The 84,396-nt window shown below is 37.8% G+C and carries 73 protein-coding genes and 4 tRNA genes; 52 read left to right on the forward strand and 25 right to left on the reverse strand.

What is annotated here, in order from left to right:
• Positions 1 to 293: 293 nt before the first annotated feature.
• The gene (locus H4J57_RS16160; RefSeq protein WP_182243604.1) at positions 294 to 1,409 is read left to right on the forward strand and encodes an MltA domain-containing protein; all 1,116 of its coding nucleotides are present in this window, start codon (positions 294 to 296) and stop codon (positions 1,407 to 1,409) included.
• Between the two features lie 8 nt (positions 1,410 to 1,417).
• On the opposite strand, the gene H4J57_RS16165 is transcribed toward H4J57_RS16160, so the two are convergent.
• Positions 1,418 to 1,609 (reverse strand): hypothetical protein, encoded by a 192-nt coding sequence (locus H4J57_RS16165; RefSeq protein WP_182222958.1) that lies wholly within the window; start codon positions 1,607 to 1,609, stop codon positions 1,418 to 1,420.
• Between the two features lie 177 nt (positions 1,610 to 1,786).
• Here H4J57_RS16165 and H4J57_RS16170 point away from each other — a divergent pair, with 177 nt between their 5' ends.
• The 3 genes from H4J57_RS16170 (at position 1,787) to H4J57_RS16180 (ending at position 4,386) form a co-directional block, all read left to right on the forward strand.
• Entirely contained in the window at positions 1,787 to 2,947 is a 1,161-nt protein-coding gene (locus H4J57_RS16170) for a porin (RefSeq protein ID WP_182222960.1), read from the forward strand.
• Between the two features lie 116 nt (positions 2,948 to 3,063).
• Entirely contained in the window at positions 3,064 to 3,576 is a 513-nt protein-coding gene (locus H4J57_RS16175; protein ID WP_182243605.1) for an FMN-binding protein, read from the forward strand.
• 45 nt (positions 3,577 to 3,621) lie between these two features.
• On the forward strand, positions 3,622 to 4,386 hold the full coding sequence (locus H4J57_RS16180; RefSeq protein ID WP_182243606.1) for a PepSY-associated TM helix domain-containing protein: 765 nt from the start codon (positions 3,622 to 3,624) through the stop codon (positions 4,384 to 4,386).
• Between the two features lie 104 nt (positions 4,387 to 4,490).
• On the opposite strand, the gene H4J57_RS16185 is transcribed toward H4J57_RS16180, so the two are convergent.
• On the reverse strand, positions 4,491 to 4,982 hold the full coding sequence (locus tag H4J57_RS16185) for a TlpA disulfide reductase family protein (protein WP_182243607.1): 492 nt from the start codon (positions 4,980 to 4,982) through the stop codon (positions 4,491 to 4,493).
• A 140-nt stretch (positions 4,983 to 5,122) separates the two neighbouring features.
• Here H4J57_RS16185 and H4J57_RS16190 point away from each other — a divergent pair, with 140 nt between their 5' ends.
• A complete protein-coding gene (locus tag H4J57_RS16190; protein WP_070375591.1) occupies positions 5,123 to 5,611 on the forward strand; it encodes a hypothetical protein in 489 nt (162 codons plus the stop codon).
• 50 nt (positions 5,612 to 5,661) lie between these two features.
• Here H4J57_RS16190 and H4J57_RS16195 read toward each other — a convergent pair whose 3' ends face one another.
• The 3 genes from H4J57_RS16195 to uvrA all read right to left on the reverse strand — a co-directional run bounded on the left by H4J57_RS16195 (position 5,662) and on the right by uvrA (position 10,220).
• Complete coding sequence (locus tag H4J57_RS16195; protein ID WP_182217941.1) at positions 5,662 to 6,561, reverse strand: fused MFS/spermidine synthase; 900 nt, start codon at positions 6,559 to 6,561, stop codon at positions 5,662 to 5,664.
• Positions 6,554 to 7,210, reverse strand: coding sequence for a fused MFS/spermidine synthase (locus H4J57_RS16200; protein WP_182217942.1), 657 nt, complete (start codon positions 7,208 to 7,210; stop codon positions 6,554 to 6,556). The genes H4J57_RS16195 and H4J57_RS16200 overlap by 8 nt, the downstream gene beginning before the upstream one ends.
• Positions 7,211 to 7,370: 160 nt before the next feature.
• Positions 7,371 to 10,220 (reverse strand): excinuclease ABC subunit UvrA, encoded by a 2,850-nt coding sequence (uvrA, locus tag H4J57_RS16205; RefSeq protein ID WP_070375593.1) that lies wholly within the window; start codon positions 10,218 to 10,220, stop codon positions 7,371 to 7,373.
• Between the two features lie 202 nt (positions 10,221 to 10,422).
• On the opposite strand from uvrA, the gene H4J57_RS16210 reads away from it, so the two are divergent.
• Complete coding sequence (locus H4J57_RS16210; RefSeq protein WP_182217943.1) at positions 10,423 to 11,787, forward strand: MFS transporter; 1,365 nt, start codon at positions 10,423 to 10,425, stop codon at positions 11,785 to 11,787.
• Positions 11,788 to 11,862: 75 nt separating this feature from the next.
• Here H4J57_RS16210 and H4J57_RS16215 read toward each other — a convergent pair whose 3' ends face one another.
• A complete protein-coding gene (locus H4J57_RS16215; RefSeq protein ID WP_182243608.1) occupies positions 11,863 to 12,348 on the reverse strand; it encodes a hypothetical protein in 486 nt (161 codons plus the stop codon).
• 149 nt (positions 12,349 to 12,497) lie between these two features.
• Between H4J57_RS16215 and H4J57_RS16220 the strand changes: the two genes are divergently transcribed.
• The 3 genes from H4J57_RS16220 to pssA all read left to right on the forward strand — a co-directional run bounded on the left by H4J57_RS16220 (position 12,498) and on the right by pssA (position 18,042).
• A complete protein-coding gene (locus tag H4J57_RS16220; RefSeq protein WP_182243609.1) occupies positions 12,498 to 14,564 on the forward strand; it encodes an NADPH-dependent 2,4-dienoyl-CoA reductase in 2,067 nt (688 codons plus the stop codon).
• A 123-nt stretch (positions 14,565 to 14,687) separates the two neighbouring features.
• The gene (locus H4J57_RS16225; protein ID WP_182243610.1) at positions 14,688 to 16,640 is read left to right on the forward strand and encodes a methyl-accepting chemotaxis protein; all 1,953 of its coding nucleotides are present in this window, start codon (positions 14,688 to 14,690) and stop codon (positions 16,638 to 16,640) included.
• 73 nt (positions 16,641 to 16,713) lie between these two features.
• On the forward strand, positions 16,714 to 18,042 hold the full coding sequence (gene pssA, locus H4J57_RS16230; protein ID WP_182217949.1) for a CDP-diacylglycerol--serine O-phosphatidyltransferase: 1,329 nt from the start codon (positions 16,714 to 16,716) through the stop codon (positions 18,040 to 18,042).
• A 68-nt stretch (positions 18,043 to 18,110) separates the two neighbouring features.
• Here pssA and H4J57_RS16235 read toward each other — a convergent pair whose 3' ends face one another.
• On the reverse strand, positions 18,111 to 18,812 hold the full coding sequence (locus H4J57_RS16235; RefSeq protein WP_182217963.1) for a 2OG-Fe(II) oxygenase: 702 nt from the start codon (positions 18,810 to 18,812) through the stop codon (positions 18,111 to 18,113).
• 137 nt (positions 18,813 to 18,949) lie between these two features.
• On the opposite strand from H4J57_RS16235, the gene H4J57_RS16240 reads away from it, so the two are divergent.
• From H4J57_RS16240 to H4J57_RS16265, 6 genes are all read left to right on the forward strand, one after another.
• Positions 18,950 to 19,348: a thioesterase family protein gene (locus H4J57_RS16240; protein ID WP_182217951.1), complete on the forward strand. Its 399-nt coding sequence runs from the start codon at positions 18,950 to 18,952 to the stop codon at positions 19,346 to 19,348.
• A 179-nt stretch (positions 19,349 to 19,527) separates the two neighbouring features.
• Positions 19,528 to 20,211, forward strand: coding sequence for a single-stranded DNA-binding protein (gene ssb / locus H4J57_RS16245; RefSeq protein ID WP_070375599.1), 684 nt, complete (start codon positions 19,528 to 19,530; stop codon positions 20,209 to 20,211).
• A 347-nt stretch (positions 20,212 to 20,558) separates the two neighbouring features.
• Positions 20,559 to 20,948 (forward strand): hypothetical protein, encoded by a 390-nt coding sequence (locus tag H4J57_RS16250; protein ID WP_182243611.1) that lies wholly within the window; start codon positions 20,559 to 20,561, stop codon positions 20,946 to 20,948.
• A gap of 130 nt (positions 20,949 to 21,078) precedes the next feature.
• Positions 21,079 to 22,077: a tetratricopeptide repeat protein gene (locus H4J57_RS16255; RefSeq protein WP_182243612.1), complete on the forward strand. Its 999-nt coding sequence runs from the start codon at positions 21,079 to 21,081 to the stop codon at positions 22,075 to 22,077.
• Positions 22,078 to 22,142: 65 nt separating this feature from the next.
• Positions 22,143 to 22,643 carry a hypothetical protein gene (locus H4J57_RS16260; protein WP_182243613.1) on the forward strand — a complete coding sequence of 167 codons (501 nt, stop codon included), beginning with the start codon at positions 22,143 to 22,145 and terminating at the stop codon, positions 22,641 to 22,643.
• Between the two features lie 123 nt (positions 22,644 to 22,766).
• Complete coding sequence (locus H4J57_RS16265; RefSeq protein WP_182243614.1) at positions 22,767 to 23,438, forward strand: hypothetical protein; 672 nt, start codon at positions 22,767 to 22,769, stop codon at positions 23,436 to 23,438.
• Between the two features lie 285 nt (positions 23,439 to 23,723).
• On the opposite strand, the gene H4J57_RS16270 is transcribed toward H4J57_RS16265, so the two are convergent.
• Positions 23,724 to 24,554, reverse strand: a complete 831-nt coding sequence (locus H4J57_RS16270; protein ID WP_182222984.1) for a LysR family transcriptional regulator — start codon at positions 24,552 to 24,554, stop codon at positions 23,724 to 23,726.
• A 127-nt stretch (positions 24,555 to 24,681) separates the two neighbouring features.
• Here H4J57_RS16270 and H4J57_RS16275 point away from each other — a divergent pair, with 127 nt between their 5' ends.
• From H4J57_RS16275 to H4J57_RS20155, 4 genes are all read left to right on the forward strand, one after another.
• Positions 24,682 to 25,875 (forward strand): acyl-CoA dehydrogenase, encoded by a 1,194-nt coding sequence (locus tag H4J57_RS16275; RefSeq protein ID WP_182218685.1) that lies wholly within the window; start codon positions 24,682 to 24,684, stop codon positions 25,873 to 25,875.
• A 115-nt stretch (positions 25,876 to 25,990) separates the two neighbouring features.
• Positions 25,991 to 28,195 (forward strand): alpha-ketoacid dehydrogenase subunit alpha/beta, encoded by a 2,205-nt coding sequence (locus tag H4J57_RS16280; RefSeq protein WP_182243615.1) that lies wholly within the window; start codon positions 25,991 to 25,993, stop codon positions 28,193 to 28,195.
• Positions 28,192 to 29,280 (forward strand): ACP S-malonyltransferase, encoded by a 1,089-nt coding sequence (locus H4J57_RS16285; RefSeq protein ID WP_182243616.1) that lies wholly within the window; start codon positions 28,192 to 28,194, stop codon positions 29,278 to 29,280. Before H4J57_RS16280 ends, H4J57_RS16285 begins: the two co-directional genes overlap by 4 nt.
• 1,282 nt (positions 29,281 to 30,562) lie before the next feature.
• A complete protein-coding gene (locus H4J57_RS20155; RefSeq protein ID WP_259366878.1) occupies positions 30,563 to 31,249 on the forward strand; it encodes a PEP-CTERM sorting domain-containing protein in 687 nt (228 codons plus the stop codon).
• On the opposite strand, the gene H4J57_RS16295 is transcribed toward H4J57_RS20155, so the two are convergent.
• Complete coding sequence (locus H4J57_RS16295; RefSeq protein ID WP_259366879.1) at positions 31,244 to 32,236, reverse strand: reverse transcriptase/maturase family protein; 993 nt, start codon at positions 32,234 to 32,236, stop codon at positions 31,244 to 31,246. The two genes, H4J57_RS20155 and H4J57_RS16295, sit on opposite strands and share 6 nt — an antisense overlap.
• A gap of 707 nt (positions 32,237 to 32,943) precedes the next feature.
• Between H4J57_RS16295 and H4J57_RS20160 the strand changes: the two genes are divergently transcribed.
• The 3 genes from H4J57_RS20160 (at position 32,944) to H4J57_RS16310 (ending at position 36,270) form a co-directional block, all read left to right on the forward strand.
• Positions 32,944 to 33,630: a PEP-CTERM sorting domain-containing protein gene (locus H4J57_RS20160; RefSeq protein ID WP_259366880.1), complete on the forward strand. Its 687-nt coding sequence runs from the start codon at positions 32,944 to 32,946 to the stop codon at positions 33,628 to 33,630.
• Positions 33,631 to 34,287: 657 nt separating this feature from the next.
• The gene (locus tag H4J57_RS16305; RefSeq protein ID WP_182243617.1) at positions 34,288 to 35,895 is read left to right on the forward strand and encodes a methyl-accepting chemotaxis protein; all 1,608 of its coding nucleotides are present in this window, start codon (positions 34,288 to 34,290) and stop codon (positions 35,893 to 35,895) included.
• A 123-nt stretch (positions 35,896 to 36,018) separates the two neighbouring features.
• Positions 36,019 to 36,270 (forward strand): hypothetical protein, encoded by a 252-nt coding sequence (locus tag H4J57_RS16310; protein ID WP_182243618.1) that lies wholly within the window; start codon positions 36,019 to 36,021, stop codon positions 36,268 to 36,270.
• Positions 36,271 to 36,355: 85 nt separating this feature from the next.
• On the opposite strand, the gene H4J57_RS16315 is transcribed toward H4J57_RS16310, so the two are convergent.
• From H4J57_RS16315 to H4J57_RS16325, 3 genes are all read right to left on the reverse strand, one after another.
• Positions 36,356 to 36,547, reverse strand: a complete 192-nt coding sequence (locus H4J57_RS16315) for a hypothetical protein (protein ID WP_070375607.1) — start codon at positions 36,545 to 36,547, stop codon at positions 36,356 to 36,358.
• A 163-nt stretch (positions 36,548 to 36,710) separates the two neighbouring features.
• Complete coding sequence (locus H4J57_RS16320; RefSeq protein ID WP_182243619.1) at positions 36,711 to 37,835, reverse strand: anhydro-N-acetylmuramic acid kinase; 1,125 nt, start codon at positions 37,833 to 37,835, stop codon at positions 36,711 to 36,713.
• Between the two features lie 34 nt (positions 37,836 to 37,869).
• Complete coding sequence (locus H4J57_RS16325; RefSeq protein ID WP_182243620.1) at positions 37,870 to 39,264, reverse strand: OapA family protein; 1,395 nt, start codon at positions 39,262 to 39,264, stop codon at positions 37,870 to 37,872.
• Between the two features lie 237 nt (positions 39,265 to 39,501).
• On the opposite strand from H4J57_RS16325, the gene tyrS reads away from it, so the two are divergent.
• From tyrS to H4J57_RS16380, 11 genes are all read left to right on the forward strand, one after another.
• Positions 39,502 to 40,707: a tyrosine--tRNA ligase gene (gene tyrS / locus H4J57_RS16330; protein ID WP_182243639.1), complete on the forward strand. Its 1,206-nt coding sequence runs from the start codon at positions 39,502 to 39,504 to the stop codon at positions 40,705 to 40,707.
• A 364-nt stretch (positions 40,708 to 41,071) separates the two neighbouring features.
• Positions 41,072 to 41,338 (forward strand): hypothetical protein, encoded by a 267-nt coding sequence (locus tag H4J57_RS16335; protein ID WP_070375611.1) that lies wholly within the window; start codon positions 41,072 to 41,074, stop codon positions 41,336 to 41,338.
• Positions 41,339 to 41,794: 456 nt separating this feature from the next.
• Positions 41,795 to 43,927: a transcriptional regulator NosR gene (gene nosR / locus H4J57_RS16340; protein ID WP_182243621.1), complete on the forward strand. Its 2,133-nt coding sequence runs from the start codon at positions 41,795 to 41,797 to the stop codon at positions 43,925 to 43,927.
• A 71-nt stretch (positions 43,928 to 43,998) separates the two neighbouring features.
• Complete coding sequence (nosZ, locus tag H4J57_RS16345) at positions 43,999 to 45,888, forward strand: TAT-dependent nitrous-oxide reductase (protein WP_182216762.1); 1,890 nt, start codon at positions 43,999 to 44,001, stop codon at positions 45,886 to 45,888.
• Positions 45,889 to 46,037: 149 nt separating this feature from the next.
• Positions 46,038 to 47,411, forward strand: a complete 1,374-nt coding sequence (locus H4J57_RS16350) for a nitrous oxide reductase family maturation protein NosD (RefSeq protein ID WP_310733729.1) — start codon at positions 46,038 to 46,040, stop codon at positions 47,409 to 47,411.
• A 12-nt stretch (positions 47,412 to 47,423) separates the two neighbouring features.
• Complete coding sequence (locus H4J57_RS16355; protein ID WP_182243623.1) at positions 47,424 to 48,380, forward strand: ABC transporter ATP-binding protein; 957 nt, start codon at positions 47,424 to 47,426, stop codon at positions 48,378 to 48,380.
• Positions 48,380 to 49,198, forward strand: coding sequence for an ABC transporter permease (locus H4J57_RS16360; RefSeq protein WP_182243624.1), 819 nt, complete (start codon positions 48,380 to 48,382; stop codon positions 49,196 to 49,198). Before H4J57_RS16355 ends, H4J57_RS16360 begins: the two co-directional genes overlap by 1 nt.
• On the forward strand, positions 49,198 to 49,719 hold the full coding sequence (locus H4J57_RS16365) for a nitrous oxide reductase accessory protein NosL (protein WP_182216769.1): 522 nt from the start codon (positions 49,198 to 49,200) through the stop codon (positions 49,717 to 49,719). Before H4J57_RS16360 ends, H4J57_RS16365 begins: the two co-directional genes overlap by 1 nt.
• Positions 49,720 to 49,903: 184 nt before the next feature.
• Positions 49,904 to 50,443 (forward strand): DUF4136 domain-containing protein, encoded by a 540-nt coding sequence (locus tag H4J57_RS16370; protein ID WP_182216771.1) that lies wholly within the window; start codon positions 49,904 to 49,906, stop codon positions 50,441 to 50,443.
• Positions 50,436 to 50,921, forward strand: coding sequence for a hypothetical protein (locus H4J57_RS16375; RefSeq protein WP_182216772.1), 486 nt, complete (start codon positions 50,436 to 50,438; stop codon positions 50,919 to 50,921). The genes H4J57_RS16370 and H4J57_RS16375 overlap by 8 nt, the downstream gene beginning before the upstream one ends.
• A 67-nt stretch (positions 50,922 to 50,988) precedes the next feature.
• Positions 50,989 to 51,312 (forward strand): ribonuclease E inhibitor RraB, encoded by a 324-nt coding sequence (locus H4J57_RS16380; RefSeq protein WP_070375614.1) that lies wholly within the window; start codon positions 50,989 to 50,991, stop codon positions 51,310 to 51,312.
• A gap of 17 nt (positions 51,313 to 51,329) precedes the next feature.
• Here H4J57_RS16380 and H4J57_RS16385 read toward each other — a convergent pair whose 3' ends face one another.
• From H4J57_RS16385 to H4J57_RS16430, 10 genes are all read right to left on the reverse strand, one after another.
• Positions 51,330 to 52,316 (reverse strand): sensor domain-containing diguanylate cyclase, encoded by a 987-nt coding sequence (locus H4J57_RS16385; protein ID WP_182243625.1) that lies wholly within the window; start codon positions 52,314 to 52,316, stop codon positions 51,330 to 51,332.
• 138 nt (positions 52,317 to 52,454) lie between these two features.
• Positions 52,455 to 53,084, reverse strand: a complete 630-nt coding sequence (locus H4J57_RS16390) for a trimeric intracellular cation channel family protein (RefSeq protein ID WP_070375615.1) — start codon at positions 53,082 to 53,084, stop codon at positions 52,455 to 52,457.
• A 5-nt stretch (positions 53,085 to 53,089) separates the two neighbouring features.
• Positions 53,090 to 54,073 (reverse strand): cobalamin biosynthesis protein, encoded by a 984-nt coding sequence (locus H4J57_RS16395; RefSeq protein ID WP_182222749.1) that lies wholly within the window; start codon positions 54,071 to 54,073, stop codon positions 53,090 to 53,092.
• 178 nt (positions 54,074 to 54,251) lie between these two features.
• On the reverse strand, positions 54,252 to 54,962 hold the full coding sequence (gene mtnN, locus H4J57_RS16400) for a 5'-methylthioadenosine/S-adenosylhomocysteine nucleosidase (protein ID WP_182243626.1): 711 nt from the start codon (positions 54,960 to 54,962) through the stop codon (positions 54,252 to 54,254).
• Between the two features lie 575 nt (positions 54,963 to 55,537).
• Positions 55,538 to 56,212 (reverse strand): DUF2726 domain-containing protein, encoded by a 675-nt coding sequence (locus H4J57_RS16405; protein WP_182216781.1) that lies wholly within the window; start codon positions 56,210 to 56,212, stop codon positions 55,538 to 55,540.
• Between the two features lie 289 nt (positions 56,213 to 56,501).
• A complete protein-coding gene (locus H4J57_RS16410; RefSeq protein WP_182243627.1) occupies positions 56,502 to 57,131 on the reverse strand; it encodes a dUTP diphosphatase in 630 nt (209 codons plus the stop codon).
• Positions 57,132 to 57,219: 88 nt separating this feature from the next.
• Positions 57,220 to 57,729 (reverse strand): hypothetical protein, encoded by a 510-nt coding sequence (locus tag H4J57_RS16415; protein ID WP_182243628.1) that lies wholly within the window; start codon positions 57,727 to 57,729, stop codon positions 57,220 to 57,222.
• 202 nt (positions 57,730 to 57,931) lie between these two features.
• Complete coding sequence (locus H4J57_RS16420; RefSeq protein ID WP_182243629.1) at positions 57,932 to 59,236, reverse strand: hypothetical protein; 1,305 nt, start codon at positions 59,234 to 59,236, stop codon at positions 57,932 to 57,934.
• A gap of 113 nt (positions 59,237 to 59,349) precedes the next feature.
• Positions 59,350 to 60,141 carry an outer membrane lipoprotein-sorting protein gene (locus H4J57_RS16425; protein ID WP_182222752.1) on the reverse strand — a complete coding sequence of 264 codons (792 nt, stop codon included), beginning with the start codon at positions 60,139 to 60,141 and terminating at the stop codon, positions 59,350 to 59,352.
• Positions 60,142 to 60,150: 9 nt separating this feature from the next.
• Positions 60,151 to 62,730: an RND family transporter gene (locus H4J57_RS16430; protein WP_259366881.1), complete on the reverse strand. Its 2,580-nt coding sequence runs from the start codon at positions 62,728 to 62,730 to the stop codon at positions 60,151 to 60,153.
• A gap of 118 nt (positions 62,731 to 62,848) precedes the next feature.
• Between H4J57_RS16430 and H4J57_RS16435 the strand changes: the two genes are divergently transcribed.
• Positions 62,849 to 63,157, forward strand: a complete 309-nt coding sequence (locus H4J57_RS16435) for a metalloregulator ArsR/SmtB family transcription factor (protein ID WP_083277999.1) — start codon at positions 62,849 to 62,851, stop codon at positions 63,155 to 63,157.
• 73 nt (positions 63,158 to 63,230) lie between these two features.
• Here H4J57_RS16435 and H4J57_RS16440 read toward each other — a convergent pair whose 3' ends face one another.
• Positions 63,231 to 64,349 carry a beta-ketoacyl-ACP synthase III gene (locus H4J57_RS16440; RefSeq protein ID WP_070375624.1) on the reverse strand — a complete coding sequence of 373 codons (1,119 nt, stop codon included), beginning with the start codon at positions 64,347 to 64,349 and terminating at the stop codon, positions 63,231 to 63,233.
• Positions 64,350 to 64,508: 159 nt separating this feature from the next.
• Positions 64,509 to 65,513: a GlxA family transcriptional regulator gene (locus tag H4J57_RS16445; RefSeq protein WP_182222753.1), complete on the reverse strand. Its 1,005-nt coding sequence runs from the start codon at positions 65,511 to 65,513 to the stop codon at positions 64,509 to 64,511.
• Positions 65,514 to 65,639: 126 nt separating this feature from the next.
• Here H4J57_RS16445 and H4J57_RS16450 point away from each other — a divergent pair, with 126 nt between their 5' ends.
• On the forward strand, positions 65,640 to 67,541 hold the full coding sequence (locus tag H4J57_RS16450) for a beta-ketoacyl synthase (RefSeq protein WP_182216791.1): 1,902 nt from the start codon (positions 65,640 to 65,642) through the stop codon (positions 67,539 to 67,541).
• 78 nt (positions 67,542 to 67,619) lie between these two features.
• On the opposite strand, the gene argE is transcribed toward H4J57_RS16450, so the two are convergent.
• Entirely contained in the window at positions 67,620 to 68,768 is a 1,149-nt protein-coding gene (argE, locus tag H4J57_RS16455; protein ID WP_182222754.1) for an acetylornithine deacetylase, read from the reverse strand.
• 185 nt (positions 68,769 to 68,953) lie between these two features.
• On the opposite strand from argE, the gene argC reads away from it, so the two are divergent.
• The 17 genes from argC to H4J57_RS16540 all read left to right on the forward strand — a co-directional run.
• Positions 68,954 to 69,988 (forward strand): N-acetyl-gamma-glutamyl-phosphate reductase, encoded by a 1,035-nt coding sequence (gene argC / locus H4J57_RS16460; protein ID WP_182243630.1) that lies wholly within the window; start codon positions 68,954 to 68,956, stop codon positions 69,986 to 69,988.
• Positions 69,988 to 70,794, forward strand: coding sequence for an acetylglutamate kinase (gene argB / locus H4J57_RS16465; RefSeq protein WP_070375629.1), 807 nt, complete (start codon positions 69,988 to 69,990; stop codon positions 70,792 to 70,794). Before argC ends, argB begins: the two co-directional genes overlap by 1 nt.
• 49 nt (positions 70,795 to 70,843) lie before the next feature.
• A complete protein-coding gene (locus tag H4J57_RS16470; RefSeq protein ID WP_182243631.1) occupies positions 70,844 to 71,794 on the forward strand; it encodes an ornithine carbamoyltransferase in 951 nt (316 codons plus the stop codon).
• A gap of 77 nt (positions 71,795 to 71,871) precedes the next feature.
• A complete protein-coding gene (locus tag H4J57_RS16475) occupies positions 71,872 to 73,143 on the forward strand; it encodes an argininosuccinate synthase (protein WP_182243632.1) in 1,272 nt (423 codons plus the stop codon).
• Positions 73,144 to 73,145: 2 nt separating this feature from the next.
• Complete coding sequence (argH, locus tag H4J57_RS16480; RefSeq protein ID WP_182170403.1) at positions 73,146 to 75,089, forward strand: argininosuccinate lyase; 1,944 nt, start codon at positions 73,146 to 73,148, stop codon at positions 75,087 to 75,089.
• A gap of 102 nt (positions 75,090 to 75,191) precedes the next feature.
• The gene (argA, locus tag H4J57_RS16485; RefSeq protein WP_182216800.1) at positions 75,192 to 76,511 is read left to right on the forward strand and encodes an amino-acid N-acetyltransferase; all 1,320 of its coding nucleotides are present in this window, start codon (positions 75,192 to 75,194) and stop codon (positions 76,509 to 76,511) included.
• 248 nt (positions 76,512 to 76,759) lie between these two features.
• Entirely contained in the window at positions 76,760 to 77,953 is a 1,194-nt protein-coding gene (locus H4J57_RS16490) for an outer membrane beta-barrel protein (protein WP_182243633.1), read from the forward strand.
• 15 nt (positions 77,954 to 77,968) lie between these two features.
• Positions 77,969 to 78,484, forward strand: a complete 516-nt coding sequence (locus H4J57_RS16495) for a polysaccharide biosynthesis/export family protein (protein ID WP_182216804.1) — start codon at positions 77,969 to 77,971, stop codon at positions 78,482 to 78,484.
• A gap of 110 nt (positions 78,485 to 78,594) precedes the next feature.
• The gene (locus H4J57_RS16500; protein WP_182243634.1) at positions 78,595 to 80,760 is read left to right on the forward strand and encodes a polysaccharide biosynthesis tyrosine autokinase; all 2,166 of its coding nucleotides are present in this window, start codon (positions 78,595 to 78,597) and stop codon (positions 80,758 to 80,760) included.
• Positions 80,761 to 80,849: 89 nt separating this feature from the next.
• Positions 80,850 to 81,875 (forward strand): UDP-N-acetylmuramate dehydrogenase, encoded by a 1,026-nt coding sequence (gene murB / locus H4J57_RS16505; protein WP_182243635.1) that lies wholly within the window; start codon positions 80,850 to 80,852, stop codon positions 81,873 to 81,875.
• Between the two features lie 2 nt (positions 81,876 to 81,877).
• A complete protein-coding gene (gene birA / locus H4J57_RS16510) occupies positions 81,878 to 82,888 on the forward strand; it encodes a bifunctional biotin--[acetyl-CoA-carboxylase] ligase/biotin operon repressor BirA (RefSeq protein WP_182243636.1) in 1,011 nt (336 codons plus the stop codon).
• Positions 82,885 to 83,601: a type III pantothenate kinase gene (locus H4J57_RS16515; protein ID WP_182243637.1), complete on the forward strand. Its 717-nt coding sequence runs from the start codon at positions 82,885 to 82,887 to the stop codon at positions 83,599 to 83,601. The genes birA and H4J57_RS16515 overlap by 4 nt, the downstream gene beginning before the upstream one ends.
• A gap of 152 nt (positions 83,602 to 83,753) precedes the next feature.
• Positions 83,754 to 83,829: transfer RNA gene (locus H4J57_RS16520), tRNA-Thr, on the forward strand.
• Between the two features lie 25 nt (positions 83,830 to 83,854).
• Positions 83,855 to 83,939, forward strand: a tRNA-Tyr gene (locus H4J57_RS16525).
• Positions 83,940 to 83,963: 24 nt separating this feature from the next.
• A tRNA-Gly gene (locus H4J57_RS16530) sits at positions 83,964 to 84,037 on the forward strand.
• Positions 84,038 to 84,050: 13 nt separating this feature from the next.
• Positions 84,051 to 84,126 (forward strand) — tRNA-Thr (locus H4J57_RS16535).
• A 67-nt stretch (positions 84,127 to 84,193) separates the two neighbouring features.
• Positions 84,194 to 84,396 (forward strand): GTP-binding protein (locus H4J57_RS16540; RefSeq protein WP_259364653.1); only part of this gene is annotated, 203 nt, incomplete at its 3' end.

An 84,396-nucleotide genomic window follows, 5' to 3' on the forward strand; every position in this document is an offset into this window, starting at 1 on the left:
GAATAGGACATTGCTAAGCTCCTATTTAGGTCGCTCTTTGCCATCCTTGGCAACGCGACATTAGTATATCCCTACACGTCAGAAACCCGATCCGAAAGAGTCGGGTTTTTTGCTTTCTGGCGTTTAAAAAAGACAAAATCCATAGCTAGCATGCACTGATAACAAGGGTAGTGCGTCTTATATTAGACATGCCATGTCAGAATAGGATATTTTGCTGTTTGTTCTATGATAAACCTATATCTTTTATTAGCTTAATAGTTACAATATTGAAAAAGTTTTAATAGGTCTGATTAATGCGCTACTTAATATATTTATTTTCCTCTGTATTCCTGTTTATATTTCAAGTGAATTCTTATGAATTTGTCCTTGAAAAATCACCAAGTATTAATAAACTTGGTGATTTTAAAGCAAGTGACTTATGTCAAATTACCGAAAATACAATGGATTATATTAAAAAGGTTCCTAGCGATAAGTTTGCAGTACACCCAGGGACAATATTTAACAATAAAATTAGTATGCAAGATATTGAACAAACATTGGCGTTTATCTGTACAACTTATCGTGAGGACGTTCGAGCAAAACGACAGAGTCGCCTACACGATATAGCCTTTGTAAAAGAGAATTTTAATTTTTTTCGTTGGCTCCCTGATACACAGACAGCACAACTAATTGCAGATAAAAGTACCAATGAAGTTAAAAGTCGATTACTAAATAGTATTCCCAAAGATAAAATTTTTCTTACTAAATATTATACGAAACTATTAGATGCCAGTACCGTTAAAACCACTAAATATAATCAAGCTTTGTATGCCTTACCGACTGATGAGGAAGGCCTTTCATTAGAGCAAGCTGAAAACCAGAAACCGCAATTGATAAGGTATAGGTATACCCGACAAGATATTATGGCAGGAGCCTTATCAACAAATACAGCGGTTAAACCTCTAATTTGGTTATCTGAAGAAGCATTACATGATGTTTTGTTACAAGGCACTGGCGTGGTAAACGTCGATGGAAAAGTTCGTTACTTTAATGTTCACCGTAATAACGGCATAGCTTATGATTATGCATTAGGAAAACGAGAGCAAGCAAGATATTGGTATTTTATTGAGGTCCCTAGCATTATGGGCTATGGCCAAAAACAAGAGGATAAGATAGCGTTAAAATCTCAAGTAACGTTTGCTGGCAATGTAAAGCAGCTAGGGTTAGGTAAACTCTTTATGGTTAGTTATGACCGTAATAATGAAAATATATCACGGATCGGTGTTCTAGCTGATCAAGGTGGAGCCTTCGATGATAATTTATTCCAATTAGATATGTTAGTAGATAGCTATAAAGGTTGGAGTGATTATCACCAAGCTAATAAGCATTTACCCGACTACGCTCAGGCTTGGTTAATGTTACTAAAGTAAATAAAGGCTTATACGACAGAAAAAATTGCATCAGCGAGTCTTTTATCTAAAATGCTTGCTGTTATATCTTCAGGTTTAGCTTTTACATTAGGGGTAGGCTGGCTGTCTAAAGGGAGATGAATATTTACTTTCTTTCTTTTAAGCTTATATTGATTTTTAAGTAAACTGCACGGCGAAAACATAAAGTGTATTACAAACATAGCACATTTCGATGTTACCAATTATAGGATCTCTGAAGTATCTAGTTTAAATCTTGATCTATATCAAACACAAACGAAAGACTTAATGATAATCGTTTGCATTACGTTTTATTCATGTGTATTATCACTTCAATTATAAAAACTCTCTCTACAAACTTTAACGGACATGAACCCATGATGAAGAAAACCTTAATTGCTTCTGCACTTGTTGGCTTATTTGCTAGCACGGCTGTTATTGCAAATGACGATACAGAGGAATTACGTAAAGTTATTGCCCAGCAACAAGAAGTATTAAAGAGCTTAGAACAACGTTTAGATCAAACAGAGCAGCGCTTAGAAGCAACTGCTGACCAAGTTGAGTCAAGTACAACTGCTAGCCCATTTGCCAAAACAACCATTGGTGGCTACGGCGAATTACATTATAACAACTATAAAGATACTGACGCGAAAGTTGATTTTCATCGTTTCGTATTATTCTTTGGTCATGAGTTCACCAATAAAATTCGCTTTTTCTCTGAATTCGAATTGGAACATAGCATTGCTGGTGAAGGGCAAGATGGCGAAGTTGAGCTAGAACAAGCTTACGTAGAGTACGATTATAGCGACACTATCACTACCAAAACAGGTTTGTTTTTGGTTCCTGTTGGCATCATAAACGAAACTCACGAGCCACCAACATTTTATGGTGTTGAACGTAACGGTGTTGAAAAGAATATTATTCCAGCTACTTGGTGGGAAGCCGGTGTTGCAGCTAACTTTAAGTTGGCACCAGGTATAGCTGTTGATACCGCTATAACTAGTGGCTTAAACGTTGGAGATGATTACAAAATTAGAGGCGGACGTCAAAAAGTTTCTAACGCTTCGGCTGAAAACTTAGCCTACACTGGGCGTATAAAATATACAGCTATTCCAGGCTTAGAGTTAGCCGCAACGGTTCAGTTTCAAACAGATTTGGCTCAAAGTGCTGCTGGTGTTGATAAAGCTGCTGCAACATTAATTCAAGCCCATGCTATTTACCAAGTTAATAACTTCACCGTTCGTGCACTATATGCCGCTTGGAATATTTACGGTAAAGAAGCAAAAGCATTAGGTCGAGATGAGCAAACAGGTTGGTACGTTGAACCTTCATATATGTTTAATGAAAAAATGGGTGCTTTTGCCCGCTATGCTGAATATAACAATGAAGCAGGAGCTAGTTCTTCTGATGCTGTTGAATCAACCAGTGTAGGTATCAATTATTACTTACATGAAAACGTTGTACTAAAAGCTGATTTTGAAGAATTAAGCGGTTCAAAAGACTCACAAGGCTTTAACTTAGGTTTTGGCTACCAGTTTTAATTTGATTTACTTATCGCAAACTTGCGTTAGGTTATAATTCACATGGAAGTGAATGAGCATTATTTGCTCATTCACTTTTGTGTTTTAACAAATCTATTTATCATCAAGGGTGACATGTGGTTAAAATTATATTCACTTTCTTAGTTATATTTAGTTTGCAAACACCGGCGTTTGCGAATGGTATTTATCAAACATCTAAACAGTTTATTAGCAGTTCTTTTAATGGTGAGTCACCAAAATCTAAAGCGCTATGGTTGTCAAATGACGACAAAGTGGTAATTAGTGATATTATGAGCCATGAATATAACCGTTTACGCGTAAGGTACTGGCAACAAGAAAATGCAACGGTTTGGGTGCTTGAAGAAATAGGTAAAGAACAACCTATTACAATTGGTGTTCACATTAAAGACGAGCAGGTAGTTGACCTTAAAGTCCTTGTTTATCGAGAGTCCCGTGGTGATGAAGTTCGACATGACTTTTTCACAAATCAGTTTAAGTCAGCCTCACTGACTAAAGAAAACATGCTTAATCAACATATTGATGGTATAACAGGCGCAACCATGTCGGTACGCGCACTAACTAAAGTTGCACGTTTGGCATTGTGGTTAAATAAAAAGGTAAAAGTTTAATTTTTACCGGTAATAAGTTTATTTAGATAGGTCTAACGTATCCCAATGATAAATAAAAAATCAGCATACTTAATCCGTAATCGTTTTGTTCGTCATCTGCGAAAATGGCATCGGCAACTGGGTATATTTGCTGCATTATTCCTGATTTTTCTTTCTATTTCGGGTGTCGCTTTAAACCACACCTCATTTTTTTCTTTGTCAGATAAATCAATCACTAGCTCAATACTACTTAATCATTATGGAATTAAGCCCCCTAGTGATATTCGTTTTTATCAACAAAAAGAATGGTTAGTCACTGACCAGCTTATCTGGTTAAACGATCAAGTGGTTTTTCAAAGTGATACGCCTGTTATTGGTATTAGCCGTTTTCAATCTTATCTATTGTTGGTTACCACAAAGCAACTTGTTATTTTTACTGACGAAGGGCTTATTATTGATAAGATCGACAATTCCAGTGATTTACCTACGCCTATTTCAGCATTTAGCATTATTGGTGATCAGCTTGTTTTAAATACACCAGAGGGTTATTTTCAAGGAGATAGTGATTTCTTTGAGTGGCAAAAGATCACTACGCTGGTTGAGCCGTCTTGGGTCCAAAGTGCTTCTGTGACGGAAAATGAGCTGGTTGTGGCGAACAAAAAATTCCAATCGCAGTTTTTAAACTGGGAAAGAGTGATTCTTGATGCTCACTCTGGTCGATTATTTGGTAACTTAGGTGTTTGGTTTATGGACATTGTTGCTTTGATGCTTATCTTACTATCAGTGAGTGGTATTTATATTTGGCTAAAGTTTACTTATAAAAAACGTTAATATTACCCTTAGCAAGTGTTCAACCCCAGACCTTTAACGCTAATTAAGGTCTGGTCTATTTATAAATAACTGAGCCTACTTAGCTATTGTTGAGTAAGTATTCTTTACTCTGTCGACTGAAGTAAAGCTTCTAACTCTTGTTGATACTTTTGTTTTTTACTTTCTGAAAAGCCAACATGAGTACTAACCACCTCTCCTGAACGGTCAATGATGTAGCTGCTTGGCATGCCTTTTAATTTAAATTTACGGGCAACATTGCCTTTAGGGTCATAAAAAACAGTGAAATCAGCCGGAACTTCTGCCAAAAATTCATCTGCTAATGCTTTATTGTTATCAACGTTAACACTGATAATAGTTAAGCCTTGCTGTTTATATTGCGCTTGTATTTCGTTCATCCACGGGAAGGACTTTCGACAAGGACCACACCAAGATGCCCAAAAATCTAAATAGATCACTTGTCCTTTGTGATCAGCAATTAATTTATCAAAATTTTGTAATACGTTTTCCTGTGCTATTGGCTGAGCAAAACTTACCGTTGTAAAACAAAAACTGGTCAGGACAGAGAATAACAATGGAATTAATTTTCTAGTGTTCATAGTATTTTACTTTGCAGAGTTTTTCTTATTAGAACACGGATATTTAACGAGGTGAAGTGTGATAGTTATAAAACGATAATTGTATTTTTAATGATGAGTAAGGTAAATTGCACGCAATACTTTATCTTTTAGACAGACTTATGAAAATACTTTTACAGATCAGCTCCTTGTTCATTGCTTTAATTTTACCATTGAGCATAGCGAATGCTTCAGCAGATAAAACACCCGAGCAACTTGAGCATGACAAATGGCTAAAGTTACGTTTTAGCGCTCAACATGAACGCTTAATACCGGTAGTTGCCGTTGCAGATATGTTTTTTGCTTGTGACCAAGCTAAAAATAGCGGTAATGCTAATTATCAAGTAAAGGAGCTTGTTGAAGATATGGACCGTAATTTACTGGCTGAAAAATTAACGGCTTGTTTAGCGGGAGCAACAACACAGTCTGATACTGCCTTGAATTATGGTTTGCATGGCTGTTTTTCTGAGCAATTATCAAGTTTACCACCGCAGCAGAAGTTAGAAAGAATGGCGGTGGTAACGGCAAGTATTTCAACGTTAAGCCGAGAAGAAAGGCAAAAAAGCTTTACTCGTTGTGTTACCGATCAAAGTATTAGCTATTTAAAGTAATTGCAGAGCAATCAGTTAAAGCTAAAAGCACAAAGTTAAGTGCCTCCTACTTAATTCAATAAGTTAGCCGGTGAAAATTGGTCAGTTAATAACTTAGTCTTTTCTGGCCAGTCTTGCTCGACACTAATTGGTGTCATTTGTTGGCTTATCTTTAATAAATCAATATTGAAAGGTGTTAAACGTGTTTGTAATTTTTTTGCTCGCTGATTAATTAATTCAACACTGGGCAGTTGTCCTTTGGCGGCTAAGATAATGCGATTACTATTTTTATAGTTTCGTACATTATAAAAATCGCCAAATACTGCTTTATAGGTAGCTGATTCATGTGCATATAAATCACTGACTGAAAAAGTATTAGCGCTTAATACACCTTCGGGGCTAAGTAAATCTTTAGCTTCTTGTAAAAACTCTTGCGTTAATAAGTGCTCAGGAATGTAATCACCGTTAAACGCATCAAGAATTATCCAATCGTATTGTTGTTTTCTGATCAACGCGCGTTTAATAAAAATTCTGCCATCTTGTATTACCGATGAAACAGCTTGGTTTTCGAGAAAACCAAAATATTGCCGAGCAACTTTTACAACCGCAGGGTCTATTTCAACATTGGTGATTTTACTCGTTGGGTAGAGTTCTTGAAGGACGTTTGACATAGTTCCGCCACCTAAACCAACAATAAGAATACTTTTAGGCTGCTCAATTAATAGCAAAGCGGAAAAGAGTAGTTTTGTATAATTAAAGACTAAACGTTGAGGGGCAGTTTTATAAAAGCAGCTTTGATTCGTTTTAGTTGTTTTCACATTGAATTTCAAACAACGTAAATCACCTTGATCATCAACCAATATATTTCGATATAATGAACGTTCTTGGTGAACGACTTCCGCGCTTGTACTATTAACAAATAGGCAACTCAGGATAAAAATAGTTAACATCGAATAATTAAGCTTACTCATTTATAACACCTACTGTATTAAAGCTAACAGATTTCACCGATTTATTTAAGACAATAGCAATAAGTCCCAATAACGCTAATATCGAACTAAACACCATAATAATACTGTTCACTTCAAAAAATAACACCAGATAAAATGAAGTAAGAATAGTACCTAATGCACTACCTAGTGTGGAAACAAAATATAGTTTTCCAGCGATTTGACCGCTCTTATCTCGGTCAGTTACTAATAAGCGGACCGAGTAAGGGGAGATCATCCCTAAAATAATCGTAGGTATAAAGAAGAGCGCTGTACAGGCGAGTAAAGAGCCATAGCGAGAATCTTCAACATTTAAAAAGATGACTTCCATTATTGTTGTTGACCATAAGGCAACGGGCAAAATGGTAATGCCTGCTAATACAAAGATAAAACCATATTTTTTCAAAGAAGCATTTTTTGTCGACAGCTTACCACCAGCCAAATAGCCAAACGATAAACTCAGCATAAACACGGTAATTATACTGCCCCAAATATGCACACTACTGCCAAAAAAAGGAGCAAGTATTCTGCCACCTAATAGTTCAATGCCCATTATGCAAAAACCGCTACAAAAAGCGAGTAGGTAAATGAATGGGTTTTGCCATGATGGCTGGGGTTTGGTATCCGTCATTTAGGGTATCAGTAATATTGTCTATTAAGTAAAGCTATCTTAACGACAAAAGGCGCGATATACCAAGCCAATTTGATAGGTAGCCGTTCGACCTGAATTTCAGTTGCATCCTGAAAATTCAAGCTAAACGGCGATACACGCCTTTTGGGTTTGTTAAGGCTTATTTACGCTTTTTAGCTGCTTGCTTCTCGAGTAAAGGTTTTAAGAACCTCGCGGTATGTGATGTCTTGTGTTTAGCAACCTGTTCAGGTGTACCAGAAACCAATATTTCACCACCACCAGAGCCACCTTCAGGGCCTAAATCAATAATCCAATCGGCTGTTTTTATCACGTCTAAGTTATGCTCTATAACAACAACAGTATTGCCATGGTCACGCAAACGATGGATAACATGCATCAGTTGTTTGATGTCGTGAAAATGCAAACCTGTGGTTGGTTCATCAAGAATATAGAGGGTCTTACCAGTATCACGTTTGGATAGCTCTTTTGATAATTTAACCCGTTGTGCTTCACCACCTGAGAGGGTAGTGGCCGACTGACCTAATTTAATATAACTTAAACCAACATCCATTAACGTTTGTAATTTACGGTTAATAGCTGGGATGGGTGCAAAAAAAGTTAACGCGTCTTCGATTGTCATATCAAGCACTTCATGAATGCTCTTGCCTTTATATTTTACTTCTAATGTTTCACGATTATAACGTTTTGAATTACACGCATCACAAGGAACATAAACGTCAGGTAAGAAATGCATTTCAACTTTGATTAATCCATCGCCTTGGCAAGCTTCACAACGCCCGCCTTTTACATTAAAGCTAAAGCGTCCGGGTTTATACCCTCTTGAACGTGACTCTTGAGTCGCAGCAAAAATTTCACGAATAGCGGTAAATATACCCGTATAGGTTGCAGGGTTTGAGCGTGGTGTTCTCCCTATCGGGCTTTGGTCAATATCGATAACTTTATCAAGTAAATCTAAACCAATAATTTCTTTATACGGTGCCGGTTCTTGTGTCGTCGCACCATTTAAAGCAATGTGAGCAAGTTTAAATAGGGTATCGTTAATCAAGGTCGACTTGCCTGAACCTGAAACACCGGTTACACAGGTCATAAGACCATTGGGTATAACTAAATCAACATTCTTTAAATTATTACCGGTTGCGCCTTTTAGTTCAACGACATTGTTTTTATCAAAAGGTACACGAACCTTAGGTATCTCAATACCTTCTCGTCCTGAAAGGTATTTACCCGTTAGTGAATTTTCACAGGCTAAAATATCATTTACATCACCTTGAGCAATAATTTCACCACCATGAACACCGGCTCCAGGGCCAATATCAATAACATAGTCGGCGGCTCTGATGGCGTCTTCGTCATGCTCAACCACGATCACGGTATTGCCTAAATCACGTAAATGGATCAAGGTTTTTAATAAACGTTCGTTATCGCGTTGATGTAACCCAATTGATGGTTCGTCTAATACATACATTACGCCAACTAAACCAGCACCTATTTGGCTTGCTAAACGAATACGTTGTGCTTCACCGCCTGATAAGGTGCCAGCAGCGCGTGATAAATTGAGGTAATTTAAGCCAACATTAACTAAGAAGCCTAAACGTTCACACACTTCTTTAAGAATTTTTTCTGCAATTTGTGCTTTCTGACCTGATAAATTTAAGTTTTCGAAAAAGGCTAAGGCGTCAGAAATAGCAAGCTCGGCAATATCAGTTAATGGTGTATCAGCAATAAAAACATTACGCGCTTCAAGTCGTAAACGACTGCCATTACAATCTGGGCAATGTTGGCTATTTAAGTATTTTGATAATTCGTCACGAACGGCATTAGATTCTGTTTCACGGAATCGTCGTTCCATATTATTAATTATGCCTTCAAACGGGTGCTTACGAATAACGACATCACCACGGTCGTTCATATATTTGAATTCAATCTCTTGTTTACCACTACCACGAAGTATTAAATCTTGGTCACTCTTGGATAACTTTTCAAAAGGTTTATCAAGGGCAAATTTATAATGATCAGACAGTGCTTGTAGCATTTGAAAATAGTAAAAATTACGTTTATCCCAGCCACGTATTGCACCGCCCGCCAAGCTCAATTCAGGGTTAGTAATAACACGAGCAGAGTCAAAAAACTGTTGATTACCCAAACCATCACAGGTTTTACAGGCACCTGCTGGATTATTGAATGAGAATAAGCGCGGCTCAAGCTCTTGCATGCTATAACCACACTTTGAACAAGCAAAATTAGCTGAAAAGACTAATTCTTCTCGATCAGGTTCATCCATAAAGGCAACTTTAGCAGTACCCGCGGTTAAACTTAATGCGGTTTCAAAAGATTCGGATAAGCGAAGTTGAATATCGTCACGTACTTTTAAACGGTCAACCACCACTTCAATCGTATGTTTTTTGTGAAGTTCTAATGTTGGAGGATCAGATAAATCACAGACCTCGCCGTCTATTCTAGCTCGAATATAACCCTGAGATGCGAGGTTCTCGAGTAATTTAACATGCTCACCTTTTCGACCTTGCAGCACAGGCGCGAGTACCATGACTTTTGTACCTTCTTCAAGCGCTAAAACCTTATCGACCATTTGTGAATTTGTTTGTGCCGCTAAAGGCTGGTGATGTGTAGGGCAACGTGGCTCGCCAACACGCGCATAAAGTAGTCGTAAGTAATCGTAAATTTCGGTAATAGTACCCACAGTAGAGCGTGGATTATGCGACGTTGATTTCTGTTCAATAGAAATTGCCGGCGATAAGCCTTCTATGTGATCGACATCAGGCTTTTCCATCATCGATAAAAATTGACGAGCATAAGCCGAAAGTGATTCGACATAGCGTCGCTGACCTTCTGCATATAAAGTATCAAAAGCGAGTGAAGATTTACCTGAACCCGAAAGCCCAGTAATAACGACTAATTTTTCTCTAGGAATATCTAAGCTGATGTTTTTAAGGTTATGCGTTCTAGCGCCACGTACTTCAATGTTTTTCATAAATATCCACTCTAATAAGTTTATCCGAATGTGCACAAACTCAATAGATTCGCTATCGCTATTTTACGTAAAGTTTGAACCAAGTATTATTGCATAATTACTCGGCAATAATCAGTAATAATCTCTGTTTTTGTTCAGGACTTTGTCGTGCTACTATAGCGCGAATTTTCGCTTTTTTATGACACGTTAAATAGAGAGCCCCATGAGTACGACAGGTTTAAACAGTATTGAGAAAAAAGCCGCATTTTCTTTAGCCGCCGTTTTTGGCTTGCGTATGCTTGGGCTTTTTATGATTTTGCCAGTGTTTGCTATTTATGGCGAGCAACTGATCGGCTTTAGTCCTATTTGGATAGGCTTAGCTATTGGAGCATATGGTCTAACCCAAGCTATGCTGCAAATACCTATGGGGATACTGTCTGATAAATACGGCAGAAAACCGATTATTTTAATTGGTTTAGTTATTTTCTTCTTAGGGAGTGTTGTCGCTGCAATGTCTGACACTATTTATGGCGTTGTTTTTGGCCGAGCATTACAAGGTACCGGCGCTATTGCAAGTGCGGTATTAGCACTGGCCGCCGATTTGAGTCGAGAAGAGCAACGACCCAAAGTTATGGCAACTATTGGTATGTTTATTGGCTTGTCATTTACTCTCGCTATGGTTTTTGGACCTATAGTTGCGCAAGCGTTTGGGCTGAGTGGTTTGTTTTGGTTTACGGCAATATTAACCATTTTAGCTATGGTAATGATTCAGTTCATGGTACCAAACTCAGTAAATAAAGCGCCAAAGGGCGATAGTGTCGCTTTACCGGAGCAACTCAGTAAGCTTATTCGTAATCCCGAATTATCGCGTTTAAATTGGGGAGTATTTATTCTTCATATGGCGTTAACGGCTTGTTTTATTACTTTACCTAAACAGTTTGTTGCCAGTGGTTTAGCGCTAGAGCAACATTGGCAATTATATTTACCCGCTTTGTTAGGTTCTTTCTTTTTGATGGTGCCTTTTATGATTATTGCGATTAAAAAGCAAAAAGAAAAACAGATGTTTTCAGCGGCTATCTTATTACTGGCAGCCTCGTTATTACTGTTGTGGTATTTACCGCTTGGCTTTTGGACGTTAGTGTTATTGGTGGTGATGTTTTTTACTGCCTTTAATTATCTAGAAGCAACTATGCCATCTATTTTGTCACGCATTGCTCCGGCTGGCGTAAAAGGCAGTGTGATGGGTATTTATTCGAGTAGTCAATTTTTAGGTGCTTTTACCGGTGGTATTATTGGCGGCATTATTGCCAGCCAATTTGGGGAACAAGCGATATTTTTAGTAATGTCATTGATCACTTTATTATGGTTTTTTGGTGCTATAAGCATGAAACCACTGCAAAAATCAAAAAGTTATACTTTCACGACTAGCATTGATTGCCAAGAAAAAGCCAATGAAGTCGCCGAAAAATTAATTGAATTACCTGGGGTTATCGAAGCGATATTGGTGCAAGAAGAATCGGTTGTTTACCTTAAGGTTGATGATAAAGTGGTGAACTTGGCTGATATTAAAGCTGCCTTGAACCCATAGTGATAAACCATCTGCTGAATTTTCTTATCTCCTTATAGGCAAGTTCAGCAGAGACAAAGCTGTTAAATACCACAATTAATAAACGCCACTAACCAGGTAATATTGCTTACTAGTGCCTATTGTTAACGCAACATCATCATCAATATACTTACCTATTAATGCTTTTGCCATCGGTGAGTTTTGTGTAATAACGGTATAGGGCTTTCTATTTAATACGCCTTGAAAGCCTCCTGCGGCCGGCGCAATAAAAAACCATTTATCACCACCTTTTTCTGGTGTTATCTGTACTAAGGCGCCTATTGAAACAGGCATTTTTTCCTCAAAATTGTAAATAATGAACCGTTCAATGGCTTGTTTAGCTTGTTGAATATCATTGACACGTCTAGATTGCCCTTCCGCTAAATAGCTAGCTTCAATAGCAAGCGTATCGTATTGAGTTTCTGCGACCGACTGATCATCAGTGGCGGCTAAGTGAGCATTATTTGCTGCTGTTTTTATCGCAGACAATTCTGCTGATAAATGGGCAAGGATATCGTTAATTATTATCTGTTTTTTCATCATACTCAGCATACTTGCTTGAAATTTTTAGTAAATATATTTTTGATCTGACAGCTGTCAAAATAGTACTTGAATTTATCGTTATAAACGTCTACTTTATAATGATAATAACTGGTTTGACCATAAAAATAATCCCGAAAAAGTGAACTACTATGACAATTAGCACAGCCAATAGCGCCTTTCCTAACTTATTAGCCCCATTAGATTTGGGTTTTACCACCTTAGCAAATCGTACACTCATGGGCTCAATGCACACTGGACTTGAAGAAGAAAAAGGCGGCTTTGATAAATTGGCTGCTTTTTATCAAGCTCGAGCTAAAGGTGGTGTCGGTTTAATTGTTACCGGTGGTATTAGCCCCAACGCACGCGGGCGCCTAACACCTATGGGCTGTGAACTCAGTAAGTTTTGGCACGTCGCTAAACATAAAAAAATTACTGAAGCAGTTCATCAGTATCCAACAAAAATTTGTTTGCAGTTGTTGCACGCCGGTCGTTATTCTTATCATCCATTTAGCTTTGCGCCAAGTAAAGTTAAGTCACCGATAAATCCATTTACACCCGCTGCGATGTCAGTTCGTCAAATTAAAGGCACCATTAAAGACTTTGCCCATTCAGCATTATTAGCACAACGTGCAGGCTACGATGGTGTTGAAATTATGGGTTCTGAAGGTTATTTAATTAACCAGTTCTCATGTGTACGCGTTAATAAACGAACCGATGAATGGGGAGGCTGCGTTGAAAACCGTATGCGCTTAGCCATTGACATCATTAAAGCTGTTAGAGAAAAAGTGGGTGAAAAATTCATCCTTATCTTTAGATTGTCGATGCTAGATCTTGTTGATGGAGGTAATAGCTGGGCCGATGTAGTTACCATGGCAAAGGCGGTTGAAGCGGCTGGGGCGACATTAATCAATACCGGTATTGGCTGGCACGAAGCGCGCATTCCTACCATTTCTACTTCGGTACCACGTGCTGCATTTACTTGGATCACAGAGAAAATGAAGCAAGAAGTTTCTATTCCATTGGTGACAACTAACCGCATAAATACCCCAGAGGTCGCTGAAGAAGTTTTATCATCAGGACAGGCCGATATGGTTTCAATGGCGCGACCATTTTTAGCTGATGCGGAATTTGTCCAAAAAGCGATGGAAAATAAAAGTGATGAAATCAACACTTGTATTGGTTGTAATCAAGCCTGTTTAGACCATGTTTTTCAGCAAAAACGTGCTTCTTGTTTAGTTAATCCAACGGCATGTTATGAAACAGAACTCACCTTCGCTAAAACGTCAAAAAATAAACGTATCGCTGTTGTAGGCGCTGGCCCTGCTGGTTTAGCTTTTAGTGTCTATGCGGCACAACGAGGTCATAAAATAGAAATTTTTGACCGTGCTAGTGAAATTGGCGGTCAATTTAACTTTGCTAAGCAAGTACCAGGTAAAGAAGAATTTTATGAAACGATTAGGTATTTTAATAAGCAAATTAACTTACTCGATATTAAGCTACATTTATCCACCGAAGCGACTGCCGAAACGCTAGCAAATGCTGGCTTTGATGAAATAGTGGTTGCAACGGGTATTTTACCTAGAAAACTCGATATAGAAGGTATTGAGCATGAAAAAGTAAAAAATTATTTAGATGTACTACGTGATAAACAACCCATAGGAAAAAATGTTGCCATTATTGGCGCTGGAGGTATTGGGTTTGATGTTGCGGTTTACTTAGCGGAAGAACACGAAAAAAGTCCTCTCGTGAACAACAAAGAAAAATGGTTAAAGAGCTGGGGCGTAGATCAAAGTTATCAGGGTAATGGTGCTTTGTTGGACAAGTCGGCAGTAGAGCCTATTGAAAAAACATCACGTAATATTCACTTATTACAAAGGAAGTCGACTAAGGTCGGTGCAGGGTTAGGGAAAACAACGGGTTGGATCCACAGAGCGACCTTAAAAAATAATGGTGTAAAAATGTTAGCTGGTGTCAGTTACAAAAAAATAGATGATGCCGGTTTAACCATTGAAATTGATGGCATAGAGCAAGTACTAGATGTTGACCATGTTATAATTTGTGCAGGGCAAGAATCACAACGTGGTTTATATAATAAATTAGAAAGCATCAAGGGTGCGGAGCAAGGACTACACTTAATTGGTGGTGCTAAAGTTGCTGCTGAATTAGATGCGAAAAGAGCGATACGCCAAGCTGCAGAGCTTGCCGCTATCATCTAACAGTAAGTGCTCGCCGACTTGTTGAAGATATAAATAATAATTGAAAGAAAGCAACTCTGTTTATGGTCAACTGTTATGTAGTTATATTCGCATAACAGTTAACCCATAAAAATAAGAGTAATTATGTCTGCATTTCTAAAACCTGCAATCTCACTTTCTAATGCTTTACGTTTTAAAGCGAAATTTATTCTTTTAGCGGGTATGTTTTTTCTACCTGTTTTTCTTGGTTCATGGTGGATAGTTCAAGAGCAAAGTGCTTTGATAACACAACATGAAGAGCAATTAATTGGGCTAACACAAATACAGCAAGCAGTAACACTAGAGCAAGCAATAGCCGATAGTCGCTTTCAACAAGTTAAATCGAGTGTAGTTACCAATAAAATTTCACAATTGAACTTACCTAGAGATATTTCAACTTCTGCATTGTTACAGGCTTGGCAAGGTTTACGAGAAAAAGAAACCTCCCTTCAAACTGAGGGTTACCAAGCAATTTACGAGCAAAGCTTATCGATTCGAGAACGCCTTGCCGCCTTAAGTGGCTTATCCAGAGAAAATGACGCGATAGCCTTTTACTTAGCTGAGGCAAGTAGCCAACGAATTCCCGCCTTATTAGAATATTTAAAACGGACTGAATCAATCAGTGCTCAAATTATTACCAATGGCTTCAATGCAGAAAATTACACTCTTGTTATCGCGCTTGATAAACGTCTTGATGAACTACAAGTACAACTTGACAAAACAACCGTACAGCTAGAGCGTGTTGCTAATGATGAACTGTCTTTATACTTGCCTAAACACGCCGACTTTAATCTACAACTTGATGAATACCAGCAAAAATTACATCAACAGATGATCGACCCAGATAGAATATCGTTAACTCAACAGCAAGCTACACAATTAGCCGAAACAGTTTATCAATTGACTGAAAGTTTGTTAAAAACTAGTGACAATTTGTTATTAACAAGAATTGATACCCTAACGCAGAAGAGTGAGCAAACTCTTTGGATTTTAGCGATAGTATTAATAGTTGTTATTGTGGTGATTGGCTACTTACTCATGGGGATTTATTATTCCTTAATTAATAATGTTAATGCCATCAACCAAGCGGCTGAGTATTTAGGTAGCGGTAACTTTTCTCAGGCGTTAAGGGTTAACGCGTCTGATGAACTTGGTGATATTGCTAAAAATTTCAGTCAAATGCAAAGAAAAATATGCCAATTACTGACCATCTTTAGTGATGACATTAGCAAATTACGCGCTTCGGCAAACAACATTCATCAACTCACCGATCATATGAAGCACAGTATTGCCCAGCAACAGCTAAACACACACTCCGTCGTGCGGTCTATCAATGAAGTTAGTGGCTCGGTACAGGTGATTTGCGACAGTACTGAAGCGACACTGCAATTAACGGAACAAACCAGCGAGCACGTTAATCAAGGTGGTCATATTATTAGTGACACGGCACAAGCCATTAATAATATTTCAGAAGAGGTTAATACGTCTGCAGGCCTTATTGATGAATTGGCAAAATATAGCCATGACATTGGTCAGTTTGTTAACGTCATAAAAGAAATAGCCGATCAAACCAATTTGTTGGCACTTAATGCGGCTATCGAAGCAGCACGTGCTGGAGAGCAGGGACGTGGTTTTGCTGTTGTTGCTGATGAGGTGAGAACGTTAGCCAGTCGAACTCAAGACTCTACAGCCGAAATTCAACGTATAATTGCCTTGTTACAATCAGGCACCAGTCGGTCTGTTGAAGCAATGCACCAAGGTGTTGCAATGGCTAAACAAGGTGTTGATAAAACAACACTCGTCAAAACCACTTTTACAGAGGTTACGCATAATGTTGAAGACATTGTTGGTGCGACCTTACAAATATCAACCGCCGTTAATCAGCAAGGTGTTATGGTAAAAGAAATGGCAGAAAATACCCAAAGTATTGCCCAAGACGCAGACTTAGTTATGCAATCAGCAAAAGATGCAGCCGGCGCAGGGGAAAATTTATTAACACTGGCTGACCACCTTACACAGCAACTGTCGCAATTTAAACTCGATGACTTATCGAAATAAAGTGACTGTTTGAACAAATAAGGTATTATTGCCCGTTAAACCAATGTGTTCATAAATTAAGTGGATTTCCTGAATGAATAAAGTATTAGCGGGTATTCCTCTTTTAGCTGAAAATATTACGGTGCTATCAAGCGCAAAACAATATGCTACCGCCTTAGTTCGATTAATTGAAAGTGCGCAATCACGTATTTATATAACGGCTTTATATTTACAAGATGATGCGGCTGGTCAGCAAGTGTTACATGCCCTATATCAAGCAAAGCAAACTAACCCTCATTTAGATATTAAAGTGTTTGTTGATTTTCATCGCGCGCAAAGGGGTCTAATTGGTGATAAATCAGGGCAAGGTAATCGCGATTTTTATCTTGAAGTAGCCTCACAATACAGTGAAAGTATTGCCGTGTACGGTGTGCCGGTTAAACGTAAAGAATTAATGGGCGTTTGGCACTTTAAAGGCATGATTTTTGATAATACTTTACTTTATACGGGGGCGAGTATTAATGATATCTATTTGCACCAAGCTGAAAAATATCGTTTAGACCGTTATTACCAAATTCAATCACCGGCGTTGTGTGAAAGTTTTTGTCAATTCCTTCAACAAACCTTTGTTAAGAGTGAATTCTCGCCGCAATTAAATGTGGCAACTTTACCTAATAAATTACAAATAAAAAATACAATATCTAAGCTAAAAGCGCTATTAAAAACGGTACGTTTTAACTTCTATGCCCAAAAACCTGAATCTTTAGCAGGTGAATTATCTGTTGTGCCGCTGATTGGTTTTGGCCGGAGAAAAAATCAACTTAATCAACAGATCCGCGAAACGATTCGTTTATCAAAGAAAAATTTACTGATTTTTACCCCTTATTTTAATTTACCGAAGCCGGTTATGCGAGATTTACGTTCAGCGCTAAAGCGTGGCGTTGAAGTGACTATTATTATTGGCGATAAAAAAGCCAATGATTTTTTTATTGCGGATGAAGATAAATTTTCAACAATAGGTATTATTCCTTATATTTATGAAACCTTATTAAAGGCATTTTTAAAAAGACAACAAAAATACATTGATAACAAGCTGCTGAAAGTGCGTTTATGGAAGCACGAAAGTAATAGTTTTCATTTAAAAGGCATAGTTGCTGACGAACGCTGGCATATTTTGACTGGTAATAATCTTAATCCACGGGCTTGGGGCTTAGATCTAGAAAATGGTTTATTAATTGACGATGCCAAGCAAAACTTATTACCTACGCTCACTGATGAACTGGCAGTTATTAATCAACATACGACATTAATTAGCAGTTACTTGCAACTCGAGTCACAAGATCAGTACCCAGAAAAACCTAAAAAACTGTTAAAAAAATTAAGAATGGCTCAAATAGACCGATTACTGAAACTATTTTTATAAGCAAATAGATAATAGCCGTTCACTTCAGCATGTCATAGGCATGATGAAGTGAAACGGGTATGTTTTTGTTAAGGTTGTGGGGTGTAAATTTTATCTGCGGGGTTAAATAGCATCCATGACGTTAACACATACTTATCTGATGACACCGGTACATTGCCTCTGTGGGTATGAGTAAAGCCACAAGGAGCAATAACCATAGTGCCAGCTTTTGGCTTAACACTTCTTTCTTGATAGAAAAAATCAGTTTCACCACCTTCTTCGACATCATTTAAATATATAAGAAAAAGCAAATTTCTGTGCAAGGCATTATTATCACCAAGCTGTGGAAATATTTCAGAATGCCAATAATTATAATTGCCTTTACCCTGTAAATATTTTTGGGCATTAATCGGGGCGAGCCTAAATAAATACTGTATTAAATTGACTAAATTAGGTCTACCTACCTCTTCAAAGTTATCAGCGGTTAGTTGTACGGGCTGCTTTGTCACAGGGTGCTGTACGGTTAAAGAAATACTGCTGATCAAGCTAAAGTAGTATTTGCTGACATACTCAGTGATATGAGTAATACAGGCTTGTAAAATGGTTTCCAGTGCCGGCTGAAATTCAGCATGCTGATTTAAATAAATATCCTGGCTAATTTTTTTACTAGTATCTACGCCGCCACCGGTACGTCCTTGGTTTTTATGCGGACTCCTTTCAAAATCATGAATGAATCTTTTACAAAACTCTGGAGAAAGGGCGTTAGGGTATAGTTCTATAAAGTCAGTCATAGTTTGATAAGCTTCAATAAATATTGATAATGAAAATACCATAGCAATAGCTTATATTCTATTAACTTCGCTTGTACACTTCAACACAATGAAAAAGTATGTAAAATAAGCTCACTTAAAATCTGTGGAAAATATTTATGTTCAGTGAAAAATTAATGCCAAGATTTAGCGATACCGATGCGCTAGGCCATATAAATAATACCTTGTTACCTGTGTGGTTTGAAGGAGCGAGAGATCCGGTCTTTCGGTTTTTTATGCCTACATTAGATACAAAAAATTGGCAGTTAATTCTGGCTAAAATTGATGTGGAATTCCATGCTCAACTTTACTATGGTGAAGAAATTGAAATCCGCACCTATATAGGTCGTATAGGTGGGTCATCGTTTACTGTTTACCAAGAAGCGTGGCAAAAAAATAAAAAGTGCGCGTCAGGAACTGCCGTTATGGTTCACTTTTGTTTTGAAAATCAATCGTCTTTAAAAATACCTGAGCAGATAAAAATAGAAATGAAGGCTCATCTTTTTCCAGAAGAATAATGTCGGTTTAAAATAATCAAAAAATAAACTTAAAAATGCACTGAAACTCAAAGAAATTTTTTACTCACAGTGATAGAATAATTGCCACTTTTTAAAATTGCATCGATAAATTATTTTATGTTTGTCGATAACGTAAATCAGTAAATAAAATATTTACGCACAAAGATAGGATTTTTTTCATGGCCGGTGTTAATAAAGTAATCATTTTAGGTAATTTAGGTAAAGACCCAGAAGTACGTTTTATGCCTAACGGTGGCGGCGTTGCTAATCTTACTATTGCAACTTCTGAAACCTGGAAAGATAAGCAAACTGGCGAGCAGAAAGAAAAAACAGAATGGCATCGTGTTGTTATGTTTGGAAAATTAGCTGAGATTGCTGGCGAATACCTTAAAAAAGGTTCGAAAGTATATATCGAAGGTTCATTACAAACGCGTAAGTGGGCAAACCAACAGGGCCAAGATCAGTACACCACTGAAATCGTTGTACAAGGCTTTAATGGCTCTATGCAAATGCTCGACTCACGTGGTCAAGGTTCTGGCGGTCAGTCAGCTGGCGGTTTCTCTGGTCAAGCTTCACAGCAGCAAGGTGGCTTTTCTGGGCAATCATCACAGCAGGCTCCGCAACAAGCACCACAGCAACAAGGTGGTTACTCTCAGCAAGCGCCACAACAAAGTCAACAACCTGCTTATGCACCAGCACAGCAACAAGGTGGCTTCAATGCACCACAGCAGCAAGGCGGTTATTCACAACAAGCACCACAGCAGCAAGGTGGTTTTGCAAATCAAGGACAACAAAAGCAATCAGCTCCTAAAGTTAACCCTCAAGAGCCAACGATTGATTTTGATGATGATATCCCGTTCTAACGAACAATCAGTCTTAAAGTGCCAATTTAGTCACTAGAACTCAATCAAACCCAACGTAACTGTTGGGTTTTTTGTCTTTAGTCTAAAATTTTTATTATTGTTGTAGAAGCTAAATAAAGATCGAAACAAATGTTGCAGTAAGCTTTATCTATTAAAAAAAACACTCTAAATAAAGTTGGAACCTGTCTTCAACTGCCATAATTGAACCTTAATAATTATTCGAAAAACATCATGAAATAACTGTGTTAACGTCTTCTGCGAGCGCTTAGTTGACATAACGAGTTGAAAAACTTAATGTCTTCTTAGAGCGAACAGCAGACAAAAAAACATTTCAATTGGAAGTAAAAATGATAGCGTTAGGTGACAGCGCAAGTTCGACTATTCAGATATCCCCTACATCAAAAATATCAATTGATGATTGGTTTCAAGCCGACATAGAAATAAAAGTAAATTGTTTTTCTGGAAAGATAAATGCTTTCTTTGAATCAGGTGATTTAACACGGTTCTACCACGACGTTATAAAGCTTAATAAAACACTAAAAGGTAAAGCCGAACTCTTGCCAAGAGAAGACCAATTCAAGCTATCCCTTATTGCAGATAATTTGGGGCATATTATTGTTAAAGGTCATGCTTACGAGCAAGCCTGTTATGGTAATTGTTTGAATTTCGAGTTCGAAATAGACCAGAGTTATTTATCAGAATTAATCGATTCTCTTGAAATCCACGTAAGAATTTGACGTTAATTAACTGAAAAGGTTAATGTCTGTATAGAGCGATAATCGGTCGTTGATTTCTGTTTTTAATTAATGAAAATTACAAGCCTGTCACCTCATAAAAAATCATAAAAAGTATAAATAGAAACTTACTATGTCATCAAAACTACGAGCATTAATTAAACAGCTTGATAAAGACCCTAGAAATTTAGATCTTATCAATGAAGTAGCTATGGGGTATTACCAAACCCCCGATATGATAACCAATGACGAAGATCTAAAGTTATTTAGGAAAGCTTACTTAATTGAAAAAACAGTAAAAACGACTAATAACCTAGCTTGGCTGCTTTATATCGAATATGGCAACACAGACCAAGCCATAACAATAATTGAAGAGTGTATTGCTATAAATCCCAATTCATACTTTCCTTACAACTTACTTGGATATATTTTGTTAGATGAAGAAAGGTTTGATGAGGCACTTTATTATCTATCGATCGCAGAAAATAAGTCTGAAGCAAGAGATGTTGTCAATAATATAGGTGTTGCATACTTTAAGCTTGGTAACTATGAACAAGCCCATAAGTATTTTAAGAAAGGCTCACTTCTACAAGATGTTGAAAATAGATCTTTATACAATTTGGCGGTTACGGCACTTGCGCTTCAAAATATTGAGGAGACAGAAGAACTGCTAGTGTCCCTCAAGGGCAACCTACAAAACGAATTTATAGATCCTGTTTGTAATTATGAAATCGCCTCTATTTATGTAGCTTTAAATCAATATGAAGAAGCAAGTAACTTAACAATCGAATTAGGTCTTAATGGCATAGACTTAGCTGATTGGCCTGAGTTAGCTTATTCACTGTTTAGATCTCACCAGACACTATTTGATAAAACAATTTCTGAATTAATTGCTGAAAGAGAAGAGTGGATCGTAGAGCTAGAATCTGAACATGAGGATTGGGAGGATTATTCTTCTTCTGAGAAGCTAGAAAGAATTGAAGAATTTCGTACAGAGATATTGATTAGGCGAAACTTAAAGTCTAGTTTTGAGAAAATAAAACCAGAGACCAAATTGGAAACTATAAACGAATATTGTGGTTGTTTGTTATTCGATTGCAAACAACACAACAATCCTTTAAACGATCTCTAAGTGAATAATAATTAGTTGTCGAACGGCTGTTAATGGCAAAATGAGTAAATCAAAAGGAGGGAGGTTTGTTAGAGTTCATGCCTATTGAAAATTGGATAATAATGTTGGCCGTGATATTAATCTCGCTTTATCCAACGATCTTTAAAGGGAAAGTAGAAGTTGGAAAACTAAAGCCGAGAAAGCTCTTAGCCTTATTTGGAGTTCTGACTGCTGGCTTTGCTCTCCTCATTCTGTATGGTTATTTTACAGGACGCTTTGATGGTGAAGAAAGTGCTGCTTGGCTAATCATATTAGAAATCTGCTTAGTTGGAGGAGCTATTGCTCTTTTCGGAGAAGGGTATTTGGTCAAAGGTAAGTATAATGACCAATACATCGAGTTCTATACACCTTGGTCTGGTCTCAAAAAAGAAAAATGGAGCAACTTAACCAAAGTAAATCACCGTGTATTAAATGCTTACTACGCACTGCGTTTTGATAATGGAACAACGATAAGAGTGAGTGATACCTTAGTAGGTGCTCCAGAATTAGTAGAGCACATAGATGCTCTAGGAATTAACATTGATTAAAATGAAATTTAGTCCGCTTTTGGCACTGACTTTACCTTAACTTACTGAAAAAGGTAAGTTCTATATAGAGCGAACAGCGGTCAGTCAATACATGTTGAATAGCAATAACAAAAAGGAATTTATATGATTCGGTTTATCATCACTTTACTGGTAATCCTTTCTCCGTACACACAGGCAAATGACGATTACCTAAAAGTCCTCAATCAATTCAAATCTGTTTGCTTAGAAAAACCCTACTCATCATGCACAAACATGCTAAAAGGAACAATTGAAGCGCAACAGTTATTAGCTAATACTTTGAAATTAATGGCTCTTAACAAAGAGTTTTCAACTTTGTATGTTTCCACATACGGTGAAGAAGCCTTTATTGAGTTCAACGATGCTTTTAAGTTCAACGCCTCTTCTATAGATTTAAGTGATTATAATTTAAAATCAACAAGTAACACGCAATTTACTTTAAAGGATGCTGAAGGGAATGCACTGAAATTTGAAAATACGAAACAAGGGTGGAGACTAAATGTTGATAAGTCCTTATCAGGTGTAGCAGTTAAAGAAGCCAAACAATTCATTGAATATTCTATTGGTGCACACTTATCATTAATTTCTAAAATAGAAACATCTCTTCCTGTAGAAGCTGTTTTCAAGTTAGGTGGTAGGTATTTTACTGTTGCTACATACGATTATTTTGACGAAAAAACTAAAATAAAATTAGATGAAGTTTTTGCATCGAAGAATATCGATGCCGCAAAACTAAGACAAGATATGCTTTACTTTTATCACCAACAAAACCAGTAAGCATTAGGCCGCTTTTGGCACTAAGCAGTCTTTAAAAGGCTGCTTTTTAGTTTCAGTATTTGGTCTTCTTTGTGGCAATAGCGGCGATGACCAAAATTAATTTACTGGGATTTTGTTAATCAGTTTTAACTAATTTGAATCTTCTTAGTCTGTTAAAACATAGCTGATTAGATGGAAAATTTTCATTACTTTGTTAGAAAGTTACCCAAAACTTTAGCTTATATGGCGCGCTGTTCAATGAGCTATCTAGAAAAACAGAGGGATATGCTCCGTTATCAGTAATGTCTAATGGGCATGTTTATGAGCTAAACGCTTTAAGTTATTGATGGCTTTTGACGATGTTGTGTATGCCAATACAATTTCTCGTGTGAGTTGTAAGCCGACTATTGGCCTAAAGACCACGTCACTGCGTTTAATAATTTCACTGTGTGCGGGTAAGAATGCGCAGCCTAAACCAGCATGTACCAAGCCAAGTGCATAATCTATGGTAGTGATTTTTGCTCGTACGTCGAGACTAATACCGGCGATCGCTAAAGTGTCTTGTAGATGATCCCAAGCACTGCAAGGCATTCGCTGAATAAAAGGTAAGCCATCTAACTGTTGAATTGTGACGGTATCTTCGAGGGCAAATATATGATCATAAGGAACGGCAAGTAAATAATCTTCATGCCACATGTCTATATACTGCTCATTTTCCTGTAATTCATCTTTTAGAATAATACGTGCATCAACATTTTCAGTATGTGGCACTAAAGTCAGTTCGACAGAAGGGTTTGCTGAGGTGAATTCTTTTAATAATAAGCTCATACGTTCAACACCTAAGCCGCGGGTAACGCCTAAGTTAAAAGGTTGCTTATGGGTTTTTTCTGAAAAAACGTTTTTTATTGCACCTGCTTGCCCTAACAGCTGTTTGGCCAATGGAAATAGTTTTTTACCTTGCTCTGAAGGCGTTACACCACGTGCATGGCGAATAAAAAGTTTCACTTTCAGTTGTTGTTCAAGTTGTGCTATTGCTGCAGATATTGAAGGCTGGGCAATAAAACACGCTTTTGCAGCAGCGCTAAAACTTTTTAACTCATAGACTGAAATAAAATAATTGAGTGATTTTAAATCCATAATAAACTTAGCCAACCTAGGTATAGCTTTAAACTATATCAGTTAAAGGAAAATAATGTTTTAACTTTGGCTAGTATTTGCTTATTATTTTTGCACTTAATTATTTCTCAGCTTAACAGGTAATTTCATGTCTCATTCAAGCAGTGCAAACCGTCCCTCATTTAAATGGCAAGATCCACTTTTATTGGAATCTTTATTGTCTGAAGAGGAGCGAATGATCCGTGACAGTGCGCATCAATATTGCCAAGAAAAACTAATGCCAAGAATATTAATGGCTAACCGAAATGAAGTGTTTGATGTTGAAATTATGCGCGAACTAGGTGCACTGGGCTTATTAGGCGCTACATTACCTGAAAAATATGGCTGTGCAGGCGTGAATTATGTTACTTACGGCTTAGTTGCACGAGAAGTTGAGCGTGTAGATAGTGGTTATCGAAGTGCGATGAGCGTGCAATCATCTTTAGTTATGCATCCAATCTATGCTTATGGTAGTGAAGAGCAACGGATGAAATATTTACCTAAACTAGCGTCTGGTGAATACATTGGTTGTTTTGGTTTAACTGAGCCTAATTCAGGCTCAGATCCAGGTAGCTTAACTACACATGCTACTGCGGTTGATGGCGGTTATCGCATTACGGGTAATAAAATGTGGATCACAAACTCTCCCGTGGCAGATATTTTTGTGGTTTGGGCCAAACTTGATGGAGTGATTCGTGGTTTTGTTTTAGAAAAAGGCATGGAAGGTTTAAGTGCACCAAAAATTGAAGGTAAATTTTCATTACGAGCATCCATTACCGGTGAAATCGTTATGGATAACGTTTTTGTACCTAGCGATAATATTTTACCAAATGTTAAAGGTTTATCAGGCCCATTTGGTTGTTTGAACAAAGCACGCTATGGCATTGCTTGGGGCGCTTTAGGCGCTGCAGAATTTTGTTGGCATGGTGCTCGTCAATACACACTAGACCGTGAACAATTTGGTCGTCCTTTGGCGGCAACACAGTTAATTCAGAAAAAATTAGCCGATATGCAAACCGATATCACCACGGGATTATTAGCTTGCTTACAAGTGGGTCGTTTAATGGATTCGGATCAATTAGCACCAGAAGCTATATCGCTGATTAAACGTAATTCATGTGGTAAAGCATTAGAAATTGCTCGCATGGCTCGTGATATGCACGGTGGTAACGGTATTGCTGATGAGTTTCATATTATTCGTCATATGATGAACCTTGAAGCGGTTAATACTTATGAGGGTACACATGATGTGCATGCCCTGATACTAGGTAGAGCACAAACTGGTTTACAAGCATTTTACTAAAACACTGAATAAGGCGTATTTGATACGCCTTTTATTTACGCTTTTTTTGATGCTTTATGTAGCCCTATAGCATTAGTTTTAAACCACAATAATAATAATTCCCCGTGGAGATATCATGTCTGATCGTAATCAGCTGGTGAAAGAAAACTTTATTAACTTTGTACGCGCCCAAACTTTGCCTGAATCAACTTGTGCTTTAACTCCTAGTGATGTTGGATTAAGTTCAGCTGAAGTTATTGATCTATTTGAAACCCAAGTAATGAGTCGCCACCTTGATTTGCAATCACGTGTGATGCAGAAAAAAGGTCAAAGTTTTTATACTATTGGTAGCTCAGGTCATGAGGGTAATGCTGCTTATGCTAAGGCATTTCGTCCGACAGATATGGCATTTTTGCATTATCGCAGCGGTGCGTTTGTTATTCAGCGAAGTAAGCAAGTACCAGGACAAACGATTTTATATGACATGCTATTGTCATTTGCGGCATCAAAAGATGACCCTATCTCTGGCGGTCGTCATAAAGTGCTTGGTAGTAAAGCGCTCTCTATTCCACCACAAACAAGTACCATAGCGTCGCATTTGCCTAAAGCGATGGGCGCTGCATATAGCATTCCGTTAGCAAAACGTTTAGCGCATAAAGGTGAGATCCCAGACGATGGCGTCATTATTTGTAACTTTGGCGATGCTTCATCGAATCACTCCACTACACAAGGGGCAATTAACAGCACAGCTTGGGCGGCTTATCAGTCTATACCTATGCCAATTGTTTTTGTCTGTGAAGATAATGGTATTGGTATTTCAACGGCTACACCAGAAGGCTGGATCGCCGCTAATTATGAAAATAGAGCCGGCTTAACTTACCTCTATTGTGATGGCTTAAATATTTTAGATACCTATAAAACCGCAAAAGAAGCAGAGCGAATTGCTCGAGAATTGCGTAAACCCGTGTTTTTACATATCCGCACTGTGCGTATTTTGGGGCATGCGGGCTCTGATGCTGAGTTTGTTTACCGTGATATGGCTGACATTACTGCAACAGAGTTTCAAGATCCTTTATTACACACCGCGCGCATTATCTTAGAAAACAATATTTTAACGACTGAAGAGCTAATCGATATTTATCAAGACGTTGAAAAGCGCATTGAGGTTATTGCTGAAAATGCCGCTAGCAAGGAAAAACTGACCAGTGCTGATGCCGTAATGGCAAGCATTATACCTAACGTTACTAAAGCACGAAGCTCGGTGTTAGTTAGCGATAAAACTCGCGCAGAAATTTTTAAACATGAGAAACATAACCTACCTAAAAAACAGCATTTAGCAAAATTGATTAACTGGGCATTGATGGACTTGATGGCTGAATATCCCAGTATTGTTATGTGCGGTGAAGATATTGGCAAAAAAGGCGGCGTTTATAACGTTACGGCAAAGTTATGTGAACGTTTTGGCAAAAGCCGGGTGATTAATACCTTGTTAGATGAGCAAACGATTTTAGGTACCGCTATTGGTTTGGCGCACAACGGTTTTTTACCTATCCCTGAAATTCAATTTTTAGCTTATGTGCACAACGCTGAAGATCAAATTCGTGGCGAAGCGGCGACATTACCGTTTTTCTCAAATGGGCAATTTACTAATCCCATGGTGATCCGCATTGCGGGTTTGGCCTACCAAAAAGGTTTTGGTGGTCATTTTCATAATGATAACTCTTTTGCCGTTTTTCGCGATATTCCAGGATTAATCATCGCTTGTCCGTCAAATGGTGCCGATGCAGTTGAAATGATGCGCGCTAGTGTGCGTTTAGCGCAAGAGCAACAACGTATGGTGATATTTTTAGAGCCAATAGCGTTGTACATGGCGAAAGACCTACACCAAGAAGGTGATGGTTTATGGACCTTTGAATATCAGCCTCCTGAATTGGCAGACAGCAGTATCGATTTAGGCGTTAAGGTTGCTGGCTCAGGTAAAAAACTGTGTATTTTAACGTATGGCAATGGCAATTACTTATCGCGCCAAGCACAAGCAAAATTAGCAGCGCAGGGAATTGATGCACGTGTTGTTGATTTACGTTGGTTAGCACCATTAGATGAAAAAGGTATTTTGGCGCAAGTGAATGATTGTGAGCATGTGCTTATTGTTGATGAATGTCGTCAAACGGGCTCAATTAGTGAAGCGCTAGTGACTTTAATTCATGAGAAAACAAGTGAATGTCCTAAAATAAAACGCGTTACCGCCAGTGATAGCTTTATTCCTCTAGGCGCTGCAGCCTATGAGGTATTACCATCGGTTAAGAATATTGTCGATGCTGCGAAGGAGATTTGCCAATGAGTTCGTCAATAAAAAATACCGATAAAGCACCAGTAAAAGCCATGAATAAGAAAAAGCAAAGAGCGGTAGTTATTTGCCCTGGCCGAGGTACCTACAATAAAGAAGAACTAGGATATTTACAGCGTTTGCATAGCGATAAAACCGAAATAGTTTCTCTAATTGATGATTTTCGCGACAGCCAAGGGCAAATGAAAGTTTCTGAACTTGATGGTATGGAAAATTACAGTATGCGTACCCATACTGCTGGTGAAAATGCTTCGGCACTTATTTATGCTTGTGCGTTATCAGATTATCAAGCCATTAATAAAGACGAGTTTGACATTGTCGCGGTTACTGGCAACTCCATGGGGTGGTATATAGCATTAGCGGTTGCTGGCGCATTAAAGCCCAAACAAGCTATTAAGCTAATTAATACCATGGGCTCGATGATGACAAAAGGTGTGATTGGCGGACAAATGATATATCCAATCATTAACGATGAGTGGAATATTGAGCGAGAGCAAGAACACAAGGTTATGCAATGGTTAGCACAAGCAAATCAACAAAGTGAATGTGAAGTTTATGTCTCGATTACTTTAGGTGGTTATATAGTATTTGGTGGTAACAAGGCCGGTTTGAAAGCGTTAGAAGCGTTACTACCTGTGGTGCAAGACCGTTATCCAATGAATTTATTTAACCATGCGGCTTTTCATACGCCGCTGCTAAGTGATGTTTCAAAGCGGGCGGTGGAACTATTGCCAGCACAACTGTTTAATGCCCCTGAAATACCGTTAATTGATGGCTTAGGGCAAGTGTGGCAACCTTATAGTTGCGATGTTGAGCAATTACATAACTACACGCTTAATACACAAGTGGTAGAACCTTATAACTTTTCAAAAGCGATCGAGGTAGCCATTAAAGAGTTTGCGCCCGATAAGCTTATTATTCTGGGCCCAGGTGCTACCTTAGGTGGCGCAGTAGCGCAGAGTTTGATCAGCCATCATTGGCTTAATTTACAAAGCAAAGCTAATTTTATATCGCAGCAAAAGGAAAACCCTTTTATACTCGCCATGGGATTAGCAGATCAACGTAAAAAGGTCGTATGATAAGTTTAAAATAACAACTAAACATTTTTGTATAAAATCAACTCAAGTTTCGGGATTCAAATACAATAAAACAATGATAATAAGACGATGATTTTAAATAAGTGATGTCTCAATGTGGTAAATACTTGTTAACTAGACAACGTAAAAAGCCAAAAGAGACATCGAATGAATTCTGCCACAAACATCTTAAACTTATCATCACTAACGGCTGATCTATTTGAACAAGCAAACCTTAAGTTTAACAATACTTTCAATTCAAGATGGAAGAGCACTGGCTTTAATATAATGTGACGTCAAGTTAAGTTTTGTTAGCGCTCAGGCAAACCTGCTGGTAACGTTGTTTATCTGTTGATGCTTTGACAAAAAGTAGATTCTGTTGGTATGTTTTCATTAGATGCTTTATAAAGTTTTCTGCAACAAAAAAGACGCCTTATCTGATCTATTCAAACGCGAACTGTCTGTTTCTTATTATGATTATATTTAATATTACAGTCAGGAAAGTCGGCATTGTTGATGTTAACTCCTGTTTATTCTTTAGGGCAACTACTAGCCATTAGCTGACGTTAGCTTTTGTTAGACCATGACCATATTTAGGTAATTTAAACCGAAATTAGTTACTCACATGTGAGGCAAGTTTAAGCTGAATGACAAATTAATGATCACTTTGCCCATATCGACTTCCACTAACAAAGGATAAAACTCCGTTAGTATGGATATGTTAAGTTTTAGTACCTTCTTTTATTCGAGATCTATTAGTATCAACGAATATCGTTTATTAATTAAAATCAACAGCTTGAACTTGTAGTCATACCAACGGATGACATATCAAGCCAAAGGATTACAAGTCAGTTGCTAGCTGGTGTTAAAATGTTGAATACACTGGGCTGTGGTGGTGCTTAGGTGTTGAAATACAACAATTACCACCAGAAGATTTTAATCAATTACACTCTATAAATACTTATTTTAACTGGTTTGTATTGATAATTTTGATGATTTACACCTAGTTTTTGTATGAGTTTAATCACCTAATACACTGTTCACAGTTAAACCGGCATAATTTTATGCTTGCTTTAATTATGCAATGTATTCAACTGAGCTATATGTGTCAGGTTATTTTACAGTTAAGGTATAGTTACTAGGCAATGTCTTTCTATTATATTGAAATAGTTAAATATTGTTAATATGGCGTGTTTTGTGCTTATGTAAAAAGACATAAGTGATGAAGTACCACTTTTAGAATTTACCTTTCAAAATTTTTTTGAAGGGATTAAAAGGAATAGAAATGAATATCAAATATTTAAAAGGCGCATTTGCTAGTTTAATATTGTGTATAAGTAGCCTGGCTAATGCTGGCTTAATTTCATACGAGTTAGAGGATATAGCTACATTTTCAAATTATAGGGATTATAATGTAGCACAAACATTCACTGGTAATGGCTTCGTAGGAATGTATGGTAATTCTTTTGCACATCTGTTTAGACTTGAAAATGATCAAAATCAAGCTCAAAACAACATCCAAATAGATATTTCTGGATTGCTAGGTAATTCTATAAATTCAGCTTATTTGAGTTTTAGACTAATGACTTCTGTCGATGGCCCCACAAACTTTAACATTGATGGTTATAACTCGGATGGTCGGTTGAGGCATCTACAAGGTTTCAATGATTCACAGTATGGACGTTCGTCTTATGTAACTGATGGTACCACTGCTATCCAATCTTTTGATATAACTTCTATATTAAATACAGCCCTATCTTCTAATGAGACGTGGTTAGGATTAAATGTATACAGAACCTCAGGGGATAGCCAATGGACATATACTCCAACCACAGGTGACGCCCGTGATTCAGCAATGTTGAGATTGAATGTTGACTATAATACAACAGAAGTTCCAGAGCCATCTACACTTGCTATTTTTGCATTAGGAATGATTGGGTTAGCATCACGTCGATTTAAGAAACAATCATAATTCTACTGATTCATAATCGAAATTAATTATCGACGACGGTATGCCTGAATAAACCCATGTAACCCAATGTTGTCGATAATCATCAAGAAGCATCTTCCAGTTTGGTAGATGCTTTTTTTGCTCATAAAGCTGTGTTATTCGACGTATGTGATTTTGTAATGTTCGTATTGAAACTGTAATCTTATCTTTGCCAAATTGGTAACCTAAGAAATCAAATCCATTTTTTATTCTTCCAATCGTGGTTTTATCAGGATGTTGTTTTAACTTTAGTTTTTCAAAGTGTTGATTCACTGTTTTTATGGCTTTACGTAACTTCCACCGTGTTGGTGATAATACGATAATGTCATCCATGTAACGTCGATATAATACGGGTTTATCTTCCATTTCTTTATCTAATTCATACAGGTAAAAACTCGATATCAAAGGGCTTAATGGACAACCCGATGATATACCTTGTTTTATATCTTTAAATAAACCACCAGATTCAACACTTCGTTTTAAGTATTGTGATAATAAGTTCATCACCATTTTATCTTTAATGTAAACCGATAACTTATCTAACAATATCTCATGATTAATTGATTCATAATACGATTTAACATCGGTTCGAAATACAAAAGTATTATTCGGTATTTCATCTTGTATTGAAGTTACCGTTTGTTTGCTACCACCATGCCCTTTTAAGTGTGTACACAGCTTAGATGAAGGTAAATAACGCTGTAACACCAGTGATAACAACTTCAACACCACACTATCGATTGAAGTCCATAAATGAATAACTTCACCTGAAGGTTTAGTTACCTTTTGTAAAGGTTGAAAATTGAATTTATTTAATATTAATTCATCAATAAGTTGTGGTTTAATTTTATTCCAATGAAAACGTACACCCCAAACATCACTGTTATCTGGAAAGTGTTTGCGTTGTTTACATAACCAACTAAACGATTCATTCAATTGGTCAGTATTTACCAGTTCATTTATCATCATCTATAATAATAATAAATCTCATTTTTATAACGGTAAATCACTACCATAGGATTAAGTATCCTTTGCTATGCCATGTGAATAAACACTTCTGACTATCGTCACTAAATAATTAGCACTACTTGAGTATGTTTTTTCTTTTTAACCCCCAAAATAATTCCTGTCGAGTTTCTGCTATGGTGGCTTTGTTCTCATTCAGATTTAATGACTCAATGACAGAAGTCATCATCAAAAGACTTATATTTTTATCTATGGCGGAACTTCCGCTTTCGTATCTTTGTTAACATTAAGGCAGTGATCATCAGAGAGTTCTTCAGCTAGCCATAAGCAGACGGTCAGGGGTGTCATCAAATTTCAGCGAGATGAGGTTATACGAATGAATGAGACTTGACTGACTTTGATTTGACTCTATTGAAATTGAGAATTCCTCCTTAAGTTATGTGTTTTCGGTATTTTTATCCAAGTAAAGTGTCAGAATTCTTTACTCTTTCTCATATTAAATAAATGTAACTTCAACTAACGTATTGTATTTTAGTTATAATTATATAACGGTATAAATAGTGCACTAATACACATAATAGACAGCGGTCTCTTCCTATTTTCTAATTCTAAGCGCTTCCCGTGTTGAGTTTTTTTGATCTGAAGTCCTTACCTCAGGAATAAATTGTCCTCTTATGGGCATGTCAATTAACGTGATATGGAAATACCAAATGAAATTTAAATTTTTAAAATCAAGCTTGACTGGATCGCTTTTGGCTGCCACTTGTTTAGTTAATGTTGCAAATGCAGGGTTGATTTTTACTAATACATCAAACATCACATTAAGTGCTAGTCAGGTTGAATCAGGTGGGGATACTACAGCAAATCAGGATGTCGCAGGCGGTTTAGGTGGCACGCTTTTGGCTTATACGGCTACGGCACCAAACGGCACTTGCTGTGGAACAAACTATACTCTTTCTAATTTAAATGACGGTGATATTGGCACCGGTATTACAAGCGATGGCAGGTATGCGTTACCTTATAATGGCGATCTTCGCTTGGCATTCGGTGCAGACTCTATATTAGATGGAATCGCTATTTATAATGGTTACGGCAATCGTGACAATGGTACTTATACGCTTCTTGACGATACGGGGGCAACCCTTGGTGCTTGGAATGTCAACGCGACTGGCGGAGGTGGAAATAATGGCGTTGATTCATTCTGGCTATCATTTAACACGCCAGTCACTAGCTCTTACCTTACGCTAAGAGCAACAAACATTGAGAACAACACGGCAAGTTACCGTGAGATACAGGTATTTTCGAGCTCAGTGGCTGTGTCTGAACCTTCTACCCTTGCTATTTTTGCATTGGGCGTAATGGGGTTAGTATCACGTCGATTTAAGAAACAAGCTTAATCTAGTTTTTTAATATTTGATTCTAGAAAACATTAATTGTTATGATTGGTGTTTTTTTGTATCTGATAATAGTAAAAATATTCGACACCTATTGATTCTTTAACAATGATTTTTATTAAAATCACCACCATAGGATTAAGTATCCTTTGTTATGCCATGAGAATAAACACTTCTGACTATCGTCACTAAATAATTAGCACTACTTGAGTATGTTTTCTCTTTTTAACCCCCAAAATAATTCCTGTTGGGTTTCTGCTATGGTGGCTTTGTTCTCATTCAGATTTAATGACTCAATGACAGAAGTCATCATCAAAAGACTTATATTTTTATCTATGGCGGAACTTCCGCTATCGTATCAAAGAGATCGTTACGAAGGATGATTTTTATTCGTAAATTTAGACCGCTTTGTGGCAGATACTGCGCTTAAACTTAATAATTCCAGTTTCCGATTGTATTTAACGGTTTCCATCTTTATTCCATTTCTACAATTGCCCTCGATCTATGAAGATAATAAATAAGTAAAGAGATGAGTTATAAAATGGTTGGTTTTATTATAAATAGATAAAAATATATGCTCGATTGTTAAAGTAAATCAAAGTTTTATTATGATAATAATTTACACTTTAATGACTTTTAACTATCGGGTTCATGAACACAATGTTTTCTACACTATCATTGGCAGTAAAGATTAATGCTGCATTAGTACTTATCGCAATAGCGTTCTTAAGTACCACAGTCATATTCTTTTATTATGATGAAAAAGAGCTCAGTGAAAATTTTGTTGAACGTAACCTAGAAAGTTTAGCTCTTAATTATTTTGACTCTGTGAATACTATGATGTTAACCGGGACAATAGTAAATCGTCAGTTAATACAAAATAAAATACAGAGCCAAGATGAAATTGTTGAGGCACGTATTATTCGAGCGCCTGCTTTAACGGCTATTTTTGGTGACGGTTTTGCTGATCAAAAAGCGGTCGGTAATTTTGAACAACAAGGTATAAACGGCACTAAAGCGTTTGATGTTTTTGAACGTGACGGTAAGCGAATGATGAGTTTTATTTCGCCTATTCGTGCCAGTTCAGATTACCGTGGCACTAACTGTTTAACCTGTCATCAAGTCAAAGAAAATGAAATATTAGGCGCGGTAAAGGTGACCTATGATCTGACTAAAGTTGACCAGCAAATTATGAGTTCTATAACTCAAGCAGCGATCCTACAGTTAGTTATCACTGTTGTTAGCTTTTGGTTATTAAGTTTAACCATAAAAAAATTGATTTTTAGTCGCCTCAAACGACTTAGAAAAACCATTAACGATGTAGAACATAATTTAGATTTGAACAAAGAAATCAAAGTACATCATGATGATGAATTAGGTGCAGTTAGTGTGGCATTGAATAGCATGATGCAAAAATTTAGAACAAGTTTTTTATCCATCTCATCAACAACAGACAAATTAATTGATTCAGCAAAAAGTGTTGATGAAATATCGAATTTAATGCGTGCGGCTGTGCTTGAACAAAAGAACGGCACCGACTCTGTAGCCGCTGCAATTAATGAACTAGATACATCTGCGAGTGAAGTACATCGTAATACTCAAACCGCCGCTGAGAATTCACTGTCGGTAAGAGAAAAAGCAACGCAAGGCTTGGAATTAGTTGAAAATGCTAAAGATGGCATTGGTTTATTGCGTGATAAGGTAATTGATAATACCTCTATGATAGCTGCATTAAGCGATAAAACTCATGAAGTAGGAGGTGTTTTAGACGTAATAACCAGTATTGCCGAACAAACCAATTTATTGGCATTGAATGCCGCTATTGAAGCAGCAAGAGCCGGAGAGCAAGGGCGAGGCTTTGCAGTGGTTGCCGATGAAGTGCGCTCATTAGCCACGCGTACCAGAGAGTCTATTGACCAAATCCAGTTAACGATTAGGGGATTACAAGTCGATGCCAGTAATGCGGTTAACTCTATGAATGATGTTAGTCAGCAGGCAAATGAAAAGGCAGAAGATGTAACGAATGTAGCCAGTTTATTAGTGGAAATAACGTCGCAAATAACAGAGCTTGATGATTTAAACACACAAATTGCTAGTGCAGCACAGCAACAAAATTTAGCGGCTGACGAAATTAATGTCAATGTTGTCAATATTAGTGACGTTGCAGAAAAATCAAGTAAAGATGCGATACGTGGTAAAGAGATAAGTGAACAGTTACTCGAGTTAGCTTACGAGCTTAATCAGCAATTATCACAATTTAAAATGTAATATTTAGCCGTTATATTTAACAAAAAATGGCGGTGTTTAATTATGATCAACGTGTTGTTTTATTATACGGTTATTGATCATTGAGGAGAGTTCTACGATGTCAGCACATAAAAATGGCGAAAATTGCACAAGCAAAGAAAAACTACAGAGTTAACACAAACTAAAAAAGGTTTTTTACAAAAATTGGCTAAGGTTACTGGCATTATTTGTTTTATGCTTGCCGTGGTTTTTGGCGGAGTTTTAACGTTTTCAGAGAACAATGATGAGGTGTTTCGAGCGACGATAGGGGCAACAACATTCTTCTTTTTTATGGTCTCACTTGTATTATCGACGATTGCAAATACTAACTTACCCAATTTGAAGGTTGGCGATTAACCTCTTGAAATAAATATTTATTATCGAATAAAAAGCCTCTTTAAAAAAGAGGCTTTTTATTTTCTGTAATGGGGCGCCTTAGTGATTAATAATAGGCGTCAGTATTATTATGTGCTTGAGGGTCTTCTATAATTTCTTCGAAGTCCACTTCAAAGCTATTGTTTTCTTCTGTATTTGCCATATAAATAGTGCGCGTTGAACCGTCAATCCAGGTGACTGTACCACTACCTTTTTTACTACCGCATTTCATACCAATATGAATATCATGAAATTCCATTGAACCTCCTCGCCTAAATTGCTGTGTTGACATTGATAAATAAACCCTACGTTACTTAGATTTACAATAGATTATTTAGTTCAATTAATCTGCTAAATGAGTATGTTTACTTAAACAGGTAATATTTTATTATAAAGATAAAGTTACTTAGGTCTAGAGTGAATTAGGCAAAAAACTCACAGCCAAGTACTGTTGACTTTCTAGCCCCTGTTACTGCTGGGATATTTCCATAGATTTTTTTGTCATAAGCGAATGCGAGCCAAGCAAATGCCATTGCTTCAAGTGCGTTATTATTCAGCTTTAGTGAATGTATCTTATGAACATTAAAGTTTTTAAGCTCTTGCTTTATAAGCTTATAACAAAAATTATTATCGATTCCTCCTCCGCATAAATATACATCTGCTGAATTTGATGTTTTTTTAATGTCGGCGGCTATAGAACAAGCAGTTAAGGCGGTGAGGGTTGCTTGTACGTCGACAGCGCTTATTTGTAATGGGGTGAGAAAGGGCGCTAACCATTGCAAGGTAAAATATTCACGGCCAGTACTTTTGGGTGCTGATAACAAAAAGTAGTCATCAGTTAATAACTGTATTAATAGTGTTTGGTTAATCGTTCCAGAGCTTCCCCAGTCGCCATTATTGTCAAATCTCTTTCCTGAGTGTTCAAAGCACCATGCATCTAAAAGAGCGTTCCCTGGGCCGGTATCAAAGCCTAATACAGTTTTTGACGAGTTTTTTTTAGGCAAAAAAGTGATATTAGCTATGCCACCTATATTCACTAAAAAGGTTTCTTTTTCAGTGGCAGGTAATAAAAATTGGTGAAATGCAGGGACTAAAGGAGCACCTTGTCCACCTAAGGCAATATCTTTTGTTCTAAAGTCACCAATAACTCTAATGCCGGTTAATACCGCTAACGTTTGATTGCAGCCTATTTGTAAAGTAAAAGGCGCTTCAATAGCAGAGCTTTGAGTTGGGCGATGTCGAATGGTTTGACCGTGATTACCAATAGCAATAATATCAGCAGCTACTAAGTTTTCTTTGTCTAATAGTGTACTTATTGCCTCACTAAATTGATGGGCAAGAGTAATATCAAGTGAAAAGGCTCTGTCTATTTCGTTATGATTGGGTAGATAAAGCTCAGTGATTTTTTGTCGAGTGACATTGTCATATGCTTGATAATAACTAGCAACTAGTTCGGCACTTCCACTAGTAAAGTCAACAAGGGCTAAGTCAATGCCATCGGCACTAGTGCCAGACATTAACCCAATATAAAACGTAGCTTTTGTCATTTATACTCGCTAATTATTATTGGGCTAAAGAGGGTTAATGCGTCTGCATCGCCAACAAAGCTTGTCTAGAGCCTGAAAGTTCCATTAAGCGTTGGCTTGATAATACAGAAAACTCAGCAGCATATTTCTTATTAATGGGTTTAGCATCAGGTAACTTTACCGTTCTTGGATTACGGTGTACGCCATTAAGTAAAAATTCATAATGTAAATGTGATGCTTCTGACATGCCAGTTGAGCCGACATAACCAATAACGTCACCTTGCTTTACCCGTTGCCCTTTTTTAACATTTCGTTTTGAAAAGTGTAAATATTTAGTCTCAATGCCATTACCATGCTGAATAAATACGTAATTACCATTATATTTGTTATAGGTTGAATGGGTCACTTTCCCATTACCTGCAGCTACAACAGGTGTACCTTTATTTGCACGGTAATCAGTACCACGATGAGCTTTCCAGCGCTTTTGAATAGGATGAAAGCGCTTTGGTTTGAAATTTGAACTAATATACCTAAAGTTTACCGGCGCACGTAAAAAAGCTTTGCGCATACTTCTGCCATCAGGAGAATAATATTCGCCGTCTGTAAAGCGAATGGCTTGAAAAGGATCATCTTTATTAATAAATTCAGCGGCAAGAATCTTACCTGTACCTATATGATCGCCATCGACATATCGATTTTCAAAAACAACATGAAAACTATCCCCTTCACGAATATCTAAGGCAAAATCGATATCCCAACCAAAAATATTAGCAAGGTTAATTATTTGTGCATCGTTTAAACCTGATTCAATACCAGCATTCCAAAAATTACTTTTTATAACACCGTGGGCAATAGTTTCTCGAATTTCTACCGTTTTGGTTTCTTTACTTGATTGGTAACTGCCATCATCAATTAGTTTTACATATAAGGTTTCTGTTTTTGATAAAGGGTAGGTCAGTACTGCTAGCTCTCCTGCTGCGTTTTGGCCTATATGAAAGACATCACCAACATTAATTTTTTTCAATAATTTACTGTAGTCACCTTTTGCTGAGCTCACGTCGTATGTTGTTCTCGCGCTATAGCCAAGGCGTTTAAATACTTTGGCAAGAGAGTCACCACTGCGTACTTTTGCTTTTTTCCAGGTTAGTATCTCTTCTTCACTGTTAATAGGTGCCGTTATATTTTCTTTATTTATTGATGATTCGATATTGCTAGCAGGCGTGGCTAAGGAGATATCTTCAACTTCAACTTCAGGTAAAGCTAATGCGTAACGTTTACCTATTTCTAGTGACGTATCTGTCAATTGACGACTGGCTGTTGCCTTTTCCGAAGGAATAAGGAGTAACAACAACACAATTATGCTGAATGAGCTAATAATTACCCTATGCGGTTTTGGTAACTGTAAATAGAATTTTTTTATGTTTTTCAACAGACTACAACCTAATTTCATGTGTCTTAATACGATAGCTATCGTTTACTATATCAAAAAATAGCCTTGAGTAAAATTTAATTACCGTAAAGGTGAGTGATCTCGGGGACTCAGCGGCACTTCTTCCTTGAAAAACAAGCTGCAATAATTAAAAAATAGAACAATTGCCCTAAATATTAACTTAAGGCTTTTCACCCAAGGCATTATTGCAGTAGAATCGAGCAATAAATTATGATTATATTTTTTGGAGCTAAGTCGATGACTGATGTCAGCCAAGCGTTTGCTGAAATTAAGCGTGGTGCAGAAGAAATTTTGCTAGAGAGTGAATTACTAGAAAAATTAAAAACGGGAAAGCCACTAAAAATTAAAGCAGGGTTTGACCCTACAGCACCAGACTTACATCTAGGTCATACGGTATTAATTAATAAGTTGCGTCAGTTTCAACAACTTGGCCATGAAGTTATTTTCTTAATTGGCGACTTCACTGGCATGATAGGTGATCCAACCGGTAAAAATGTTACGCGTAAAGCGTTAACAAGAGAAGACGTGCTGGCAAATGCTGAAACTTATAAAGAACAAGTTTTTAAAATTCTAGACCCAGCTAAAACAACGGTTGCTTTTAACTCTACCTGGATGGATAAGTTAGGCGCTGCTGGTATGTTAAAACTGGCATCTCGTCAGACGGTTGCCCGTATGATGGAACGTGATGATTTCAAAAAACGTTACACCAGCGGTCAATCTATTGCCATTCATGAGTTTATGTATCCTCTCGTTCAGGGCTGGGATTCTGTAGCCTTAGAGGCTGATGTTGAGCTAGGTGGCACTGATCAGAAATTTAATTTGTTAATGGGGCGCGAATTACAAAAATCAGAGGGGCAACGACCGCAAACCGTCTTAATGATGCCTCTTTTAGAGGGGTTAGACGGTGTACAGAAAATGTCTAAGTCGCTTAATAACTATATTGGTATAACGGATAGCCCAACAGAAATGTTTGGTAAAATAATGTCTATTTCTGATGTATTGATGTGGCGCTATTATGAACTGTTGAGTTTTAAGCCAATGGAAGAAATTGCTGGCTATAAAACAAAAATTGCTGAAGGAATGAATCCTCGCGATGTAAAAATCGATTTAGCCAAAGAGTTAATTGCTCGTTTTCATGATGATGAAGCGGCTGATGCGGCACATCAAGAATTTATTAATCGTTTTCAAAAAGGCGCAATGCCTGATGAAATTGAGGATAAATTAGTTCAGATAGCCGATGACAGTGGAGACATCGCTATTGCTAACCTACTAAAAGAAGCGGGCTTAGTAGCGAGTACTTCAGATGCCATGCGAATGATTAAGCAAGGGGCGGCTAAAATTGAAGGTGAAAAAATTACCGACAGCAAGTTACGTATTGCTTCGGGGACTACGGCTATTTACCAAGTTGGCAAACGTAAATTTGCTAAAGTAACAGTAAAATAACCTCACATATTTATAACCTATGTATAAGCCAGTATTTATTACTGGCTTTTTTATCAGTGCATTAAAGAGTCAGGTGTTTTACGCTAAAATCATAATGACTTTTATTTATTATCTCAGTAATAAAATCCAGCATAATTGCTTAATAATTATTCGTCAATTTTTTTTACACTAACGCTAAATCTAGTCGTAAGTACAGAATGCTTTATCTCCAGTTCTTTGTTAAATAACAACATTTTAATCTTGGAATAATTTGTGCTTAATTTAAGTGTCGAGTTAAGGTTGTTAACCGATAAATCCCACTCATTAAAGTTGTCGAGTTGTTATTTTGTTGAACCAAATATTAAATACAGTATTGAGCCGCACTATGGAAAATAAACCCGAGAGAAATAATTTAATCGAACGGCGACAATATTTTGATGACAGTGAGTTTGAATCTGATAATAATTGGAAAAAATTAACGTTAGCTCAACGTTTTGCTGCACTAAGTTTAACTAAATATGGCTATGAACTCCGCTTCACTCGGTTTACATCGAGTGGCAGTACTGCTGTTCTTGTCTTAAAAAATGGTACACCAGCAACTATAAGCGAAGATGGCGACATTAATACTACACCAGATATCAATATACGATAGTGATACTAGTTGTCGACTTTATCTGCTGCCAGTAGAGTTCTGCTTCTAAACTAACTTCTATTCTGCATTGCTAGTATTGCTAGTATTGCTAGTATTGCCGGTATTGCCGGTATTGCGAGTAATGGCACCATTGCTGCCATTGATACCATAACCACCATCGTCATTATTATCCGCTGCCAGTAGAGTTCTGCCCCTAAACTAACCTCGATTATCGATTACCTAAATTGAAACACCACCGTTATCACTCTACAGCCACTGCAGATATTTTACGACGCTAGTTGTTACCTTTCCTGATACTAATGTTGCTTTAACCCTATATTTTGGAGGGTTATTTTTCTTTTGTTTATTGATCTACATCAGATCACTGTTTAACCGTGAGCGTACTATATGCGACATATTGTCGCAGTAGTACCTTTAGGTTTACTGAATTAAAATTAAATAAAAGAATGTTAAGTCATGGCTAAGAATAGAGTAAAGACATCTAAAATTAACCGTTTGCTATTAATGCTTTCGATATTTTTATCTGTAGTAATGCCTGTACAAGCTTTGTTTGTTAGCCCGCCTAAAGACCCTATTCCACTTATCCATGAAATATTCCCAGAAGCAACATCAATATCAGATAAGCAAGGTGAACCGTTAATTTGGACCATATATAAAGACAAAGACATTATTGGCTATGCTTTTGAAACAAACGACTTAGCTAAAATGCCAGCTTATTCTGGTGAGCCAGTCAATATGTTAGTCGCCATTAGCCCAGCAGGTGTTTATTTGGGAGCTAAAGTTCTAGAGCATCATGAACCTATTATTCTTGCTGGCATCCCTGAAAGTAAACTGTATGAATTTGCTGATCAATATAATGGTTTAAACGTAAGTGACAGATTAAAGGTCGGTGGCAATAACAAGGAAGGCGTTATTCATATCGATGGGCTTTCTGGTGCAACTGTTACTGTCATGGTGATGAATGTAGCAATTACTAAAGCGGCAACAAAAGTCGCTCGTTCTTTAGGTATTATTAAAGCTAGCCAAGACATTATTCAACCTATGTCCAGAATATACCCAGATGTCTATCAAAAGCTTGATTGGCAAGGACTCCTTGGTGACGGCTCCATTCGAAAATTAGCCTTAAATAGAAAAATAGTTGATGAAGCGTTTGCGGGGACTAGAGTTGAGCATGTTGATGAAGCAAGTGCAGAGCAGAAACAACAGCTGTTTGCTGAAATTTACTTTGCTCAGGCTGATATCCCAACGGTGGGTCGTAACTTATTAGGAGATAGTGAATATCAATGGTTAATGGCAAGCCTTAAAGAGGGTGAACATGCCATTATTATGCTGGGAAATGGCTATTCTTATAAAGGGTCGGGTTATGTGCGTGGCGGTATTTTTGATCGTATTCAAATACTACAAAATAACGAAGCCTTTGCCTTTCGTGATTTAGATCATAACCGTGTTACTGATCTTTATATTGCTGGCGCACCTAGATTTAAAGAAATGTCATTATTTATTGTCCGTGCCGAGCACCAGTTTAACCCCGGTGTTGATTGGCAGGTGGAGTTACTTGTTCGCCGCCAATTAGGCGCAGTCGATAGCTTATTTACCTCTTTTAAAGGCGATTATCACACATTAGATAAGTATGTTGACCGTCCAGCTCTTATTTATCCTGAGCCAGAGTTAACCTTGATTCAAGAAGTTTGGCAAGAGAAAGAAGCTGAAGTCATTATCTTGATTATTTTACTTGCTGTCGTTGTCATGAGTTTGTTTTTTCAAGATATATTGGTACGCCACCCAACTTTTATGCACAACTTCCGTCATTTGTTTTTGATTATTACTGTCGTCTTTATTGGTTGGTCATGGGGTGGCCAGTTGTCTGTGGTCAATGTATTTACTTTCTTACAAGCCTTAATGTCTGATTTTTCGTGGGATTTATTCTTACTCGACCCGATTATATTTATTTTATGGGGAGCGGCAGCCGTTACCATGATTTTATGGGGCCGGGCGGTTTATTGTGGCTGGTTGTGCCCATTTGGCGCTTTACAAGAGTTGATGAATATCTTTGCTCGCTACATAAAAATACCACAATTTGAATTACCTTGGGCCGTGCATGAAAGATTATGGGCCATTAAATATCTGATTCTATTAGCACTTTTTGGTTTGTCGATGGAATCATTATCACTGGCTGAACATTTCGCTGAAGTTGAACCTTTTAAAACAACGTTCTTATTAAAGTTTGATCGAGAATGGCCATTTGTTTTATATGCATCAGTACTCTTGATTATCAATATCTTTAATCGCAAATTCTTTTGTCGTTATTTGTGCCCATTAGGCGCTGCATTATCAACCAGTAATAGTATTCGTTTATTTAGCTGGTTACGTCGTCGCCCTGAATGTGGTCAGCCTTGTAAAACCTGTGCTAAAGAGTGTGAAATTCAAGCGATAGACCCTAATGGCGTGATCAATATGCGCGAGTGTCACTATTGTCTCGACTGCCAAGTCACTTACTTTAACGATGAGAAATGTCCACCATTGAAAAAATTAGCACGCAAAAAAGCAAAGTATAAAGAAACAGAAATAGAAGCAGTAAATGTCGGTTAGCAAGTAAATAAAAGTATACAAGCAAGTGTTGGAATCAATATTAAAAAAATTAACCATAATGGAGAAAAGTAATGAGTAATGACGATAAAAGCTCTAATAACGTAGAGTTAGAGAACGAAGGTAGACGTAAGTTTTTTGGTAAAACAGCGATATTAGGTGCTGGTGTTGTTGCTGCTCCAATGACGGCAGCTATGTTTTCATCAATGGCACAAGCTCGTGCTAAAGATGCCGGCAGTGATCCGTTTGTTCATCCTGGTGATTTAGATGAGTATTATGGTTTTTGGTCAGGTGGTCAATCTGGTGAAGTACGTATTATGGGTATTCCATCAATGCGTGAGTTAATGCGTATTCCTGTCTTTAACATTGATAGTGCGACTGGTTGGGGCTTAACAAACGAGTCTAAACGTATTAAAGGCGATAGTGCCAATATTATGGTTGGCGATACGCATCACCCTCATATGAGTATGACTGACGGTCGTTATAACGGTAAATATGTTTTCATTAACGATAAATCAAATACACGTGTAGCACGCATTCGATGTGATGTGATGAAAACGGATAAAATGCTTACCGTTCCTAATACACAAGCAATTCACGGTTTACGTGTACAAAAAGTACCCTATACAAAATACATAGTATGTAATGGCGAGTTTGAGGTGCCAATTGTCAATGATGGTAAAGCCTCTTTAGAAGATGTAAGTACTTATCGTTCAATATATAACGTGATTGATGCGGAAACGATGGAAATGGCTTTCCAAGTCATCGTTGATGGTAACTTAGATAACACCGACGCTGATTATGATGGAAAATATTTTGCATCTACATGTTACAACTCAGAAATGGGGATGAGCTTGGGTGAAATGATCACATCTGAACGCGATCATGTTGTTGTATTTAGTCTAGCGCGTTGTGAAGCTGCAGTTAAGGCAGGTAAATTCAAAACTTATAATGGCAACAATGTACCTGTTTTAGATGGTCGTAAAGGCTCTCAATTAACGCGTTATATTCCGGTTCCTAAATCACCACATGGTTTGAACACGTCACCTAATGGTGAGTATTTCATCGCTAACGGTAAATTATCACCGACCGTTTCAATCATCTCAATTAAAAAATTAGATGCATTATTCGCTGATGAAATTAAACCACGTGATACGATTATTGCGGAACCAGAATTAGGTTTAGGCCCACTTCATACCGCATTTGATAACAAAGGTAATGCGTACACAACATTATTTCTTGATAGCCAAATTGCTAAGTGGAATGTTCAAGACGCTATTGATGCCCACAATGGTAAGAAAGTGAACTATATTCGTCAAAAACTAGATGTTCATTATCAACCCGGTCACAACCATACAACAATGGGAGAAACACGTGATGCTGATGGTAAATGGTTAGTCTCTTTATGTAAGTTTTCTAAAGACAGATTTTTACCTGTTGGTCCTTTACGTCCAGAAAACGATCAATTAATTGACATTTCAGGTGACGAAATGAAAATTGTTCATGATGGACCTGCATTTGCTGAACCACATGATTGTATGATGGTACACCGCACTAAAATGAAACCATTAAAATTGTGGCCTCGTACGGATCCAATGTTTGCAGAAACAATTGCTATAGCAAAACGTGATGGCGTAGATGTGTACTCTGAAAACAAAATTATTCGTGATGGTAAAAAAGTACGCGTTTACATGACCTCAATCGCGCCAACTTACGGTATGACTGAATTTAAAGTGAAGTTAGGTGATGAAGTGACTGTTATCGTCACTAACCTCGACCAAGTCGAAGATGTAACCCACGGTTTTTGTATGACTGATCACGGCGCGCAAATGGAAATTGGTCCACAAGCAACTGCTTCTATTACTTTTATGGCGAATAAACCCGGTGTTTATTGGTATTACTGTAATTGGTTCTGTCATGCATTACACATGGAAATGCGCGGTCGTATGTTGGTTGAAGCTTAGTATTAAGTTAAGTACATTTTAGTTTTAATAGACTTAACGTTTAACGAAGTTAATCCAGATCAAGGGCATATCATTAAAAGGTGATATGCTTTTTTTACTTACAAATATTATTGATTTTTGGTGGTTTTCTCTTGGTAAAATGCAAATCAGTGTTTATATTTATTAGTGTGTTTTGTCTTTTTATTAAGCCGCTTTGCGCTGAAAATATTAAGCTGACGCCACAAGATAATTTACAACAACAGCTTGATAAAGCCGTTGATGGTGATGTTGTTATTCTTACTCCCGGTCGTTATTTAGGCAACTTCATTATTGAACATTCGATTACACTTTCAGCCCAGCGTGATGATTTAGGCAAAGTGATTATTGATGCGCAAGGTGATGGTCATGCTTTGCTACTGAAAAACTCTAACATCACCATAAAAAATCTCACCATAGTTAATTGGGGAAGTAACCTTACTGAGCAACATTCTGCTATTTATTCTGAAAAAAAATCCAGCCATATAGTGATTAAAAACAACAAGCTTAAAGGTGATGGCTTTGGTATTTGGTTACAAAAAAGCGAACACATAAAAGTCCTTAATAATACTGTTGAAGGTAATTTGAGCTTACGCTCAGCCGATAGAGGTAACGGTATTCAGCTTTCTATCGTGAAACATGCTGAAGTCCGAGGAAATGAAATATTTAACACCCGTGATGGGCTTTATATTATTTCTAGTCAAGAGAATATTTTAGAAAATAATACTCTGCACGACTTACGCTATGGCATTCATTATATGTATTCATACGACAATTCGGTAATTAATAATTTTGCTTATAACACGCGAGCTGGCTATGCGCTAATGAGCTCTAGGCGATTAATTATCAGCGGGAATACAACGATAGACAGTGAAGATTATGGTTTTTTATTTAATTATATAACACAGTCAACTATCAGCAATAATATTGTTAAACGTGTTTGGACAAAGCCTGAAAATAAAGTATTAGGCCGTGATGGTAAAGGGCTCTTTGTTTATAATTCAGGTTATAACACTTTAAAAAACAATCTTGTCGAAGGCGCTGAAATAGGCATTCATTTAACGGCTGGTTCAGAAAATATTAAAATTTACGGTAACAGTTTTATTAATAACCCGACACAAGTTAAGTACGTTTCCAATAAAAAGCAAGAGTGGAGCTTAGCGGGTAAAGGTAATTACTGGAGTAATTACCTCGGTTGGGATATGAATAACGATAACATTGGCGATGTTATGTTTGAACCAAACGATGGTATCGACAAATTAGTTTGGCAATACCCAGAAATGAAAATGCTAATGGACAGCCCCGCGATTATTATTCTGCGATGGGTGCAACGTCAATTTCCAGTACTAAAACCACCCGGTGTGAAAGACAGTTTTCCGTTGATGTCCTCACCACATCACCGAAATACTGATGAAAATTTCTCAAGGGTACAAAAGATTAATGCAGAGGCACTAAAAACTGACACGGCAGATAATCAATCTTCTGTTGTGCAACGTGCAGAGCATTAAGGATATAAATTGATGAACACTACAGACAAAACACCTCTGGTTAAACTAACTAACGTGGGTAAAAAATATCCCAAATTAACAGCACTAGACTCTGTTGATATGCAACTTTCACAGGGAGAAGTCTTAGGACTTTTTGGTCATAATGGTGCGGGTAAAACCACCATGATGAAGCTTATTCTTGGCGTTATTACGCCAAGTCATGGCAATGTTAAAGTGATGGGGATGGCACCAGATTCTAAAGAAGCTTGGCACATGCGCGCTAAAATTGGTTATTTACCTGAAAATGTTAGTTTTTATGAGCAATTAACCGGTTTAGAAGTGCTTAGTTATTTTGCTAAACTTAAGGGCTTTGACAAAAAACATGCAATGGCTTTACTCGAGCAAGTTGGGGTTGCTCATGCCATGAAGCGGCAAGTTAAAACGTATTCAAAAGGAATGAGGCAACGTTTAGGGTTAGCACAGGCTTTTATCGGCAATCCAGCTCTGTTGTTGCTTGATGAACCCACTGTTGGCTTAGATCCTATGGCAACTGCTGATTTTTATAAAACGGTTGATGATCTAAAAAGCCAAGGAACCAGTGTTATTTTATGTTCACACGTTTTACCCGGTGTTGAACAACATATTGACCGAGCGATGATATTATCTTCCGGCAAAGTGCTTGCTATGGGCTCTTTAGAAGAGTTACGCCAAGCCGCCGCCTTGCCCGTCACCATCAAAGTTGAAGGTTTAAATGGTTCGCTTCAAGGCGATCCTAAATTGGCTAAATTTTTATTAGATAAAAATCATGGTGATTTACTGACGGTACCTGAGCAAGATAAATTAGCGACCTTGCGTCAGTTACTGAGTTATCAAGCGATTAAAGATGTCAGAGTTGATTCGGCCAATTTAGAGCAAGTTTATCAATTTTATTTATCACGCCATTTAGCTGACCATGTCGATAATAAAAATACCGCTAAGGAGCCCCGCTAATGAAACAAATATTAGCCGTTGCCAACAAAGAATTTCATGATGGTTTACGTAACCGTTGGCTAGTGTCAATTACTGTTATTTTTGCTATTTTGTCTATTGGTTTGACCTATTTTGGTGCTGCAGCGTCAGGGACAGTAGGCGTAACCTCTTTATCAACAACGATAGCGAGTCTGGCCAGTTTAGCGGTATTTCTTATTCCACTCATTGCATTACTGCTCAGTTACGACAGTTTTGTGGGTGAACAAGAAAGCGGTACCTTGTTATTATTGTTGACTTATCCCTTAAGTAAAAGCCAACTGTTATTAGGTAAGTTTTTAGGACAAGGCGGTATTATTGCACTTGCAACCCTTTTGGGCTTTGGCTCGTCGGCGCTAATCTTATATTATCAACTAAACGACAGTGCCGTTTTTAATGTTTTTGCTACCTTTATTGGGAGTGCTGTTTTATTAGGTTTAAGTTTTACCGCCATCGCTTATTTGATCAGTTTATCGGTAAGTGAAAAATCAAAAGCAGCGGGTTTTGCTTTAATTACTTGGTTTTTCTTTGCGTTAGTTTTTGATTTAGCGTTGCTGGCGTTATTGGTCAGTGTGGAACAAGGTATTAGCCAGCAGGGACTTACCCAATTAATGATGCTAAATCCAGCCGATATATTTAGATTAGTAAATCTTGCCGGCCTTGATAGTGGTGACGTTAATGGCGCTTTAGCGATTGCAATAAAATCGAGTCTGTCACAAGGGCAATTATTTAGCATTTTACTGGCATGGGTCATGGTACCTATCATTATTGCCATTTTTATTTTTAGGAAAAAAACACTCTAATGAATATTTTAAAGCCTAGCTTACCCCTTTTATTGATAACCCTATTGTTGGCAGCACTGCTGTCTGCGTGTTCTAAAAATGACGAGGTCGCCCAATCGTTACATGAAGCCGTGGCGATAGAAACAGCCGATGAATGTCATTTGTGTGGTATGTTAATTTCAAACTTTAGTGGTCCTAAAGGGGAATTATTTAGAAAGGGTCTTACTAAAGCGGAAGGCGATAGTGTGAAAAAGTTTTGCTCGACTCGCGATATGTTTAGCTTTTACTTAGACCCTGAGAATAAGCGAAATGTTACCACCATATTAGTACACGATATGAGTAAATCACCGTGGAAAACACCAAATGACCAATACTTTATTGATGCCCGCAACGCATGGTTTGTTGCTGGCTCAATTAAAACAGGTGCGATGGGTAAAACGCTGGCAAGTTTTAGTAAACAAAAAGATGCGCAAACCTTTGCAGCTGAATTTGGTGGTAAGGTCATTAATTTTACCCAAGTTGATTTATCTGTGTTGATGTAAGCTATTTACACAAAACGCTCTGCTGTTATTTTATTACTTGCGCAAATAGTTGTAATTTTTTTTCAGCAGGGTAGGCTAAAGTTATCCTTTTCATTATCTATGCCTTTTATTCTTGATTAAAAATAGCCAGCCAATATCTTTTCAGCTTATTTTTTTAATAACCTTGCTATGCTTTTCAGCACTAATGCTCTCAGGTTGTACATTATACCAACCGGCCATTTCAAAATATCAAACTAACTTTAATTTTTCAAAGGTAAGCAGCTACGCTTTTTATAAGCGTAACTCTGACTTTGGCCAGTTTCAAAATATTAGTTATACCACGCGTAACAGTATTGAATTAGCCATAGAGCAAGTATTAGATAAGAATGGTTTTATTTATAATACGCTAGATGATGCTGATATTGTGATTACTTATCATCTTGTTAATGAAAACACTAAGGAATTATTAACCTACAATAAAGGGGTGCTTTATTGTTCTCTTTGTTTGCGTGGCGGTGAAGCGCAAGCGGACAAAAAACAGTGGCAAACTAAACCGGGAAGTTTAATTATTGATGTACTCGACCCTGAAAAAAAACGTTCAGTTTGGCGAAGTGTTTACCCTTTGAAAATTAATGCTAAAACCGATAATAGTAGAGAGGCTCAATTGAAAATTTACCGGGCTATTGATGCGATGATAGATAAATATCCTCATTCTCGTGATGCAAGTAAAGCTAACAATGCTTAAATGGTTAACGATAACACTGATAGCCGTAGTGATTTTTATTACTATTTTATTAGGCTTGGGGTATTTATTAAAAGAACATGAAATAGCAACAACGCATTTAAAACATCAGCTTGATCAGGAAAGGGCTGCTCAAAAAAGCAAAGAAAAAAGAAATAAACACAAGCTTAACACGGTTATTGAAACCTCTCTTGTTAACGTTGCTGCCAAGACGAATACATTAACAAGTAAAACCTTTGTCTCGGTCAAACAAAAAATATTGCTAGAAAATTTAACCTGCTCATCAAAAAAACAATGTGTGTTAGTTAACATTACCTTTGGAGAGTTAACATGTGCCTTTGCTATTAATACCATTGGCGCCTCTTTATTAGCGAAAACAGCAGGTGAGTCGAGTTCAGTGGCAAGGTGTCCTCGCTACCCCGCAAAGAGTCAATTGAGTTGTCAGAATAATTTATGCAGCTACTCAAACATTAATAATTAACTCTCCTGTGGAGTTGAAGAAAATAGCGGTTTATAATGAAGTACTTTTTACCCAGATAATAACTTTTATGACCTTTCCAAATGATGAAACAGGCCAAATTTTGGCTGAAATGCAAGATGCTGGTATTGATTTGTCTATTATTCATCCCGTCGTGTTTTTTCAATTGTTCGAAAAAAAAGAACAAGCCCAAGCAATGGCTGATTATTTAGCAGAACATGCACCTGAAATGGAATTAGTCATTCATCCTGATGAAACACCTAATGTTTGGGATTTAGATTGTACTGTAAAAATGCTACCTTGCTACGATGCGATTGTCGCGCAAGAAGCACAACTTGAACAACTTGCTGCAAAGTATAATGGCTATAACGATGGCTGGGGAATGGAGGCTTAAACAGAGGAACTCGACGTTTAACTTTCTTTGTCTTCGTCCCAAAAGGCATAATGATTTTTGCCTTTTCGTTTCACCGAATACATCGCTTTGTCAGCTCTCTCATAGATATTGGCAAAGCTTTCATTATTTTTTTCAAAAACGCATATCCCGATACTTAAATTAATTGATATTTTTATCCCTTCAATTTTAGTGGGTTTAGCTAATATTGTTAATATCGACTGGGCTAATAATTCAAGGGCTAGTCTATCGGTTGTTTTACAAATAATCGCGAATTCATCGCCTCCGAATCGGGCAATTAAGGCGTCTGTTGGTGCTAAGGCATCAAAGTTACTGGTAACATGCAGCAGTAATTTATCGCCCACTTTATGTCCGTAAATATCATTTATTGATTTAAAATCGTCTAAGTCAATAAAAAATAAGGCACCACCACAATATTTACTGGTGTTAGTGTAGACTTCAAAATTATGTTGAAGGGCTTTTCTGTTTAATAAATTAGTGAGCGGATCTAAATTAGCATATTGAGCTAACTCTAATTCATAAAGTTTTTCTTGGGTAATATCAGTATGTGTTCCTGTCATACGTAAAGGATTATTATCATCATCAAATTCAATAACCCTACCGCGATCAGATACCCATACATCACCTCCGTCCTTGTGCTTCATAAGGTAAGTCATATGAAAGTAGGGGGTTATTCCCGCTAAATGTTCTTCAAATGCAGCGATAACTTTTTCTTTATCATCTGGATGTAAGTTGTTTTTCCAAGAGGATACTGTTGATTCAATTTCATTGGTTTCAAAACCGCACATGCTACCAAACGCTTGATCTAATATTTTTAACTGCCCACTAGGTATATGTTGCTCCCAGATAAATAAACCAGTTCTATCTAGAGCCGCAGATAAGTACTCAGTTAATTTTTTATGTTCATCTTTAATAAGCTCATTTTCTTGAGTTAACATGACTATTTTGTTGGATAGTTTTTCAATGATTTTATCTTTATCAGTCATAAAATAGTTCGATGAGTATTATTAATGGCTTAGTCGCTTAATGAAATCATAAAGTGATTAAAAATTAGTCTTTAGTATCTCTTAATTATCTAACAGAAACAAACAACTTATCGACATCTGTAAAGCACTGAGCTGGCATTATTTACTTTCTTCTTTTTCAACAATATGAAACGCTGGCAGTGAAACTCGCCAATAAATAGCGGCTAGTCTCAGCGTTAATGCGCCAAGAATTGCAGAAATGATGGCGATATTTTCTGGCCAAGCTAAGTATCGAAATAACGCATACAAAGAGCCGCCTAAGATCGCAGCAGTAGCATAAATTTCTTTTTGTAAGATCATTGGAATAACATTACATATAACATCACGGATCATTCCTCCAGCAACACCGGTAATGGTGCCCATTACAACAGCAACAAATACAGGAGCGCCTAAACTTAATGATTTCTCAGTACCTAAAACAGCAAATAATGCTAAACCAAATGCATCAGCAATCAGTAAAAAGCGCTTTGGAATACGCTTAGGACGGCGAATAATGATAATTGTTAACACTGCAGTCAATAAAATAACATAAAGATAAATGGGATTGGCAACCCAAAATACTGGCGTATCTAAAGTAATATCGCGGATGGTACCGCCGCCAATCGCTGTCACTGCGGCTAATACGACAACACCAAAAGGGTCGAGCTTATACCGCCCCGCCATTAATGCACCCGATAAGGCAAAGACAACAATACCAAATAAATCTAACCAGTAAAGAAGTTCATACATGTTTTTTACCTATTGATATTGAACGAGTAAATAAATAATGTCAGTAGTGTTAAAAATAGAAAACAAAAATAGAACACTTGGCTAATACGTTTGCTGGCATGAATAATATCAGTAGCTTGAGGCTGCCTTCCGTGATCGTTGTAACTTGTTTTACGTAATTTTATATTTTGATACATAGCCACACCACCAAGTTTAACCTCTAATGACAAGGCAAATAAATTGAGCACATAGCTATTATTTAATTGAAAAAAGTAGCGGCGATTTAACCGAAAAAATAAAACGAAATTTTTGCCAATACAACCAAACAGCAGGATTAATGAAAAAATACGGCTAGGTAGCCATTGTATAATGTTGACAATAAAAGCAACACTGTCGCCAAAAGGTTGAAAACTATTTTGTTTGTTATTCCAGCTGTAATGCATCTCAATAAGCAATCGACAAACTAAAGCAGTAAGCGGACCAAAAAGTAAAAATACCAAGCTAATAGTGAATAGATTTTGCACCGCTCGAAGCAATAACATTTCAATACAGCTCTTTGCTAAGCCTAAAGAGGAAAGCTGTTCGGTATTTCGCAACAGCCAGGGGTTTAATAACTGTTTAGCCTCGAAATTTTTGTTGGCGACAATTAACTTAGCAATCTCTTTACTTGTTTTTCCTAGTTGTAAACAGCCTAAGGCAAGATAAAGTAAAAATCCCTGCCAAAGCCAGGTGGCCTCAACAAAAGCTTCAAATAACCAAAGAATAATGACTATAGGCGTAAGGCTAACGGCAATAGCAATTAAGCCAGAAATAAAACGCTGACGGTCAGTATTCTTACTTTTATTGACTTTTTTGGCGAGCTGATCGCAAAAAATTCGAAAAAACCTTAAGGGTTGATGACTCGCTAAATAGCCAGTAAAAAGCTTAATCAAAATAACACCGTAAAGCATGACAACTGAATAGGCGAAAGGGCTGATATCAATTAAGTTTGTTAGATTATTAGCAGTCATATTTATAGCCATTCCATTAAATTATTGCTCACTTGTGCGGGTTAAAATACTCCAAACCTGCTGCGCACTCAACGCCTATAGCCAGTGATTAGAAAATCGTCAGCCTTGCCTTGATATATTCTCCTTGCGCGAACAAGCTCACAAAATTAGTGGAGTTGGTATCGATTAAACTTAGGGCTTAAGTTAACTTTTTACCTTGCAATGCGTCGAGCATATTTTCAACTAACTGAGATGAATTCACCGAAGCTGTTTCTAAATAAGCTTCAAAGGAGGTAGGAGACTCTTTACCTGCTATATCAGACATAGAACGAATAACCACAAAAGGCACCTTAAATTGATGACAGGTATGAGCAATTGCGGCTCCTTCCATTTCAACCGCGGCCATAGTCGGAAAGTTAGCGCGGGCTTTAGCAATATCATCATCAGCAGTCATAAAGGTATCGCCGGTAGTGATTAAACCCAGTAAGGTCTGGATATTTTCCAACTCAGCAACACCTCCCTGTGCGGCTTTAACGAGTGTCGGGTGAGGAATATAAGCAGCTGGATTACCTGGTAACTGACCAATCTCATAGCCAAAAGCGGTGACATCGACATCGTGATAGCGAACTTCTGAACTAATGACAATATCGCCTACTTTTAGTGATTGTTCAAAACCACCAGCAGAGCCAGTATTAACAATATAGTCAGGCTGGAACTTATCAATTAAAATCGCGGTTGCTAAGGCAGCAGCCACTTTACCAATACCCGATTGTACAATAACGACATTACTGCCGTTGAGTTGCCCTTGATAAAAGGTATAACCTGCATGTTCGGTTGTTACTGCATGAGTTAATTTTGCTTTTAAAATAGCAACTTCTGGCTCCATTGCGCCAATTATTCCTGCTTTCATTTTATTTCCAATTCGTTGATAACATCTAATAAAACAATTATAACGTGAAGATTCCCAGATGTCGTATATTTATGTTCAGGATGGCCTTTCTCAGACATCCTGTCTTTCTAGGCATTAGTGCATCCCTGCACGTCAACGGTATAGCGCGGTGCTGTGACTGCATGGATGTAGGAAGTAGAGTAACGCAGGAGCAGTTACCGAGATGGCAAAGAGCGTATATGTTCAGGATGACCTTTCTCAGACATCCTGTCTTTCTAGGCATTAGTGCATCCCTGCACGTCAACGGTATAACGCGGTGCTGTGACTGCATGGATGTAGGAAGTAGAGTAACGCAGGAGCAGTTACCGAGATGGCAAAGAGCGTATATGTTCAGGATGGCCTTTCTCAGACATCCTGTCTTTCTATGTATGAGTTGAATAGGCATAAGATTATACGGAAACAACACATCGCCACTCTTAGCCTTTATGGCATTAAAACTGCCAAGCACGTTAATTATATCTAAGGGAAAACAAAAAAGTCAGCGAGTTAAATCGCTGACTTTTTATTTTAATAATGAGTTGATTTTATTGTAGAGTTTAATGAGGTAATGCGGCTACTTGCGGTGCAGGGATACGTTGCGACATAGCATTGCCTGTTGATGAGCCTAATTGCGCACGAGCGGCAATAGGAGACAAAGCGCCAACTTCTTCTCTATTTCTATTGGGTCGAGGTTTTAGCATGGGAGCAGGAATAATTTTTCCTTTAATTTTTGGCTCTGGTGGTCTGTTTCCTAAAAGTCGACTGTAAATACAAGCGCGGATCTCGTCAACGGTATAATTAGTTTTCACTTTAATACGAATATGAGGAATTGAAGATGCTTCTAATGCGCCGCTGACAAACCAGTCTTTTTTGATTTTATAGCCTTTACCTTGGGTATCAACTAAATCAATAACGCCACATAGCTTCATACTCTCACGATCACAAATAGCAAAGTCTAAGTATTTACTTTCGGCATTCGCTGATGCTGTTTGGCTTGCTCTGTTCGACACACCATGACGAATAGTGACAATATCAGCAAGTTTTACTCGATTAATAATACGGTATTTACCACCAAGGGCTTGTTCGAGCAAATTCTGAAAATTCTTCTCTGCTGGCGTAAAAAGACTTTGCTTTTTATCAAATGGAAAAGGAAAACTATTGTCGTTTAAGCGGCTAGCTAACAAAGCGACAATAACAATTAGGCTGATCATGGCAAAGAGAATTAATTCCATACACTGCTCCGGCGGTTCAAATTCTTGACGGTCTTCTTAATAACTGTTGAATAAGCAGAATTTGTGCCACAGATCATAATTTTGCTAGATTCTTTTAATAACCCTTGGCTAGGTGGAATTTATGCGACAGATCTTAATATAAAAGAGTTGTTTTAATGACCGTTCGGAAAGTAGAATTTATTCTATATACTTTAAGCTAAAAGACTGTTTGAGCATGGGAAAAAGGGGGGGGGATAAAAGACTCTAGTTATTATTTATCTAGAGTCTTTATTAGGTTTTGAGCGAATAATTATGCTGGGTATTTTGTCTCAAGTGCTGCATAAAGTTGTTGCTGAAAATCACTTGCACTGGCATCTAAGGTATTAACTAAATTAGCTAATACTTCATTGTCTTCTTCGCCATGCCAAACTTTGATATATGTCCCTTCTTTATAACCGTGGTCTTGACGGAAAAAATTCAAGGTGTTTTTGCCAACATATTGACGAAATAATTCATCTAGGTCCATATTCATCAAACGCATACAATCAGCTAAGGCAATCGCATCAAAACTTTTGTTAGTAACGGCGGCTGACGCTAGGTTTTCAAGGGCAATTTTAAAATCTTTTTCGCCTGAGCTTTCAGTGAGTTCTGTTGCTAAGGTGTCAGTAATACTTGTAACGGTTTCGCCTGTCATTAAACGTAAGCTTAATCCAAAATGAAAAATATCAACCAACTCCAGTTGCACTTGCGCAATATCTATTTCTTGATGTTTCCACCATTTCCATCCGTGATGGTCTAACATTTCAGCACACTCAACCCAAATGGCGCGATACCACTCATAACCATTTTCTTGCCAGGTATCACTAACACGAGTATTCATCGCGTCTTGCATGGTTAGCATTTGTTTTATTTGATTTTGTGCTGCTGAATTTGCGCTCATTTTTTTCTCTATTATTTGTAAATATCTATGGGGACTATTTTGCCGTAGAGAAAAGAAAGAAACAAGCAAACAAACGATGGTAATTTAATTAAAAAACTACCGCTAACTCAATACCGCTAAAGGCATAGTTTTTTGCTTGCCAGTTATAACCACTTATTTCACGAAAACGAACAAATGCTGTAACTTTTATTTGCTCAATCATCATCGAACTACCAATCCCTATATAGCCATCTGAATCGTTGTCATTGTAATGATGGTCAAAGTTATCATTTTCGAAATCTGTACTATAGCCCTTATTTCTATGTGAATAGTCATCGTCACTTCGATCATTAAAGGCAAGCTCAAGCAGATCAACGCCAAATTCAGCATAAAGACTAAAGTTAGAAAAATAACCTATTTTTATACCGCCTTCCCATGCAATAAAACCATGTTGGTAATCAAAGGTATCGGTAACCCTTGCATAGCCTATTGAGCTATTAACCGAGAAACCTAAATAACTATTAAGTTTACGATGAATTACCTCTACGCCAACACTTGAGTAATAGTCACTGTCGTTAGTTGCATGCTTAATAGAAATAATATAATCATTAGATTTCATTGCGTAACTATTCAAAGAAAACAAAATGTTAAAACAGATGACGATAATAATTTTGTTCATAATAAGCTCAGCAGAATATTTACAGCCATTCTCATCTTATTACGGGTAAGTTTCAGTGATCTAATTGTTAGGATATGCTGAAAAACTGTAAGTTATTGTCAGATTAATTCTGTAGACATTGAGCCTTTAGTGCTGGCGTCATTTAAAAGTGGGCTTTTACTCTAAGCCAAGCATTGCTGTTTTGTTGATGTTGACCAAAAAAAGTATACTTTTCTTCACCCCAAAATAAATTCGCCCCAGCCGAGAATAACCACTTATCGCTATAGCGATAAGTAATTGAAGGTTTAAGATAACCATCCTTGTCTGTGGGAGAATAAAAGTTAAAAACGCTATAAATTAATTTTTGCTGCAATGTTCTGTAGGTTAAGCGAACGGTTAATAATTGACGGTTTTCATCGACTTCTGTTGCTGGCGTAGCAGAATGGCTAATAAATTGCTGATAATGTTTGGTTTGCTCAACATAGAACTGAACGCTAGCGGTCAGGTTTTTAATTACTTCTCTTTCAAACGCCACTAAAAACCTATTTTGACCATTAGCAATAAAAGGGTTAGTGCCGTTATTATCCTCAATACTGTTATAACTTGCATATTCAGCATTAAATAATCCGCCGGCTAATGACAATCGAACACTGGCTCCCCAAGCATTCATTTCTGGAAAATAAGCTTGTGGTGACTGACTGTTATCTTCTGTAATACCTACGGGAGTTGGCCAAAAACCTTTATAACCATACAGCGCATATTCCACGCCATTATTGTTAGTCGCAAGGCGCGCTGAAAATTGTGCTTTATTGGTTTCTTTTACCCTAAAATTATCAGCGGGTGCAACTATGGCTTGTGCTTGCGGTGAATAAAAAGAAAAACGTTCGCCAGTGATGTAAACATCAGGGGTGAACTCAGGAGTCCAAGTGAGATCAAGTGAATAGTGACCAATATACCAAGTACCTTTCGCACTATCTGAAGGCGCTTTTAGATATTGGTCATCACGTCCTGAGAAGAATGATTGCCAGTTTTTTGCAAACAAGTCGTTAAGGAAAATATAATCACCGGTACCCCATGTCAGAATTTGCCGACCTAACTTAACATCTGTTTTATCAGAGGGGCTAAAACGGATATTTAATTCGCGTGTTTGCAAAAAAGTATCTTTTAATACATCGTCATAAATTAACTCTGCTTTTGAAACCAGCTCAAAAGATTCATGACTGTAATCAAGATTAACGCGTGTGGTGATTTCACTTAATGATGCGTTTGACTCAACAATATTATCCTGTAATAAATAGCCATAACCGGCTTCAACAAAACCTGAAAACTTCCAAGGTGAAACTGCTGCTTCGCTCCACTCATCACCCCAATTATCTGTTTCGTTTGCGAGAACATTAGCGGCAAAACTTGCGCTAACGACACAGAGGCTGGTCACTAGAAAAAAGAAATTTTTTACTGATTTTTGCACGATAATTTTGTCCATTTTTTGTTAAGCGATATAAAGACTAATAATCACGATACTGAATTAATTTCAGCAGCTAAAACGGGTCAGGATGAGCTCATACGATCACCCTTAGCTTATTAATCTAACCACTCTTTCGGTGGGTTACGTAAACTGCGCTCAGAAAAAATATCATTGGGTAAGCCAACATTATATTTAACATTTCTAAATTGCATTTCAGTATAGCTACCATCGGAGTGTTGAGTTATTTTTGAATGCATAACCGTGGTAAAACCATCAATAACTTCAGTTTTTAATACTTGCAGAGAACGTGATTTTTTACCTTGGCTGTCATAAAAGTCAACTTGCATCGGTAAAAAAGTGTTTTTATCAACACTGACAATATAATGATCAAATTCAACACTGTTTAGATCTTTAGGCTGAGCTTTGATCGTATAAAAGTTGTTATCAGTTTTTAACAGGGTAAAGTTATCTTCTGCGGGGTTTCTGCCTGAAACATCCTCATAAAAAAAATGTGCGCCAACAAAAGAAGTACGCTTATCACCGGCTGAAATACGTTTTACTAAATCTAGTGCTGGCAAGTACAACCAGCGGTCGTCATCGCTTGTGACTTTTTTAACTACACGAAATACCGTACCTTGGACATCGGTGGGGCGAGAGAAGAACACTAAAATGTCTTGGTTACCTAAATCGGTTTGGTCTTTACGCAAGATGGTAAATTGTCGCATCTGCTTATTGCCCTGCGCATCAACAATAATCATACGTGCTTGGGCACTTCCATCATCAGCAGAATAATATGAGGCTAAATTTGCCTTAGTAATAATTTTATTAGCATCGGTTAGATCGCCAGCATGGCCAACAAAACTTGAAAGGGAGCAGACCAGTATCAATAGTTTTGATAAATATTTCATCTTTATATCCTATAGTTGTTCAGTTTTTAGGTTTTGCTTACCAGCAAAAAGGGTCATTAATGCCGGCAATAGCACTAAAGTAACTAACGCCGATAGCGCCATAATACTCGCCAGGAAAAAACCAACGGTAATATAAGGCATTAATGGTGAAAGTAATAATGGGGTAAAACCAACCGCAATAACTATTGCATTGCGTGAAATTGCTCGGCTTGGCTCTTGGAACATTGCGGTTAATGCTTGTGTTAAGCTGCCCAGTTCTTTCTCTAATTCTCGTGCACGTTGGAGAAAATGAATGGCAAAATCGATAGATAGTCCTAATGTGAGCGCCGACAACACCGCGATAGGCATATCATAGTCTTTACCTATCCAGCCAATTAATCCATAGATCATCGAAATAGTAAGTGTTAGCGGCAACATGGCTAAAATACCGTACTTGAAAGACCGAAACAGTAAAACCATCATCAAGAAAACGATGACAAATGAAGACAATAGACTGTCGATCATCCCATTTACCATCGCGTCTTGCCAAACAATGTTTAAATAAGATTTACCTGCCCATTGATAACTAATATTTTTTGGCATTGGATTGTTGGTAATGTAAGTCTCTGTCCAGTTAACAACTTTGGTAGTGTGTTGATTGTCGCCACTAGTCATTTGCAACCATAAGAGACTTTTTTGGTAATCTTTAGTGACAAAATGCCATAAGTCTTGTGGACGATGTGATGACTGATATTGCAATAATGTTTGCGCAACGCCATTGCTTGTTTCAGGCAGAGTAAAGTCTTTATCTTCACCGGAGAAAAGCTCACGATTGACCGTTTTAACGATATCAGCCAAGCCATTACTTTTACCAACTAAACCTGTAGCTAGTAACGCTTGTTGAAAGTCGCTTTGCCAGTTTAATAACGTGGGGTCTAGAAATACTTTGCTGTCGTTGAAAGCGCTATCAGCAATATTGACTAACTGCTCAATAATAACCTGGTCTTTATCAGGGGCAGAAAACGTTAAGTCATCTAATAAAACCAACAAATGCTGATTGAATAATGACTCTTTTTTAGCCGAGTTAACGTTATTTATAAAGGTATGAATTTTTTTAGCGCTAGCTGAATCAGCGGTAAACGTTGCCAGAACTTCTTTGAATTTTTTTACCTCGCCGTTATTGTCCCCCTCGTTATTGTTAAACACTAACCAAGCATCATAAGTACCAGCAAAATGTTCATTAAGTACCTTGTCAGCAATTCTTATTTCGTGATCCGCTTTAAACCAATTAACAGGATTATCATTAATTTCAATACGACTAACGCCTTCAATACTAATTAAAAATAAGGCAACAAAGCCGATAAGAATAAGCTTGGTTTTTTGAGTAGCAAAACTGCCTAACCGTTCTAATACATTGGCTAATCTGCCTTTTTTCTCCATACGCACTATAGCGTCATGCAATTTGGCTAAAGTTTCAGGTTTTAAACGAGAAATATAAGCAGGGACGTAAATAATTGTCAGCGCGAATGCCAATAAAATACCAGTACCAATAAAAGCACCAAAGACTTTTACCGGCGGAATAGGGGTTAGCATTAACGAATAAAAACCGATAGCAGAGGTGATTGATGTATAAAGCATTGGTGTATATAAATGCTTCATGACACCTTTTACAACATCGCCGGCATCATCACCTGTTTTATATTTTTCAGCAAATTCAGAGAGAATATGAACTGAGTCAACCACTGCTATTGGCATTAAGAATATAGCGATCATTGATGACATAATATGAACAGTAAAGCCCATACCGATGAGTGAGCCCATGACTATAATCACCGTAGCCATCGCGACCACCATAGGTGCAATTATTAACGGAAAATTGCGAAAAAAGTACCAAAGTAAAACAAAAATAGCTAAACCAGCAAGTGGAGCTGCAACACCCATTTGAACAAACATCTCATAGCCAAATTGGTCTTCAGCGACAGGTAAACCTGTGATATGAAAGTCTACATTAGCCACCAACTCTGCGGGAAAATTGCCACTGATAGTACGAATTTTTTCGGCAATATTATAACTCATGTCTTTGGCTTGAATAGGCACGTAAATCGCTATCGCTTTGTTGTCTCCAGAAACTATGGTGTTGTTAAGCATAGGTAAGCGTTTTACGGCTTGTTGAATGGCTAAGCTGCCTTCGAGTGAAGACGGTGCCTGCTTCATTAGATATTCAAAGCGTATGCCGTTATTTTCACCTTGGTTATTTTTTTCTTGGGTAATATTGTCAACAACACTCAAGGATAATAAATCTTGTTGAATAACCCCTTCAATTTGTAATATTTCTGTTGAAAGTTGCTCAATAACCTGTAATGCACTAGGAGTAAAAATACTATTTTTACTAACAATTCCAACGACTATCATATCGCGCATTTGAAAGTCAGCTTTTGTTTGGTTATGAAAAACACGTGCTGGCGCATCACTGCTCAGCATATTTTCAGGGTCGGTATCTATTTTCAGGTTTGGCATCATCGCCAGACTAATTGCCACCATTAATAAGACTAAGGTGTAAACAAGTTTAGGTTTCTCAATAGCGAGTTGCAGCAGTCTGGTGTAATTCAAAAGGGATCCTTAACTGAAAAGTTATTATATTAGATAAATGTAATGTACTTTTATATTAGCACTATCTAATGTAATATCAATTAATATTTACTTTTTGCTGACAATAAAGACCCAAATGATGAATAATGAAACTCAAATAGACATAGCTGAAATGCGTGGTAATGCAACTCAAGCCGCTGAGTTACTGAAGGCGATGAGTAATGAAAATAGATTATTGATACTTTGCTATTTAGGTGAGAAAGAAATGTCGGTATCAGAGCTTAATGGTTTTATTGATTTGAGCCAGTCGAGTTTATCGCAGCATTTAGCTCGATTGAGAAAAGACGGCTTGGTAAAAACTCGCCGAGAATCACAAACGATATACTACACAATTGCTCATCCATCGATAGTAAAGCTAATTACTTTTTTACATAGTGAGTTTTGTTAAAGGTTAAAGGTTAAAGGTTAATTAACGATTAAGTCACAGAGGTTTTTCTCAGTGACTTAACCGCACAGCAGAATTAAATATGCTCTATAACGATACAGCCTGCCGAATAACCGGCACCAAAAGAACAGATTAAAGCTTTATCGCCAGTAACCATATCATCATGGTTCAAGTGAAAAGCAATAATAGAACCCGCCGAAGCCGTATTTGCAAACTTGTCTAAAATAATTGGCGCTTCATTGCCCATAGGGTCACGGCCTAATACTTTCTTTGCAACAAAGTTATTCATGTTGATATTGGCTTGATGTAAAAATAACCTTTTTAAATCTTTAGCTTCAACATTTGCTTCTGCCATTTGCTCGGTAATTAATTGAGAGACCATTGGCAGTACTTCTTTAAAAACTTTTCGTCCTTGCTGAACAAACATTTTGTCATTATCAAGCATGGTTTCTGGATCACATTTATTGATATGACCAAAGTTACTACGAATGTTATTAGAAAAGGTCGTGATCGGCTTCTTAGTTAATATTTTAAAGCAATGGTCAGCCGTAGCGGTTGCTTGTTTTTCAATAACAATAGCCGTTGCAACATCGCCAAAGATAAAGTGACTGTCGCGGTCGCGTAAATTAATTTGTGGAAAATTGAGTTCAGGGTTAATCACTAACACTGTTTTTGCTGTGTCGCCATGCAAAGCATTTGAAGCATTCATAATACCAAAGGTTGCCGATGAACAAGCGACGAGCATATCGTAAGCCCAACCTTTACAACCTAGTTCTTTTTGTACTTCAATGGCAATTGCAGGATAAGCGCGTTGTGTGTATGAACAAGCAACAATGATTAAATCGATATCGTCTGCTGTTTTATTTGCTGCAGCCATCGCTTGTTTCGCGGCGCCAACAGCCATTTCTGCTTGTGCTGATAATTGCTCATCACTACGCTGAGGAATAAGTGGCATCATGGTTTTAGGGTCAAGTGCGCCGTCTTTATACATAACATAGCGACTTTTAATGCCTGATGCTTTTTCAATGAATTCACTTGAAGACGGTTTTAAGGCCGTTAACTGCTCACTGTTAATAGCGGCGGCATTTTCAATATTATAGTCTTCAACATATTGATTAAATGCGGTGACTAATTCATCGTTTGAAATACTGTGTGGTGGTGTAAATAGACCTGTACCACTGATCACGATTGACATGTATTTTCTCCGTTTGTAATTTTCTAGTGGTCGTACCATGAGACTTATTGTATTAAAGTACAAGCACTTCAATGCTTTTAATTTATCTGTTATGGATTATACCCGTTACTGATAAAAGTGCACTGTCAAAAATTTAGCTTGTTTGATAGACGTTAACCGTTAATTAAAAAGCTTTTTACGCACCATTGCTCGATAGTCTCTTGGAGTGAGTTTTAATTGTTTCTTAAACAGCCGAGTTAACTGGCCTTGCTCTTGATAACCCACCTGAAAAGCGATTTCTTGAATAGACAGATTACTTGAGGATAGTAAATCTTTGACTGTTTCTACACGCATTTTTTGCCAATAATGAGAGGCTTTAACGCCGGTAGCATTTTTAAAACGCCGACTAAAGGTTCTATGGCTAATACCAAATTGTAACGCGAGTTCAGTAAGCGATAATGTTGATGATAGATTAGTACGCATCCAGAATTGAATTTGAGTGATCAATTCATCAGGATGTCGATCGACCGCACCTTCTAAATAACGTTGTTCTTCATATGGTTTTCTTATTTCATGAGAGAAATTACGCTCAACATGTTGTGCAGCAGTCTCACCGTACGTTTGATGAATAACGTGAACGGTAATATCAGCTAAGGCATTTAAACTTGCCGCACAGTAAATACGTTCTGACTGGGTAATAAAAAAATCTGGTTTCAATTCAACGTTAGGATAATTTCTTTTGAATTGGTCAACATAATGCCAGTGTGTTGTTGCCGGATGATGATCAAGTAGTCCTGACTCAGCAATAAAACAAACCCCTGTACCACCACCAATAAGCGTTGAACCTTGTTGCCACATACGATTAAGCCAACTTACCATTTTGGGCTGTTTTTTGATTATTGGCCTAGGGTTGCGCCAAAGACTAGGAATAAAAATATAATCTGGACTTTGGGCATGCTCAATATCTTTATCGGGATAAAGCTTAATAAGTGCTCTGGTGCGCACTGGGGCTAATAGTTCGCTCACCATTTCAATACTGAGTTTAGGTGATTGCCTATCTTCTCTTCGAGCAAAAGCTTCGCCTGCCCTAAGCATTTCAATAGGTAAGCTTACGCTGGTTGCTAACATATGATCATATAAAACCAAGGCAACATTGATTGTTTTTCGGCTTGTCTTGAGTGGCATATTAATAACTTTTGCAACATTTGGCTGTTATTGTATTGTTTATGGCTGAAAACGACAATTAATTATTGGTATTTCTTTTTACACTAGTGACAAGAATTACGACTCATGTATTTAAGAGAATTATAAATGACTGCTTTACCTATTATTGTTGGCATGGGCGGCGTAAACGCTGCTGGCCGCACCTCGTTTCATCAAGGTTTTCGTCGTATTGTTATCGACAAATTAACTGCAGAAGCACGCCAAGAAACTTTTGTTGGTCTTGCTACTTTGATGAATATCTTAACTTTCCAAGCAGGTCAGTTAGTTGACGTTGAGGGTAATAGTGTTGCATTAAGCGAAGTAGAAGCACGTTTTGGCCAGCAAATTCTTGATGGCACCCTTATCCGTAAAATTGAAAATAATCACTTTGACCCTGACGCGACGCATTGCCACACAAATATGGCGGCAACACCGAGCACTGAAAATATTACTTTTGAAATTAAAGAAAAAGAATTACCAAAACCCTTACCGCGCTCATGGACAGTAACACCCTTAGCAGATAAACGTGTAAAGGTTGAAATTACTGATAATTTAGATATTAAACATAGTAGTTATCGCGATAATCCGATTAAAGCAGCGGGGCAATTACCTACCGGCTTTGAACCGTCGACATTATATAATAGTCGTTATCAGCCACGTGGCTTACAAACGACTATTTTTGGTGCTGCAGACGCTATTCATTCAACGGGCTTTAGTTGGGATGAAATATTAGAAAAAGTAAGCCCAGACCACGTGGGTACTTATTCTTCTTCAGCTTTCGGTCAAATGCAATCGGAAGGTTTAGGGGGCATGTTGCAAAATCGTTTGCATGGCGATCGTGTTACCACTAAAAACTTAGCGTTGGGCTTAAACACCATGTCAGCTGATTTTATTAATGGTTATGTGACCGGCAGTGTGGGTACCACTTCGACTTCGACTGGCGCTTGTGCAAGTTTTCTTTATAACTTACGTAATGCTATTCAAGATATTAAATCAGGTCGAGTGCGTGTTGCTATTGTGGGCAGTAGTGAAAGCCCAATAACACCGGAAATTATTGAAGGTTTCGGTAACATGAGCGCACTGGCTAATGAAGAAGGTTTGAAAAAACTTGATGGTATTACCGATGGCCAAGCTGACCACCGTAATACCAGTCGACCGTTTGGTGAAAACTGTGGTTTTACTATTGGTGAAGCTGCACACTTTCTGGTGATTATGGATGACGAATTAGCCGTTGAATTAGGCGCTAAACCTTTGGGATCGGTTGCTGATGTATTCATTAATGCCGATGGTATTAAAAAATCTATTACCGCTCCAGGTCCTGGTAATTACATTACCATGGCGAAGTCAGTGGCATTAGCAAAAAGTATTTTAGGGGAAGAGTCGGTACAAAAGCGTAGCTTTATATTAGCTCATGGTTCAAGTACCCCACAAAACCGTATCACCGAGTCGTTAATTTATCACCGTTTGGCAGAAACTTTTGATATTCATAATTGGCCGGTAGCCGCGCCTAAAGCTTATGTTGGCCATACTATTGCACCAGCAAGTGGTGACCAAATCACTATGGCGCTAGGTGTTTTTGCTCATAATATTATGCCGGGTATTACGACCATTAAATCGATAGCCGATGATGTTCATAATGAGCGCTTGAATATCGCTCTTGATCACTGGCAGTGTGAAGCGATGGATGTTGCTTTCATCAATTCAAAAGGTTTTGGCGGTAACAATGCCACGGCCACTATACTCTCACCAGACGTAACGCTCTCTATGCTGAAAAAACGATATAGCATAGCAGAAATGACCCGTTACCAAGAAAAGTTATCTGCGGTTGAAGTGAAACAAAGTATCTATCAAGAAAAAGCCAACAATGGACAGTTTGAATTAATTTATAAATTTGGTGTGGGTGTACTAGGTGATGATGATATTGAAATTAACACTGAAAATATCTCAATGACCGGCTTTACTAATAGTATTGCCTTACCCAGTAAAAATCCGTTTGCGGATATGGTGTAGTCATAACTTAACCCCTTGCAAGGTTATACTAAGTAAAAACGAAAGAGCAAAGCATTATCGCTTTGCTTTTTTGTACCTTTATAAACAGTATCTTTCGATCATCTTCAGTAATAGTTGTTCAGTTTTATCAATTTCGCTATGCGCTAGAAATTCATTAGGCTGGTGTGCTTGATCAATTGAACCAGGACCTAAAACGATAGTTTGACAACCCAGTTGTTGGATGAAAGGAGCTTCGGTCGCATAGTTAACCGCACAACATGAATGACCACTTATTTCTTCGGCTATAGTGACAAAATCACTGTTTTTACTTTGTTCAAAGCTGGGTGAACTCGGATCCAATTCACTAAATGAAATTCTATTAGGGTATTTTTCAGCTAACGGTTTTAACGCTTCACTGAGTAGTAAGATAAGTTCGCTGTCAGTCATGCCGGGTAGGGCACGCATATCAATGTCTAACTCGCAGTGACCACAAATTCTATTAGCATTGTCGCCACCGTGTATTGCGCCAAAATTAAGGGTTGGCTCCTTTACATCAAAGGCTTGATTACTATAATTGAGAGCCAATTTTTCTTTGAGTTGCATTAATTGGCCAATCACTTGATGGATAATTTCTATCGCATTCACGCCTAAACTTGGCTTGCTTGAGTGTCCTGATTGACCTTGAATAGTTATGCGATGGGACATATGACCTTTATGCATGATGACAGGGACCAAATTTGTTGGCTCACCAATAATAGCAACATCGGGTTTTATCTGTTGGTTTTTGGTGAAAAAACGTGCGCCAGCCATGGTGGTTTCTTCATCTGCGGTGGCCAAAATGTAAAGTGGTTTTTTTAACTGTTGCGCGGTTAATCCTTTACAAACTTGTAAAATAAAAGCAAAAAAACCTTTCATATCACACGTGCCTAAACCATAAAATTTATTATCTTTATCAACAATTTTGAACGGGTCTGACTGCCAACGATTTTCATCAAAAGGTACAGTGTCACTATGACCTGCCAGTAACAATCCTCCTGTTCCACTACCTAGTTTTGCTAATAAATTATATTTATTGCGCGTTTCTGGCACCGCTTGAATGTCGATACTAAAACCGAGTTGTTCAAACCAACTTGCCAATAGTTGAATAACTGCTAAATTCCCTTGATCCCAGTTCGCTTGTGTCGAGCTAATAGAAGCACTGGCAATAAGTTGTGTTAATGAATCAGTAAAGTTGGGCAAATTTTTCATAGTGGCTCACAGTTGAAAATGAATAAATAAAAAAAAGCATGGGTAATTATGCTTATTTGTTGCATAACGAGTCATTGGGTGTTATTTTCCTATTCTAGTGTAAATAACCTAAATATAGAAGGCTATTGAAAATAATTTGTTTTCTGCTTTCCTTAGGTTAATAAAAAATTAATAGATGAGGTTGTATGAAAGTCGCGGTTATTGGAGCAAGTGGATATGTGGGTGCAGAGCTGATTAATTTATTGTCTGCGCACGATAAAATTTCCCTTGAATATTTACTGGTGTCAGAAAACAGTAGCTCGGCAGATATGACCTTTTCGCAATTACATCCGCGTTACTTAGGCGTATGTGATTTACCTTTAGTCTGTTTTTCACAGCGTTGGTTCGATGATACGGTACAAAAGCTTGATGCGGTATTCTTTGCTACTCCGCATGAGTTCAGTGCTGACTGGGCACAAGCTTTTGTTGAGAAAGGTGTTAAGGTTTTCGATCTCTCGGGTGGTTTTCGTTTAAAAAATAGTGAAGATTATCCAACATTCTATGGTTTTGAACATAAAAACTTATTGGCGCTTGCCCAAGCAACTTATGGTTTAGCCGAATGGCAGCAAGATGATATTGCTAATACACAATTAGTTGCTGTACCTGGTTGTTACCCAACAGCAAGTTTATTATCACTTAAGCCGATTACCGTAAATAACTACCATCTTGAAAACTCTCTCATTGTTGTTAATGGGATCAGCGGCGTCAGCGGTGCGGGTAGAAAAGCCTCATTAGCGACAAGCTTTTATGAAGTCAGCCTAACACCCTACAATATTTTACAACACAGGCATCAACCCGAGATAAGCCAAGAAGCTAATGCCGCGGTTATTTTTAATCCTCACCTTGCACCTTATAAAAGAGGATTGCTGGCAACTGTCACTTTGCAAATCAAAGCAGGTATTACGACAAAACATATTAACGAAGCTTTTTTAAACGCTTATCAAGATAAGCCATTGGTGCGCTTAACCGGCGCTTGGCCGAAAATAGACAATGTGGCTAATACACCATTTGCTGATTTACATTGGCAAGTCGATGAAGAAAAACAAGTTGTTGTGGTGAGTTGTGCTATCGATAATTTATTAAAAGGTGCTGCTTCACAAGCGGTGCAATGTGCGAATATTTCTCTGGGTTTAGCGAGTGAGTATAGTTTGTTGCACAATGTAACTTTGGGAAAGAGTTAATGACTAAGACAATAAACACATCAGTAACGTCTAAAACTAACAAGCCATTAGTGATCAAAATCGGTGGCGCTATTCTTGAAAAAAAAGATGCTTTAGCTGATTTATTAAAAATTATCGCGACATTAAAAAATCAAGCCGTGGTGCTAGTGCATGGCGGCGGCTGTGTTGTTGATGAAATACTCAGCCAAGCTGGTTTTACTTCAGAAAAAAAACAGGGTTTACGTGTTACACCTCAAGAGCAAATGCCCCTTATTGCGGGTGCATTAGCAGGTAGTGTTAATAAAGCGATTGTTGCCACTGCAGCAAGTTTACACATGCAAGCCGTTGGATTGTCACTGGTCGATGGTGATATGGTTTCGTGTCAGTTAAGCGATAAAGGCCTGGGTATGGTGGGTGAGCCTAGTGCAAATAATAGTAAGTTACTCGATACACTTTTAAGTGCAAACTTTTTGCCGGTTATCTCTTCTATTGGTTCATTAGCCAATGGTGAGTTAGTGAATGTTAATGCGGATGATGCAGCTGTCGCAATTTGTCAGTTACTAAATGCCGAATTGCTACTGCTAACCGATGTTAATGGTGTAAAAGATGCGCGTGGCGAATATATTGCTTCACTGAGTAAAACTCAGGCAAATTCCTTAATAGAGCAAGGTGTTATTGCTGGTGGGATGACCGCAAAAGTTAATGCCGCTTTGCATGCAGCAAGCCAATTGCGACGAAGTATCGCGGTTGCCAGTTGGCAGTCGCCTGAGCAAATCATCAATCTAATAAAGGGTGATGCAATTGGCACACGCATTCAGCCACATTAACCACAGTTAAGTCACACTTAATTTAACGATTTTTCGGATAGGACTTATCATGTCAACGACACACACAAGATTAGAAAACTTTTTAGCAGATGATCAACTGACTAAAACACAAATAATTGATCTGATTGCTTTAGCGATAAAGATTAAAAACCATCCTAGCGACTATAGTAAAGCTTTAGCGGGTAAATCTGTAGTGATGCTCTTTGAAAAACCTTCATTAAGAACACACGTTAGTTTTGATATGGGTATTAACAAATTAGGCGGCCATGCGCTATATTTAGGCCAACAAAATGGCAAACTAGGTGAGCGAGAACGAGTTAGTGATTACGCTAAAAATCTTTCTTGCTATGCTGACGCTATCGTTGCACGTGTTTTTGAAAACAGCGCCATCGAAGGTTTAGCTGAGCACGCAACTATTCCAGTGATTAATGCACTGTGTGATATATATCATCCGTGCCAAGCACTAGCTGACTTTGTCACTTTGCAAGAATATTTTGTTTTAGGTAAAGGTATAGATTTAACAAAGGTTAAACTTGCTTATATTGGTGATGGTAACAATGTGTCCAATTCGTTGATGTTTATGGCTGCAATACTAGGGGTCGATTTTACCTTGGTTTGCCCAGCGGGGCATGAACCAGAAGCACAATTATTGAGTAAAGCGAAAGCTTTTGCAGATAAGTCAGGGAGTAAGTTGGTACTTACATCAGATGTTGAGGCTTTAGGGCCGCAAGATGCTATTTATACCGATACATGGGTATCAATGGGCTTTGAAGATGCCAGTAAAAAAGCTGCACTTCTAGAGAAGTTTGCACCCTATCAAGTGAACCATCAAATGATGAAAGGCAGTGGCGCCAGTATTGTGATGCATTGCCAACCAGCGCACTTAGAGGAAGAAATAACAACCGCACTTTTTGACAGTGAAATGTCGGTAGTTTTCCAAGCAGCAGAAAATAGAATGTGGGCGCAAAATGCGGTACTCGTTACGCTATTAGCTAAATAATAGTGTAGAAATTATTAGGTCAGCAGCTGATTTATATTCAGCATGACAATTTATCAAGATTAGTTAGGAATAAGACAATGGCTTTAGCAAAAAAACAAATCAAAAAAGTAGTATTAGCATATTCTGGTGGATTAGATACCTCAGCGATTATTCCATGGTTAAAAGAAAATTATCAAGGCTGTGAGGTTATCGCGTTTTGTGCTGATGTCGGCCAAGGTGATGAAGAGCTTGAAGGTGTTAAAGAGAAAGCGATTGCTTCAGGGGCATCTGAATGTTACGTGGTTGATCTTAAAGAAGAATACATAAAAGAGTATGTGTACCCCATTTTAAAAACCGGTGCGGTATACGAAGGTCAATATTTATTAGGTACGTCAATGGCACGACCTATTATTGCTAAAGCGCACATAGAAATCGCTCTTAAAGTGGGTGCTGATGCCGTGTGTCATGGTTGTACGGGTAAAGGCAACGACCAAGTTCGTTTTGAGTCTTGTTTTGCTGCACTAGCGCCAGAGCTTACCGTCATCGCCCCATGGCGTGAGTGGGACATGGTTTCGCGTGAAGACTTACTCGATTATCTTGCCGAACGTAACATTCCTTGTGCGGCTTCATTAACTAAAATCTACAGTCGTGATGCTAATGCTTGGCATATTTCTCATGAAGGTGGTGAGTTAGAAGACCCTTGGTGTGAGCCATCAAAAGAAGTATGGACCATGACAGTTGATCCTATGGATGCGCCTGATGAGCCTGAAAAAGTACAATTAAGTTTTGCTGACGGTGAGCTTGTTGCTATTGATGGTATAGACTTCTCTGGTAATGGCCAGGAAAACAGTGCCGGTGCTTATCAAGCGTTAATGTACTTAAATGCTAAAGGAGCTGCCCACGGCGTTGGTAGAATCGATATTGTCGAAAACCGCTTGGTTGGTATGAAGTCTCGTGGTTGTTATGAAACGCCAGGCGGTACTATTTTGATGGCGGCTTATAAAGGTTTAGAGACACTTATTCTCGACAAAGAGTCACTTAAATATCGCGAATCTATTGGCCTTGAATTTTCACATGTTATTTATGATGGTCGCTGGTTTACCCCGCTTGCTAAGGCTCAATTGGCTTCTGCTGCCTCATTTGCCGAAAAACTAACGGGTGATGTGGTTGTTAAATTGTATAAAGGCATGGCGCAAGTCATACAACGTCGTTCGCCAAATAGTTTGTATTCTGAAGCATTTGCTACTTTTGGTGCTGACGATGTTTATGACCAAAAACACGCCGAAGGATTTATTCGTTTATTTAGCTTATCGAGTAGGATCACCGCACTTTCTCAAAAAGATACTGTGCTAAAGCATAAGGAAAAATAGTCATGGCTTTATGGGGTGGACGTTTTAAAGAAAAGGCGAGTTTACAATTTAAGAAGTTCAATGACTCATTGCCGGTAGATTACCGCATGGCAGTGCAAGACATTGTTGGTTCAATAGCCTGGGCGCAAGCTATTCATGAAGTAGGCGTTATAAATGAAGATGAACTGGTTCGCTTAACGGCAGCATTGCAAGAATTAAAAGCGTCGGTAGAAGAAAATCCGCAACAAATATTGCTGTCTGATGCGGAAGATATTCATAGTTGGGTAGAGATCCAGCTAATTGAAAAAACGGGTGACTTAGGTAAGAAACTTCATACAGGGCGCAGCCGTAATGACCAAGTGGCGACTGATTTAAAGCTATGGTGTAAAGAAAAGGGCGGCGATTTACTGTTTGCTCTTGTCAATTTACAACAAGCGATGATGAATTTAGCAGAACGTGAAAAAGATACGGTACTACCAGGCTATACCCATTTACAAAGAGCGCAGCCAATAACTTTTGGTCATTGGTGTTTAGCGTATGTAGAAATGTTTAACCGTGATATTGGCCGTTTAAAAGATGCGCTTTATCGTTTAGATGTTTCGCCACTGGGCTCAGGCGCTTTAGCAGGTACCGCTTATCCTATTGACAGAAATGCACTGGCAAGTCGCTTAGGTTTCAGAACGGCCACCATGAACAGTCTTGATGCTGTTTCTGACCGCGATCATGTCATTGAATTGTTGGCTTCAGCCAGTATTTCAATGATGCATTTATCACGTTTCGCTGAAGATTTAATTTTCTACAATTCAGGTGAAGCTGGCTTTGTTGAAATGAGTGATTTGGTCAGTTCTGGTTCATCATTAATGCCACAAAAGAAAAACCCTGATGCCTGTGAATTAATCCGCGGTAAGTCAGGTCGTGTTTTTGGCGCCTTAACGGGGATGTTAACCACAATGAAAGCGTTGGCACTTGCTTACAATAAAGATATGCAAGAAGACAAAGAAGGTTTATTTGATGCGCTTGATACGTGGCAAGAATGTATGGAAATGGCAGTACTTGTTGCTGATGGTCTGAAAGTAAATCGCTCACGGACATTAGCCGCGGCACAACAAGGCTATGCGAATGCCACTGAACTTGCTGACTATTTAGTCGGTAAAGATATTCCGTTTCGTGAAGCACATCATATTGTTGGTGAAGTCGTATTAGCTGCTATTGACAAAGGTGTACCTTTAGAAGATTTAACGATAAGCCAACTACAAGAATTCAGCGATAGAATTGAGCAAGATGTTTATCAGCACCTTTCTATTGAATCGACACTTAATAAGCGTGAAGCACTCGGCGGTACTTCTCGTTCACAAGTTGAAAAAGCACTGGCGACTACTCAGTCTGGCAATGAAGCTATCTTAAATGAGCAAGTTGTTGGTGCGCCAGGCAAACAAAGAATTCAAAGGGCATTAAAGCAAGTAAAACAGCGTTTAAATGCGCAACGTGCTGCCGCTATGTCTGTTCGTCGAGCGAGAATGTCTGATGTTGACAGTATTTATCAACTGACCAACTTTTGGGCCGATAAAGGGGAAATACTGCCACGGTCACGTGACAATATTATTCATGATATTCAGAATTTTGTTGTGGCCGAGCTTGACGGTAAGGTTGTTGGCAGCGCATCACTTTATATCTATCAAACAGGTTTAGCTGAAATACGCTCAGTTGTTTTACAAGATGATGCTCAACAGCAAGGTCAAGGCAAAGCACTTATTCAGTATTTGTTAGAGTTTGCCTATCAAATGGAATTAGAGCAAATTATTGTTTTAACTTATATTCCAAAATATTTTCAGCAGCTTGGTTTTAACTTAATTGATAAAAGTTCACTAGCCGATAATATTATTGAAGATAGCGAACCCAGCCCACATAAAGACCCTGCTGATGAAGTCGCCATGGAATACATACTTAGTCAGCCTCAACAGGCATAATTTCAGTCGTCATTTTAACTGATTTAGGCAAGGTATTTACTTTAGCTAAGATCCTAAACGCTAGCGTTTGGGATAAACAAATAGGTAGTTACAACTTAGAAAATGGATAGCATCAATAATAACGAACAAAATTATGTTAAATGGTTTAGAAATGCTGCGCCCTATATTAATGCGCACCGTGGAAAAACAGTGGTGCTTATGTTTGGTGGCGAAGCCGTGCTTCACCCAAATTTTGCCAATATTATTCATGATATTGCTTTGTTGCGTAGCTTGGGTGTTAAGTTAGTCTTAGTTCATGGCGCTAGGCCACAGATAGAAGAGCGTATGGATCAGCGTAACATTACTCGCCATATTGAAAATAATATTAGAGTAACCGACGCTGAAACTTTGGTTGCAGTAAAAGATGCGACGGGTTCATTGCGCTTACATATCGAAGCTTTACTCACTATGGGCTTAGTCAACTCGCCTATGCATGGTTCGCGAATTCGTGTTAGCACCGGGAATTTTGTCATTGCTAAACCGATAGGGGTCCGTGATGGCGTCGATTATAAATATACCGGTAGCGTAAGACGAATCGATGCGGTCGGTATTCATACCCAGCTTGATTATGGCTCGATAGTGGTATTATCGCCGATTGGCTACTCTTCTACCGGTGAGGTGTTTAACTTAGCACTTGAAGATGTCGCGACTAAAACAGCACTCGCCCTTAAAGCGGATAAATTAATTACCTTTACTCAAGAGGATGGTTTAATTGATGAATCGGGTGAGCTTATTCGTAGCTGTAGTGTACGGCGAGTAAAAACGTTATTGGATGATAAAGATTGTCATGTTCGCCAATTATTATTAAGAGCGATAATCGAGAGTGGAGAAAATGGTATAGAGCGTTGTCACTGCGTGAGCTACCAAAGTGATAGTGCTTTACTGCAAGAGTTATTTACCCGCGATGGTGCCGGTACTTTAATTGCTAAAGATCATAAAGAAGAAGTTTGTACCGCTAGCATCGATGATGTCGGTGGCATTTTAGAACTGATTGCTCCCTTAGAAGAGGAAGGTATTCTGGTGAAGCGCTCAAGAGAACTACTTGAAGTTGAAATTGATCGCTTTACGGTACTTAAAAAGGAAGATGTTATTATTGCTTGTGCTGCTTTGTATCCTTATCCCGAAGCAAGTTCAGGAGAAATTGCCTGTGTGGCGATTCATCCTGATTATCGCAATGGAAATCGAGGTGAACGCTTAATGAATGCCTTAGAAGTAAAAGCTTTTGATCAACACTTAACCTCATTATTTGTCTTAACAACGGTCAGTGGTCATTGGTTTCGAGAACAAGGTTTTATCGAAAGTTCAATGGAAGATTTACCTGAAGGTAAAAAACAGCTGTATAACTTCCAACGAAAATCTAAGGTATACATCAAACATATTTAGTGGGTAGGTCTCGCTGTTATCAATTCAACGTTTATTTATGAAAATAAATGCCGCTTTTAAAAGCGGCATTTTTGTTTTTAAGGTGGGCTTTAAATATTTGAGTTTGTTTATTTATGCAACAAAGTAAATATAAAAGCATTTATATACAATAATCGTGCACTTATGTAACAGTAATGTTTCATATTCGTTACTTTTAGGGCATATTGTGTGCCGCGCTCGTTATTTGTTTGTAAGGTTTATACTTTTCAATGGTCATATTTAGACTTTTAGTCATTCTTCTCATTGCTTTTGCAATGACTTTGCTGACTTCTTTTACGCTCAAAGCAGAAACTGACTTCGCGCTAGAAAGTGGTGATCAATTTACAGCAACGCTGTTATCTGAATATGGTCAAATAAGTAACTTTCTTAATCAAGGAAGTGATGAAGAAAGTACCGGCTACATAAAAATTGAACCGTCCGTCTTTATTCAAACACAGTTATCACGACATTTAATACAATTAGCGACAAAGGTCAGTCATTACCAATTTAGTCACTTTAGTGAAGACGATCATAATAATTTATTATTTAAGCCAAGCTATTTCTTTAAGCTTGATCATAACAAAACACTGTTTGCAGATATTAAGTTACAGGAAAGTTATGAATATCGCGGTACTGGCCTATCTTTAGGCAATGCAGAATCAATAACAAGCGGAGATGATAAAAAATCGCTTGCCGCTAATATAGGCTACTTATATGGCCAAATTGATTCAGTGGCGAAATTAAAACTTTCAATCGGTCAAGAAGACTTTCGCTATAAAACAAGACGAGCCGAAAATAAGGCACTTGACCGTGTTGATCAAAGTGTTGCGGCTAGTTTTGATTATCTACTGTCAGGAAAGACATATTTCGCTGCAGATTTAGCTTATACCCAATCAAATTTTCAAAATAATAGCTCGTTAAATAAAGACATATATGCGCTATTAGTCGGTATGAAGTGGCAATCGACGGCTATAACTCAACTGCAAGCATTAATTGGTTATCAAAGATTAACTTTTGAAGAAACATTATTTGCCAGCGATACTCGCTTTAAATGGCGAGTTGATATTAATTGGCAGCCAACGAATTTTATGCAAATGAATATAAACACCCAACGAAATTATGAAACAACCAACAGAATTGTCGATAGCTATCGAGTTGTTGACAGTACTAATTTACAACTTACTCATCAACTGACTGATTATTTTCAGACATCTGCGGTTGTTGGTTATAGACAAGAAAAGGTCGTTTACCTTGAGCAAACGATTAATGAAGATTATTTATACTCAGAGGTTAGGTTGAATTATCAACGTAATGATTGGCTGACTGTATTTGCAGGTTTTACTTTTAAAGAACTAACAGCAAGTGATGATAGGCTAAACAACCAGGGCAATAGCTTATCGTTAGGCTTTAATGTTAATATTTAGTATTGGATAAAAAATATGCGTTACTATGTTTTGTCACTAATTTTAGTGTTCTGCAGTTTTTTTTGTGAGGCAAGTGATTATTTACTGGGCCCTGGCGATAAAATACATATTGTTGTTTACGGTGAAGACGATTTAACAACTGATGTGAAAATTGATAAATCGGGTTTTATATCTTTTCCGTTTTTAGCTGATATACAGGTAATAGGTTTATCAACTAAGAAACTTGAAACCACGATAAGAAAAGGCTTACTAGGAGATTATATTGTTGACCCACAAGTCTCTGTTTCTGTGTCTATTTATCGGCCGTTTTTTATCCACGGACAAGTTACACGACCAGGAGGTTACCCTTATCAAGATTATTTGACCTTAGATAAAGCCATCGCAATCGCTGGAGGATTATCTAATAGAGCGTCGACTTCTGATTGGAAAATCACACGACTAGTCAAAGGTGTTAAAGTGACGTTAGAGGGGAATATTGCTACTGAGATCCACCCTGATGATATTATAAAAATAGAACAAAGTTTTTTCTAAAATAAACATAACAATAACAATAAAAATAATTATAAAAACTGAAAAAAGGATTTTCGACAGATTTTATTAGCCGTATTTATATGTGGTTTTGCAAATAATAATGAGCAGTAATGTTAAACGATAATCAAAGCGTAAATTTTAATGCCCCAAACCAAGAGATAGATTTAAAAGAGGTCTTAAGACCGCTTTGGTCTCGACGTTGGCAGATTGTTTTCTTTACTTTACTCGTTTCACTGATGGTTTCTTTTTATGTTTCGTTGCTCAAGCCTTCCTTTAAAGCCACGGCTATTTTACAAATAGGCAGTAATAAACCCGCTAATACTTTATCGATTAATGACGCCTTTAATGAATCTAGCGCCAGTAAAGAGCAAGTTAAAACCCAGTACGAATTATTAAAGTCTCGAAAATTTGCTGAGCGCGTTATTATTAGTTTAAATTTGGTTGAACATCAGGAATTTAATAGTGGTAAATACAATGATAAAATAAGCTTCTTCGCTGACATAGGAAAGCGGACTAGTAGACCAACGGTCAGTAGCTTAATCTCAATCTTTGAAAGTCGTTTAACTATAGCTCCAATAGCGAGCACCGAACTTGTTAAAATAAGTTTTGCTGCTCACTCACCTCAATTAGCACAAAAAGTCGCTAATCAAATCGGTCTCACTTATCTTCAATACCAAGATGAAATCCATAGCGCGTCAAAGGAGTCAACGTCGCAGTGGCTTGTTGACCAACTTGAAGAGTTAGAGAAAAAGCTTGAAACATCAGAGCAAGCACTACAAGAATACCGTGAAGCGGAAGGTATTGTTGATATTTTAGGTATTGCTGGCTTAGTTAGCTCTGAGTTAACCGAGTTAACTTCTTCAGCAATACGAGCTGAAAAAATCAAAGATGATTTAGAAGTAACTTACCAAAGTATGCAAAAGCGTCGAAAAAATACCGCGCAACTTCTGGAACTTCAGGAAATCAGTCAGCAAAGTGATCTTGTACAATTAAGGCGTGCCGATGAAAAAGCAGCACGTAAGATATTTGAGCTTTCCAAGCGTTACGGGCCCAAGCACCCCAAACGTATAGCGGTGCAAGCAGAGCTAGAGTCATTACAAAAAGGCATCGTACAGCTCGTTGATGAAATTGTAATATCTATTGAAAAAGATTACCTAAACTCTTCTGAAAAAGTTAAAGCAACGAATAATCGTTTGGCAATTGCGAAAGTAGATTACTTACGCTTGAGCCGTTTACAAAATAAATTTTCACAATTGCAACGCGAAGTTGATACCAATAAAGAACTTTATAATAACTATTTAGTCCGTTTAAAAGAGACTGACGCTATGGGTAATTATAAAGCAAACTTTTACGTGCGTTTTATTGATAAAGCGATTATACCCACGGATAGATTCGCCCCCAAAAAAGCCCTCATAGTGATTATGAGTTTTATGTTATCGTTCGCGATTATTGCCATAATTATCATTATGCGTGAGATATCAATGGATACGTTAAATTCACGTCGAAAACTTGATAGCTTTACCGAAGCACCTGTTCTCGCTATTTTACCAAAGTTTCAAGCGCCAAGTGCTGAAAAAAAGAGTGATCCCTATTACACAGATAATCGCTTTACCGAAGCGGTGCGCACGTTAAGAACCTCTTTATTGTTTAATGGCGAAAGTAAGCCAGCTAAAGTGATTGCGATAACATCCTCGGTGCCAAATGAAGGGAAGTCGACTATAGCACTACATTTAGCCCGCTCGTTTAGTGAAATGGAAAAGGTTTTGCTCATTGAAGCGGATATGCGACATCCGACCGTAGCAAAAAATATGAATTTAAGTCCACATCGGCCAGGATTATCAAATTTATTAGCGAAAACACATCAAATTAATGAATGTATTATCCGCGATAAAAACTTAAAGTTAGATATTTTAACCTCAGGTATTTCTCCGGCTAATCCGCTAGTTTTTTTATCAATGAAGCGCCTTAATATGCTCATTAAAGTTTTTGGTAATTTTTATGACCGAATTATTATTGAGACACCACCGGTAAATGCTGTGAGTGATGCGGCTATTATTTCTAAATTAGTTGAAACGGTTTTGTATGTTGTTCATGGTGAAAAAACGAAACGAGAGCAAATTACCACAGGTTTACGTATGCTAAAGCAAGTCAATGCACCCATTGAAGGCATCATAATCAACCACAGCCAAAGCATTGATGCTGATAAATATCAAAACAAGTATTACAACGAACGCGCTAATAATATTGTTAAACTACCCGTACGCAAACAATGTTAATATTTTTCTCAATATTAACCTCTTCCGCTTATTGAAAACTGCGGTAGAATAAGAGTAAGTTTTTACCAGCAAGTACTTCTGCTTATAATATGAAATCACGCCAACAATTTTCCCTACAAAAAAATAACAGTTTTGCAGTCTATGCAACGACACCCATTATTTATTATCCAAATAGTGAACAAGATCTGCAATTATTAGCAGCGGTGACTAGCGAACCTTTTTATATTTTAGGCGCGGGCAGTAATACGCTTTTTGTCGAGGGTGTAACACCGGTAATTATTAAGCCTGAGTTTTTAGGGATTCATGTTAATGAAACCGAAGAATATTATCAGGTCAATGCCGCTTGTGGTGAAAATTGGCATGACTTGGTATGCTTTTGTATTGATGAAGGCATTAACGGTCTAGAAAACTTAGCACTTATTCCTGGCAGTGTTGGCGCTGCTCCAGTACAAAATATTGGTGCTTATGGCGTTGAGATTGCTGATTTTATTGAAAGTGTAACTTGGTTTGATTTTGCTAAAAATAAATCACAGCAGTTAACTCAGGCACAATGTCAATTTGACTATCGCGATAGTATTTTTAAAAATGCTTTAAAAAATAAAGGTATCATCACAGATATTACTTTACGTTTTCCAAAAAACTGGCAGCCTAAGCTGAATTACCAAGGATTAAACACCTTGCCCAAAAATAGTCATGCTAGGGTTATTATGGATACTGTGATTGCCATACGAAATGCTAAGTTACCTGATCCTAAGGTTATCCCAAACGCTGGCAGCTTCTTTAAAAACCCTGTGGTTAGCGCTGAGCAGTTTTTATTATTAAAAAGTAACCATCCAGAAATTGCGGCTTATCAACAAGATAATGGCACTGTTAAACTAGCAGCAGGTTGGTTAATTGAAAGAGCAGGGCTTAAAGGTTATCAACTCAACGGTGCAGCTGTGCATAATAAGCAAGCGCTAGTGCTAACCAATATTGATTCGGCCTGCGGGGCAGATATCAAAAATTTAGCCCTACATGTACAGCAAACCGTATTAGCATTATTTGCCATTATGCTGCAACCAGAAGTAAGAATGCTCGGTGAGCAGGGCGAAGTTACCTTAGGAGCTATAAACTGATCATGGCCAAAGCAATACGAGAGCAATTAATACAATATTTAGCCGATGGACAATTTGTTTCTGGGCAATGGTTAGGTGAGCAGCTAGGGGTGAGTCGCGCAGCAATATCTAATCATATCGCCTCGCTAATTGAAATGGGGCTTGATATTTATAGTGTTACCGGCAAAGGCTATAAATTATCAGAACCGTTAACACTATTAGATGAAAAAGAAATTCAATACAAGTTAAGTGCATTGGGTCAGAAAAACAAAGTCGAAGTGCATAATATTATTGACTCAACCAATAGTTATTTATTGCGTCGTTTACCCAATCAAAATCATAATTTGCAAGTCTGTTTAGCTGAATATCAAGATGCAGGGCGGGGTCGACGCGGTCGTAAGTGGATCTCACCTTTTGGTTCACATATATATATGTCGATGTATTGGTATTTAGAGCAAGGTATGGCGGCAGCTATGGGATTAAGTGTCGTGTCGGCTCTAGCGGTTAGCGATGCAGTAAAAGAACTTTATCAAATTGATGTGCAGTTAAAGTGGCCCAATGACATTTATTTTGGCGGGGTTAAGCTGGCTGGTATCCTTATTGATTTGGATGGGCAAGCTCTTGAACCGTGTCACTGTGTTATTGGTATTGGTTTAAATATTAATATGCCCCAAAAAAGTGCAGAACAAGTCGATCAACCTTGGACAGATTTGCAAACAGCTATGATTCAAAGTACCACCGAGCATGAAAATAACGCGGTTAATACGATTGACCGAAATGTTTTAGCTGCAACGTTAATTTCTAAACTCTCATTAAGGCTTCAGCAGCATCAACATGAAGGGTTGTTGTCTATGGCCAATGAGTGGGCCAAACAAGATTATTATATCAATAAACCGATAAAGTTAATCACCGGCACGCGTGAAAAGAAAGGTATTTGTCGAGGCATTAATAACCAAGGAGCTTTATTGTTAGAAGTTGATGGCCAAATTAGTCCTATTTATGGTGGTGAAGTTAGCTTGAGGGCTGACACATGAGGTTATTAGTTGATATTGGCAATACTCGCACCAAATACACTTTTGAGCAGCAAGGTGAATTATCAATAATTCAAAGTGAAAGAAATGAAACCATTAATGAAAAGTGGCTATCAAGTATCACTGAATCAGTGGTATCTATCGTCGTTGCGAGTGTTAGCGAAGCTTATATTATAGAGGTCTTTATAGCCTATGCTCAGCAGCATAATATTGAACTGCACATAGTAAACAGTGAAAGTAAACGCTTTGGCGTTACTTCAAGCTATCAACAACCGACAACGTTAGGTATTGATCGATGGTTGACGTTACTGGCGGCTAATATTTTGTACCCAGATGAGAATGTCCTTATTATTGACGCGGGAACAGCGACAACCATAGACTTACTCGATAGTCAGGGCATACATTTAGGTGGGTGGATTTTGCCAGGTATTGATATATTATTTAATAGTCTTTTATCAAATACTACAAAAGTGCTGGCAACTCAAGAGCATCAGGCCAACATTTCTTTTGGTAAAAGTACCTCTGACGGTGTCAATAATGCTTGCTGGGCAGCAACACTTGGTTTTATTGAACAAGGTATCAAGCAAGCTAATAAACAAGTCTCATTAGATAAAGTATTACTTACTGGCGGTAACGCTAAAAAAATAGCGGCTTTATTAAACAGGCAACATTACATTATTGATGAGCTAGTCTTTATCGGCATGCAACGATTCTAATTCGCTTATGGCAAATTATATCGCCAGTTTGTGGCAACATTTAACGTTAGGCGATTAAAAAAACATCAAATGGTTAAAAACATGGTTTTTTTTTGTTTTTACGCTTGCAAGGGAGAAAACATTCCACTAGAATTCGCACCACTTAATGTAGTGCCGACTTAGCTCAGTTGGTAGAGCAACTGACTTGTAATCAGTAGGTCGCCAGTTCGACTCCGGCAGTCGGCACCATTAATAAAATTGTTGTAAAAGTATTGGAGGGGTTCCCGAGTGGCCAAAGGGATCAGATTGTAAATCTGACGGCTCAGCCTTCGGTGGTTCGAATCCACCTCCCTCCACCACTTTGCAATAATGAAGATAGAAAAGCGGACGTCGTATAGTGGTAATACCTTAGCCTTCCAAGCTAAAGCTGCGAGTTCGATTCTCGCCGTCCGCTCCATCTTTAAGTGATTGCTGATATGGCTCAGTTGGTAGAGCGCACCCTTGGTAAGGGTGAGGTCGGCAGTTCGAATCTGCCTATCAGCACCATTCCTTAAGATTTCTATCTCACTAAATTTATTTTATTTTTGTTAATTTATCTCAGAGGCATTACATAATGGCTAAAGCAAAATTTGAACGTTTAAAACCGCATGTAAACGTTGGTACTATCGGACACGTTGATCACGGTAAAACTACTTTAACAGCTGCTATCTCTGCAGTATTAACTAAAGTACACGGTGGTGAAGTTAAAGATTTCGCACAAATCGATAATGCTCCTGAAGAGCGTGAGCGTGGTATTACAATCAATACTTCTCACAT

Source organism: Colwellia sp. BRX8-7, from assembly GCF_014077275.1.
GTDB lineage: Bacteria > Pseudomonadota > Gammaproteobacteria > Enterobacterales > Alteromonadaceae > Colwellia_A.

Excerpts from the sequence above, each read along its gene's own strand:
- H4J57_RS16160 (WP_182243604.1), top strand. The coding sequence starts at position 294 with ATGCGCTACTTAATATATTTATTTTCCTCTGTATTCCTGTTTATATTT.
- H4J57_RS16165 (WP_182222958.1), bottom strand. The coding sequence starts at position 1,609 with ATGTTTGTAATACACTTTATGTTTTCGCCGTGCAGTTTACTTAAAAAT.
- H4J57_RS16170 (WP_182222960.1), top strand. The coding sequence starts at position 1,787 with ATGAAGAAAACCTTAATTGCTTCTGCACTTGTTGGCTTATTTGCTAGC.
- H4J57_RS16180 (WP_182243606.1), top strand. The coding sequence starts at position 3,622 with ATGATAAATAAAAAATCAGCATACTTAATCCGTAATCGTTTTGTTCGT.
- H4J57_RS16185 (WP_182243607.1), bottom strand. The coding sequence starts at position 4,982 with ATGAACACTAGAAAATTAATTCCATTGTTATTCTCTGTCCTGACCAGT.
- H4J57_RS16190 (WP_070375591.1), top strand. The coding sequence starts at position 5,123 with ATGAAAATACTTTTACAGATCAGCTCCTTGTTCATTGCTTTAATTTTA.
- H4J57_RS16195 (WP_182217941.1), bottom strand. The coding sequence starts at position 6,561 with ATGAGTAAGCTTAATTATTCGATGTTAACTATTTTTATCCTGAGTTGC.
- H4J57_RS16200 (WP_182217942.1), bottom strand. The coding sequence starts at position 7,210 with ATGACGGATACCAAACCCCAGCCATCATGGCAAAACCCATTCATTTAC.
- uvrA (WP_070375593.1), bottom strand. The coding sequence starts at position 10,220 with ATGAAAAACATTGAAGTACGTGGCGCTAGAACGCATAACCTTAAAAAC.
- H4J57_RS16210 (WP_182217943.1), top strand. The coding sequence starts at position 10,423 with ATGAGTACGACAGGTTTAAACAGTATTGAGAAAAAAGCCGCATTTTCT.
- H4J57_RS16215 (WP_182243608.1), bottom strand. The coding sequence starts at position 12,348 with ATGATGAAAAAACAGATAATAATTAACGATATCCTTGCCCATTTATCA.
- H4J57_RS16220 (WP_182243609.1), top strand. The coding sequence starts at position 12,498 with ATGACAATTAGCACAGCCAATAGCGCCTTTCCTAACTTATTAGCCCCA.
- H4J57_RS16225 (WP_182243610.1), top strand. The coding sequence starts at position 14,688 with ATGTCTGCATTTCTAAAACCTGCAATCTCACTTTCTAATGCTTTACGT.
- pssA (WP_182217949.1), top strand. The coding sequence starts at position 16,714 with ATGAATAAAGTATTAGCGGGTATTCCTCTTTTAGCTGAAAATATTACG.
- H4J57_RS16235 (WP_182217963.1), bottom strand. The coding sequence starts at position 18,812 with ATGACTGACTTTATAGAACTATACCCTAACGCCCTTTCTCCAGAGTTT.
- H4J57_RS16240 (WP_182217951.1), top strand. The coding sequence starts at position 18,950 with ATGTTCAGTGAAAAATTAATGCCAAGATTTAGCGATACCGATGCGCTA.
- ssb (WP_070375599.1), top strand. The coding sequence starts at position 19,528 with ATGGCCGGTGTTAATAAAGTAATCATTTTAGGTAATTTAGGTAAAGAC.
- H4J57_RS16250 (WP_182243611.1), top strand. The coding sequence starts at position 20,559 with ATGATAGCGTTAGGTGACAGCGCAAGTTCGACTATTCAGATATCCCCT.
- H4J57_RS16255 (WP_182243612.1), top strand. The coding sequence starts at position 21,079 with ATGTCATCAAAACTACGAGCATTAATTAAACAGCTTGATAAAGACCCT.
- H4J57_RS16265 (WP_182243614.1), top strand. The coding sequence starts at position 22,767 with ATGATTCGGTTTATCATCACTTTACTGGTAATCCTTTCTCCGTACACA.
- H4J57_RS16270 (WP_182222984.1), bottom strand. The coding sequence starts at position 24,554 with ATGGATTTAAAATCACTCAATTATTTTATTTCAGTCTATGAGTTAAAA.
- H4J57_RS16275 (WP_182218685.1), top strand. The coding sequence starts at position 24,682 with ATGTCTCATTCAAGCAGTGCAAACCGTCCCTCATTTAAATGGCAAGAT.
- H4J57_RS16280 (WP_182243615.1), top strand. The coding sequence starts at position 25,991 with ATGTCTGATCGTAATCAGCTGGTGAAAGAAAACTTTATTAACTTTGTA.
- H4J57_RS16285 (WP_182243616.1), top strand. The coding sequence starts at position 28,192 with ATGAGTTCGTCAATAAAAAATACCGATAAAGCACCAGTAAAAGCCATG.
- H4J57_RS20155 (WP_259366878.1), top strand. The coding sequence starts at position 30,563 with ATGAATATCAAATATTTAAAAGGCGCATTTGCTAGTTTAATATTGTGT.
- H4J57_RS16295 (WP_259366879.1), bottom strand. The coding sequence starts at position 32,236 with ATGATGATAAATGAACTGGTAAATACTGACCAATTGAATGAATCGTTT.
- H4J57_RS20160 (WP_259366880.1), top strand. The coding sequence starts at position 32,944 with ATGAAATTTAAATTTTTAAAATCAAGCTTGACTGGATCGCTTTTGGCT.
- H4J57_RS16305 (WP_182243617.1), top strand. The coding sequence starts at position 34,288 with ATGTTTTCTACACTATCATTGGCAGTAAAGATTAATGCTGCATTAGTA.
- H4J57_RS16315 (WP_070375607.1), bottom strand. The coding sequence starts at position 36,547 with ATGGAATTTCATGATATTCATATTGGTATGAAATGCGGTAGTAAAAAA.
- H4J57_RS16320 (WP_182243619.1), bottom strand. The coding sequence starts at position 37,835 with ATGACAAAAGCTACGTTTTATATTGGGTTAATGTCTGGCACTAGTGCC.
- H4J57_RS16325 (WP_182243620.1), bottom strand. The coding sequence starts at position 39,264 with ATGAAATTAGGTTGTAGTCTGTTGAAAAACATAAAAAAATTCTATTTA.
- tyrS (WP_182243639.1), top strand. The coding sequence starts at position 39,502 with ATGACTGATGTCAGCCAAGCGTTTGCTGAAATTAAGCGTGGTGCAGAA.
- H4J57_RS16335 (WP_070375611.1), top strand. The coding sequence starts at position 41,072 with ATGGAAAATAAACCCGAGAGAAATAATTTAATCGAACGGCGACAATAT.
- nosR (WP_182243621.1), top strand. The coding sequence starts at position 41,795 with ATGGCTAAGAATAGAGTAAAGACATCTAAAATTAACCGTTTGCTATTA.
- nosZ (WP_182216762.1), top strand. The coding sequence starts at position 43,999 with ATGAGTAATGACGATAAAAGCTCTAATAACGTAGAGTTAGAGAACGAA.
- H4J57_RS16355 (WP_182243623.1), top strand. The coding sequence starts at position 47,424 with ATGAACACTACAGACAAAACACCTCTGGTTAAACTAACTAACGTGGGT.
- H4J57_RS16360 (WP_182243624.1), top strand. The coding sequence starts at position 48,380 with ATGAAACAAATATTAGCCGTTGCCAACAAAGAATTTCATGATGGTTTA.
- H4J57_RS16365 (WP_182216769.1), top strand. The coding sequence starts at position 49,198 with ATGAATATTTTAAAGCCTAGCTTACCCCTTTTATTGATAACCCTATTG.
- H4J57_RS16370 (WP_182216771.1), top strand. The coding sequence starts at position 49,904 with ATGCTCTCAGGTTGTACATTATACCAACCGGCCATTTCAAAATATCAA.
- H4J57_RS16375 (WP_182216772.1), top strand. The coding sequence starts at position 50,436 with ATGCTTAAATGGTTAACGATAACACTGATAGCCGTAGTGATTTTTATT.
- H4J57_RS16380 (WP_070375614.1), top strand. The coding sequence starts at position 50,989 with ATGACCTTTCCAAATGATGAAACAGGCCAAATTTTGGCTGAAATGCAA.
- H4J57_RS16385 (WP_182243625.1), bottom strand. The coding sequence starts at position 52,316 with ATGACTGATAAAGATAAAATCATTGAAAAACTATCCAACAAAATAGTC.
- H4J57_RS16390 (WP_070375615.1), bottom strand. The coding sequence starts at position 53,084 with ATGTATGAACTTCTTTACTGGTTAGATTTATTTGGTATTGTTGTCTTT.
- H4J57_RS16395 (WP_182222749.1), bottom strand. The coding sequence starts at position 54,073 with ATGACTGCTAATAATCTAACAAACTTAATTGATATCAGCCCTTTCGCC.
- mtnN (WP_182243626.1), bottom strand. The coding sequence starts at position 54,962 with ATGAAAGCAGGAATAATTGGCGCAATGGAGCCAGAAGTTGCTATTTTA.
- H4J57_RS16405 (WP_182216781.1), bottom strand. The coding sequence starts at position 56,212 with ATGGAATTAATTCTCTTTGCCATGATCAGCCTAATTGTTATTGTCGCT.
- H4J57_RS16410 (WP_182243627.1), bottom strand. The coding sequence starts at position 57,131 with ATGAGCGCAAATTCAGCAGCACAAAATCAAATAAAACAAATGCTAACC.
- H4J57_RS16415 (WP_182243628.1), bottom strand. The coding sequence starts at position 57,729 with ATGAAATCTAATGATTATATTATTTCTATTAAGCATGCAACTAACGAC.
- H4J57_RS16425 (WP_182222752.1), bottom strand. The coding sequence starts at position 60,141 with ATGAAATATTTATCAAAACTATTGATACTGGTCTGCTCCCTTTCAAGT.
- H4J57_RS16435 (WP_083277999.1), top strand. The coding sequence starts at position 62,849 with ATGAATAATGAAACTCAAATAGACATAGCTGAAATGCGTGGTAATGCA.
- H4J57_RS16440 (WP_070375624.1), bottom strand. The coding sequence starts at position 64,349 with ATGTCAATCGTGATCAGTGGTACAGGTCTATTTACACCACCACACAGT.
- H4J57_RS16445 (WP_182222753.1), bottom strand. The coding sequence starts at position 65,513 with ATGCCACTCAAGACAAGCCGAAAAACAATCAATGTTGCCTTGGTTTTA.
- H4J57_RS16450 (WP_182216791.1), top strand. The coding sequence starts at position 65,640 with ATGACTGCTTTACCTATTATTGTTGGCATGGGCGGCGTAAACGCTGCT.
- argE (WP_182222754.1), bottom strand. The coding sequence starts at position 68,768 with ATGAAAAATTTGCCCAACTTTACTGATTCATTAACACAACTTATTGCC.
- argC (WP_182243630.1), top strand. The coding sequence starts at position 68,954 with ATGAAAGTCGCGGTTATTGGAGCAAGTGGATATGTGGGTGCAGAGCTG.
- argB (WP_070375629.1), top strand. The coding sequence starts at position 69,988 with ATGACTAAGACAATAAACACATCAGTAACGTCTAAAACTAACAAGCCA.
- H4J57_RS16470 (WP_182243631.1), top strand. The coding sequence starts at position 70,844 with ATGTCAACGACACACACAAGATTAGAAAACTTTTTAGCAGATGATCAA.
- H4J57_RS16475 (WP_182243632.1), top strand. The coding sequence starts at position 71,872 with ATGGCTTTAGCAAAAAAACAAATCAAAAAAGTAGTATTAGCATATTCT.
- argH (WP_182170403.1), top strand. The coding sequence starts at position 73,146 with ATGGCTTTATGGGGTGGACGTTTTAAAGAAAAGGCGAGTTTACAATTT.
- argA (WP_182216800.1), top strand. The coding sequence starts at position 75,192 with ATGGATAGCATCAATAATAACGAACAAAATTATGTTAAATGGTTTAGA.
- H4J57_RS16490 (WP_182243633.1), top strand. The coding sequence starts at position 76,760 with ATGGTCATATTTAGACTTTTAGTCATTCTTCTCATTGCTTTTGCAATG.
- H4J57_RS16495 (WP_182216804.1), top strand. The coding sequence starts at position 77,969 with ATGCGTTACTATGTTTTGTCACTAATTTTAGTGTTCTGCAGTTTTTTT.
- H4J57_RS16500 (WP_182243634.1), top strand. The coding sequence starts at position 78,595 with ATGTTAAACGATAATCAAAGCGTAAATTTTAATGCCCCAAACCAAGAG.
- murB (WP_182243635.1), top strand. The coding sequence starts at position 80,850 with ATGAAATCACGCCAACAATTTTCCCTACAAAAAAATAACAGTTTTGCA.
- birA (WP_182243636.1), top strand. The coding sequence starts at position 81,878 with ATGGCCAAAGCAATACGAGAGCAATTAATACAATATTTAGCCGATGGA.
- H4J57_RS16515 (WP_182243637.1), top strand. The coding sequence starts at position 82,885 with ATGAGGTTATTAGTTGATATTGGCAATACTCGCACCAAATACACTTTT.